The organism is Pelagibacterium sp., from assembly GCF_048264985.1.
Classification (GTDB): Bacteria; Pseudomonadota; Alphaproteobacteria; order Rhizobiales; family Devosiaceae; genus Pelagibacterium.
The window spans coordinates 1-80,889 of sequence record NZ_JBLXCL010000010.1 but is presented as its reverse complement, the minus strand read 5'-3'; the positions used below and the strand labels follow the sequence as shown (position 1 = coordinate 80,889).

Annotated in this window: 95 protein-coding genes and 1 pseudogene; 35 read left to right on the top strand and 61 right to left on the bottom strand. The window is 58.5% G+C overall.

All coding sequences use genetic code 11. From position 1 onward, the window contains the following. Window positions 1-159: 159 nt before the first annotated feature. From ACN0TA_RS17040 to ACN0TA_RS17025, 4 genes are read right to left on the bottom strand one after another with little or no spacing between them, the layout of a single operon-like run. On the bottom strand, window positions 160-471 hold the full coding sequence (locus ACN0TA_RS17040; RefSeq protein ID WP_417585166.1) for a hypothetical protein: 312 nt from the start codon (window positions 469-471) through the stop codon (window positions 160-162). A 25-nt stretch (window positions 472-496) separates the two neighbouring features. Continuing rightward, window positions 497-658 (bottom strand): hypothetical protein, encoded by a 162-nt coding sequence (locus tag ACN0TA_RS17035; RefSeq protein ID WP_417585164.1) that lies wholly within the window; start codon window positions 656-658, stop codon window positions 497-499. Beyond that, window positions 648-935 carry a hypothetical protein gene (locus tag ACN0TA_RS17030; protein ID WP_417585162.1) on the bottom strand — a complete coding sequence of 96 codons (288 nt, stop codon included), beginning with the start codon at window positions 933-935 and terminating at the stop codon, window positions 648-650. The genes ACN0TA_RS17035 and ACN0TA_RS17030 overlap by 11 nt, the downstream gene beginning before the upstream one ends. Beyond that, entirely contained in the window at window positions 932-1,609 is a 678-nt protein-coding gene (locus tag ACN0TA_RS17025) for a lysozyme (protein WP_417585160.1), read from the bottom strand. The genes ACN0TA_RS17030 and ACN0TA_RS17025 overlap by 4 nt, the downstream gene beginning before the upstream one ends. 102 nt (window positions 1,610-1,711) lie before the next feature. Here ACN0TA_RS17025 and ACN0TA_RS17020 point away from each other — a divergent pair, with 102 nt between their 5' ends. Continuing rightward, window positions 1,712-2,011 carry a hypothetical protein gene (locus tag ACN0TA_RS17020; protein WP_417585158.1) on the top strand — a complete coding sequence of 100 codons (300 nt, stop codon included), beginning with the start codon at window positions 1,712-1,714 and terminating at the stop codon, window positions 2,009-2,011. A gap of 704 nt (window positions 2,012-2,715) precedes the next feature. On the opposite strand, the gene ACN0TA_RS17015 is transcribed toward ACN0TA_RS17020, so the two are convergent. From ACN0TA_RS17015 to ACN0TA_RS16980, 8 genes are all read right to left on the bottom strand, one after another. Then, entirely contained in the window at window positions 2,716-4,104 is a 1,389-nt protein-coding gene (locus ACN0TA_RS17015; protein ID WP_417585156.1) for a hypothetical protein, read from the bottom strand. A gap of 451 nt (window positions 4,105-4,555) precedes the next feature. Next, window positions 4,556-4,939, bottom strand: a complete 384-nt coding sequence (locus ACN0TA_RS17010; protein ID WP_417585154.1) for a phage tail assembly chaperone — start codon at window positions 4,937-4,939, stop codon at window positions 4,556-4,558. Beyond that, window positions 4,939-6,498, bottom strand: a complete 1,560-nt coding sequence (locus ACN0TA_RS17005) for a hypothetical protein (protein ID WP_417585152.1) — start codon at window positions 6,496-6,498, stop codon at window positions 4,939-4,941. Before ACN0TA_RS17005 ends, ACN0TA_RS17010 begins: the two co-directional genes overlap by 1 nt. Window positions 6,499-6,555: 57 nt before the next feature. Next, window positions 6,556-7,377 carry a hypothetical protein gene (locus tag ACN0TA_RS17000; protein ID WP_417585150.1) on the bottom strand — a complete coding sequence of 274 codons (822 nt, stop codon included), beginning with the start codon at window positions 7,375-7,377 and terminating at the stop codon, window positions 6,556-6,558. Window positions 7,378-8,120: 743 nt separating this feature from the next. After that, a complete protein-coding gene (locus tag ACN0TA_RS16995; protein WP_417585148.1) occupies window positions 8,121-10,607 on the bottom strand; it encodes a hypothetical protein in 2,487 nt (828 codons plus the stop codon). A 3-nt stretch (window positions 10,608-10,610) separates the two neighbouring features. Next, on the bottom strand, window positions 10,611-11,234 hold the full coding sequence (locus ACN0TA_RS16990; RefSeq protein WP_417585146.1) for a hypothetical protein: 624 nt from the start codon (window positions 11,232-11,234) through the stop codon (window positions 10,611-10,613). Next, a complete protein-coding gene (locus ACN0TA_RS16985; protein WP_417585144.1) occupies window positions 11,235-11,885 on the bottom strand; it encodes a hypothetical protein in 651 nt (216 codons plus the stop codon). It abuts the gene before it with no gap. 2 nt (window positions 11,886-11,887) lie between these two features. Further along, a complete protein-coding gene (locus ACN0TA_RS16980) occupies window positions 11,888-13,546 on the bottom strand; it encodes a hypothetical protein (RefSeq protein ID WP_417585142.1) in 1,659 nt (552 codons plus the stop codon). Between the two features lie 151 nt (window positions 13,547-13,697). Here ACN0TA_RS16980 and ACN0TA_RS16975 point away from each other — a divergent pair, with 151 nt between their 5' ends. Then, window positions 13,698-14,132, top strand: a complete 435-nt coding sequence (locus ACN0TA_RS16975) for a hypothetical protein (RefSeq protein ID WP_417585140.1) — start codon at window positions 13,698-13,700, stop codon at window positions 14,130-14,132. On the opposite strand, the gene ACN0TA_RS16970 is transcribed toward ACN0TA_RS16975, so the two are convergent. From ACN0TA_RS16970 to ACN0TA_RS16895, 16 genes are all read right to left on the bottom strand, one after another. Then, window positions 14,129-14,284: a hypothetical protein gene (locus tag ACN0TA_RS16970; protein WP_417585138.1), complete on the bottom strand. Its 156-nt coding sequence runs from the start codon at window positions 14,282-14,284 to the stop codon at window positions 14,129-14,131. The genes ACN0TA_RS16975 and ACN0TA_RS16970 overlap by 4 nt on opposite strands. A 146-nt stretch (window positions 14,285-14,430) precedes the next feature. Then, window positions 14,431-14,787: a hypothetical protein gene (locus ACN0TA_RS16965; protein ID WP_417585136.1), complete on the bottom strand. Its 357-nt coding sequence runs from the start codon at window positions 14,785-14,787 to the stop codon at window positions 14,431-14,433. Continuing rightward, the gene (locus ACN0TA_RS16960) at window positions 14,787-15,491 is read right to left on the bottom strand and encodes a hypothetical protein (protein WP_417585134.1); all 705 of its coding nucleotides are present in this window, start codon (window positions 15,489-15,491) and stop codon (window positions 14,787-14,789) included. Before ACN0TA_RS16960 ends, ACN0TA_RS16965 begins: the two co-directional genes overlap by 1 nt. Before the next feature lie 55 nt (window positions 15,492-15,546). Then, window positions 15,547-15,969 carry a hypothetical protein gene (locus ACN0TA_RS16955; RefSeq protein ID WP_417585132.1) on the bottom strand — a complete coding sequence of 141 codons (423 nt, stop codon included), beginning with the start codon at window positions 15,967-15,969 and terminating at the stop codon, window positions 15,547-15,549. Beyond that, window positions 15,966-16,457 carry an HK97-gp10 family putative phage morphogenesis protein gene (locus tag ACN0TA_RS16950; RefSeq protein ID WP_417585130.1) on the bottom strand — a complete coding sequence of 164 codons (492 nt, stop codon included), beginning with the start codon at window positions 16,455-16,457 and terminating at the stop codon, window positions 15,966-15,968. The genes ACN0TA_RS16955 and ACN0TA_RS16950 overlap by 4 nt, the downstream gene beginning before the upstream one ends. Continuing rightward, a complete protein-coding gene (locus ACN0TA_RS16945) occupies window positions 16,457-16,825 on the bottom strand; it encodes a phage head closure protein (protein ID WP_417585128.1) in 369 nt (122 codons plus the stop codon). Before ACN0TA_RS16945 ends, ACN0TA_RS16950 begins: the two co-directional genes overlap by 1 nt. Continuing rightward, complete coding sequence (locus ACN0TA_RS16940) at window positions 16,826-17,152, bottom strand: head-tail connector protein (RefSeq protein WP_417585126.1); 327 nt, start codon at window positions 17,150-17,152, stop codon at window positions 16,826-16,828. It abuts the gene before it with no gap. A 1-nt stretch (window position 17,153) separates the two neighbouring features. Continuing rightward, a complete protein-coding gene (locus ACN0TA_RS16935) occupies window positions 17,154-17,954 on the bottom strand; it encodes a hypothetical protein (RefSeq protein WP_417585124.1) in 801 nt (266 codons plus the stop codon). After that, complete coding sequence (locus tag ACN0TA_RS16930) at window positions 17,954-19,294, bottom strand: phage portal protein (protein WP_417585122.1); 1,341 nt, start codon at window positions 19,292-19,294, stop codon at window positions 17,954-17,956. Before ACN0TA_RS16930 ends, ACN0TA_RS16935 begins: the two co-directional genes overlap by 1 nt. 4 nt (window positions 19,295-19,298) lie before the next feature. Beyond that, window positions 19,299-19,562 carry a hypothetical protein gene (locus ACN0TA_RS16925; protein ID WP_417585120.1) on the bottom strand — a complete coding sequence of 88 codons (264 nt, stop codon included), beginning with the start codon at window positions 19,560-19,562 and terminating at the stop codon, window positions 19,299-19,301. Then, window positions 19,540-20,322: a hypothetical protein gene (locus ACN0TA_RS16920; RefSeq protein ID WP_417585117.1), complete on the bottom strand. Its 783-nt coding sequence runs from the start codon at window positions 20,320-20,322 to the stop codon at window positions 19,540-19,542. The genes ACN0TA_RS16925 and ACN0TA_RS16920 overlap by 23 nt, the downstream gene beginning before the upstream one ends. Continuing rightward, on the bottom strand, window positions 20,285-21,652 hold the full coding sequence (locus tag ACN0TA_RS16915; RefSeq protein WP_417585115.1) for a phage major capsid protein: 1,368 nt from the start codon (window positions 21,650-21,652) through the stop codon (window positions 20,285-20,287). Before ACN0TA_RS16915 ends, ACN0TA_RS16920 begins: the two co-directional genes overlap by 38 nt. 34 nt (window positions 21,653-21,686) lie before the next feature. Next, window positions 21,687-22,292, bottom strand: a complete 606-nt coding sequence (locus tag ACN0TA_RS16910; RefSeq protein ID WP_417585113.1) for an HK97 family phage prohead protease — start codon at window positions 22,290-22,292, stop codon at window positions 21,687-21,689. Window positions 22,293-22,305: 13 nt separating this feature from the next. After that, window positions 22,306-23,835: a terminase large subunit gene (locus ACN0TA_RS16905; protein WP_417585111.1), complete on the bottom strand. Its 1,530-nt coding sequence runs from the start codon at window positions 23,833-23,835 to the stop codon at window positions 22,306-22,308. Between the two features lie 2 nt (window positions 23,836-23,837). Continuing rightward, entirely contained in the window at window positions 23,838-24,302 is a 465-nt protein-coding gene (locus ACN0TA_RS16900) for a terminase small subunit (protein ID WP_417585109.1), read from the bottom strand. A gap of 82 nt (window positions 24,303-24,384) precedes the next feature. Continuing rightward, on the bottom strand, window positions 24,385-25,170 hold the full coding sequence (locus tag ACN0TA_RS16895) for an HNH endonuclease (RefSeq protein WP_417585107.1): 786 nt from the start codon (window positions 25,168-25,170) through the stop codon (window positions 24,385-24,387). Window positions 25,171-25,753: 583 nt separating this feature from the next. On the opposite strand from ACN0TA_RS16895, the gene ACN0TA_RS16890 reads away from it, so the two are divergent. Continuing rightward, window positions 25,754-25,945, top strand: a complete 192-nt coding sequence (locus tag ACN0TA_RS16890) for a hypothetical protein (RefSeq protein ID WP_417585105.1) — start codon at window positions 25,754-25,756, stop codon at window positions 25,943-25,945. 106 nt (window positions 25,946-26,051) lie between these two features. Here the strand turns inward: ACN0TA_RS16890 and ACN0TA_RS16885 are convergent, their stop codons facing one another. From ACN0TA_RS16885 to ACN0TA_RS16845, 9 genes are all read right to left on the bottom strand, one after another. Continuing rightward, window positions 26,052-26,909 (bottom strand): hypothetical protein, encoded by an 858-nt coding sequence (locus ACN0TA_RS16885; RefSeq protein WP_417585103.1) that lies wholly within the window; start codon window positions 26,907-26,909, stop codon window positions 26,052-26,054. Window positions 26,910-27,003: 94 nt separating this feature from the next. Further along, window positions 27,004-27,597 (bottom strand): hypothetical protein, encoded by a 594-nt coding sequence (locus ACN0TA_RS16880; RefSeq protein ID WP_417585101.1) that lies wholly within the window; start codon window positions 27,595-27,597, stop codon window positions 27,004-27,006. A gap of 594 nt (window positions 27,598-28,191) precedes the next feature. Continuing rightward, entirely contained in the window at window positions 28,192-28,548 is a 357-nt protein-coding gene (locus ACN0TA_RS16875) for a hypothetical protein (RefSeq protein WP_417585099.1), read from the bottom strand. Between the two features lie 479 nt (window positions 28,549-29,027). After that, entirely contained in the window at window positions 29,028-29,951 is a 924-nt protein-coding gene (locus ACN0TA_RS16870; protein WP_417585097.1) for a toprim domain-containing protein, read from the bottom strand. After that, window positions 29,948-31,519: a DEAD/DEAH box helicase gene (locus ACN0TA_RS16865; protein WP_417585095.1), complete on the bottom strand. Its 1,572-nt coding sequence runs from the start codon at window positions 31,517-31,519 to the stop codon at window positions 29,948-29,950. The genes ACN0TA_RS16870 and ACN0TA_RS16865 overlap by 4 nt, the downstream gene beginning before the upstream one ends. Next, entirely contained in the window at window positions 31,516-31,872 is a 357-nt protein-coding gene (locus ACN0TA_RS16860; protein WP_417585093.1) for a hypothetical protein, read from the bottom strand. Before ACN0TA_RS16860 ends, ACN0TA_RS16865 begins: the two co-directional genes overlap by 4 nt. Further along, entirely contained in the window at window positions 31,865-32,941 is a 1,077-nt protein-coding gene (locus ACN0TA_RS16855) for a ParB/RepB/Spo0J family partition protein (RefSeq protein ID WP_417585091.1), read from the bottom strand. The genes ACN0TA_RS16860 and ACN0TA_RS16855 overlap by 8 nt, the downstream gene beginning before the upstream one ends. Continuing rightward, a complete protein-coding gene (locus tag ACN0TA_RS16850) occupies window positions 32,938-33,192 on the bottom strand; it encodes a hypothetical protein (protein WP_417585089.1) in 255 nt (84 codons plus the stop codon). The genes ACN0TA_RS16855 and ACN0TA_RS16850 overlap by 4 nt, the downstream gene beginning before the upstream one ends. A gap of 71 nt (window positions 33,193-33,263) precedes the next feature. Next, window positions 33,264-33,461, bottom strand: coding sequence for a hypothetical protein (locus ACN0TA_RS16845; RefSeq protein ID WP_417585087.1), 198 nt, complete (start codon window positions 33,459-33,461; stop codon window positions 33,264-33,266). Between the two features lie 88 nt (window positions 33,462-33,549). On the opposite strand from ACN0TA_RS16845, the gene ACN0TA_RS16840 reads away from it, so the two are divergent. Genes ACN0TA_RS16840 through ACN0TA_RS16820 form a run of 5 tightly spaced genes read left to right on the top strand, consistent with a single transcriptional unit; the run spans window position 33,550 to window position 36,346 of the window. After that, window positions 33,550-34,320 (top strand): XRE family transcriptional regulator, encoded by a 771-nt coding sequence (locus tag ACN0TA_RS16840; protein WP_417585085.1) that lies wholly within the window; start codon window positions 33,550-33,552, stop codon window positions 34,318-34,320. Between the two features lie 17 nt (window positions 34,321-34,337). Further along, entirely contained in the window at window positions 34,338-34,949 is a 612-nt protein-coding gene (locus ACN0TA_RS16835) for a type VI secretion system-associated protein TagO (RefSeq protein WP_417585083.1), read from the top strand. 15 nt (window positions 34,950-34,964) lie between these two features. Beyond that, the gene (locus tag ACN0TA_RS16830) at window positions 34,965-35,171 is read left to right on the top strand and encodes a hypothetical protein (RefSeq protein WP_417585081.1); all 207 of its coding nucleotides are present in this window, start codon (window positions 34,965-34,967) and stop codon (window positions 35,169-35,171) included. Window positions 35,172-35,185: 14 nt separating this feature from the next. Beyond that, entirely contained in the window at window positions 35,186-35,509 is a 324-nt protein-coding gene (locus ACN0TA_RS16825) for a hypothetical protein (RefSeq protein WP_417585079.1), read from the top strand. A 9-nt stretch (window positions 35,510-35,518) separates the two neighbouring features. Further along, entirely contained in the window at window positions 35,519-36,346 is an 828-nt protein-coding gene (locus ACN0TA_RS16820; RefSeq protein WP_417585077.1) for a DUF3800 domain-containing protein, read from the top strand. A 213-nt stretch (window positions 36,347-36,559) separates the two neighbouring features. On the opposite strand, the gene ACN0TA_RS16815 is transcribed toward ACN0TA_RS16820, so the two are convergent. After that, window positions 36,560-36,862: a hypothetical protein gene (locus ACN0TA_RS16815; protein WP_417585075.1), complete on the bottom strand. Its 303-nt coding sequence runs from the start codon at window positions 36,860-36,862 to the stop codon at window positions 36,560-36,562. Window positions 36,863-36,995: 133 nt separating this feature from the next. Between ACN0TA_RS16815 and ACN0TA_RS16810 the strand changes: the two genes are divergently transcribed. From ACN0TA_RS16810 to ACN0TA_RS16780, 7 genes and pseudogenes are all read left to right on the top strand, one after another. Further along, window positions 36,996-37,325 carry a hypothetical protein gene (locus ACN0TA_RS16810; RefSeq protein ID WP_417585073.1) on the top strand — a complete coding sequence of 110 codons (330 nt, stop codon included), beginning with the start codon at window positions 36,996-36,998 and terminating at the stop codon, window positions 37,323-37,325. A 68-nt stretch (window positions 37,326-37,393) separates the two neighbouring features. Continuing rightward, window positions 37,394-37,870, top strand: coding sequence for a hypothetical protein (locus ACN0TA_RS16805; RefSeq protein WP_417585071.1), 477 nt, complete (start codon window positions 37,394-37,396; stop codon window positions 37,868-37,870). Further along, entirely contained in the window at window positions 37,867-38,298 is a 432-nt protein-coding gene (locus tag ACN0TA_RS16800; protein WP_417585069.1) for a hypothetical protein, read from the top strand. Before ACN0TA_RS16805 ends, ACN0TA_RS16800 begins: the two co-directional genes overlap by 4 nt. A 5-nt stretch (window positions 38,299-38,303) precedes the next feature. Further along, on the top strand, window positions 38,304-38,651 hold the full coding sequence (locus ACN0TA_RS16795) for a hypothetical protein (RefSeq protein WP_417585067.1): 348 nt from the start codon (window positions 38,304-38,306) through the stop codon (window positions 38,649-38,651). Beyond that, complete coding sequence (locus ACN0TA_RS16790) at window positions 38,648-38,956, top strand: hypothetical protein (protein ID WP_417585065.1); 309 nt, start codon at window positions 38,648-38,650, stop codon at window positions 38,954-38,956. The genes ACN0TA_RS16795 and ACN0TA_RS16790 overlap by 4 nt, the downstream gene beginning before the upstream one ends. Continuing rightward, a pseudogene (locus ACN0TA_RS16785) lies at window positions 38,949-39,098 on the top strand (excisionase family DNA-binding protein); the annotation flags it as partial. The gene ACN0TA_RS16790 and the pseudogene ACN0TA_RS16785, both read left to right, overlap by 8 nt. Window positions 39,099-39,112: 14 nt before the next feature. Continuing rightward, entirely contained in the window at window positions 39,113-40,102 is a 990-nt protein-coding gene (locus ACN0TA_RS16780) for a tyrosine-type recombinase/integrase (protein ID WP_417585063.1), read from the top strand. Between the two features lie 684 nt (window positions 40,103-40,786). On the opposite strand, the gene ACN0TA_RS16775 is transcribed toward ACN0TA_RS16780, so the two are convergent. The 7 genes from ACN0TA_RS16775 to ACN0TA_RS16745 all read right to left on the bottom strand — a co-directional run bounded on the left by ACN0TA_RS16775 (window position 40,787) and on the right by ACN0TA_RS16745 (window position 48,447). After that, window positions 40,787-42,091, bottom strand: a complete 1,305-nt coding sequence (locus tag ACN0TA_RS16775) for a TRAP transporter large permease (RefSeq protein ID WP_417585061.1) — start codon at window positions 42,089-42,091, stop codon at window positions 40,787-40,789. Then, entirely contained in the window at window positions 42,088-42,609 is a 522-nt protein-coding gene (locus ACN0TA_RS16770) for a TRAP transporter small permease (RefSeq protein ID WP_417585059.1), read from the bottom strand. The genes ACN0TA_RS16775 and ACN0TA_RS16770 overlap by 4 nt, the downstream gene beginning before the upstream one ends. Window positions 42,610-42,683: 74 nt before the next feature. Next, window positions 42,684-43,667: a TRAP transporter substrate-binding protein gene (locus ACN0TA_RS16765; protein ID WP_417585057.1), complete on the bottom strand. Its 984-nt coding sequence runs from the start codon at window positions 43,665-43,667 to the stop codon at window positions 42,684-42,686. A 40-nt stretch (window positions 43,668-43,707) separates the two neighbouring features. Next, entirely contained in the window at window positions 43,708-44,481 is a 774-nt protein-coding gene (locus tag ACN0TA_RS16760; protein WP_417585055.1) for an SDR family oxidoreductase, read from the bottom strand. Then, window positions 44,481-46,106 carry an FAD-dependent oxidoreductase gene (locus ACN0TA_RS16755; protein ID WP_417585053.1) on the bottom strand — a complete coding sequence of 542 codons (1,626 nt, stop codon included), beginning with the start codon at window positions 46,104-46,106 and terminating at the stop codon, window positions 44,481-44,483. Before ACN0TA_RS16755 ends, ACN0TA_RS16760 begins: the two co-directional genes overlap by 1 nt. Window positions 46,107-46,145: 39 nt before the next feature. Beyond that, window positions 46,146-47,588, bottom strand: coding sequence for an aldehyde dehydrogenase family protein (locus ACN0TA_RS16750; protein WP_417585051.1), 1,443 nt, complete (start codon window positions 47,586-47,588; stop codon window positions 46,146-46,148). A 112-nt stretch (window positions 47,589-47,700) separates the two neighbouring features. Next, a complete protein-coding gene (locus ACN0TA_RS16745; protein WP_417585049.1) occupies window positions 47,701-48,447 on the bottom strand; it encodes an IclR family transcriptional regulator in 747 nt (248 codons plus the stop codon). 115 nt (window positions 48,448-48,562) lie between these two features. Between ACN0TA_RS16745 and ACN0TA_RS16740 the strand changes: the two genes are divergently transcribed. Next, a complete protein-coding gene (locus tag ACN0TA_RS16740) occupies window positions 48,563-49,267 on the top strand; it encodes a cysteine hydrolase family protein (protein WP_417585047.1) in 705 nt (234 codons plus the stop codon). Between the two features lie 684 nt (window positions 49,268-49,951). Here ACN0TA_RS16740 and ACN0TA_RS16735 read toward each other — a convergent pair. Next, window positions 49,952-51,151, bottom strand: a complete 1,200-nt coding sequence (locus ACN0TA_RS16735; protein ID WP_417585045.1) for a tyrosine-type recombinase/integrase — start codon at window positions 51,149-51,151, stop codon at window positions 49,952-49,954. A gap of 368 nt (window positions 51,152-51,519) precedes the next feature. After that, a complete protein-coding gene (locus ACN0TA_RS16730) occupies window positions 51,520-51,819 on the bottom strand; it encodes a hypothetical protein (protein ID WP_417585043.1) in 300 nt (99 codons plus the stop codon). Between the two features lie 6 nt (window positions 51,820-51,825). On the opposite strand from ACN0TA_RS16730, the gene ACN0TA_RS16725 reads away from it, so the two are divergent. The 16 genes from ACN0TA_RS16725 (at window position 51,826) to ACN0TA_RS16650 (ending at window position 63,098) form a co-directional block, all read left to right on the top strand. After that, on the top strand, window positions 51,826-52,638 hold the full coding sequence (locus ACN0TA_RS16725) for a hypothetical protein (protein ID WP_417585041.1): 813 nt from the start codon (window positions 51,826-51,828) through the stop codon (window positions 52,636-52,638). Window positions 52,639-52,678: 40 nt separating this feature from the next. After that, the gene (locus ACN0TA_RS16720; RefSeq protein WP_417585039.1) at window positions 52,679-53,833 is read left to right on the top strand and encodes a DNA cytosine methyltransferase; all 1,155 of its coding nucleotides are present in this window, start codon (window positions 52,679-52,681) and stop codon (window positions 53,831-53,833) included. Continuing rightward, a complete protein-coding gene (locus ACN0TA_RS16715) occupies window positions 53,830-54,687 on the top strand; it encodes a hypothetical protein (protein WP_417585037.1) in 858 nt (285 codons plus the stop codon). The genes ACN0TA_RS16720 and ACN0TA_RS16715 overlap by 4 nt, the downstream gene beginning before the upstream one ends. A gap of 1 nt (window position 54,688) precedes the next feature. Continuing rightward, the gene (locus ACN0TA_RS16710; RefSeq protein WP_417585035.1) at window positions 54,689-55,435 is read left to right on the top strand and encodes a GIY-YIG nuclease family protein; all 747 of its coding nucleotides are present in this window, start codon (window positions 54,689-54,691) and stop codon (window positions 55,433-55,435) included. Beyond that, window positions 55,374-55,838 (top strand): very short patch repair endonuclease, encoded by a 465-nt coding sequence (locus ACN0TA_RS16705; protein WP_417585033.1) that lies wholly within the window; start codon window positions 55,374-55,376, stop codon window positions 55,836-55,838. Before ACN0TA_RS16710 ends, ACN0TA_RS16705 begins: the two co-directional genes overlap by 62 nt. Then, window positions 55,822-56,043: a hypothetical protein gene (locus tag ACN0TA_RS16700; protein WP_417585031.1), complete on the top strand. Its 222-nt coding sequence runs from the start codon at window positions 55,822-55,824 to the stop codon at window positions 56,041-56,043. Before ACN0TA_RS16705 ends, ACN0TA_RS16700 begins: the two co-directional genes overlap by 17 nt. A gap of 193 nt (window positions 56,044-56,236) precedes the next feature. Continuing rightward, window positions 56,237-57,697 carry a hypothetical protein gene (locus tag ACN0TA_RS16695; protein ID WP_417585029.1) on the top strand — a complete coding sequence of 487 codons (1,461 nt, stop codon included), beginning with the start codon at window positions 56,237-56,239 and terminating at the stop codon, window positions 57,695-57,697. Continuing rightward, window positions 57,687-57,920: a helix-turn-helix domain-containing protein gene (locus tag ACN0TA_RS16690; protein ID WP_417585027.1), complete on the top strand. Its 234-nt coding sequence runs from the start codon at window positions 57,687-57,689 to the stop codon at window positions 57,918-57,920. The genes ACN0TA_RS16695 and ACN0TA_RS16690 overlap by 11 nt, the downstream gene beginning before the upstream one ends. After that, window positions 57,917-58,309: a hypothetical protein gene (locus ACN0TA_RS16685; RefSeq protein ID WP_417585025.1), complete on the top strand. Its 393-nt coding sequence runs from the start codon at window positions 57,917-57,919 to the stop codon at window positions 58,307-58,309. Before ACN0TA_RS16690 ends, ACN0TA_RS16685 begins: the two co-directional genes overlap by 4 nt. A gap of 220 nt (window positions 58,310-58,529) precedes the next feature. Beyond that, entirely contained in the window at window positions 58,530-60,122 is a 1,593-nt protein-coding gene (locus ACN0TA_RS16680; protein ID WP_417585023.1) for an AAA family ATPase, read from the top strand. Between the two features lie 45 nt (window positions 60,123-60,167). Further along, window positions 60,168-60,410: a hypothetical protein gene (locus ACN0TA_RS16675; protein WP_417585021.1), complete on the top strand. Its 243-nt coding sequence runs from the start codon at window positions 60,168-60,170 to the stop codon at window positions 60,408-60,410. Next, window positions 60,407-61,030 (top strand): hypothetical protein, encoded by a 624-nt coding sequence (locus ACN0TA_RS16670; RefSeq protein ID WP_417585019.1) that lies wholly within the window; start codon window positions 60,407-60,409, stop codon window positions 61,028-61,030. The genes ACN0TA_RS16675 and ACN0TA_RS16670 overlap by 4 nt, the downstream gene beginning before the upstream one ends. After that, window positions 61,027-61,371 (top strand): hypothetical protein, encoded by a 345-nt coding sequence (locus ACN0TA_RS16665; RefSeq protein WP_417585017.1) that lies wholly within the window; start codon window positions 61,027-61,029, stop codon window positions 61,369-61,371. Before ACN0TA_RS16670 ends, ACN0TA_RS16665 begins: the two co-directional genes overlap by 4 nt. After that, a complete protein-coding gene (locus ACN0TA_RS16660) occupies window positions 61,368-62,150 on the top strand; it encodes a metallophosphoesterase (RefSeq protein WP_417585015.1) in 783 nt (260 codons plus the stop codon). The genes ACN0TA_RS16665 and ACN0TA_RS16660 overlap by 4 nt, the downstream gene beginning before the upstream one ends. Further along, on the top strand, window positions 62,147-62,473 hold the full coding sequence (locus tag ACN0TA_RS16655) for a hypothetical protein (RefSeq protein ID WP_417585013.1): 327 nt from the start codon (window positions 62,147-62,149) through the stop codon (window positions 62,471-62,473). Before ACN0TA_RS16660 ends, ACN0TA_RS16655 begins: the two co-directional genes overlap by 4 nt. Further along, complete coding sequence (locus ACN0TA_RS16650; RefSeq protein WP_417585011.1) at window positions 62,466-63,098, top strand: hypothetical protein; 633 nt, start codon at window positions 62,466-62,468, stop codon at window positions 63,096-63,098. Before ACN0TA_RS16655 ends, ACN0TA_RS16650 begins: the two co-directional genes overlap by 8 nt. Before the next feature lie 193 nt (window positions 63,099-63,291). Here the strand turns inward: ACN0TA_RS16650 and ACN0TA_RS16645 are convergent, their stop codons facing one another. Together ACN0TA_RS16645 and ACN0TA_RS16640 are read right to left on the bottom strand one after the other, a co-directional pair. Continuing rightward, window positions 63,292-63,600 (bottom strand): hypothetical protein, encoded by a 309-nt coding sequence (locus ACN0TA_RS16645; protein WP_417585009.1) that lies wholly within the window; start codon window positions 63,598-63,600, stop codon window positions 63,292-63,294. Next, a complete protein-coding gene (locus tag ACN0TA_RS16640) occupies window positions 63,600-63,785 on the bottom strand; it encodes a hypothetical protein (RefSeq protein WP_417585007.1) in 186 nt (61 codons plus the stop codon). Before ACN0TA_RS16640 ends, ACN0TA_RS16645 begins: the two co-directional genes overlap by 1 nt. Before the next feature lie 594 nt (window positions 63,786-64,379). Between ACN0TA_RS16640 and ACN0TA_RS16635 the strand changes: the two genes are divergently transcribed. Both ACN0TA_RS16635 and ACN0TA_RS16630 read left to right on the top strand, forming a co-directional pair. Further along, window positions 64,380-68,459 (top strand): hypothetical protein, encoded by a 4,080-nt coding sequence (locus tag ACN0TA_RS16635; protein WP_417585005.1) that lies wholly within the window; start codon window positions 64,380-64,382, stop codon window positions 68,457-68,459. Between the two features lie 450 nt (window positions 68,460-68,909). Beyond that, window positions 68,910-69,788 carry an oxygenase MpaB family protein gene (locus ACN0TA_RS16630; RefSeq protein ID WP_417585003.1) on the top strand — a complete coding sequence of 293 codons (879 nt, stop codon included), beginning with the start codon at window positions 68,910-68,912 and terminating at the stop codon, window positions 69,786-69,788. A 414-nt stretch (window positions 69,789-70,202) separates the two neighbouring features. Here ACN0TA_RS16630 and ACN0TA_RS16625 read toward each other — a convergent pair whose 3' ends face one another. From ACN0TA_RS16625 to ACN0TA_RS16580, 10 genes are all read right to left on the bottom strand, one after another. After that, the gene (locus tag ACN0TA_RS16625) at window positions 70,203-70,955 is read right to left on the bottom strand and encodes an SDR family NAD(P)-dependent oxidoreductase (RefSeq protein ID WP_417585001.1); all 753 of its coding nucleotides are present in this window, start codon (window positions 70,953-70,955) and stop codon (window positions 70,203-70,205) included. A 365-nt stretch (window positions 70,956-71,320) separates the two neighbouring features. Next, window positions 71,321-71,710, bottom strand: coding sequence for a CBS domain-containing protein (locus tag ACN0TA_RS16620; protein ID WP_417584999.1), 390 nt, complete (start codon window positions 71,708-71,710; stop codon window positions 71,321-71,323). Beyond that, on the bottom strand, window positions 71,707-71,874 hold the full coding sequence (locus ACN0TA_RS16615) for a hypothetical protein (protein WP_417584997.1): 168 nt from the start codon (window positions 71,872-71,874) through the stop codon (window positions 71,707-71,709). The genes ACN0TA_RS16620 and ACN0TA_RS16615 overlap by 4 nt, the downstream gene beginning before the upstream one ends. A gap of 9 nt (window positions 71,875-71,883) precedes the next feature. Beyond that, window positions 71,884-72,837: an FAD:protein FMN transferase gene (locus ACN0TA_RS16610; RefSeq protein ID WP_417584995.1), complete on the bottom strand. Its 954-nt coding sequence runs from the start codon at window positions 72,835-72,837 to the stop codon at window positions 71,884-71,886. Window positions 72,838-72,839: 2 nt separating this feature from the next. After that, entirely contained in the window at window positions 72,840-74,057 is a 1,218-nt protein-coding gene (gene nqrF, locus ACN0TA_RS16605) for an NADH:ubiquinone reductase (Na(+)-transporting) subunit F (protein ID WP_417584993.1), read from the bottom strand. Then, window positions 74,057-74,653, bottom strand: coding sequence for an NADH:ubiquinone reductase (Na(+)-transporting) subunit E (nqrE, locus tag ACN0TA_RS16600; protein WP_417584991.1), 597 nt, complete (start codon window positions 74,651-74,653; stop codon window positions 74,057-74,059). Before nqrE ends, nqrF begins: the two co-directional genes overlap by 1 nt. Further along, a complete protein-coding gene (locus ACN0TA_RS16595) occupies window positions 74,650-75,306 on the bottom strand; it encodes an NADH:ubiquinone reductase (Na(+)-transporting) subunit D (protein WP_417584989.1) in 657 nt (218 codons plus the stop codon). The genes nqrE and ACN0TA_RS16595 overlap by 4 nt, the downstream gene beginning before the upstream one ends. Before the next feature lie 3 nt (window positions 75,307-75,309). Continuing rightward, window positions 75,310-76,116: an NADH:ubiquinone reductase (Na(+)-transporting) subunit C gene (nqrC, locus tag ACN0TA_RS16590; RefSeq protein ID WP_417584987.1), complete on the bottom strand. Its 807-nt coding sequence runs from the start codon at window positions 76,114-76,116 to the stop codon at window positions 75,310-75,312. Then, a complete protein-coding gene (locus ACN0TA_RS16585) occupies window positions 76,109-76,894 on the bottom strand; it encodes an RnfABCDGE type electron transport complex subunit D (RefSeq protein ID WP_417584985.1) in 786 nt (261 codons plus the stop codon). The genes nqrC and ACN0TA_RS16585 overlap by 8 nt, the downstream gene beginning before the upstream one ends. Beyond that, window positions 76,891-78,138, bottom strand: a complete 1,248-nt coding sequence (locus ACN0TA_RS16580) for a hypothetical protein (protein ID WP_417584983.1) — start codon at window positions 78,136-78,138, stop codon at window positions 76,891-76,893. The genes ACN0TA_RS16585 and ACN0TA_RS16580 overlap by 4 nt, the downstream gene beginning before the upstream one ends. 117 nt (window positions 78,139-78,255) lie before the next feature. On the opposite strand from ACN0TA_RS16580, the gene ACN0TA_RS16575 reads away from it, so the two are divergent. After that, window positions 78,256-79,314 (top strand): cytochrome C, encoded by a 1,059-nt coding sequence (locus tag ACN0TA_RS16575; protein ID WP_417584981.1) that lies wholly within the window; start codon window positions 78,256-78,258, stop codon window positions 79,312-79,314. Window positions 79,315-79,479: 165 nt separating this feature from the next. On the opposite strand, the gene ACN0TA_RS16570 is transcribed toward ACN0TA_RS16575, so the two are convergent. Both ACN0TA_RS16570 and ACN0TA_RS16565 read right to left on the bottom strand, forming a co-directional pair. Further along, a complete protein-coding gene (locus tag ACN0TA_RS16570; RefSeq protein WP_264224534.1) occupies window positions 79,480-79,914 on the bottom strand; it encodes a universal stress protein in 435 nt (144 codons plus the stop codon). 506 nt (window positions 79,915-80,420) lie between these two features. Next, on the bottom strand, window positions 80,421-80,889 hold a 469-nt coding region (locus ACN0TA_RS16565; protein WP_417584978.1), incomplete at its 5' end, for a LysR family transcriptional regulator substrate-binding protein.

Genomic DNA, 80,889 nt, shown 5'->3' with positions numbered 1-80,889 from the left:
GTGTTCTCCGTTCAGTCTCACAACCGAACTGAATCACAACCTGCTGAAACTGCTCAACTCTTTTCGGGTTGGGCTCTGAGATCGTCGGCTGCTTCGCCTTCTGGGCAAGGTCAGTCGGTGGACTGGCTCCTTGCCGCCATCCCCGAGCTGATCACCGGCTCACTTCTTGCCCATATTCCGCCAGGCCGAAAGCGGATCCTTGCTCACCATGAGCAACCACACGATCAGATTACGGCCCGAGATCCCAAGAACGCCGGCCACGGCATAGGCCGCATTGTCCGTAAGGTTCAAAAACTCGATGACCGGCTCCGTGGCCGCAAAGGCGACAAGAGCGCCCGATATCAGCGCAAAGGTCGCCGTTGCCCAGGTATGGCGCTTGAGTTCGATCAGAACGGCCAGCCCGGCACCAAACAGCGCCGGAACCACAGTCGCAGGCTTGAGCGCGGCCAGGTGTTGAAACCAGTCAGACATTGTTGCTCCGAATGTTGGCGAGAGATCAGCGGATCGCGCGACAGGCACGCAGCTTGTCGCGATCATTGAGTGAGACCACGACGACCTGAGCCAGCGCCGATCCGTGCGGTAGGGCCTCAAGCTCAGCAGCCGCCCTGCCCTGGATTTCGGCGGGAATCGGCGTGGGTTCGGGGCAATCAGTAATCACCCCGGCGCATCCGCTCAGCAGCATCGTTGCGGTCAGTGCCGCGATTGTCGATCTGATCATAGGCGTCCTGCCTTTCTTCGGAGAGTTCGCTGATGTGGTCCTCGTAGTGGTCGCGCTCATGGGAGCGACCGAGGCGATAGAGCAGAACAGCACCGCCCGCCGTTGCGACTGCGATTGCCGCCTCCTTGCCGAACCGGGCGTATGCAAAAACAATGGCGGCGAGATACCCGCCGCCAATGCCAATCCAGAACCAGTTTTCAAACAGCCACCAGATCATGCGACACCGGCCTTGCGCGCGATCACCAGACGCCACACGACTATGCCGATAAGGATCACAGCGCCGACCTGGAGTATGGGCTGGTCAGCGATGGCACCGAACAACGCCGCTAAGCCTGCACCGATGCCCGACAGCCCTCCCGGGTCTTTCAGAATGGTATCGACCGCCGAAGGCTCTTTGGGGGCCTGTACATCAACAGGAGCAGACGAAACGAACTCCCCGCGCGCCCCTAGCCCCGCCTCGGCTGCCCGGCGGTTCACAAGGCCCTGCATGACTTTTCCATCATTCTTGTTCCAGCGGGAGAGTTGCGCCGGCACGGCGGCATAATCACCCGCGTTGAGTTTGCGGAGCAGAGTGGAATTCGAGAAAGCTGTATCACCGACATTATAGGTGAAGCTCACCAAGGCGCCGTGCTGGAAATCAGTCAGCTGCACATTTACCAGCCGTTCGATGACACCAGATACACGATCCAATTCGGCAAGCAGCCATTGTGTGGCCTCGGCTTCGGTGATCGTTTCACCCAACTGAACAGGTTTGCCGCTTCGCCGGGTCTGCCCGTACCCTATAGTCACGGGCTTTCCGTTGACCGAACCGGGATCGGGATAGGCGTTGGCACGGAACCCCTCCCAACGTTTAATATGCTCAATCACCTCGGCGTTGAGTTGTCGGGCCATGATGGCCTCCTGTCGATTGTTTGGATTTGATAAAAATTGTCCCCGCCACGCACACCGGCGGGTGATGGGGATTCGCTACGCTCGCACCTTGGGAGGTGCGTCATGCGGGCATTCAAAAGACTGCTTTCGAACGTCGGCATCGTTGCCGTGGCAGCGACCGTCGGCTTTGCCGGGGTCTTCGGGCTATCGGGCGATGAGCCGTTTGCCGGTCAGGCGTTTTCGACGTTAGCGGGCGAGTGCAATATCAAGGGCAATATCAGCATCGGCTCGGGCGAGCGCATCTATCATGTGCCTGGCCAGCGCTATTACGCAGAAACAAAGATCCGGCCGGAGTACGGTGAACGCTGGTTCTGCTCGGAGGCCGAGGCACGGCAAGCAGGCTGGCGACGGTCAAGGGTCTAGCGCCGATCCTTAGCACTGCGACCAAAGGCCCATTGTCCCGCCTGCGCTACCAATATTTGATGGACCTTTGGTGCTTTGCACCCGGTCGATGTTGCACTTGCGTCCATCCCCCTGCGCCGCATCAACCGATACCCCATCTCACGCTCAACACGGGATATGGGGCCGGATGTTTAACCTCCTTCATCCGGGTGAGCCGCCTGCCTCTAAACCCCATGGGTGCAGGCGGCTCATTTAACTGGCCGCAAACTTCCAGAGATCGTCCATCTCTGCGTAGCTGATGCCCAGCGCCACACGCGCCGCCTCGACAAGGGCGCCCGTGGCGAGGCTGAACCTTATCAGCTCCATGTACCCGCAGAAATCGACGTTAAAACTATTCGGGCACGCACTGGCTTGTCACAGAAAGACTTCGCGTCCACATTTGGCTTTGGTTTCGACCAGTTGAAACGATGGGAACAGGGGCCGCTCGCGTCCTGTCCAGGCTTTGCGTGCCTACCTATCGCTTATCAATTCGAAGCCGGTCGAGATGGTAGAAGCGCTTCGCCAGCTGAACGCGGAGTTCGCGGAAGAACCCGCACGCCTAGCCATGTAACACCCGATTGGCACCGATCAGTCCTAACCCCGCCCCGGCGGGGTTTTCTTTTGCCCGTCCATGATGGCCTCCTATAGCGATGTTTTAGAAAATCAGTGCACGGGAATATGAAGGATCACGCCTGCGCGTTTTCCAATTCCGCTACACGTTTGCGGAGCGATTGTAATTCCGCCACCAGATTTGCAATCACGTCATCACTGCTTGCCTGCATGTTCTGGTACTTCGGACTGCCATCTTCATAAACAGCGTCTTTTTCCCCGAGAACGGAAGCGGGTGATGTCTCAGCAAATTCATGCGCAATGAAGCCCGCTTTCCCCGCAATCGGGAAATAGTAGGGGCGCAGGGCGTCGATAAACGCACCAGATCGTTCTACCTCTACGTGCCCCTCCTTCCACGGAAGGCGATAGTCGGATGACGTGGTATAGGTCGTCGTGGTAGAGGTGTGTTGTATGGCACCTGTCACTGTGGAACCCCACAAAAACACCTGTAGATTGGCGCTCCCCGACCCACTCAATGTTTGCAGGCTAATCTTTGCGTCAGACCCTGTTTTTGCAGCATAAATCCTGCCATCAGTATTGATCCGGCAGGCTTCTACAGTATTAGCGGAATTTCCCGAATGAACGCTATTTGTCGGTGCGACGTTCAGTGTATCTTTTTGGAGAAAAATGCCTCCGTCACCGACAAACGAGTAATTTATGCCGCCATCACGGGCAGACGCATATACGGCGGTATTGGTGGTGGCGGAGCCTTCGATCACTCGGGTCACGAACTGACCAGCGATAGCGTTGTTAATAGTTGCGCCAACGCTATCATAGACGATCTGCCCACGAATACCTACAGCCTCGTTGACGACTGCGTCCGCACCTGATCCGGGGCTTTGAAATCCCGCACGGCCCCAGACACCAACCTGTTGTTCTAACGTCCCTTCATGAACGTAGCCCGCAGAGTTGACAGAGGTGGCCCAGCCCAAAACGCCAACCCGCTCCCCACTGTCGGTCACCCCGACAGGGATGCTGTGGTAAGCATTAGCTGCTGAAAATGCCCAACTGCGGTTATTACTGTCTGATAAAGTTGAGTTGTAGACCTCGGAGAGAATGCCATCATTATTGTTGAACGGGTCGCCTGTTTCGCCCTCCCAATAGGACCGTATTCGTAGGCCGCATGAATTGTCATCAAAATTATTGACGGAAAGAATAGCCAGATTTTCGTCAACGGCGGCGTCGCTGGATGATATAGTTACGACTTCACCGTTTGTGATAAGTCTGGTTGCGCCAGTTATGGCGTGTTTAAGCCTCACTCCTCCAGCGGTCTCTTCGTCAAATTCAATCGCATCGCTTGCCACTACCTCATAGCGGGAGCCTTGGGCCGTGACGTATTGGCCAGGAGAAACGATAACCCGCGCGCCAGAACCCGCGTACCCAGTCCTGGCGTTGTTATCGGCCAGCAAGTCCGAAACCGTGCCAAAGTCCGCAACAGGCGTGGAGCGGTCGGAAAGCTGCTGCACACTGATCGCGTCTGTCGTGCCGGTGCCGGGGGCAACATTGGTAATCCGGTCCCCCCCCCATCTGGAGGTTGCCCGTCATCACCGTACGCCCGTCTTCCATCAGGCGGCTGGTGAGGCCTTGGGATAAATCCTCCATGGGCGGGTTATGCAGGACGGGGAGATCGGTATCGCTGTTCTGGACAAAATATGATGCCGGGAGGGAATGGTTTCCGCTGGAAACTGTGGGTACTGTGGCGCTCCTTGCTGCAAAAGGCATGGAGCCAAACAAGGAAGTCACTGCCGATAGGAATGTGCGCCGTTCCATAATTCCCCCAAGAAAAACATCTTGGGGAGCGTAGCATTCCAAAATCGGTGTGTCTTGTGGCTCCATAGAAAAAAGCCCCGCTTTACGGCGAGGCTGGTTTGGTCTCATTGTGCGGGGTTATGAGAAAAGCCCCACTTAGAGGCGGGGCTAAAGGTCCGGCACTTCCGGCCAATCCGGGTCTACGGGATCGATTGTGTTGTCTGGCAGATCGCGCAACGCTTGACGATAATCGAGCCATGCTTGCGGAACCGGTTCGCTGGTTTCGAGATTGCGCAGGATCACCCAGTCGGATGCGGTAAGCCGCTGGTTTCGCGCTGAGCGAAGCCATAACCACAAATCTTCCATGGTGGGAGGTTCTGGCTCTTGGGCGGGGTCAGGCTCGGGTGGCAACTCTACTGTGAATCCATCCGAGATAGAAACAAACTTACCTTGCAACATACCCTCCAAAGCATCCCGGTATTGCGCCTCACTGATTTCGACCCCGCCTTCGATGGGTGACTGGCTGATTTGTCCGTTAGCGGCATAGGGCATCACAAAATCCTTATGTAGTAATCGAAACCTATGTTTCGGGGGCGGGTTTCACTGCCGCCGCTAGAATCGATGGATGAGGTATTAGTGGACGGGCTGCTTGGCTCAGCGATACGACCTAAATTGCTTGAAGCCGCTCTAAGACGCCCCGCCCCGCTATTCGCCCCAATACTGCCCGCGTTGTTATCAATCAGAAGATCGTGATTGTGAGCAGCCAATTCACCGTTTTCCAAGGTTCCCGCCGATCCAGGTCGTATGAACCGACGCTCGGTGTTTATGAGGCGCACCGATTCACCATCGAACGGACTACCATCCAAGTCTACAACCGCCGTCGCCTCGATAACGGGCGCAGACCCGGAAATACTTTCTGACACCAGAACCGCAACGTTGTAAGCATCCGATGCAGTCAGCTTGATATATCGAAAGGCTTGATCAGTTGGTGGCTCAGCAGCGCCGGGATATATTGGAAATGGAACCCCGATAGGCATCGTTGCCCACGGATTTGCAAGAGCGGCAATCGCCTGCGCAGTTCGCTCCGGTGTCATCAGTTTGGCGGCTTCGGTGCCCGCCTCGGCTTCAACCTGCGATGCAATGACTGCAGAAACAACTGGAACAGTCGGGTCAGTACTGTCCACGGAAATACCCGTACCGCCAGCCAGCGAGGTCACTGTACCAGCGCCGTCATTACCCGCCCTCGCCAGCAGCTGCCAATAAGCATTGCTCGTGGTGGGCAACGCAGGAGGCGCATTGCCGGTTGTGGGTTGTCGCGCAATCCAGCTTGAACCTTGGTCCTGGGTGACATCGCCCGTCACGTAATCTACCGCGCCGGAATAGTCGCCCTTAGACGAAAAGCCCTCCCCTGCCGGAATGGTGAAGTCCAGTTCTACACCACCTACAGTCGGGGTCGCCGTTACAGCAGCAGGAGTGCCAGGGTCGCCGGTTGTTACATCCCCAACTGTCACGTCAGGCGTTTCACCGATCGGCCCCGTCACATAGGCCGGATCGCTCCAGTCAGCACTCGTGGTGCTGTTCTTGGAATAAATTGCCGACCGACCGTCGCCGGTGTCCGCAACTAGCACGGCATATCCCGTATCCTGCCCGTCATACGCCGAGCGCGCTGTAAGATCATCGACCTGCACGTCATATGCCGCGCCCGAAATCAGTTCGGTTTTGGGCACTATGGTCATGGCGCCGGGACCAGTGAACATCAGGACCTGGTTGGCGCTGCCTTCGAGTCCGGCAACCGCCTGCAGGTTACCGTTGCCCAACAGTTCGATTAGATTACGGGCCTGCGCGGACACACGCGAGCCGTCGGGCTGGTAACGCATCCGATAGGCGACATCGACCAATGTCGGCCCTTCCCACGCTTTGGTGAGCGTCCCTGCCCCGTTGGCATCGATCGTCGCGATCACGCCCATAAATTCGGTGGCGCCGGTGATATCGATAATCGTATCGCCCTCGCGGAAGTCGGCTAGTGCCCAGCCAGTACCGGTGCCGGTGAAGACTGTTTCGCCATTGGTCAGGCTGATTGTGCCAGAGATATAGTCCGATTTCGCGGCCATGGGTGCCCCATAAAAAAAGCCGCCCGGAGGCGGCGTGAAATGATTGATGGTGAGGTGTCAGACGTGGCCGATCAGGAATTCAACATCGAAGCGCCATTGGGACGCCCAGTTATAACCACCACGGGGGTCGTAAGTGCCACCTGATCCCCACCCAGCCGGAGGGGCACTACTGCCCCCTTCTGTGATACGCGCGCCCACCCGGTGCAGCCTGGCCAAAACTTCGGTGTTGTAGTTCCCAAAGTCTTCGTTACGGTTACCTCGATACGGAGTCGTGCTGTAGCCGCCCACCGACTGCTGAAGAGACAAAACCAAATTACTGCCCGATAGGCGAAATGTGGCTGTCCTCCGCATCATGTACGATGTCTCTAGCGTAAGTGTTCCGTTTGCGGAAACCCACGAACCGGTTGGTGTGGTTACTGAGATATCGCGGAACCCGCTGGAGGGTGTGACTATGGTCCATGGGCCAGTGTCGCCTGCATTTGCGCTTGCCGCCCCCCCTATTTGCGCAGGAGCGGCAATACGTGTTGCCCGTACGCGACCCACAACAAAATTGGCGGCAGAAGGCAGGCCGGTCGCGACAACAACGTTGTTCTCCCATTGCTGGGGAACCCATGTGGAGTGAACGCTAAAGCCGGTACCCCAGGTGACGCCACCGATGAAACTTGCATTCCAGAACACGTTCAAGTCTTGGGAGAAGTTAGGGAAGTTGGCGGCGACACTTGACGCGGAGACGGACCCTATAAATTTGGCCATGGGTACGTTGCTATCAATAACCACATGTCCGTCGTCAACGACCTTCATGCTCTCGTTGACACCGATGTTCGTGAAGGTGCCGACTTCCGTCGCGCTATCCGCAACCGACAAGCTCCTAACAGCCATGTCCCCAGCGGTGAAAGGCCCGTTGTAGTTATACGCCCCGCTAGAGAACGTTGCATCGTCCCTCGCGGTGCCTGCCGGAGTTATTGTCCTCACTACCCCGTTGGCCGCATCGGCGGTCTTCCCGTTGGTTACCAATATATCGGTTTCCCCCGGCGCGGATTGTCTCAAATACCTCCTGGTCGAGTCTATTTTCCCGCGTCCAGTAGTGAACATTCCCGGCTCAATCAGGAGGTCGGATAATGGTGCGGAGGGGGTCGGTTTTATCAACCCAATTATGTCATATGTACGGGACAAAGCGGGTAACGACCCGCCCTGCCAAGTCCATACGGTTTCCCGAAGTAGTATCTGGCTAGTGGTGATTATTACTGACAGGAGGCGGACACCATTCCCGGTCTTTTGTACGGCGTACCCCGGCGTTATGTTCTCCCCTGCGTACTGCACAATCACATCCGGCAGATACCCCAGACCGTGCGTATATATGACCCTCGTTGTAGTGTAGGGGGAGTCCCGCCATGAAGTGGGGTATGCGATCCCACCACTTGCTCCGCCCGACGACGAGTTATCAGCAACCGCAGCATGACTAACGGTTGCACTCCCCCGGAACGCAACTTCGAGATAATCCAGATCGCTGTGCCAATTTATGTCATCAAGGTAGTTCAACGGGTTGTCCAGAGGATCCCAGCTGTCCGTCGGATGAGAATAGACCGCTGCTTTCCCCGGTTTTGCTCGAAACCATTTTCCCATCAGTCGGCCAGCCTTATCGAGATGTATTTCTCGGTGAGGTTCACGTCGAATTCCTCGTCATCGCTGAGCATCTGACCGGCAGTGATCGTCCCGATGCGGGCGGCAACCATTTTGGCCACTCCGTCCTCAAATACAAACGGCTGTAGGGAATTCGGGCCGGAGGTTATGACGAACTGGTCAGCAACAACCGTAAATTGAGTTGGTTCTTCATCGTCGTTCGGGACCTTCAAAAATGCCCCAGCATCACGCCAATCACCCTCGGACCCGGTGCGGCCTTGCATTCCAATGGTGACACCGGCTTCATCAGACTGGGCAGACATACGGAACCGCGCAGTCGCCAGGTCAGAACCATCACCCGCCGAAACCTCCGTGATTGCATCGGCTATTGCCACCAATTGCCCATTGATAGGAACAATCGCAGTGGTGATAGTCTCATCGAAGGTGGCAGACAGACCACTTGTAATCGTACCGAGCGACCGGCGCATTTCGTCGAACTGGGTGGCGTTGGCCATTTCCTGATCGCCAGCCAACAGCGCGAGGGCTTGCGCTTCTTCTATGACCTCGCGCAACGATTGCGCCACCCACGACAGGTAGCCATCCATCTGCTGGCCGAGCTCATCGAGATCGAGGTCGCCATAGATGACATCAAGGGGACCGAGTTTCACGTTCGGCGTGGTGACCGGAAGCCACGAGGACGCCACGGTTTCGCGCCCGGACAGTGGCTCATATTCGATCTGGACCACATAGGCTTCGATGGGCAAGAGCGCCTGGATAATGCGGGCCGCGCCAAGCTCAGGGCGTGGGGCCTGCCCTTCCCAGACGATATCGCCGGGTTCACCGCCTCCATCATCAAGCGCAATGGTAATCCGAACCGCGTTCACGTCCTGCGCAACAGATGCCGATGACCAGAACACGTCGATTGCGGGCCGGCGCTGTCTGCCTTCCGTATCCACTGCAATGGCAGGTGCTACGGAAAAACCACTCACCTCTTGAGGGGTGGGGCGATTTGTCGTGATCGGCGCAAAGTTTATCGGACGCTCGTCTGTCGCGGGCGTCCAGTTGTGGTCTGCTGGGTCAATCTCTTGCAGCCCGACAACGACCCACCCCCAAATAGGGCGAGTGCGTGACGTGATAAGAAATAGTTTCCCGTCATATCCGAGACGCCCGCTTGTCCAGGCCAAGGTCTGCAATGGCCGGAACTGCGCAAAGGGCGCGGGCAGCGCAACAACGTGTCTGCGGAACCGCCTTCCTTCCTCTGTGACCGCCTGCAAAATGCGCTGGGCCTGCGTGCCGCTGGACGTGGTTTCGAGCGTCAGACCGTCCGCCTGTCTGCGGCCATCATCCAGCGCTTCGAGGTCGGCCCGATAGTAGGGCGCGGTTTCCTTGCCCTCCCAAGCCTGTATAGGCTCCCTGTAGGTCGCTGTTGCGCCATTGATTATATCGTCAAGATTGGGGAATGGAATTGACCCCAGAGGCTCACTGCCCAGCACGTCCGTATCAGAGAAAGCGCCGTCTGCCTCATCGGGGACACCCACGAGGATGTAAATCGTTCCGTCACTGGCATGACTGATGCGGGCGTTCGCGCCAATCAGGAAGTCTTGGATAACGTCAGCGGGCCGCTCGTTGAGATCGATCCTGCGACCACCGCGAAACCGCTTCTCGGTGCCTCCAGCTTGGAGCGAAACCGCCTCATCACAGGCGTCCATTGCGGCAGCCCACACATCATAGGGCAATTGCAATGCCGTCGCGTCACCCCCCCATATACGCTCGCCATCGTAATAAATGCCGCGCTCGATATTGTAGATGATGACGGCGTTGTTGTCCGAAAACTCCCAAGTGGATTGGTTGTCCCAGCGATGAGACCCAGCCCCGCCAGCGGTGCTATCCTTGCGCGGGTCATAGAGTTTTATGCCTTGGAACTGCCCCACATAGGATGGGAAACCGCTCCACACCTTTTCATCCCATAGCGCAGTCATTACCAGATAGGGGATGCCCCGCCCGATCATGTCGCTTAGCCATGGGCGATCAGCGTCCGAGCCGAACTTGCCAGTAAGGTAGCTGCTCGCGCTGGTCTGGGTCCCGTCGAAGAAGCGCCACCAAAGCCGGTTGCCGCCGATGTTGTATTCGGATATCGGGCTGCCGCGCTCATCGCTTCCAGAAGTGGCAAGCGTGACCTTGCTGCCGTTCACGTACAGGCCGGACAAGGCGCTTATCGGCATGTCACCGAAGCTGATCACGTCCACAAGGTTTGCGTTAGGCACCTCGCCAGAGTTGCCCCATGTGTCCTGATATTCCTGTTTCCCCGGCTCCCCAACCGTCCCTATCAGAAAATATTGGGGGACCCGACCCCCAAACTGGGTAGAGCCGCGCGTGCCAGTGGTGCGCTTTTGTTGTTCGCGCTTTTTCGCCTGATCAAATAGAGTGCTCGCGGCGTATAGGACTACGCCAACGACGAGCCTGATCAGGAGGCTGATAGGGTCAAACATGGATTATTTTCTCTTTGCCTGCCCCCACCATGTCTCGCGCTGCCCAGCCGTGTCGCCATAGCGCCGGAATCGGTCGCCATCGCGCAAACGTTGCTGTGCATCACTTTCCATGGCTGGGTTTGTACGTGTCAGGTCGATTGCCGACCCGATAACCTCAAGGGACAACCCGCCCTCGCCATCTGCCGCAGCGTCGTCAACCGCCGCCCCGTCAACACGTCCTGAGAGCAACAGATGTGGCTCAGAAACGAGGTTCCAGGTTTCCGGGTCGAATACCCCACGATGGAACTCAACACGCGCCACGCGCACGTTGTGGCCAAACACCATATCCCTGGGCGAACCGGCATCGGTGCTCATGTGGTCAAGGCCGAACTCGAACCCGCGTGCCTCTAAGCCAATGGCATCAACTATCTCGGGAGCAACAAGAAGCGTTCCGCCCCCGGCATAGTTGCGGCTTACGGGCGTGGTTTCACCAGCGGGGACAACATTGACCGCGACGTTATCTTCGCCGGTCCAGTATGCGAACTGTGCCGGATCGCCGCCAAGCTCTTTCCCGTCTATCGTGAGGAAGTCGCGCAGGACCAATGCGCCGCTTTCGAGGGCGGCTATCGTCTCGACATCGTAGGTCATCTAAGCCCCGTACGTCTGTTCTGCTGTAAACTGGATTGTCTGGTGCAGGGTATCGACCACGGAAGGCGCTGCGCTGTTCGGCGTGATGCGAAATTTGGCGCAAGGCTTCTTGATGATGATGTCAGCGCCGGAGGAAATGGAGGCAGGCAATGGAGGCCATATCTCCGTGCTGGCAACCGCGCCGGTTATCGGATTGGCCGTCCGCGCCTCCAGGAACTGACCCAGATAGTACCGACTGGTATCAAACACGATGCCGAAATAGGTACCGAGCGGGATCTGATAACCAACCGGAAACCCGGAAAACGAGACATGCAGCCGATCAGTAATAACGTTGATTTCGGGCACAACTGAACCGACCAGTGAGCCGTCAGGATCAGACGCCGGGTAGGGCAATTTCTTGTTGTAAAGCAAAACTGTCTTGATGCCGCCCGCCCTGCTGTTGATGAGCGCCATCAAGCCCTCGGCTTCGCCGTGCTCCATAGGGACGGTCACGCATTGGGCCTGCCAAAGAGGCACGGCACGATCAGCATACCCGGCGTTTCCGCCTGCGGTTGCGCTGCGCTGTTGCTGAAAGCCTTGCACCAGTTGCGCGTTGTTGAGCCGGAAGCGGTCAAAGAAGGCATCTGCCCCCAGCGGATTAGCGAGAGCCATGCTTACCTCCGATAAGGGTTCTTGTTGTAGCTTTGGATTGCATCGGGCAATTGTTTGCGAAGCTCCCGCGCGATCTCCGATCCAACGCCCTGCTGCGCACCGCGCGCATCGATGTTGAACACCATGCCGCCCATGCCTTGGCCTTTGGTATGATCGATCACTGTCTCGTTGGGGTGCAGCAGCGCCGCGAAACCACCATTGCCGTCCAGCCCGCCAGATCGGGCGCCGAGACCCGTAAAGCCCCCACCCGCGAAACTCGGCACTCCACCTCCGCCGAATATGCCTCCCAGACCGCCCCCGCTGCCAAAGAGGCCACTGAATAATGAATTAAAAGCATTGTTGATCAGCAACTTTCCGAGGCTGGAAAGAAGGTCGCCAATAGCTTGAGTGGCAGACTTGGTGCCGTCAATCATGCCGGTAAACAGGTCTGTGAATCCGCTCGCAAGCGTGGACGTGACTTGCTTGCCGAGTTGGGCCATGGTCTCAAGGGCCGTGCCAGCTTCTCCGGCCGCTTCGGAAACGCCGCCCAGCGCGGTTGCAGCCCCTCCCGAATTCGTAGCTATCTCAGGAAGCGTGGTGTTGACGTTATCGAGCGCGGTTTCCGTTTCGTCAAATCCCCGGAACCAAAGATTGTTGAGGGTGCCGACTCCATCTTGGATGCCCTGCGTCCAGTCCTCAGGAATTACGCTCATCAGCGACTGGGCAGCTTCGTCTACAAAATTCGTAAAATCATCCAGTTTACCCGCCGCTGCCGCCAAAACGGCGGCCAGCGTGCCAAGCACGATGATTTTTCCTTTAGTGATCGTTGACAGTGCGGCTGAGGCGAAGCCTGCCGTCTGAACCGCCCGAGCGAAGGCAAAGAACGCCCGCCCCGCATCCACCGTGATCGCCGCAAGTTGAAGGCTGATCCACACCTTGGCAATGTTGATCAGGGTATCGATATTGTCGATTGCCCACATGAGGGAGCGAACGAGCGCGTTAAACGAGCCACTAATGACGTTGATGACACCGTCAAAAAGACCGCCCTGCTGGGTGGCCTCCACGATCTTGTCTGTCAGCTGCGCAAAGCCCTCGATGACATTGGCCAGAACCTGGTTCCACAGCCCCGTCATCGACCGGCTCAACCGAAGTATGTTGTCATTGAACCGCTCGCTCGATCGTGCAGTATTCTCCGAGAACACCAGCCCGAGCCTTTCGGCTTCGTCACCCATGTCCCTAAGCCCTTCCCTGCCCGCGTTCAGCATGGGAATTAGCTTTGCACCGGACCTCCCGAACATCTCCACGGCAAGCGCAGTCTTTTGCGCGCCATCTGGCATCGCTGCGAACCGTTCCGCGACATCGCCAAGAATACCCTCAACCTCGCGAGCGGTGCCGTCTGTGTTGGTGAGCGCAACGCCCATCTGTTCAAACGCTCGCGTGCTTTCGTTAGTCACGCCGGTCATGGCATAGTTCACCGCACGGGCCGTGCGCTGCGCAGCCTTGCCAACTTCCTCCATGGAAGCGCCGGACAGCTCGGCGGCATGGGACAAGCGGCCAAGCTGCTCAATGGGGATGCCGTAGCTCGATGATGCCTTTATCTGCTGATCTGCCCGATTGGCAGCGCCTTGTATGGCCATGAAAGCGCCGACAGCGGCGGCACTAGCAGCGGCGAAGGCAACCATCGCTTTCCTCCTGAACTGCTCCATGCCGCCCTGAGATCGCTTCAATCCACTCTGGAATTGCGCGGAATCAAGTCCGAGATTCACCCGGAGCGCTCCGATCACACTCTGTGCCATATTGCGTTACCTAGAACTTTGGTGTTGATTGGCGCGCATGAGAACCATGCTTGCTATTGCAGCGGTCGCGCTGATGGCCGCTCCGGCTCACTCGCAGGAGCCGACGATTGTTGAGGCGTGCCTCAAGGCGGCGTCGTTTCAGCTAGGCTATGACGACTTAGAAACAACGAACGTTCAGTCATTCCCCGAACTATCGCCCCCGCGTGTTCGGATGGACGTTCATCGCACAGAAACACCAAGCGGAAATCGGATCGCAGACATACTCAACAACGCGATTGAAGGCTCAGCCACCGATGACTTTACCCGCTCATATGGTGAAGTGCGCTGCGAGTTTGACAGGGCAACTCCGCCATTTGAACTGAGCGATTTTCACTGCTCAACGCTAATCTGTAGCGAATTGTATATCGACCCAGAATTGAAGCGCCGCCGTCTCGAAGAGCTGCAAACCCTCATGGCGCGCGAAGGGTACTAATTCAGCGACTTCCGGTATTCCGCCATCGTCATTGATCGTAACCCCTTGGTCGAAGCACGCAGACGTAGATCCAGAAAGCTGGCCGGCTCGGCCCGTGTCTTCTCGCCGGTGTACTGCTCAAGCGTGGGCGGCTTCTCCATGCGCGTAAGCATGGCCCATTCCCAGACCCTCGCACGCTCGCGTTTTATGCGGCGCGCAACCCCTGCCATTTCCGTGGCAAATAGTCTTGGGGTCAGAGTCCAGAAGCGATCTGGGGGTAGTCCGGCGGCGACATAGGCTTCGCATAAACTCGCGATACCTAAGCCGCCGCCTTCCGTTTTCCCCTGGGCTTATCGCCCTCCTGCGGATCTGGTGAACTCGCCGTGAGCAGTTTGCCCCATGCGTTTTCATTCTCCGCAATGATGTCATCGACAAGCCAACGGTCCGCCTCCGCTGCGTGATATCGCTGCAATGCGCCGAGAAAAACCGCGTGCATGACCTTTAGGTCTGGCAGGTTAGGCTTCTCGTCACCATCCGCAGGATCAGGAGGCGAAAGGATAGCCTCAAGACGTTCGCCATACTGTTCTTGCAAATCGGCAAGAACGCTCATGCCGAGGTGAAGGCGATAGGATTTACCCTTGGCCGTCACCCTCATTTCGCCAGTGGGGTTTGCCATTATTCTGCCAGTACCGCTGCTGTTGGGGCCGATGTCGCATTGTCGCTGCCCTCAGCATTGGTGGCCGTGACGGTTACAGTGATCGGGTCGCCAACATCACCGACAACCGGGTCATAGGTGCGTGATGTGGCCCCGCTGATTGGCGAGCCATCAAGGTTCCAGACATAGGTGAATGAAGGTGCCCCGCTCCATGCGCCCTCAAGGGCCGTGAGCGTTTCGCCAACCTGGGCAATACCGGAAATCGCTGGGAGGATGCTGTTGACAGGCGCATCGCCCACCAAAACCCGCGCCATAACCTTCCAAGCCGCATTGACCATCTGCTTATCGCCAACGGACGAGGACGGAGTGTACTCATTTAGATAGGCTTGGAACACCCATGTCGAACCACCGTTCGGGGTGATTTCCAGCAGGACAATTTCACGCTCCCCTGCACTGGTCAGATCTGCCAACTCCATTAGAAGGGTGTCGGTCGCAGAACCGGGCCAATATTGAAGCTCCAGTTCATAGTCGGCAACAGGCTTCAAACCGGGCTTGGTCTCGCGTGTGCGGCCTGGGGATTGGAAGTGAGTGACATCGATATCTTCGGGGGGCTGCGACGGGACGCCCGCCGTTTCGCCGCCCATGATCTGGGTCCAGGTTGGCCCTTCGCCGCGTCCAACGCGGACAACGGTGCCATACCCAATATCCACCATCGAGAGGGTCATAGGTATTCTCCATTAATGTGTGAAAAGCGCCCAGCCCACGGGCAATGAATGGGCGCTAACTGGCTCGGTGCCAGATCTGGAAATCGAACGAAAACGTGTGATACATATCCGTCCCGGTTTTCTCGGAGCGCTGCCGCTCGGAGAGAATAGAAATCATGCGAAAGTCTGTGCTGCCCACCGTGCCGCGATAGCCGGAAAGCAATGCCTTGAGGCGGGTGGCGACAGGTAGCGCAGCGCTCCAACCCGAACCGGGATAGCCCTCGGTGTCCTTGCCGCGAATGTCGATTTGATAGCGGCTTTCAACCAGCCCATCATCGCCCTGCATGGTGTAGCCCGGTGCGCCTGATATGCGGTATATGGCCAGCACAACGCCTTGCGCGCCCTGCTGGATGAAGTTGATGCGGATATTGGATGCGGGCACCAGTGCCGATAATGCCGGGTCTGTGACAAGCAATGTGCGCAGATCGATTTCGCTCATGAACGCGCTGCCTTTGCTGCCAGCCTTGCTGCCTTGCGCTCTGCACGCTTGGCGGCTTTTTCGATTTCAGCCCAGCTCTCGGTTTTGACGATATCGAGAACCTTGTCTTTGTTCCCCGCCCAGGCTGGACGCATGAAAGGCTGCGGGCCGTGGTTGATGTTGCCAAACTCTTGGTTGTGCGCGGCAGGGTCAGGGCCGGGACCGGCATAGACCTCGACAAACGATTTATCAGCCAGCCCTCTGCGGATATTGCTCCGGGCGATCTTGGCTTGTCGGGGGCTGAGTTTGGTGCCAACCGTTATGCTGCTCTTGAGGTCGTTCCCGCTTGTGGCAGGATCGTCAGGAGCCAGATTGCGTGCCGTCGCAGCAACAGGCTCAAGCGCCTTTATGCCGGTGCGTCGAAGGATGTTGCGGGCCGTGGCCTTTGATAGATCAGCGAGCGCAGCGTCGATTTCTTTGAGCCCTTCCACGCGAACGGTCTTGGCCATTATTCAGCTCGTGCCGAAGCGGTGATTTCAAGGCCATCGCGCCTGCCTTGCTCTTTGACGGCCGAAACGTCATAGACCTTGCCGGAATATTCCAACCACCAAGTCGGGTTTAAATCCTCAACAGCATCGCTCCACAATATCCTGAACCGAGCCGTGTATTCTGCCGACACCTCCATTGCAGCGATGCGCTCACTGTCAGACACAGGCATATACTCAGCCCAGCGGACGATTGAGACAGGATCCCCGCTTCCGGGAATGGGGTTACCAGCGCCGTCAAGGTCTGGCGTTCCTGCCTTCTTGAGCGTAATGCGGCGGTCGCGCTTGCCAGCGGTGACGCGCTCGCGTGTGTTATCGGGGCGCAAGCTCATTTAGGCCATCGCGGGGTCGCAATAACGATGCACCAGCGAGCGCACCGCGAATGACAGGAACACATCATCATCTGCGCTGCCGGCGCGATGCTCAAACAGATCGGAAAGCGTTAACAGAATTGCAGCGCGAACGGACCCCGGAACAGTCTCGGCGGTCCACCCATCGGGGTTGTCGTCCTTCTTGAGGTAATTGAGAATGATTGCTTCTGCCTGATCTAGCTTGGATTGCACGTCCTTACCCTGATCGGTATCAGCCCAGTCCTCATCTTCGTAACCATCAACACGCAGATGTATGGCAGCGTCATCGATCGATATCATATCGGCCATGTTAGCTGTCCACCTTGACCGGCTGTTGAGATTTGACAACTGCGTCTTTCCCCGCCTTGCCGTCGCGACCGCGCTTGGCTGCCAGGGTCCAGTGCTTTTGCGCACTATCTGGCTTTTCGATTGTTTTCTCGGCATCGCAATGCCAGAGCGAGCCGCCCCACGTTACCGTGTCGCCGCGCTCATATTCTTGCCCTTCCTTGTACACGCCACGGTAAATCATCGCCGGAACGCCCATTTCGGACTTGAATATCGTATCGCCCTGGTCGAACGTCAGGAGGATCGTGCGTCCGTCCTTCATCAAGGTGGCGTCAAAGTTCTCGAGCGAGAACCCGTCACGACCATCCTTGCCGTTTTCTCCGTCCTTGCCATCGGCGCCGGTGACAAATCCAACTTCCTTTACTGAGCCATCCGACATGGTGAAGATCAGCACGCCGTCCTTGAGAATTGGAGTAACGGCGTCGAGACCATCACGGCCATCAGCCCCGTCTTTCCCGTCCTTTGGCAGGGGAATAGCCTTAACCGCCTCAGAAACGCTTTGCTCAACGAGTGGCGCTATGTCCTCAACCGTGACGCTCTTGCCGTCCTGCGGCACTGGAATTGACGATACGGCGCGCTCAACGGCCTCACTGACCATCGCAGCTACCGTATCGGGGTCAGCACCCTTGCCATCAGCACCAGGATCACCCTTCTCAGGCTGACGGGCCTCAATGGCCTCCAGGCGTTTCTCGAAAGCGGCAAAGGCGTCGTCAACATAGGCGCGGACGGCCTCGAAGCCCTCATCGAAAGCTGTCTGCAAATCCATCAGGCTGCCTTTCTGCGGGCAAAGAGTGCCTTGGCGTATTTCGGGCTGAACGATTGTTCTTGCTCAGGTGCCGGGGGTGCGGGCGGCGCTGGCTCAGGCGTTGGCGGCTCGATCGGTTGGGCATCGCGACGGGCCAGCCATTCAAGGCTATGATCCTGCTCTTGCATATAAACCGTGTCGCCACCGGGCTTAGGCGGAGCGTTCAATCGCTTGCGTTGCTCGTTCGGGGTCAGTTTTCCCTTGGACTTTTCGAGCACGTCCATCTGGGTCGCGCTGTCCATCCGGAGCAGTTCGTCCTCATCGATCCACGTCCCCGTACCCACGGGCATGTTCAGCCCTTCATCAAGGCAAAGCTCAATGCTTTCGATGAGGATCTGAAGGCACTGAGAATAGTATTCAGTATTCAGGCTTTGAACGTTGTTGTGACTGGGCTGCTGGCCAATCCCGATTTTGTAGGGTGGGACGTGATAGGTCGAGCAAACCACCTCGGCAGACCATTTAAGCTGCTCGATAAGCTGAGCATCGACAGCCTTTGTGGCCATTGCCTCGAACTTGAGGCCATCGCCAAGAACGGCAACCTTTCCACGGTTCTTGCCGCCGAACTTTTCCTCCCAAGAAACTTTCAGCCGCTCGGCTGTAGCATCCTCGATATGGCCAGGTGCCGTGAGAATGCCGCCAGGAAGCGAGCCATTCTGGAAAAAGATGGTGGAATTGTTCTGAATGGACAGGCCTTGTGTGGCGGCCAGACCGTTCGCAAAGATCGGTGAAAGCCCGACCAGCGGATGGAAAAAGCAATTGAAGCGGTCGTGAATGATCTCACGCGCCGGCACTACTAGCCGATCCTCAACGCCGGAAAGTTTGTCGGTATGAAGCTCGTAAAACACATCGCCGGAATCCGAAACCAGCGGCGTTACCAGCTTGGGGTCGAGAATGAACAGCTTCGTCACGACACCACGCCCGTCGCGCTGCTTGAGAACATACGTATTCCCGGCTTGCAACTTCGACAGTACCCAGTTTTCCATGAACTGGATGCGGTTCTGAAAGCCGTTAGGCTTGCGCAGGACGGGCGAAAACGCGGCGCTTTCAAAGTCCACCCAGATACCGTCGCTGTCCTTACGAACAAGCTTTATGGGCAGCTTGGCAATGTCAGATGCGATCAAGGTCTGGCAGGAAAACGTCGCGTGGAATGAAAGCGCGGTTTCGGCCTTGACCTCAACATTCTGTTGCCATGCTCCTGCATAGCTTTCACGGATGAGCGGCCACCAGCCACGATTGGCGTCAACTGAGTTGAGCGTCTTTTCGCGGGGCGTGCGCTGTATGTCGAGACCAAATAGCCGCACGGCGCTAGTCCTTCTTTGCCTCTGCAACCTTCTTGCGAAGCTCGTCAGCGTCCCATGCGTGATAGGCGCGCTTGCCCACCACGTCCTGATACTCGGCGCGAAGGGCGGTCAGTTCGTCCTCTGCGCTGGGCTTGTCGTCAGGGACGCGCGCCCGACCGATGCGGACCAGAATTCCCGCGTCACGCCGGGGGACGGAAAACTCATCACCCGCCTTGAGCCTGCGCGTGCCGTAAGTCATCGCCTGACTAGCGATCATTGTCTTTTTCATGGTGAGACTGCCTTTCGTATTCCGATGGGACAGAGAAACGGGCATCGATCCATGATCGAAACCGCTTGCTGCGAGCTACATCGTCCGAGATGGAAAGGACGCTCCCAATTGGGGCGTCGTCTCTCCAGCGTTTCAGCTTCACATCCTGGCTCGGCATGCTGGGCTGGGGGAAAAGATTGAAATAGAGCGTTCGTGTCAGATAGCGCCGGTCGCGAAACTCATTGACCAGATCGATAAACTTGCTCGCCTCGTAGACGCATGGCGTATGCATCCCGAAAAACAGCGGGTCGCTTATGCCGTGCGAACGCAAAATCTCGTATGTCGTTCGCAAAACCTGCCGATACGTCCCCATAGCCGCGCCGGAGCCGAGATATTCAGCAATCGTCGCGCGATGTTGATGGCGATCAGCCCACGGTTTCAGCAAGAAGATGTCGTCGTGCATGACGACGAATTTGTCGGTTACATCCGCGCGAACAACGGCGGAAAGAATGTTTGTTGTAGAGGACCGGTAGCGATCATTCATGCGCGGAACCGGTATGTGACACGCCCGGTCGCTCGTAATAGCGGGTCGGTCGCCAGCCACAATCACCCGGTCGTGGGTCATATTGGCAAGCGACCGCAAGGAATAGCGCAGCTCGAAATCTTCGGGCGCCCTCAGGTATGGATAAATCACGTCCATTGGACAATGCGAAGGGCGGGTGTTGCCCGCCCTTCTGTCTCGTTTAGGATGCGTCAGGCTGGCCCCACGCAACATCATCAATGACTGCCACGCCGGTATCGCGGCGACGGGTCCAGTTGATGGTGCGTTCGGCGCGGAATGCCACGCTATTGGTCTGGAACATGGAAACCAGGTCAGTGGCAGTCGGGGTGACAGAGTTGACGGTTGGGTTGTCCATCATCTGAAGCGAGGCTTCAGTGGACATATCGACAGCAACGCCGCCATCATCTGCAAACCAGATGTCAGAAGCGTTCGCCAGAACCACATAGCCGTCGATATACTCGGATACGACAACCGGCAGGCCAAAGAAGGTTCCACCGTTCATAGTGATCCCCGAGAACTCAGGCTGATCGAGCGCAGTCCGCATCATGGAGAGCGCAAGAGCCGTAGTTGCCGACATGACCCAGACGCCAGAGGAAAGCGGATTGCTGGCAGCGATAAACGCAGCCATTGCAGTCCGAACATCCTCACGGATAGCCGCGCCATCATTGCCGCTCGATGTAATGGCGGTGATGCCATTGGTGATCGAAGCAGGCTTGACGCCAGCTGAACCCGCATTGGTTGGGTCAATAAACGCCGTATCAATCGCCGCTGCGATGGCCGCAGCCAGATCGTCGCGAAGAAGGATTTCAGCGGAGGGGGAGCTATCGCGCAGGGCTTCCATCGTCGCAACTGCGATATTGGCAGCCTTGAGCGGTCCAAGTTCTGTGCGTCCCCAAGCGGGCTTGGTCAGAGGTTTGGCCGCGCCTTCACCTACCCAGTAACCTGTCGAGCCACCAGTCTGGCGGATCAGCGGGACACGGAAAGGCACTCGGCGAAGTCCAGGAACACCGCCATTGCCGAAACGGCCAACGATGGTCATGGGGCGGAGAAATTCGACGAAGTCCCCGAATCCACCTTCATTGCCGATAAGCGCCGCGTCGGTCGTGGTGTTCACTGCTGAAACAGCGGCCTTGACGACACCGACAAGATCGGGGTCACGGTTGCCGTATTCGTCCTGCACTACGCTCATCAGATCGCGGCCACCCTTGCGGGCAAGGCCTAGACAACGGGCATAACGCGCGAAGCGAATGCCAGGGGCGGGCTTAGCAGCCTTGATCTGAGCCGGAACGCGGCTTTCAGTGCCCTTCTTTTCGGAAGTGCCGTCAACCGGCTTAGCAGCTTCGCCAAGTGCTTTCTCGGCGGCTCGAAGGCGCTTCAGGTGATCATCGATCTCCGTCAGGTCAGCCTCGTTGTTGTCAAAGGATTCTTTCTGTTCAGCGTCGAGGGTTGCACCCTCATCAGCCGCTTTGGAAAGAATGGCCTCATTGGCCGCTACGAGAGAAGCGCGCTTCTGCTCGAATGCGGTAATCTGTTCTGCAAACTTGCTCATTTGAGTAACCTCTTGATCGAGCAATAGGGGATTGTCAGCGCTTGATCTTGCGAATGACAAAGGGTTCAGCCCGATCGCGGGCGGGGTCATCCAGCTTCACCACGCGAACCGATTTGCCAGACGCGGCGGGTTCGGGGTCTGCGGGAATTTCTGGGTCGATGGCTGCGAACGTGTCGCCCACCGAGTAACTCTTTGTGCCGGTGATCTTGGCCCCGGCAGCGGCGGGCACGGAAACGGCGGACAATTCCAGCCATTCCCATGCCGTGAATTTCAGACCGCCAGTTGGAAGCGGCTCGAACTCTTTGGGCTTGAACCCGATGGAAACGGCGCGGCGCAACCCGTTCTTGACCAGCGCCCAAGCCTTGTCTGTCAGGTCTTTGACCTCACCGGCTTCGGTGATCTTCTTGATGTGCGCCCAGAACCGAATGCCCTTGTCTGTGACCTCAACTCGGTCCACCTCGCCAACGGCCATCTTGTGGTCGTGATCGAGAAGGAAGGGCAGCGGCAATTCATACGTGACGCCTTTGGGCATCACGATGTCGCCCATGCGATCTTCTTCAACACGGCTCGCCCAGCCTTCAATCTGGCGAGCGTCATCGTCTAGCGCCTTGATGCTCAAGGCGACATATGCGCGTTCCATGACTGGATTCCTTCTAAAGAATTAGCATTTGAAATTCTGGCTTGCGCGCCCCGTCTTCAAACGTGCCTGCCACTGCTCGCGCCATCGCAAGCGCCGCCATTCCGTCAATGCGGCGTGTGCGGTCCTTCGGCTTCTCTAGCTTCCGGTTGTCGTCGGAACCCACCACAGTCGCGTTGCGCGCGTTCCATTCCAGAACAGGGTGCATCGCGTGTGCCATTTTTCCGTCCAGCAAATCCGCCTCTAACTGGCGAAGCGCCGGGGTCATTGACTTGCTGCCCTGCCCGAACTCTTGGAAAAGCGCATCATCGCCGTCTAGCTGGTCCTCGGGGAACCCTGCCCTGACAAGCCAAGGGCGAAGGTGCTCAAAGCCCCACCTGTCGAACGCAATGCGGCGAATGTCGCTGTTGCGCACTTCGTCCGCGATCAGGTTGGCCACATACTCATATTGAACCGAACGCCCCGGTGTGGTTTCAATCCAGCCCTGCTTTTCCCAAAGATCATAAGGAACGCGATCCTCGCGGGATTTCTCGTGCAAGCCTTCGCCCGGTATCCAAAAGCGCGGCTTGATGTGCCACTTCTCATCAACTGCAGAGATCATCACAAACGCTGTAAGGTCGCGAGCGCTCGACAAATCCAGCCCGCAATAAACCGGCCCGTCGAAGCTGCCCGCGATAGGCCCGCCGTTCGCAGCCCATGTACCCTTCGATATGAACGGCGCGTTGGCCTCGATGCGCTGATTCAGATACAGCCATCGAAAGCTGTTCTCGCTTGATGGCTCACGCGCCGCGCGCTTTGCAAAGTCACGTACATCCTTGACCGACCGGAACTTGCCCAGCGCAGGATTGGCCGCTTTCCATGACTTCTCATCGAGAAGGTCGCAGTCCTCGGACGTAGTATAAAGATGGCTTACGATGCGCGGGTCTTTCGATGTCTCCGCGTCATCGAGCCACTTGGAAAACAAATCCCCGTCTGTCGCTGCCTGTGTCGAAATGGCGATCAAGAGCGCCTTGTCCTCATACGCCCCTTGCGAGGTTTCAATTGCTTCGACAAACGCATCGGTTGGCCCTCGCACCTGCCCCACTTCGTCAAGGATCGCCAGAATGGGTGAGCCACCATGCGCCCCGGCAGCATCTGCCGAGATAGCCTGGTATTCCACATTCATCGGCAAGCCAGTGAGGATCTTCTGGCTCGGAACCGGCCTCACGATCTTGCGCAGCGCCGGGGACGCCAGCACCATCTTGTAAGCGTAGTTATAAACCTCGGACGCCTGCTTTCGTGTCCGCGCCCCTGATATGATCCGGCTGTTCTGGTAGGCTTCCGGCCCAACCATATGAGCCAGCAAGATCATCGCAATCGTGGCCGTCTTGCCGTTCTTGCGCGCCATCGAAAGATATGCGCGCGACGTGCCATCCACGTTGTCGTAAATGTCCCGGATGAACTTCTCCTGAAATGGCAGGAGCTTCACCGGCTGGCCTTGCAACGTCCCTTCCGGCACCACGCAAAAGCGATGGATGAAATCAATTACCCGCTGACCGCGCGACATGCTCAGTTCGGCTTCGCGATCAGGTCGTCGTCCAGGGGATTATCTGCCTCGATATCCCTGCCCATCTTGCGCCGCTTGGCCACGTCCCGTGCCTCGCCACCCTGCGCGCGCGCGTGTAGTGACAAGGACCGGCGGAAACTCAGGATCGAACTGGCGTGCATCTGCACCACAGTCTTGCGCGGGTTGACCACCGGCGTGCCCTTGTCGGACTTCACCGTCGAACCCTCCTCACGCAACATGCGCTGTTCGCGCTCAAGGTCTGCCATCGTCCGCGCCAGCATTGCTGCCAACTCAAGTTGGTGCGCCGTCCAGTCCGAACGTGCGAACTCTGCAATCACGCTCGCGAAAAATGGAATGTCCCCCTTGTCGAGAGGAACGTTGGAAGGCGGAACGATGTCCTCAACCGCTTTCGACATAACGCGCACCGCCTCGGCCGTGCTGTCAATTCGTGCTCTGCGTGTGCTCATGGGAAAATCTGTGTTAGAAAAAGTTTTGCTAGCCCATCGCCGGTGTCCTGTTGGCGGTCCTGAACATTCAGATGCCCCCCGCCTACCATACGACCCGGCCCTGCTCGGTGAATGTCTGCGCCTTGCCCTTTGGCTGCCATTGCTGTCTTGCCCTGCGATGCCATTCATCTATGCCTTTGACCGCATTGGGTGTGCCGCGCTGTATTGCTCTGCGCTTGCACTCGTCTGCGCCTGGGTCGATGAGGTGAGTGTTGCCGCATAGATGGTCTTGCCACCAGTTGCGTTCTGCCTGTGTGGGTGCAGAGACAATGAACCATGCATTGCCGCGCTTTAGACGGGAGAGTGAGCCTAGTAACTCGTTGCGCGCCCTTATGGCGCTGTTGAGTAGTGCGCCTTCAAGCATCCCTTCCCATTGGCGATAGGATGGGTCGATCTTGCGAGCCAGAGCATCGAGGTCAATGGTGATGTCACCGGGCTTGGCGTTCTGCTCTACGTAGGTTGTCTTGCCTGCACATGGTGGGCCGCAGACGATTGTTAGCGGTATGGCCGATGGCCTTAGCCAATCTGGGTGATTGGATGCTCCTGTGCCTTGAGCCGCCTCTATTGCCGTCTTTATGGCATGGCACTGCTCACATAGGCACTGAATGTTGGTGTCATCGTCTGTGCCGCCGTCCTTGAGGGGGATGATATGGTCTGGCACTGTTGATGGGGTCGTGAGGCCCTGCACTGCGCAATGGCGGCAAAGGGGTTCGGCTTGTAGCCTGCGCTTGCGTTGGGCCATACCTGCCCTGCCGCGCTTGCGGAGATGTTCGTTGCCTTGCTCGCCTTTTGGCTTGGGCACAGGGTTAGACTGGAAGCCAGTGATCATTGATGCGCACGAACACCTTGCCGTCAGCGTGTGCCGTGACAGGAGCGCCAAATACAATGGCAATGCGACGGAAGAACTTGCGCATGGTGTTGCCTCTCGGTGAATGGGGTTAGGCGGGTCGATATTCCCAGCGCCAAGGCGGGCGCCTGCCGGTGTTCTTGCGATGGTCAAAGCCACCACGGCGTTCAATGCGCTCCAGCCAGACAACAGTACCGCTGCTCAAGCGCACTGGCCGCCATGCAAACCACATGTGCCAAATGCTATTGCTTTGGATGCGGGCATCATCAATGGCAGAAAGCGTTGGAAATCTCATACCGATCTCCTGTGTGAATGAAAGACGGAAGAGATTGAATATGCTTCCATTATCGGCGTGGTACGGGATTTACCCGTAGGCTTCTGCTCTTGAAAGGCAGTTGTGGGGTGCCACATAGAAGAGCCCGCTGGCGTGATACCAACGGGTTGGATGGGATTGGCTCAATTTTGAGCCGATTGAATTGGTGCTCACGCTAGGCCTGTGCGCTGGCTACCTGCTTGTCGGCCCGATGCGCTTTGGATATGGTCAGCGCAAATTGGGGAACATTTGATGTCAAAAGAAATTGCTGTGAACGTTTCGGTGCGTTCCGATGACCAAGGCCACTGGGTGGAATGGGCTAATGCGGGCGAGAGCGGATCGCTTGGCCCCTACCAAGACGCTGATGTCGCTGAGAACGTCAGAGCCGCTAAAGAACGCGAGTTCTCAGAGAATGACGGTCACATTGATGACGCGACAGCGTGAGAGCTAAAAACAAAAGGCCCCGCCGAAGCAGAGCCTTAATCGTGACGCACAACGCCAACATATCATGAACATATGCTGATTTGGCCCCCCACGCAAGGGGGCCAGCCTATGCCGCCTCGTGGTTTTGCACTGCGTTTCCGTCATCGTCACGCACCACTTCGGCCTGGCTGCCATCGGTCCATCGATGTGTTCGGCTCTTGGCAGGCGGATCCAATTTGAAGAACACCACGAGCGCGTCGATAGCCTCTATCAGATCGGCCTCCGCCTTTCTCCGGCCCTTGCCGCTCTCGCCATATCCAAGCTTGGCAGCAAGCTTGCGAACGGATGATCCTCCGACGACCACCATATCAACAATGCCGGCCGCCCTCGGGCCGATCGCCTTTCGAGCGTTCGTCAACTCAGCCCTGGCGTCGTCTTGGGCAGCGCTGATCTGATCCTGCTTCGGACCGGAAGTGTCGACCTTGACCTGTTCGTAGTCCACCGCGCGGGCACCGCCGATCTGGGCCCGATCGAACAGGATGCCGTACCGTATCGCTGCGAGGATATGGGCTTCGGTCTTGGTGCCGACACGGGCAAGACCGCCGATCAGGATCACCATGTTATGAGGCGTGTTCTTGCGCTCTTGGTGCTTCGTCTCGACCTCGCCATTGGCCACCGCTTCAAGAAGGCCCCTGGTGACCGATGGATCGTCGGCAAGGCGGCTATTGACCAGACGTTTGTCGTCCGGCCCGCCCTTGTTGATGATGGCGACCAGTTCGTTGTAGCGCCGACTGGCCAAGATCGAACGAGCCATGTCTTGGGCCATGACGGCGTAAAGCTCGCGCAGGTTCTGCACGCACTGCTGGTAGGTATCGGAATGTTCGTATGCGTCCATCCGCATCGCCTTCTCGGCGGCGGGTAGTTGGGCAATGGCCTGCTCGTATGTGAGCGGCTTGGTCTTCTGGCCCGAACGGGGCTTAGACATAGATCGACCTCTCGGTTGAGTGAGAGGTCGGGCAGTCGAAGTGAGTGGATCGGAATGTGAACCTGTTCGCTTTATTGGTCAAGCGCCGATCAGGCTAGTCGTCCTCCCACTCCACATAGAGTTCGCCGCCAAGGGCAAACACAGCCCGGGCTAAATGGCCACCATGCAGACCGTTTTCCCACCGCCGGCCAGCAAAATAGCGCTTGCCTATTCCTGCACGGCGGTCCACTTCAACTAGCGTCAATCCTTGCTGGTCGGCTCGGTAGAGCACATCATCGATTACGGGAATACCAGCACGGCGAAATCCTTCTCGCGGTTTTCGACCAAATCCGAAGTACTTTATGATTGCGTCGACTTGATGCGTTTCCATATCTGCGATTTTCGAAGCTATTTCGGACGTCGTGTGCGTTCGAGATAACTCTTCAATCGAGCGAACGGTTGATGCCTTCCAAATTTCACGTGACGTCACTACTCCAAGCTTTCTGGCACGACTTCTCACAGCCCAATACGTTCTGTGTGGCAACACGCGCAATATTGCTGGATAGTCCGGATAGAGGTCCCGGACAAGCTGCTCCTCCCACAGCTCCCAGCCCCTACGCAGCCCGATCTTCATCGAACCATCGAGCCCGGAACCGACCACCCAATTGCTCCAGTGCCTTACCATGCAGGAACTGGTTAAATCGACCATTCCGCCACCGACGTCTAGCAAAGTATCCGGTCCCTCGCACCGCGTCGTCTAGCTCTGTCATAGTCCAATTTCTTGCCCGCGCCCGCTGAAGGATTTGATCCAGAACCAAATCGCCCGTCGGCTTATACGGACTTGGTGCCCGGTAGATTCCCCTCGCATTCGCCGCCTTGGCCACCGCCGCGTAACTGCGACCAGGGAACGCCGCCAGTATCTGTTCACGAGTACCAGTTGGATAAACTTTGCGGAGCCTTCCAATTTCGTTGGGATCTGTCCATGGACGGCCGCGCGGCCTCGTTATTCGCATCCGAGATGCTTTGCCACCGACGCCCGATCGCGTGCGGCGAGTCAGTTTCCGCAGCACCGCAGGATAGTTCGGATGCTCTTGGACTAGGTCCGACGTTTCTTGCTGATTGTAAACTGGGTGCCCGTTGGGCGTGTGACCGAGAAAGGCTATGCGCGCACGCATGCGCTCGGCCGTAGCTGCATTTCGGGAAAGACTGAAACTGGCCATGGCGGTCCTCCTCTGCCCCAGTCAACAATCACCCTGCCCGCTCGTAAAGAATAAGGGCTGACTTATCCTCGTAATCCACCGCCTTAGTCGTCGTTATCGGCAACCGGTATACCATGATCGTCTACATCCGCCCAAGGCGTGTCGAGACCAGCCAGCGCACAGCGGCGCTCTACCTCGTAGGTGACGATTTCGTACAGCAAGCAGTCTTCCGTATTCGATTTACCACGCTCGACGACATCAGAGAGCACTTCATATACGTGGTCCAACTCGGCCTGGTCCAAGCCGGTGATTTCGTCCTCGATGTCGCCGGCGATCACGCAAAACCGGTCGAGCGCCCTACCCATAAACTCGCTGGCGTTCGTGGCGGCTGCCATCGCGCGGTTATGGATCTTACCTTTGACCTCGCCCGCGCTCGGCCCCGGAAAACTCAGTATCGTCATTTCTTCTCTTTCTGTTTGTCTGCCCCAGTGCTTCCACAGGGCGGACATGATTGCGGATGGGTTTGTTCAGACACACTTCGCCCTGCTGGGGGCGAAATGTGTCTGGTCATGACCACGAATTGGGATGCCCTTTAACTCCTGGATACGTGATTGTCTCCTGTCCGGGGAGGTTCGAACCGGGGTTGCCCTGTCGGTCCTACACGCGCTTCGCTTGGCAGCGGCACCTTTCCAAAGCCATCCAGGCAACAGAGGAAAGGCTGCACCACGTTTCCGGGTGCGTCCTGTGCGGGTGATGATGTCACTGCGTTCGGAGCCCGTCCTGTTTTCGGGCCTACCCGCCCCATGCGCTGGGGTCACGTTGCAGTCTATGTGTCGCTGTTGTCCGGCGCGACGAGCGGTTCACCAAACCGATCCCGGAAGCGTTTCGGCTTTCGCCTAACTCCGCTTGGACCATGACATCTTTCGGCCCGCACTAGACGTTACATGCCCGCCTCCCGGATCAGTCTTGAAAGCACTCGCTGCACGGCGAAGATGCCCTCGGATTGATGGAGGTCGTTGAAGTCCGTGCCAACCACGGGAGGCATCGTGTAGGGTCGACCGGCCTGTCGGGCGAAGAACTCCCCTGCCCCAAGCCCGTTGAATTGCTCTGGCTTGGCCGCCGGCGGTGCGTCGCAATCGGCAGCGATGTAGCAGCGGCCTTTAATCGTCTTGGCGACTTTCGCGATATTGGCCGCTGAGAAACACACAAGGATCGTGTCGCGGCGGCTCGAACCCCTAAGGGCGGCACGGATGGAAAGACCGGTTGCGAAGCCCTCGCAAAGCCATGTATCGGCGCCAGTGGCGATCTTGTGCGCCGCGCGGCCCATCTCGCCGCCATACAAAAACTTCTTGGTCCCGTCGGACCAGATGAGTTGCACGCTGGTGATCGCTGATCCTATCCGTGCCGGGACTACTAAAGCGGATTTCGCGCCTTCCGGTACGATGTAGTCACCGACCAGTTCGCGAACTTTCTCGGCTGCAATGACCGGAGCGGTTTCGTCAGGGAAACCTTTTGCGGTCAGGTATGGATGGTGTCCAGGCTTTGAAGCGCCAATGATTTTTGAAGCAATGGATGCTGCACGAGCCGCCTTTTCGCGATCCGCGCGCGCATCCTTAGCGCGGCGTTCTGCAAAGCGCTTCTTATCGGCAGGGGTAAACTGATCTTTGAGCCAGACCGTGGCCTTGTCGCCGGTCTGCCAATTGACCGCAGTAACCCGATCCTCGTCGCAGATCAGCCGACCATCGCCCTTGCCGTTCTTGGCAAGTGTATCGGCGGGAATCCACCGACGCATGGCGACGGCGCCCTTTGGAGGGACAACGCCAACATCGGCACAGGCTCGGGCAATCGCGTCCGATAACATCATGCGGCCGTCCCCCGACCGCGCTTGCGGAAGCGCTTTATCTCGCGCTCGATAAGGTTGTATTCGTCCGGCAGAACTGACCGCGGGTCATACGGAGCCTCAAAGAGCCCACGCGGCAGACGACTTCCCGGATAGATTCCCGCCCATATGCCGTAGGCCCATTTACGAGCCGCGTCCTGCCCCTTGCGGCCGTTGGCGCAGCAATAGGCGAGCGCGGCGTTCCATATCCCACGCGGATTAGATAGGCATTCGGCGCGCAAGCCTTTCCGGGGCTGAAACGCTTCCTTGGTCGAATGGGCGAAGTCGATCAGTTCACCCTGGACGATTTGAATTTCCCCGCGCGCCGGACGCTCCCATCCGCACTCGTGGCAGGTAGGTGAACCGGCCTCCAATTGAGTGCCGCAATCGCCGCAGAACCGCTCATGCTTGATCTGCTCTTTGGGCTCGCGGACCTCGCTATCTTTCTTCTGAGCATCGGACAGGCTGTCGACGCCGTACTCAAAAAGCCATGCCGTGTCATCTGCGAAGGAAATGCAATTACCGGTATGGTCAAGCCACAGGCCGAATTTCTTGCCCGGCGAAGTGCGCATGACCCGCCCCATCTCCTGAATGTGCGAGGAGAAGGATTTCCGATAAGGCCGACACGATATGCCACACAACACGTCGGGAACGTCAAAACCCTTAGTCAAAACTGCACACGACACCAGACCGTCGATTGCACTATCGGGCTTGCGGAATTCCGCAATCTTGGCCCGGCGCTCGTCATCGCCAGCGTCGCGATAGCTGATCTGCTGAAAATTGTAGCCGGCCTCGGCAAACTGGCGGCACAGCTCTTCGCCATGGTTCACGGATGGCGAGAACACGAGGGTTTTGACCGGGCCACCAAAGTGCTTCGCCGTTTGCGAAATCCACGTCTGAACCACGTCACCGATGATGGTTATCCCGCGCGACCCGGCCTCCTCCTCCTCAAATTCGCCAGTGAACTTCTTCTTGGCTCCCTGCATATCGGGGCTAACACAGGCCTTGATCTTGAGCGGCGATAGGTAACCTTGCGCCAGCAGTTGATTGACCGTAGCGCCATTGACCAATCCGTCCCATTCTTCGACCATTCCTGCTGCGAACGGCGTGGCGGTAAGCCCGATAGCCTTGGCGTTGGCGGCACGATTCACGAGGTCGGTCACCGCCTTGTACTGGCAATGCGCCTCATCCACGACGATCAGGTCGGGCAGCTCATGAAGTTTGCGGCGCGCGATGGTCTGGGCGCTCGCGATTTGAACGAGCTTGGAGTAGTCTGTCAGCCAATGGTCGGCCTGTATAATGCCGTGGTCGATACCATAAGAGGCAAATCGCTCGCTGGTCTGGTCGATCAGAGAAACCCGGTCGACGATGAACCACGCCCGCGTGCCCTTTTCCTGGCTTTTCTGGATGATTTCGGCGGCGCATTCGGTCTTGCCAAACGCCGTGGGCGCAACGAGCACCTGTCGTCGTCTTCCCGCTCGTATTCCGTCGCGAAGCTTTTCGACGGCATCGATCTGGTAGGGCCGGAGGCTGATTTCGCGGGAATTTATCATGCTGCACTCCTGACCGGAGCCTCATCGATCATCCGTCCGCAGGTCGCGATGAACCAGGACCATTCGAACTCGTCGACGCCCTTGGGCTTTGTCTTGAACAAGTATTTGGCAAACTGCTCAGCCCACTCGCGCGGCGTACCGCCATCGAACTCGATTATGGCCGCGCATTCCTCGAAGGCGTCCTCCTGATCCTGACGCAACACGGCAGCAATCGCATCCCGGTGCATCGCGAGATAGTTGCGCGCCTCAGCAGGAAGCTTTCGGCTGTTGATCAAGCGCAGTTGTTCATCTTCCAGCACCACGTTTGCGCCATAGGAGCGAATGCGTTCGAGGATCCTGCCAGCGTCAGCCATTGGCACTTCCCACAGGCGTCAGCGGTATGATGTCGTCCTCGCCATAACCGAGCTTCTCGGCCTCCGCCTTCCAAAACTTGGACGATTTCATCCAACTCGCCTTGTCACGGCTTTCTGTTTCGACGCGGGTGAGAAGAACGCGGATTTCTTCATCCTTGCCGGCGATGACCTTCTCAAACCCGCCCTGCTCGAATTGCGCCTTCATGTCCTGCCATTTGGCGTTGTCCGCCTTTACGACCTCCAGTTCAGCCTCGTATGAGGCGTTCGCCTCTCGCATCTCGTCGACCATCGCCTCAAGTTCGTCGATGCGTTCCTGCGGTACTTTGTTTTTGCGAGCGGCAACCGCCGTGTCTTTGCGGGCCTGCGCATCCTTAACGGTCTGCGGCAGGGCTTCGCGGCTTTCGTCGCGCTGGCGGTCGAATTCGGCTTGGCGCTCCGCTTTAGCCTCAGCTTTGCTGATCGCCAGATCGCGCTTCGCAGCTTTGAACTGATCGTTCGGCGGCATTTTCTTGAGCTTGTCGAGGTATGTGCCGGTATCGAGTTTGGTGCCCCGGATCAGGTCGAGAACTTCCTCGATAACTTTCTCACCACGCTCGGCATGCATCCGCACCGAACGGTCGGTTTGTCCAGTTTTGGATGCGATCTCAGCGGCAAAGGATCGAGTGGAAATACTTTCCACTTGATCGCTCTTACGGTCGCCGCCATGTCCGGTTTCGGGATGCAACTCCAGATAAATGGCTTTGCGCCGCGCGGTCTGGCGAGCCCGGTCGGTCGGAGACAATTCCGCCCGACACAGGTTTTCATCGATCATGGCCAATTCGGCATGCAGATCGTCGTCATCTACAATGACGCAATCGATCTCGACTAAGCCGAGAAGTTGATGCGCAGAGAGGCGGTGAGCCCCAGCGATGACTTCATATTGCTCGCCCGTATTTCGCACTCGAACGGGGTTCAATAGCCCTATCGTCGCGATGCTGTCGGCCATGGCGCTAACCACCTTGCCGTCAAGCTGGCGACCATCAGACCGCCGGGTCAGTTGCTCAACCGGAATGGAGACAATCGCGCTCATACCCGCTCGATCCCCATGATGTCGGCATATGCGTTCCATGCCTTGACCAGTGCGGACGCCGAATGAATCGTCGGTGCGGTCTGGTTGGCCGCATACGCGCGCTGGTAATGTCGGAACGCGCGGGTTTCAATTTCCCGAAGCGCAGCGTCGGCTTCGGGAGACAGTCCAGTCTGGCGGCTGCCGACTATAGGCGTCACATCAACGCCATCTTCAGGCAAAGCTTCGCCGGTCGCGATCTCATCGTTTTTCATTTCGTCCTCAGTGTCTGGGGTCTGGCGCGGTTCTCACTTCGACTGCCCGACCCGTGAAATGGTGTGCGGACTCAGGAGGTCGCGACGAACTGCTCGACTTGTTCCTGGATGAAATTTCGAGCGCGGGTTGCCGTTCGCGGCAGGCACTCGCCTCCGTCTCGCAATCTTGCGACAAACTTGCCGTCGTTCACGGCTTTGCGTCCGAATGTGGTGTCAGCCATTTTCGTTTGCTCAAGAAAATCGTCGATTTCGGTCAGGAGGTCTTCCATCAAGATATCCGCAAATGGGTTATTGCCCATTAACTAATGGGCAATAACCCTCGTGACGTCAACTATGAAAATGGGCATTATCCCATCTATGAGCGAAGCTGTTTGGAAAAAGCGCCTGCGATCAGCAATTGATGAGCGCGGCATGACGATGAAGCAGGCGTCTTTAGCCGCAGGCCAAGGCGAAACCTTCGTGCGCGACATTCTTGAGCGGAACCGTGCACCAAGCATCGACAAGTTCGTGGCACTCGCAAAGGCTTTAGGAGTGCGCCCCGAGCGCCTTTTAGCAGAAGCCGACCCGAAGGATGACGGTCCCCGCGATTACCAATACGTTACACTCGATGAAGAGACCGGCCAAGAGATCGACCCCGACGCTCAAGGCTTCACCCGAGATTACTGGCGGCCGAAAGTGCCCGGTGCAATTCCCGAGCTCGATGTCGAGGCTGGGGCGGGCGAAGGAACAGTCGGCAACATCATCGTCCTGCCGATGGGCGGCGGCACGGTATCGGCGCACGAGGTCGTTGATGAATGGCCCCTGCCCGATTCATGGTTGCGCGAGGTCGTCAACAACCCCGGCGATACGATCATTGTCCCGATCCGTGGCGACTCGATGGTGCCCAATTACATGCCGAGCGACCGCGTTGTGGTGGACATGTCGCAAGACACGCTCCAGGTCGATGGGGTCTATCTCATCAGCTACGACATGCAGCCGCCCCAGATTAAGCGGCTCCAGCGCATTCCGCTAACTTTGCCGCCCAAGGTGGCAATCAAGAGCGACAACCCCGCCTATGACACTCACGAGGTCGAGGTTGATCGGATACGAATACATGGGCGTGTGTGTGCGTACGTGGGGCGACGATAGCCGTTTTGGGAGGGGGCATGAAGAATCTAGCACTAGCAGGTTTATTGTTCGTTGGGCTTAGCGGCGCGACCTTGGCGCAAGACACTGCGGAACAATGCGGAGCCATAGACGATGGCGCAGAGCGACTTGTCTGTTACGACTTGCTATTCCGCGTAGATCGCTCGGCGGAACAGAGCGGGCCAGAAAGCCAGTGGACGGTTCGAACAGACGTTTCTCGCATCGATGACAGCACGAACGTGTTCATGAACTTGAGCTCATCTGACACCTTTCCCAAGCGTTTCGGCGGAGAAGGAAGGGCTACAATGTTGGTTCGATGCAGTGAGAACACCACCACGCTGTATTTCACTATGGGCGGGCATCACCTAGCTGATCTGCAAAACTACGGGCGCGTGACCTACCGCATTGACGACGCGCCAGCACAAACGAAGCGCTTCACTGAATCAACCGACAACCAAGCGCTGGGCTTATGGAATGGCGGCAGCTCCATTCCGTTAATTAAGTCACTGTTCGGGGCCGAAAACTTACTGGTGCAAATTACGCCATACGGCGAGTCAGCGATCACCGTAGACTTTCCAATTACTGGGTTTGAGGAAGAAATTGCTCCCCTGCGGGAAGCCTGTAACTGGTAGTCATCAGGAGGGAAGATGCCACGGAAACCGAAAGACCCGCGCGAGCTTGCTGCCCGCGCCCTATGCGACCTGCGCGGCAATCCTCCCGATATCAAGATGGGTGGCCGCCCTATGTGGGAAAGCTATCTTGATGAGGTGGACGCGGTTCTGGCTGCGGTCGGCTTCGCGACTGGCGTTGTGATCAGCGTCAACGATAACGGCAACGACGCGGATAGCCAGTAAAGGGGAATTGGAACATGAAGCGATCACTGATTATCTCACTGGCTATGGCCTCTATGCCAGCCTTTGCGCAGGACATGCCAATGGTGATCGAACAACAAAAGTGCTGGCTCGGTAGCTTGAGTTTTTCGCCGGGCGCTACGGCGAAGGCTGGGAACGCGGTGCTTGAGTGCTCTGCCGAATTCCAATGGATAGAAACTAACCAATGGGCCGCTGGGTGCTATCACGAAGGCAATCTGTACAGTACTGGCTCGATACAGAACGCCTCCACAAGTCAGCAAGCCCTAACGCGATGCGAGGCTGACGGAACATGGTCGATCTTTCAACCCGATAGCCAGTAAGGGGGAGAGATGGCCGAAGGCCGCGTACTCTACCATGCGTACATCGACGAGGCAGGCGATGAGGGGTTAGGCAAACTCAAGGTCCAAGGCGTGTCGGGCGGCCAATCACAGTTTTTCGCAATTGGCGCTTTTTTGGTTAGTGCGGAAAGCGACGCGCAACTCGCCCGGTGGCGCGACGACCTCGTCAAGCCGTTTCCTCAACGTAAAGGACGCGACTTGCATTTCAGAGACTTGAAGCACGAGCAAAAAGTCGCTGTTTGTCATGCTCTCGCGGAGAAGCCATTCGCAGCCTGCGTGGTGCTCTCATACAAGCCCACGATCGTTGACAGCTCCAAGTACAAGATTTTCAAGCAGCCACAACACCTCTACAACTATCTGGTGAGGTTTACTCTCGAGCGCATAACCGCCGCGGTGAGAAAGCGCGCCGAACGGGAGGGCCATGAAGCCTCGCTTATGGTAACCTTCTCTCGACGCCAAGGGACTGACTACGACGTGATGCGAGAGTATTTAGAGCTAATCCGTGATGGCAAAGAAAAGCTCTATTCCGTCGGCAAAATCGACTGGTCGGTCTTCGACCCCGTAAACATAAGGGTCGAGAACCATGCCGTTCGCGCCGGGTTGCAGCTCTCCGATGTCATCACCAGCGCGACCTACGCTGCTTTTGAGCCTGGCCTGTACGGGCACTGTGAGAGCGGTTACTGCGACGCGATACGCCGCAAGTATATCCGCCAGAATGGGGTCGCGCTGAATTGCGGCCTCACACTTATTCCGCGGCTAACGCAAAACCCGATGCCCGAGGTGCAGCGCGCGTTCGCGGCTAGCTTCAGCGGAAAATGATTGTGGCGGGCCCCCGGGCCCCTGATCCACATCGCAAAGGATGCTGCTGCCTACCGGCAACTCGGGGAGATTCCGGCGCTTGCCCGCCAAGATCAATATAAGTCAAATCGGTTACGGTTTCCACACCGAAATCAACAACCGCTCAACAAGACCTATATAATTGCCTCCTGAATCGCGCCTGATCGCATAAACCGCCCGCCCCGTGCGGGCTTTTCAATTCAGCCCCGGCGCCAACTCGAACTCCCTAAGCACTTGCTTGATCGCCGGTATCACCCAAGGATCGAGCGGACGGCACATGTACATTTCGCCGTTCGGCCCTGCACTGCCCCTTTGGTTCATGATCGGGATAACCGCGAACTGGTCAGCCTCAGCAAACGGCCCGTACGGCTCAATCGTAAAAACATAATCGGGAAACGAGCGCCCTAGCCTCTCCCGTATTCTCCCCTCGGCATACTCGACGGCCTTCCCCATTGCGCCTGGCGCGATGACGATGAACTGCGACACATCCTGCATCATCAGGTTCTCCATTCGTTCTCATTGGAACCAGAATTGGAGGCAAGAGTCGAGGGGCCCTTGATGGGTTTGTGCCCATTGACATGATGGGCAATTGCCCATTATGGTTAATCCAACGTCACCGTTGGAGGTATTTATGGCGTATTCAATTTACAAGCTCATATCGACCCACGCATCTGCGGTCGCGCGTCTCGAAAACGCGTCAGATCGCATCGACGATATCCGCGCTGTCGCCGAGGGCCGCATTATCAGCCCCGAAGACGAAGCAGAATGGGAATCGGCGGAGTTAGCAGAGGGGAAGGCGTTCGACGCAATCCTCTCGCTTGTTCCTGCTGGGACGGTCGAGCATCACAGAAAACTCGACTATATCGGGATGCACACCCGATACACAGAAACGCTGGACTCCAGACAGCTAAAGCTTCTTTTTGATGCTCACATGCAAGTGCGGCTGCGCGAAAGCGCCTGAGACGAAAACGGCTCGGGCGTGCCGCCAGCACTTCCCGAGCCTTCAACCAAAGACCGTTGGAGGATCATATGGCTACCCAGATCAATACTGCAAAGCTGACTACGCCACAACTGGCCCAGCTGACCACCGCCGCTCTATTCAACGAGTGGCTCAAGGATGATTACCAACAGCAGGATAGCGACGGCTACGCAGAGATCGCGGCGCTGATGCTTGCTCGCACGCCCGTGACTGCTCAAGACCTAGCGCGTCAGATCGTCGTGGCCAGCGATAATTTCCAATCGATTATCCCAGACGACCTCAAAAGCTCGTTGATGGGGCTCGCGCTTCGAAACCAAGACGTGCGCGCGCGATCCGCAAAGAAGGCGGATTTCGAGGAAGCCACTGTTAACTTTAAAGCCGCTGCTATGGCATACGACCCAACCATTCTCGGGATGGGCGCGGTCTATGCTGGCGAAAATCTCGACCGGCTCGACCTGATCATGTTCAGCCGTGACGAGAAGTTTGCCGGCCAATTTGCGGCCACCGCGGAAGGCGGTGCAGTATGAAGCGCCGTGACCTGTTGAAAGGGTTGCCGGGTGCAGCCTTCATCCCTGCCGCCATCGCATCGACCCCGGTTCTGGCTCGTGAGGTGTCGGCACAGGAGCGCTACGATTACCACCTAGCCGAGTTCAAGCGCGCAGCTGAGGAACTGGACCCGATGATTGCGCACTGGAACCTCATGCAGCCCGACGGACTCGGTGAGCCCATCCGCATTTATGCTCACCGCGTGACCGGGCGCTATGAAGGCGACGGGATCTATGAGAGCGGGAAGGAAACCGCTTTGGGCGGCCGCATTCACTACCGCGTCGAACTGGCCAACGACATCATTGATGGGAAACGCACATTCATGGTCTCGGCTGGTATGGATCGCCGCTGGCTGCTGGAGAATGTCCTCGAAACCACCATCGGCAGACGCATCGGGGGGCTGGCATGAACGCCATGGCCCCATTCCAATCCCGCAATCTTGGCGCTCTCAAACTGGTCCCCATACAAGGGGACCGGATGAGCCCCCGCCTCCGCCATGGCCGAGACGCGGTTTACTACGCGCGGTCCCGGTTCCTGGCCGACGACATGTACGTCATCGACTGGGGAGACGGGCCTATCGTGACCTACATCCAATCGGCCGGCCGCGGGACGTATCGGCTCTTTGGCGAATTGCGACACTACCCTGATAACGCGGTGACGCGCGCCACGCTCGATCAAATCTTACTAGGGGTGGTTGTCTGCGAAATCACGGTACGCGATCCGGAACTGTTTCGACAGGCGGTCGCTGGAGGTACACTATGACGGTACTATCGACAAAGGCAAAAGCTCTTCTCGATGCCGTGGATTTCGACAACCACGGACGCATGGTCGCCGGCAAGTTTGTCGGTGGCAATGGCGGGCTCATCTCGCGGGATACCATCCAGGCCGCCGACGAATTGCGGAAGGCACTGGCAGGCAATGAGCAAACGCCGCGCTTCGATGGCTCCAATTCAGAGACACTGGCTCTTGCTGTCGATTTCTGCGCTGAGATTAATCGCTCCAGCGGTGTCGACCCCAAGGGGCTGCTCGACATGGCTCAGCGACTTTTCGAGGTTGGTCATGTCTGACGTTCTCGACCAACGCCCGTTTACCACGGACACACTCGCTGAACGCTGGGGCTGCTCTCCGCAGCATATTCGTGATTTGATTGGAGCGGGTCGCCTGTCTGCCTTTCGCGTGGGCCGGCTGATCCGCATCCCAGCATCTGTAGTGAGGGACTATGAATGTCCGAACTCCGAACCAAGCTATACAGGGGCACATGGTACGCCATCTGGAATGACCCAGGTGGCGCCACCAAGAGACGCTCCCTTCGTACCAAAGATCGTGAGGAAGCCGAACGACGCCTGATCGACCTCAAGGTTGACATGGCAGCGCCGGTCGGCTCCCTCGTTGGCGAGATTGTCGAAGCGTACCTGACCGAGAAAGAAGGCCGCATTACTGATCACGCACGTCTGAAATACGGGTGGGAAAGAGCCAAGTGGCATTTCGCCTATCTGCGTCCGGACCAAATCACGCGGGAAGTCTGCCGAGAATATGCCGAGGCCCGACGGAAGGAGGGCGTGGAGGCGCGAGGACGGTCGACAGGTGATGGTACGATCTTGAAAGAGATCAACATCATACGCCAGGCCCTCAATTGGCGCGGCGTGCAAGGCGCAGTATTCGAGGCTCCGAGCCAGCCACCGCCACGCGATCGGCACCTCACCCGAGCCGAATTCGCGAAGCTGCTCGATTCGTGTGGCACGCCGCACATGCGGCTCTTCATGGTGCTGGCGTTATCCACCGCCGGCCGAAAGTCAGCCATCCTGCAACTGACGTGGGATCGGGTGGATTTCGATCGGGAACAGATCCGGCTCGGTGTTGTCGGCGAGCGGAACCGCAAGGGCCGCGCACTGGTGCCCATGACCGATCGTGTAAAGGCCGAATTGATCGAGGCAAAGAAGGCAGCAGTGACGCCCTATGTCATCGAATACGCCGGGGATCGAGTGCTGAACATCAAGAAGGGCTTCGCCGCCGCCGTTAAGCGGGCCGGCTTGGTCGACGTAGTGCCGCACGACCTACGTCATAGCGCCGCTGTGTGGATGGCGGAGCAAGGCATACCGATGGATCATATAGCGCAGTTCCTAGGTCATAGCGACCCTCGGATCACCTATCGGGTCTATGCGCGATTCTCGCCCCAATACCTCAAGAAGGCGGCCACCGCCCTCGAATTCTGACCCGACTGGTTCAAATGAACCAGGGTGCACTGTCTGCGTACGGTCGCAATCTTGAAAAAACTCAGCAATTTCAAGGTGGTAGATGGTGGGTGTAACTGGGATTGAACCAGTGACCCCTGCCGTGTGAACGCATTGCTGGGTTGGCTGCGCGTCGCGCATTATCGGGCTATCCGATTGTTTCCACCACTCTATTTGCCCTTCCTCATTCCCGCTCGTTACCGGTGATGACCTTCTATTCGTACCGAAATTGGTCCTATTCGTACCATTCGTACCAACCTGATCAGGATGCCGCAGCGCGCTTCTCGTAGTAGACAAAGCGCTGCTCGATGCGGTCAAAGACCTTGCCATCGACATAAATGGCCGCGGCTCCTGCAATTTCAAAATGTTCGTGCAAAGGGCGCTTTGCATGCAGGCAAAATTGGGGCCGATTCCGGACTGGCGGGTTCTGGCTAACCAAATGGGTAAGCTAACGTTCGGCGGCTCAATTACACCTGAGACAGCGACGCCGGTTGCAGCGGAGGCTGCGAAACAACCGAAGATTCCGACCTCTAGCCCTCTAGCCCAACAATCTGGACGAGAGATTAACTCACGGTATCCAGATCGTGGGATGACATTGACCCAAACTTATAGTGCTTTACATGACAGAAGCAGCCCTCGGAAATTGGTTCCTGAAAAGTTCAGCGGTCAACGAAACATCGTACTCGGCAAGAAGAGTGCGATTTGTGGAAAGAGCAAGAGCAATCCCACGCCGAGCACCATCGCGGTCACGAATGGTAGGATGCCGAGAAATATCCGCGTGGACGGCACGTGTGGAACGAGTGCCTTGACCACAAACACATTGATGCCGACCGGGGGCGTAATAAGCCCAATCTCGAGCGCGATAACAACAAGGACACCAAAAAAGATCGGGTCCACGTCCAAAGCCATGATGACCGGAAAGAAGATCGGCACCAAGAGCACTAGCATCGCAAAGCCTTCCATGAACGTTCCAAGCAGCACGAAGACCGCCAGGATGAGCAGAAGCGTCGCTGTCGCATCCATTGGCAGGCTCAGCACTGTCTCAGATACCCAGGATGTTAGGCCAGACCGGGCGAGAAACGGGTTGAGAACGTTGGCCCCGATGATGATCGTGTAGCACATCACTGTCGTCGAGACTGTCTGGCGCACGATGCGTGAGAAATTGTACGGTGTGAGCGATCGTCTCCACAAGGCGATCGCCAGGGTCGCGACAACACCGATGGCGGCCGACTCCATGGGCGTGAAGATGCCCGCATAAATGCCGCCCACCGTTCCGACCACGACCAGAAGGAACGGCAGAGCCTTCATCGTTGCCGAATACCGCTCTTGTGACGTCAACCGCTCGCCTGATGGCGCTACCGTTGGCCGCAAAGAGGCAACTATGGCAATGGTAGTGAGAAATAGCCCCATCAGCAGGATGCCGGGCAGAATACCGGCCACAAAAAGCTGGCCGATCGATTGCTCGGTCAAAAGCGCATAGAGCACGAAACCCGTCGAAGGCGGGATGAGAATCCCCAGAGTTCCGCCCGCCGCGACCGAGGCTGCGGAAAACCCTTCGTCATATTTGTAGCGCCGCATCTCCGGCAAAGCGACTTGTCCCATCGTGACGGCAGAAGCGACCGACGAGCCGCTCAATGCGGAAAATCCAGTGCAGCCCAAGATCGTGGCCGATGCCAGTCCGCCGCGGCGGTGGCCTATCCAGGCATAGGCGGCATCATAGAGATTGCGGCTCAATCCGCTCACGCCAGCCAAATTGCCCATCAGAACGAAAAACGGGATGATTATGAGATCGAGCTTGAGCGCCAGTTCAAACGTTTCAGTCGAAAAGGTCGCAAGCGCGGCTCTTTCGTTCTGCAAAATCGTGATGCCCGCCAATCCGACGGCGGCCATCGCAAAGCCCACAGGCGTGCGGAGCGCAAGCAACGCGAAAAGGACCGCGATCCCAACTAGACCAATGGTGAACGCGCTCATTGAACGATCTCTTCTTCGCTGGTGCCCGGTATGAGGTGCAAATTGTTGGTCGCGTTGAGCAGCAGGCGTCCTGCGCACGATACCGCGCCCAAAGCTGCGCCTAAGGCGATAAAGCCCCACAGCGGGGCAAAGGGGATGCCGAGCAAGGACGACCGCTCGCCATAGTTGAACGCCGACACCATTGCGGTGGCGGAGCGATACGCCAGAAGCCCAAGAACCGCGCCGGAAATGAGGTCCGACATGGCCAGAACGCAGCGTTGGACTATTTTTGAGAACAGATTGTAGGCAATGTCGACTGCCACGTGTCCGTCGCGCCAGGTGCAATACGGCATCGCCAGAAAAATGACCGTGGCGACGCCCGCCTGCAGCAGATCGAATGCGCCAAATACCGCCGAACCGAAAAAGTACCGAAGAATGACATTTACGGCTGTCAATCCGACGAGCGACACAAGCAAAATGCCCGCCAGCAGAGCAAGCGCGGCATTAAGCGCCGATAGTATGGATGCCAAGCGAACCAACGTAACCTCCCTGTGCGAACGTGAGCGTTTGGCGCCACAACCAACGGCGCCAAACGCTCGGCTTTTTTCAGACGCTACTGGGAAATCGCTGTGTAGATTTCCTGCGCATCAAATCCCTCGGCAGCGCTCACCTGCTCGAGATAGTTTTCGATCATGGCCGGCAACGGTTCAGCAAAAAGCGCCCGCTGTTCGGCTGTCAGGACAACGATTTCGGTGTTTCCGGACGCGTTGATGGCCTCAATGGCTTCTTCGCCCGAAGCGGCAAAGGCGTCGGCACCTTTCATGCTGAGCGCATGTTCGGTGACTTCAAGCACTTCAGCCTGGACATCTTCAGACAGGCCATCCCAGCTGTCTCGGTTGGCGACGACATAGAACATCGTGATGTTACCAGGCAGGTTGGTGATGACATGGCTGGCCACTTCTTGCAGACGATAGGCGTTGATCCCGTCGATGCCGATTAGGGCGCCATCAATCACGCCGGTTTGGAGGGCGTTGTAAAGATCGCCTGCCGGCATCGTCACCGGGGTCGCGCCCCATGCCTCCATGATACCGGCCCCGATGGCCGAGGATGCGCGGATATTAAGGCCCTTGAGATCGGCGGGTGAGCTCACCGGGCGATTGAGGACAAGAGCCGCGGGGTTGTTGGGGAACAGAGCCATCACCTTCGTCCCCTGGAAATCGGGTTCGAACAGTTCAATGTTTTCCCAAAGCACGTCGACGGCTTCCTGGGGGGTGTCGAAAAGGTTTGGCAGTTCCATCAGCATGGTGCGCGGCAGCGGGAACGTGTCGCTGGCCACGAGGCCCTGGGTGACATCGGCAATGCCGTCAAGTGCACGCGAATATTGCTGAGCGGGGCCAGCACCCAATTCGCCAGACGGAAAGACCCTGATGGTCAGTTCGCCATTGGTCGCCGCTTCGACATCCTGAGCCATTTCGAGTGCCACGCCCAGATGGAGTTCGTGGGTTGGCTGGTTGTAATGGGCATAAGTCCATTCGGCCGCGGAAGCCGTCGTTGCCATGGCCAGGATGGCTGCCGTGCCGAGAACAATAGTCTTCATGGTTTTCCTCCTTTTGAAGTTCTGAATATCAAGTGTGGCTTCAGCGCTGTGATCCGCCATTGGCCAAGATGTGCTGGCCGGTGATCCAGCGCGATTCCTCGCTAGCGAGAAAGGCAACGATGTCGGCGATATCGGCCGGCGTGCCCAAACGGCCGAAAGGCGAAGCCTGCTGGATGGCCCTTTGCCTCTCAAGAGGCGCGGCATCGAAGATTCCGGGCACGACCGGGCCCGGCATGACGGTGTTGACGGTGATGCCGCGTTGCCCGGCTTCGAGTGCGAAGGCTTCCGACAGCGCCTTCACCGCCGCTTTGCTTGCCGCATAGACACCAAGGTCGGGCTGTGGGTAAAGAGTCGTACTCGACGCGATGGACACGATCCGGCCGTGATCCGAAAGCTTTGCCATCGCCTGCTGCATCATCAAGAATACGCCACGCGCATTGACGGCAAAAATTTCATCGAAGTTGGCAGTCGACAATTGACTGAGTTTTGCCCGGGGACCGGTAATAGCACCGTTGTTGACCAGGATGTCTGCCCGACCCCACATCTTCAATGTACAATCAAAGATTGTGCCCGCCGTTTCGGCATCGGAGAGGTCGCCTGCGATGATCCCGACCGAGCGACCTTCTTGTGTGAGAGCGGATGCAAGCTCTTCAGCCTGTTCCTGGGTTCCAGGGCCAAAATTGATCATCACGTTGGCGCCTGCCTTGGCCAGGCGCTCGACTATGGCACGCCCAATGTTGCGGGCGCCGCCCGTCACGATGGCGACTTTGCCCTCAAGGCTCGCAACGTTGTTTCCTGTCATGCTGTCGTTCATTATGCGACTGAGCTCCGAAATGGTGCAGCGTGTTCGCCGATAGCGACTGAGAGAATGTCCTCCGGACTGACGTCCACCGAGTCGCCGCACCACGTTATAAAGTGATCGGGGCGGACCAGGATGAACCGGCTCTCATAGAGTGAGCGGCTATCAGCAGCGCTATCTTCGACAATTTCGAGCGGCACGCTGAGAGCCTTGGCCGCATCGATCCATCGCCTGATTTCTCCCGGAAGCGCATCAAGCGCGATGAGCGTGAATCCGGTGCCGAGCCGCTCATAAACGTTCGTGCCGTCCGACAGCATTGCCGGAGACAAATGGTGCCCGGCCCGCGCACGATGCTGGTGCATGCCCATGGCATTGGTTCGGCCGTCATCGGGCCCGAACACCGTCCGGCTGCCCTCATAGTGAGGTTCAAAAGCACCCACTTCCTCGGTGGCCCCATGACGACGGCGGTTCCACTCATTTTCGAAAGCCTGTTTGTCCATTTCAGGATCAAACTTTGCGAGAAAATCGCCATCGACATGGATCGACTTTTCGATGAAGTCCTTTGCCGTCGACGCAAAAACCGGCTGGCGCTCGCCGCTATAGGAATCGAGCAGGTCTTCCCCGCCCCACCCTTGCAGGAAGGCAGCCAGTTTCCAGCCCAGATTTCGGGCGTCTTCAAAACCCGTGTTGATGCCATAGCCGCCATAGGGCGGGTGGCTGTGCGCGGCGTCTCCGGCGATAAAAATCCGACCATTGCGGTATGTATCAGACACTGCAAATCTGAGATCCCAAAAGCCGACATAATCGATATCGAGATCGAACTCTTGTCCCACAGCCCTGTGGAGATAGGCGTGGAAGTCGAAATTGTCGCGATTGGTGTCTTTGGGAACGGGGGCATGAAAGAACCACGTGGTTCCTAGATCCACGCGGCCGAAAAACTGCCAATATCCCTTAAGGTCGGGATGAAGGACGTTGTAGAATGATTTGTTCGGATAGCACTTGAGCAGTTCGTGTAGAGCGGTGGAGCGGAAGACGAGCAGCACCATCAGCTTGTCGTGGTCCGAGCGCGTCTGAGTGATACCTGCTGTTTCGCGAATGCCCGACCGGCTGCCGTCGCACCCCACGACGAATTGGGCATGGATCGTCCGCGTGCCGTCCCCTTCCCGTTCGCTCACTTGCAGGGTTGCACCATGCTCGTCCTGCTCGACCGCGTCGCCACTCCAGCCGTATAGCACTTTCACTGACGGCAGCTCGGCGACGCGTGCACGCAGCACGGCTTCGGTCTGATATTGCGGAAGTCGCTCGTTCTCCTGGTAGTAGAACGGCTGAACAAGTTCACGCTGCAACCAGTCGTAGGTGTAGGGACTTAGAAGTGCTCCATAGGTGGTCATGCCTCCGATACCGTATTCGGCGGGCACCGTACGGGCCGACCGCAGCATCGGTTCGGCGCCCCAGAAATGGAAATGTTCCATCGTCCGCTGGGTAAGATTTTGCCCTTTCGGAACGGGCTGGGGCTGGTGATAGCGCTCGACGACCACCACATCCACGCCGCGCTGCCCAAGCTCAATGGCAAGGCCAAGACCCACAGGGCCCCCGCCCACAATTGCGACTTGAGTTGAAAGAGAGTCAGTAACAGTCATAGTCAAACCCGAAACAGATAAAAGAAGGACCTTCGCCGGCTAGCTCAAGCCCGCCTCGAAGTAGACATGCTTGGTTTCAAGGAAGTCATTGAGCCCCTCAACTCCATGCAGTCGACCCAGACCGGATTGGCGATACCCACCCGTCTCGGCTTCGGCAAAAAGGCGCGTGTGGCTGTTGAGCCAGACCGTGCCTGAGCGAATGCGGCGCGATGCGCGCATCGAGAGATTGAGGTCTCGGGTAAAAACGCTGGCGGCGAGACCGAAGCTTGTTGCGTTTGCCTTGGCAATCGCCTCGCTTTCGTTTCCGAACGTTTCCAGCGAGACGATGGGCCCGAACAGCTCGTCCTGGACGAGGGACGACGACGTATCTTCGATCCGAAACAAGGTGGGGGTCACAAAGCTACCCTTGGCAAAGCTTCCCTCCAGCGGCTCACCCCGGACGATAAGCTCGCCTTCGTCGCCAGCCTGCTCGATCAGAGCGAGCACGCGCTGCTGGTTGGCCTTGTCGATCAGCGCGCCCATCTGGCTCTGCGGATCGCTGCCCGGACCTGTCCGCACGGACGAATAAGCGTGCTTCATCTTTTCGATGAACTGGGGCGCGATTTTTTCGTGAACCAGAAAGCGTGCAGCTGCGACGCACATCTGCCCCGCCATAACCAAGGACCCCCGGGTCACTTCGGCGCACGCAAGATCGAGGTCAGCATCTTCAAAGATGACCGCCGGCGCCTTCCCGCCCAACTCAAGCGACAACCGCTTGAGGGTCGGTGCGGCCGAGGCCATGATCTTGCGACCGGTTTGCGTCGAGCCGGTGAAGCTTACGACATCGACATCGGGATGCGCCACAAGAGCACGCCCTACCTCGTCATCGACTTCGTTGACCGAATTCACGACGCCCTTGGGGAGCGACGCGCAGGTGTTGACACACTCCATGAACCGCCCGTGCGTCACGGACGTCTGAAGGGCCGGCTTGATGACCGTCGTGCAGCCGGCAGCAAGCGCGGGAGCCAGTGAACGCGCAAGAAGCGTGATCGGCGCATTCCAGGGGACGATGATTGCGACGACACCGGCAGGCTCGCGGTGCAGCAAGGACATGACATCCGGTGCGCTTTGAAACGTGCGCCCCATCACCGTACGGGCAAGGCCGGCGTAATATCGAATTTCGGAAATTGCGCCGGCCACTTCGCCGCGTGCTTCGGCCAGCAGCTTGCCGTTCTCGGCGACAAGCATTTCGCTCAACTGGCCAGCATCACGCTCCAAAGCGGTCGCGAGTTCGAATAGCGCGTCCGAACGCAAGCGAGGCGAATCTGCCCAAACGCCCTGCTCGAACATCTGGCGCGCACAGGTTACCGCCTGATCCACAAGGTCGCGATTTCCACACTGAAAGTGCCCGAAGACTTCGCCGTTGGAGGGATCTATGCTGTCGGCCTGCGGCCCTCCCTCGATCCATTCTCCGCCAATATAGGCCGCCGATACCGTCGTCATCAGCCCCTCTCCCGTGTCGTTAGCTTGGCGACACGGTTACGAGAGCGACCTTTCGCTGTCAAACAAAATTTCCATATTTGAGAATATTATGAACCGCGGCAGTCTGATATCACTAATATCTCATATGCATGTTGTGGGCCGACTGGCGCACTTTCTCGCTGATCTCTTCGATCTGGCCGGCTTCGAGCTGAGAGCCGAGCACAGTGACGCAGACCGAAGCCACAGGGCTGCGCTTGGCATCAAGGACTGGGGCGGCAATGCCAACGACACCCGGCGTAACTTCGCCATAAGCCACGGCAAAGCCGTCGTTGCGGATGCGACTGAAATTGCTGATAATTTCTTCTTCGCTTTCACCAAACCCGACCGCTGCGAACTCATCCACACGAGATTTGACGAGCTTGGCCAGCCTGGCCTTTGGAAGATAGGCCAGAATCGAACGCCCAATGGCGCCACGCGCCAATGGCATGGGACGCCCTCGGTGGTAGCTGGTATTGATGCCTTGGCCGGAATGTGCGGAATAAACACAGAGAATCTTTGATCCGTACCAGCGCACCAGCAACGCGTTGCCGGGGCAACATTGAGCCAGAGAATCAATCTCCGGGACGCCGTGTACCATGAGCGGATCGGAGCGCCGCAGCAAATAGTCCAGTTCGACAATGCGCGGCCCGAGAGTGAAGCCAAACCGCGAATCGGCAACCAGCAACCCCGCGTCTTTCATGATCTTGACGTAGCGATACAGCGCCGGGCGGCTGTAGCCTGTGGCGGCCACGACCTCGTCGGCCGTCCAGGTGAGCTTGTCTTCACTGAAGAGATTGAGGATCGCGAGCACTTTTTCCAAACTTGTCTTGCGCTCTATCACGCCCACCTCCTTGTATGAATTCTCATATATGGATATCAAAAACATCAACGGGGTGACAATAGTCACGATTCAGATCGGCGTGGCAGCGGACCCCGCGCAGTGGTGGAGGATGAATATGCAAGCAAACGCAACATCAGGACCTGCAATTTATGGCACATCAACGGAGCGTGTCTTTACCTCAATCCCACCCTTGCGGTGTGCGCTGCTTGTCATCGATATGCAAAACTACTTCGTCGATCCGCAGTATCCCACTGCGGTCGCCTCCGCGGCCGCTACAGTGCCCGCAATAAACCGCATGGCCGAATTGCTGCGAAGATCAGGCGGTTGCGTCATTTGGATACGCACATTGTCCACCACCGACGATTCTCGCTGGAGCGTATTTGAAGACTACATACTCTCGCCACAAGCCAAAAGCCTGCGGCAGGCTCTCCTGCATCGCGATCATCATGCATCTCAATTGGTTAGCAATCTCGACTGCCGGCCACAGGACCTGGTCGTTCACAAGACCCGGTTCAGCGCGATGGCCCCACAGTCGTCGAATCTGCTCACAGTTTTGCAGGAACGAAACATCGAAACCGTCCTCATCGCAGGAACGGCGACCAATGTTTGTTGCGAGTCCACCGCCAAGGATGCCGCCGTGGCAAACTACAAATCGATAATGATCGAGGACTGTCTTTCAGCGCACACCGATGCCGCGCACATAAACTCGCTCGCAAACTTCAAGGGCGTTTTCGGCGATGTGCTTAGCGTCGATCAATGTGCAGCATCACTCCACAAAGATCGTGGATCGACGAATAGCCGACAGGTATCGACTGCTTAATCGCGAGCTGGCCGACCGTTCTGGGTGGCTGGCCCAGGAATCGAGAAGCGGGCCAAAGAGATCGCATTGCAGCATTCAAGCTGATCTTCACCCCTTTATGGGTAATGGGAGCCACAATGAACTTTGTTACGGCAATCAAATTTCGGTGCCTCCATGGTCTTCTCCATGTCCGCGGGCCGAGATTGCAACCAATCGCTTAGAGGCTAGCCTCCGTGAACGACAGCTTTCGGTAAACCGCAAGCGTGACCTGAACGACTGAAGTGGGGGCGTTTGCTGCCGGAGCTCGTTGGCCAATAAACGCTAACTTTCGCGGCGCTACCATTTGGCCGGCTCTGATGCAGCACCAGAGGCCGCGGCCCGCTATGGGCATAGCAATTGGATATAAGTCCCAATCTGGTTCTTAGGCTCCTACGCCTGGGTAAGTTGGTGGTCGTCGAATGCTCTCCCGCTGAACTATACTCCGATCAAGCTCTATTCGTACCGAAGAATATTATTTCTTTACTTTCAAATATTTAGCTGGCTAGCAGCATCACCGTGTGAACGCATCGCTGGATCGGCGGCGCGCCCTGCGGTCATGGGCTATCCAATTGTTTCCACCACTCTTTTTGCCAGCCCACGTTCCCGCTAGTTCCCACCGGTGACCTTCTATTCGTACCGAAATCGGCCCTATTCGTACCAGCCCGATCACGATGCGGCGGCGCGCTTCTGATACTCGACATGCGAGTGGCCGTAGGTGGTCTCAACCATTTGCTCGGTCATCCCCAGGTAGTCGGCCACTTCAGCCGTCGGGACTCCAGCCAGGAGCATCAGGGTGGCACGTGTGTGGCGCAGGATGTGCGGCGTGGGCATGGTCTCTCTCATCGAGCCATCGACTTCCCTGCGGTCCAGGCCGGCATGCTTGGCGGCGGTTGCAAAACTCTGGTCAATTCGATCGATAGCCTCGCCGTCGACGTGGATGACGAGGTCGACACCCTTCTTGCGATCCGCTTGGCGCCATTCTTGGAGCAGCGGATACAAGCGATCATGGACTCGGCATGGCGTCTCCCGCTTACGAGTCTTGGGCTCGCCTGGGCCGGATCGGTGGCATGTGCGCGTGGTCATGTCGAAATAACCATGCATGTCACCGCGCGACCATCGCTGCCGCAGGATACCGCCATGGCGTGAGCCCTGGAAGAAGCCGATATGGATGAAGCGCGCGAGATGATGCTGGGGACGCAGGTTGTTTTGCCAAATGGGCTCACGGTTCGCGATGTCGGACGCGATCCATCGGTCGCCAAGGGCGCACCGGATGAGACGCTCATACTCAACCTCGGTCAACCAGTCGGGGATCTTCATCCTCTTGCCGGGTCTGGTTACGACCGGCACTGCGGTGAGCATATGCTCGCGATGCCAAACGCCGATCGCAGCCGATAGGGTGTTGAGCTCGCGGGCTGCGGTCTGATCGGACACGGGCTTCTGGGTCTTCGACCCGGGCGGTGACCAGGTCTGCGCGCAGCGCCACTCGACATAGCCCTCGCAAGTCGACCGCTTGACTTGGGCGAGGACCTTTTCTCCCCAGAAGCCCAAGAGGTGATCGATATGGATACCGATGAATTCCCGATTGCCAGCATCGTTACGCTTCGAATGGCCGTAGAAGGCCAGCACCTGAGCCACGGAAACGAGCTTGGGATTCGATGCAATCTCTTCATCGAGGTGGACGACGACGGGCGTCGGCACGGTCGAATCGCGCTTGGTGGCGATGTGGACGGCTAGCGCTTTTTCAGCATCCTGGCGACTGCACGTGCTTGCTCGAGGGAGCCGTTTGGCATACCCGCCGGTATCGCGGATCTGCCATTGCTCCCGGCTCTTGTCGTAATAAAGGTGGGCGCCACGGGCTGCCGGCATTCGTCTCTCCATTCGCGTAGTATGCGGGGTGTCACCTTCATCAGGCGCCCGCTACGCTCAGGATTGAGATCGCCGCGGGCTATCGCCCCGCGCAGTTCTTTGACGGTGACACCGGCCAGTTCCGGCAGCGTGCAGGCCTCTTCGAGGCTCATGCGCTGATCTGGGTGCACGCCAAAAAGATCGCGATCGAGCTGCGCCTGCGCGGTCGGCGAGGCGTTCAACTCTTCAATCATCCACTGAAGGGGTTCGAATCCCCCATGCACCTTCAATTTCATAAGACGGACCATGCGGTCAGGTTTTATCTTGAATCAAGCGCATACGAAAAAAACCGGCAGCCAAGGTTAAAGTTAAATAGCCATCGAATCCATTTACAGAATTAGCGATAGCCAACTCTGAGCGCTCCACAAAACAATTCCAAGGATGCCAAACATTCCCCACCCGACGACCTTTCCCACTTCCTTACCGGCGCTTTCGGCTGCGGCGCCCAGAAACGTATCGAACAGCTCTCCGGATCGACGTACAACGTTTTTAGCGATGTTGACGAGGGTGGAGGACGGCTTTGCGACTTCGAGCGCGTCAGGAGTACCCTCCCGACATCGGAATGGCTTGACTGGTGGCTGCGCGAGACCGGTCGCATCGAACCCGAACCCCGGGTCGTTGATGCCCATGTTCGCGTGAAGCGGGGCGAAGAAAAACCGTGGACCTGGCAAGATGCGCGGACGGCATTGCTCGACGATCGGCTCGTTCGCGAGATTAGTGTGGAGGAGAATGCCGCGGTCGTCCGCGGGATCCACAAGAGCGGTAGAGAGAGCACTGCCGAGCATTTTTGCCGGGTCGTGTCGTCGATGTGGTCGTGGCTCTACAGCCCGGCGCACCGGAGGCGCTCGGGTCAAGCCCGGGGTGCGATGGAAGACCTCGTCGCTCCTGACCGCACGCTCGACGAGACCGGCGCTGCAGGACCTAGGCCGAGCGATCGCGATGTGTCAGAGCGGCGTGCTCGATCCAGTTGCGGCATGTGCTATCGAAATGTGAATTCGTCGGCTCGGGCGATGGCCATCGTGTATCTGCGTTGCGCCGTCCAGATCAGCACCCTCGCATCGCTGCCTGAGATGAACGTGACGCCGCATGCTGTCCGGCGCGCTTTCGGGACCATCCTCGAGCGCGATTTCGGCGTGACGCGCGCGGAGACGAAATTGATCCTCGATCACGTCGAAGGTGGGCGGCAGTCGGACGTGACGGGTCGGCACTATGCTCTGCATCACGCTTTGAGTGCCAAGATGCCGGTCATCGAGAATTGGACGGCGGAGCTACAGAAGGCTGTCGACGAGGTGCTGAAATCGGATCCGTGGCTGCAGGACCTCGACAAGCTCAAAGCCGAGATCAGGAGGAAGCGGGAGGCCAGGAAGGGCGAAACTCACGTGAAGTCTGGCGACGCTGCATCGAATCTGCTAACGAGAACAAAACGCGATCCTGTCAATGGATCGTAAACCGTCGACCTTCAATGTATGACGGATGAAAGAGGGATCGATGAGCCAATCCAAGCCGACATTTCTGGAATTTTTCGCCGGCGGCGGAATGGCGCGTGCCGGATTCGGTGATGGCTGGGAATGCGTCTTCGCCAACGATTTCGATTTCAAGAAGGGCGTCACTTATCAGGATAACTGGGGGACTCCCGGTGTGCTCGAAGTCGGCGACATTCGAAAGATCGAGATATCAAACCTTCCCAGCACTGCCGACCTGGCGTGGGCATCATTCCCCTGCCAGGACCTATCGCTCGCAGGAGGCGGTGCGGGGCTGCGCGGCGAGCGGTCCGGCACGTTTTACCCTTTCTGGGACATTATCAAGGGTCTGATCAGTGAGGGGCGCGGCCCCCGTGTGGTCGCCCTGGAAAACGTCACAGGTACTCTCACGTCTCACGGCGGCAAAGACTTTGAGGCCATCTGCGCGACGTTCGCTGAGAACGGGTATCGCTATGGTGCCTTGGTGATCGATGCGGCGATGTTCGTCCCCCAATCGCGCCCGCGGCTATTCGTTATCGGAGTGCGCGATGACGTCGAGCTCGATGAGCACCTGATCTCTCCGGGGCCAGTCGACCCCTTCCACACGCGTGGTTTGAAAACTGCGTTCGATCGGATCAAGGGCAAGGCCCGCAAGAATTGGCTTTGGTGGAACCTCCCAACGCCGCCGCGGCGCAATACCGTCTTTGCTGACCTGATCGAGGACAAGCCCGCGTCTGTAAAATGGCACACGGCTGCCGAGACCTCCAAGCTCATCGGACAGATGTCGCCGATCAACCTGGCGAAACTTGATGCGGCTAAGCGGTCCGGGCGCCGCATGGTCGGGGCCGTTTATAAGCGGACCCGTGTCGAGAACGGTTTGAAATATCAACGCGCAGAGATCCGCTTCGATGACGTCGCCGGCTGCCTGCGGACGCCAGCTGGCGGTTCCAGCCGGCAGGTCATCGTCGTGGTCGACGGCAACAAGGTGCGCTCACGCTTGATCTCTTCTCGAGAGACAGCGCGGCTCATGGGGCTGCCCGAGAAATATCGGCTGCCCAAGAATTACAACGAGGCCTATCACCTCACCGGTGATGGTGTGGCGGTGCCGGTGGTTCGGCATCTGGCCCATCATGTCATCGAGCCTTTGCTGCAGAAAGCGAAAGCCAAAGCTGAGGCTGCATGAGCGTTATCCCCTGCGAACAAAACGCCGAGCTTCGTGATCAGATCGAGCGCTTCGCAGAGGTATTGAAGACGGAAGCCCACAAGCTGGGTGATCACGGGCTCGACGAACGCGAATTCTACAACTCTGGCCTGTTTCGAGGGGCCATCGAGCGCATCCGCGGGCAGTACTCAGCCACGCTGCGCCCGAAGCGCGAGTTCGTTCAACACATCCTAAACCATCTTGAAGTTGCCGAACTGATCGAAGGCTGGGATCTGAGCGAAGCCGTCGAACGCAGTGACTACTGGGTGCGGCTGCCGAATGGCCGCAACGCCGTCATCGCGCTGACGGGTGCAATGGATGGCAACAACGTTACCCTGTTTGAGCGGCCCGACATCGCCGATGAGTTCATCATCTGGAGCATTAGCACCAACGCGGCGGGCAACCCCAGACGAAACGCCTGGTCGGGCCTGCACACGCGCCTTTCGGCCGAAATGATCGCCCGGGACCAGCATGTGGACGGCGTGATCATCTGGGATATGTTCTGCGGCACCATCGGCAGGCCTTGCCCCAAGATTCATGGTGAGGACGAGCCACGATTGACCGACGTCGGTCCTTTCCAAGTGCCACCCCCGTGCATCTATATGTTCCCTGCAATCGTCCCAGGTGGAGCTGTCACCAAGGCCGTCGCGCAGCCAATCGCCGACGTCGCCCTGCTGCACGCCTTCCACGCGGCTTTCGATGGGCGTGATGACGAACTCAATTTTGTCGATTTCGAAATTGAGATCCGCGGTACCGACACTTGGCGTCGAACAACCGTCTCTCGCGGCGGCGTGGTGCAGATAGAATCCGACATGACGCCGATCCGGAGGGGGTGAAGTGGTAATAAGGACTGCAGACGATACCCGCAAGCCTCCGATGGAGACCAACGAGCTGCGGAAGGCTATCCAAAAGTTCTTCCGCACAACGATGTACGACGATCCTATCACCGGAAACGAAAGAGCCGTCGGCAGCTACAAATGGGGCGTGTACGCATTTTATGACTACGATGGCGAACCCATCTACGTTGGGCAGACCAAGGAGAAGCTCAGTGGTCGTGTCGGTCGACATCTAACCAATCAGCGGACTGATGCTGTCGCCATGTCGGTTCTCGATCCCTTCGAAGTGGCAGAAATCGAGGTCTGGCCGCTGGCCCAATTCGAGCAGGTGAACTCGAAACACAAGGACTTCGCGTACGCAAAGGCGTATCTAGATGCCTTGGAGCATCACGTCTTCGCTCGCCTCAGGAAAGAAAGCAAATTCCAGGCGATCCTCAACGAAAAAGATCCACCGGCCCCGACGGTCGAGATCGATGAGCCAACGTCCATGCGGGGAAGCATTGTGACCGACGAGGTTCGCGGGCTACGTGATCATCCCGATACCCGGCTGGCTCGACGCGCCCTCATGGTCTCCAAATTGGCTCAGGTAATTTCTGAGCGTGACGTGAAGATCGGACTGCGCCGTGTTCTGGTGACCCAAACCAAACGTCTCCGCTGGCTAGCGGAACGGCGCTTCGAAAACCTGGGTGGCGAAACGGAAGTCGAATCGGGGTCGGAGGGTGAGGAAGACGTCGATACCGAAGACTGATCCCGTCCGCAGCGCGATCATGCGCTCCGTGGGCTCCAAGGATACGAAGCCCGAAATGGTCGTCCGCCGCCTGTTGCACGGCCTCGGCTATCGATACCGGCTTCACCGCCAGGACCTGCTAGGCAAGCCTGATCTCGTCTTTCCCGCGCGGCGGAAGGTCATCTTCGTCAACGGCTGCTTCTGGCACGGTCACGACTGTCCACGGGGTTCTCGCGTACCGAAGAAGAATGCCGAGTACTGGAAGGCGAAGGTCTCACGGAACGTCGAGCGAGATCGTGCCAACGCGACCGCTCTGGTCGATCAAGGATGGCAAGTTCTCACCGTCTGGGAGTGCGAGTGCAAGCTCCGGGACCGAGACGGTCTTGCGGAGAAACTGATCTCCTTCCTTGCCGGCGACAGATGACGGCGTCCTCGTCTTCCGCTATCCATACCCCATGTCCGACACCGACACCACGCCCGAAGAACTCATGCTCTCCCTCCGCCACCCCAGCCAGGCTGAAGTCGACGAAATGCGCCGCATTGGCCGGCAGCCGGGTGCTTGCGGCCTGGATGTGAAGGGCCGGTATGTCGTCGTGGAGAGGGATGACAGCCAGCGCGAAATCAAATAGTTAACGCGCTTTAACGTTAGAAAAATCAATTTGTTGAGGTTTGCACCGATCCCGGCGACCCTGAATCCATGCACGGATTCGGGAGATTTCCGCATGCCGAAAATAAATCGTTAACAGAGTATTGAAGTAGCCATATGGCTACGTTATAGAGAGAGGGCAAGAGGCATTGGACCTCGCCGACAGGAGAATGACGATGTATTCAATTTCCGATCACCCTCAGGGTAAATTGTTTGATCTCGACCAGCAGATCGGTTTCGCCCCTGCCGTTCAAAAAATCCTCGTCGAGTGCGGTGCTACCTACCTGCGCAATCGGCAGTGGACGATTTCGCCAAAGCGCGCCGATGACCTTGCAGCAACGATCGATGCTTGGCTTGCCGATGGGCGCCCAGAAAATGGTCTGCCCAAGGGTGGCGATTACGGCGTGACCCATTTGGCCAACGGCTACTATATCAGTCGCCCACCGAAGAGCATGGTGCCGGCCATTAAGAGGCTGGGCGCTTACTGGAATCCGGCAAACAGTTCTTGGGCTGTTCCGGCCGCGATGACGGAAAAATTTGAGAAACTGGTCGCAAAATCTCAGGCCGATGCACGGGCGGCGAGCGAGGAGAATTGGCCGGTAATCCCCGGGGTAACCGTCACCGTGCGGCCCGATGGCTCAATCGCCGTCGTGTCTCCGTTCGATCCCGCGATCAAGGACGCTATCAAGTCAGTGCCGACCTCCCGTTGGGATCGTGATCGTCGTGTGTGGGTCGTGATGGCAAAATATCGAGCTGCCCTTCGCAAAGCCCTCGCAAGAATTGCTGGTGAGGCCGAGGCCGCGAACGACGCGAATGAGACGCGTCTCACCCGCGCCAGCAGCATGCGGAAAATTCGCTGGTCAGAGAGTGGCACCGAAATCACTGTCACCTCCGAATACGATGAAGACGTTATCCACGCCTGCCGCGCGCGCCGCATGAAATGGGATTCGTTGATGAAAGTTTGGAGAGGCAAAATGCGTCACGATGAGCGCGATGCACTCCTCGATCGCCTGATCGAAATCGACGAGAATCTACGCAATCCTGCTCAAAAGAGCGCTCCTGCTACAACGCAGAAAACGCCAGCGCAGACGGATACGCAGACGGCAACGCCGCGCCGCCCCCAGATCATCGCTCTCGATGGCAAGCACAATGTTGGTGACATCATGCGGATCGCCGGTCGCGCCATGGTCGTCGAGGAGCTGGGCAACGCATTCGAGGCCGATGCCGACATCGGCTCCATCGACGGCAAGCCAGGATGGGAGGGCGAATACGTACAACAGGTGTATCTGCGCCCGGCTGATGACGGTGAGGAAATGGAGCTCGAGGCGCGCGAAGGTGAGCGCCGGAAGACGGCCGAGGCGTCGCGCCGGTGCGCAGCCGCCAAGCATACTGTTTTCTCTGGCGAACCCGGACCCGAGATCGGACACGCCCCCAAGGGCGAGATCATCTGGGACAATGGCGGCAGCGGCTACCGCGAATACGTCATATCAGACGGCGAATGGCTCTATGGCGTCATCTACGACGGTCTCGACGGTTCTACGTGGGGTAACTACTGCTATGGCTACAACTGTCGCGGGACCCGAGTACCCCATGACGCGGATCTCGTCACGGCGCTGAGGGGGGTCAATGAACGGTAACGAAATGAAGCGGATCCGCCACCAGCTCGGCCTTTCGACGCTCCAGCTGGGCCGCGCGATCGGGTACACCGGCGCCGAGAACACGGTGTCGGTGACGATCCGCAGATACGAATCCGGTCAGAGGGAAATTCCCCCATGGATCGGCCGCCTGCTGCTCATGTTTGAGCGCCACGGAGTGCCACCCGATTTCCTGCCCGTCCCTGATATGGAGTTGAAGCCATGAAAACCGCGATCAAGCACATGAACGCTGATCAGATCCGCTCCGAAATTGATGCCATCGAACGCAAGCGACAGTCCATCCGTGTCGAGCAAGACGACCTCTTCGACCGCAGTGCTCGCTTTGAAGTCGAGCGGCGCAAATTGACAGAGCAGTTAAGTGAGATTGGCAAACGCCTATTCGAAATCGCAAAGTCAACGACGACAGATCGCGGCGAAGTCGAGGACCTCTTCTCTCAGAACACTCATCTCACCGACAAAATCGAAGGGATCATGTCGGCCGAGCGGATGGTGTATCGCGAAATTGACGCCAATTTTGCTCGAGATGCCGCCCTGGATCGCCGTGAGAAGCTGGTGATGAATCGCTCGCGTGAGCTGCAATCCCAAGCAGCATGAACCAGCGTTATAGCCACTTTGCTGGATGGCTATAACGATCGAATGCCACCTTTCTCCTCGACCGCCCGTTAAGCATTTCGAAACTTCCCCTCTGGACGGCGCCGCCACTTCATGTTTTATGCGCCGTCCTGGGACGCCGTGACATCTGTCGACGGCGGCGCACCTTGGGGCGACACCGTAATTCCACGGACGCCCACAAGGCTCTGAAAACATCTACACATTGACGAAGGAAAACCCTGACACGGGCCGGCAGCTTGCCGAGCTCGAAGAAATCGACGTCGAATCCATGCGTGCGCTCAAGAAGAGGCGCGCCGAAATCCTCGCGGGCGACTTGCCTGCATTGGAAGAGGTTTTAATCCACGCACGCTGGTGCGGGGATTCGATGGTCACGGACCGGATTCGATTCTTCACATCCTTTCTGCACAAGGTCATTCTCAGCGAAGCCGAGCGCGAGATCGTCGAGCAAGCAGTCGCTGACGGGTCCGCGCCAGTCCTTGAGCTTTGCCGAGAAATTTTCGAGAGCCGCGGACGTTTCAGCGATGTCGCGCGCTGCGATCTCTATATCGCATGCTCCGATCCCGATCGCGAGGATTTCGACGCCGAAGCTTCGGAAGGAGCTGCTCAGCGCCTTTTTCACGGGCGCCAATCCACCCTGCTTGATAGCCGTTTCGGGGCCACCCTGCGCCAAGCCACTGTATTAGGATTGCTGCATGCGCCGCGCGCATTCGAGCGCCGGATCGATCGCGCGCAGCGGTACGGGATGCAGCGATTACTCGATTACGGGCGCGATATCGACGCGCATCGGCAAGCGGATTTGTGGCTCGCTGGGCATCCCGAGGCACTCAACGAGATCGAGTCAGACGGCAAGAAGTCGCTCTTCGAGCGCTTGCGCGAAGTCGAAGAAGACCGGGCTGAAATCGACCCTGATCCCGATCTTGATTTCATTTTCGACCGGCCACGCGTCGTTGTCGTGCCGGAGCTGGGCAAGGGCGTTGGTGGGCAGAAGGATTCACGAAAGGCATTCGCTGACATTGCCGGCAAGGCGCTGCCGCTGGTTGACCGCGGCCCCATCAATTTGCATTTCGAAGTTCTTGCCGCGCGCTGGCCGCACGCCCGCGACGTCATCGACGGCATCTTGTTTGACCTCGCGTCGGACGAGCGCGTGCGGTTCCGCCCCATGTGCCTCGTCGGCAAGCCGGGCAGCGGGAAGACCGCGCTTTTGCGTGCCATCGCGGGTCAATTGAGCCTGCCGGTCGAGGTGTTTTCCATGGGCGGAATTGCAGACGGGAGCGCAATGGGCACGTCTGCGCAATGGTCGACATCGCGGCCGAGCGTCCCCCTTCAGCTTATCCAACGCTCCGGGTTCGCCAACGGCGTTATCGTCTGGGACGAAATCGAAAAAGCGTCTGACAGCCGGCATAATGGATCAGCGTTCGATGCGTTGCTGCCGATGCTCGAGCGCTCCCAAGCTGCCGCGATCCGTGACCCGGCCCTCGAGGTGACCGTCGATTTGTCGTGGATTTCGCACTTTGCGACGGCAAACGATGTCGACACGATCCCCGACCCCCTCCGCGATCGCATGCGCATCATCAAGATGCCGGAGCCAAGCTGGCAGCACATCGGCCCGCTGTCGCGCCAGCTCATTGATGAAATCGCCCGCGACCGCGGCGTCGATCGGCGCTGGTATCCGCCGCTTGCCGCTGACGAGCTCGACGTGATCCGCGAGGCCTGGCCTGGCGGCTCGCTCCGGAAACTCCGAAGAGCCATCGAGGGCACGCTTGCCGCAAGAGAGCACTTCATGGGTCAAGCCTGACCCCGCCCAATCCTGGGCAACGCACCATCACGAAAGGAGATTTACGTGCGCAACGACATTCAAATCTGCGAGGTCCAGGAAGCCTTGCGCGACAGCCTTTTCCATCAGTCGGTCCACGGTCGGGGGCTGCTCGTGCAGCTTTTTGCGACCATCGCCTTGGCCGATATCAACCCGCGCATGCTGGGTCTAGTCGACCTGTTTGCCGACAACTCAAATGCCGCCTGGCGGTACCGGCACAACCTGAAGAGGTGGCAATTGCAGCGGCTGATGTCAGGGGGTGCGGTATGACGGATATGTCCGTAATCCACCTCACGGACGAAGCCAGAACGATCCTTGGGGCCGCATTCGAGGGCGATCCCGCATGCAAGGACGCCATCGTGTTGCCCGGTAGGTGGGACGAATCCGAGGGGCTGATCGACCTCTTTATCACCGGCGTCCCGTCTGGCCGCGCCACGCATTCGAGGGGCGCTTGGATGCCGCGGCGAGAGGACGTCGTCGAGCTGGTGCGACGCGTCATCAATAGCCGTTCCCGGCACTGGGATCATGCACGGCCGCGACCTCTACCGATGCCGCGGGACTGGTGGCGAGCGGTGCGTGACGAGTTCGATTTCATCGACAACATCCCCGAGTGCGCGAGCGGATGGGCAGACCTCCTGATCGGGATGAGCGGCTGGCTGCAAGAGCAATACGACGGTGCTTGGAAGACCAGCCAGATCAAGGAAAAATTCGGCGGCTTGAGGATTTACCACGACTGCGGCGACGATCGGAGTGAGGAGGTCATCAGTGTCGCCGAATGGCTCTCCGAGTTCATTTGCGAAGACTGCGGTGCGCCAGGCCGGCTGCTAACGCGAGGTGGATGGTGCCGGACAGTGTGTGACGGGCATGCTGCAGATGGGGGTTTCGAATGAGCGATGAGGCATCAAATATTCTGCGCCGATTCGTCCGCATCGCTGCACAGCTCGGTCCCGAGAAATACGGATTTCTTCGCAAATCCGCCCGCACCCTCGATCCCGAGGACCTGCGTCGGCTGGCTCGCGAATACATCGACGTGTATAGCCAGACTCCCATTCGAGATCGGCATATTAACGTGTACCGCGGCGGGCCCAGGCCAGTGCCGCGGTACACACCAGACCGCGAACTGCGCGGCCTGGCGCGGTCGATCATCCGTTGCGGCGGGCCGGACGCGGTGCGACGCGATGCCGATCCGCTGCTCGTCGAAGCGGTGAATCAAATCGGATGGTGGCCATGAAAATGTGGATTATGAGCGACTTGCATGTCGATGGTCGCGATCGCGATTTCGATCTGCCCGATCCGCCGGCGGATGCAGACGTGCTCGTCATCGCTGGGGATATCGCGGACGGGTTCACGCACGGGTTTAATTGGCTCGATCGGCAGCGGGAACGCGCGATCGATATCCCGATTCTGTGGGTGCCGGGAAATCACGATTTTTACGCGTGCATTAATCCGCATGCCGCCCTGGACGCGGTGATCCACGATTGCGCGATGCTTGGCGTCACGGTCCTGGCCCGAGGCGAAGTCGTCGAGACCGGCGGCGTGCGCATCGTCGGCGCAACGCTGTGGACGGATTTCGCTGCCGTGTCCGCTGCCCCCTTCGATGTCGCCCAGGCGCAGGTCTGGGCTCGGAATGCGATGCCGGATTACCGCAGCATTGATGTCGGACTGCGCCGGCTCCATCCACGCGACACACTCGCCTGGCATAGGGATCACAGGGCGACGATCGGCCGACGGCTGGCGAAGCCTTTCGACGGCCCAACGGTCGTCATTACACACCACGCACCGCATCGCCTGTCACTCGACGACCCGAATTTTCCGGATCCGTCGGACGGTAGTTTTGCCAGCGACTTGGGCGGCCTGATGGATCGATATCGACCGGAGTTGTGGATCCACGGTCATCTCCATTGGCGGCGAGATTACCGTGTCGGGGACACGCGCGTTGTGTGCAATCCGAGGGGGTATGATGGTGAGCGCGGATTTGATCCTAGATTCCTGATCGAGGTGATGACATGAGCAAAGACGGCTGGGAATTCATTGCTCCATTGCGGCGGCGCGGCACTGAAATCATCCGCGCATGCGTGCGGATCGATGACGATTTCGGGGAGATTCCGATCTCGAAGCTGCAGCGCGCGCTCGAGCAAATGCGGTTCTTCGACGAGGCGAACCCCGAGTGGATCGAGCATCCGGGTTCGACGCCGCCGGGGCGCGCGTTCGATTTCGCGATCTGGGACGACGAAGGTTTCGTCTGGTGGCCGGACTCGTACGAAGGGCTTGCGAGGCTGCGGTTGACGCCGGGGACGATCGAGGCATGGATGAAGGAGCAGGACGGTGACTGAATCGGAACTCAAATTCGAGCGCGCGCTCAATGAACTTGAAGATCGCTATCCCGGCCAAAAAATCGAGATCGTCTCGACTTTCGATATCGCGAATGTCGGGTGGGAATGCGACTCTCAGGGCGCGCTGATCCAGCGCGACGGCGTGCCCGAGCTGGTCATCGTCGACCAACTCGGCGGCGACGGTCGTCCGATCCGCGAAATCCTAGAAGCCAAGATCGACGAGTATGAGCGGCTGGCATCGCAGACCCGGAATGTTTTGGCGCAGCTGAGCGTACTCGAGGGGCTGCCGCAGCAGGTAATCGATCTGGCGGAGGTCAAATTCGATCAGGAGCGGGACTCCGCATATCACGTCGCCCGCGAAGGCATGAGGAATCGAATCGCACATCTCTCCGCCGAAATTGCCCGTCTCGAAACCGAGATTGTCGATGTCGGCGTCGAAATGTCGGCACTCGATTACAGAGACCGGGACGCAATCGAAGCGGCGATCGAGAAGTATCGTCCGGTGCGCGAGGAAGCGCGTCCGCACACGCCCGAGACCGACAGCCGACACGTCGAGAACATGCGCAAGCGCGGTCTCAAATCTGCGCTCGATGACGAAAATAACGAACCCGGAGACGATCACTGAACCCGGTCGCGCGGCTTAAATGGGTGTCAGGTTAAGGGCGAAATCGGGCCTGTCACGTGGCTTCCTGAGGGGTGGTTTTGTGACCGAAAAGGGGCGGTGGGAAAACGCTGAAATAGCCGCTTCGTAAGCCTTTGAAGTTGATAAGTTTTTCGGAGTTATATGGTCGCGTGAGTTAAAATGAGTTGCCGAAGGGTTATTCTGACATCAAGTGCGGAATGGTGTTTCCGGATGGTCCAAACATCGCGAGGGCGTTTTGGCATAGGCTCTCAGATCGCGGCAATGCCAGCCCGCGCTGATATCCTTCCGCCCACAGATGGCGGGATACGCCCCCTGGCTGGAGCATTTGGGGGCGGAGCGCGTTCAGGTTTGCGGCTTGCTCGACAGCGCCGTCATCAAGTCGATATCCGCAACGCTCGGCCAAGCCGGCAGCGTAGCCGATATTTACACCGACGCTGGACGGCATCATAGAAGCCGTCATCGCCTCGATATCGATTCCCCGCATCAGACCGACTCCCGCTTGGTTGTGCGCCGGCGCTGGGGCGGCAGCGTGGGCTTCTCGTCGGGGTACAGTCGGGATTCGAGCCGGAGGACGGTGTCGCGGACGTCACCCATCGTCGCGAGCGACATGCGAATGTCATCCGACAAGCCGGTGATCGACTTCTGAAAATCGTCGTGCCGCACATACATGCGATCGGATTCGCGCTGGAAGTGGTGGGATCATGCAGCTGCCGTCAAGGTCAGATCGACGCCGACGGCATCAGCGATCAAATAAGACTTCCGAAGACTGATTCCATCCCATTCGCCGCGAAGAATTCTTGCGCGCACGGCAGTCGACATCGGCCGGCCGGAGACGATGATTGCTGACACTGAATGCGTCTTCCGGCTATGCGCCGGCGGACTGTATCGAGGATGATATCGCGGTCGCGGTGCTCTCTGTGGCTCACGATGTGCGATCTGACAGGCCTGCATGGATTACTCGGCAAAAAGTCAACGTTCCAAGAACGTTGGAAGAAATCCTTGCATGGCGCCACCCCGGTTCCCAACTTTTCGCTAGATTTTCTAAGTTTCAATTCATTTTTGTTTCGAAAGTCTACTATCAATTCATAAGTACAAATATGCTTCGAAATTCGAGCAATAGGAATATCCCGCTATCGTTAATGCGGGCCTCGATGTCAACATTGAAGATTCTTCATGCGAATTCTTGAATCCGGTTGACCCGTGCATGTGGTCGGGGCATTCTTAACGAACGGCGTTGCACCCGCCGCAGACACAGGACGACTCATGAAATTCGATCATCTCGCGCGCCAAAAGCGCGCCACCAAAGAGCAGCTCCGCGCCAAATTCGTGCGCGAGGAGCGTGAGGTCTATCCCGATGCGATCGTGAAGCGCGGGCTGACGCCCGAGGACATCGCGCAAGTGCATTGCGTGAATGCGCGGCCATTGATCGAGACCGGGTTTGTCGACCAGCCCATTGGCGTCGTCCGTCGTTTTGCTGTGCCGGCGACGGTGAACGGCTGGAGCGTGGTGCCCCAGGACAGCGAAGGCGAGCGCAAACCTTCCTTCATCATCGATCCCGGCAAGAGCACGCTCGCGAACCCGCGCGCGGGCGGCACGCCGTTCCTGCCGCGCGAATACCGCGAGAAACTGATGTCGCTCCAAACCGCGGTCGGCATTGGATATGGGACGCCCGGCGCCAATCTCGCGATCCAATGTTGCGCCGCATCCGCGCATGCGCGCGTTCTCGACATCGACTGCCGTGATCCCGAGATTGCCGAGGCCGTGAAGACACTTGCGATCGAGGTCCTGGGCGACACGCCCTTCATCCGCTACGGCGCGAGGCCAAAGGTTGCGCTCATATACCGGCAGGAAGCGGGCAGCGATGATGAGCGCTGGAGCATTTCGCGCTGGTCGGTCGAGATGCTGGGCGCGGACGGCAAGCGCGAGCTCGACGATGGCGGGCATCCTGTCAACGCCGTTGAATTTCTCGGCGAAGGTGGGCTGCTGACATCATACGGATTGCACCACAAAACAGGGAAATCCTTTGACTGGAGCGAGGGACGCGCGCACCCCGCGATCGCGAGCCCGCTCGAGGCGCCCGTCATCGATAAGGCACAAGTTCGCCTGTTCTTGAACCGGCTGTGCGATATCCGCGCGCTGTCGGGTGGCGTGTCGACCTCGAACCCCCATGGCGGCAGCATCGACGTTTCCGAGCTCCGCCAGCGGTTTGGCATGGGGCAAAAGATTTGGGTGCCAAAGCTGCAGCGCGGTCCCTTTTCGCTCAATGAACAAGGGCATATCACCGAAGGCGCCGAGGCGTGGCTATCGCAATTTGTGTGGGCGCTGTGCGGCGCAAACGCGGCCGTTCTTCAGCGCTACTACCGCGTCGTGGAAGAAGCCGCGATCGCGGAAGCCATCGAACGGCTTGGACAGACGCCCCGCGACAACGAAGGCTTGATGACACATGGCGCGATCGAGAAATCGGCGTGCTTCAAGCTGAAAGCTGCCGCACAAAAATGGTTGGCGTCGCTTGCTGAACACGCGCGCTCGGGCCGATATCACGATATCGCCGTTCCGTGGCATGTGACAGATGACGGACGTCGTCCGCAGTTAAAAAGGGTGATGCCAGCTCCGCGGCCCGCTGATGGAAGCCTTGATTGGATCCCCGATGATTATTGCATCGTCGACGGACTGAGCGATCACGCAGCGCGCGCGAAAGTGTTGCCCGTCGAGAAGACGGCGGAGCAGATCGCAGCGGACAAATCCGAGCGCGCGATCATCGAGGACCTCGATCAGCGACATGCGATCGCCGATTCGATCTCCGATCAGGTCGACAGCGCGATCCGCGATTTCCTCGACGCCAACGATGCGCCGCTCGTGCTGCTAAAAGCCCCTACGGGATCGGGCAAAACGAGCCGTGTGGTGCGCAGCCTTGGACCATGGATTAGGGAGAACCCGCGTGAGGAAGGTGAAGGACCTATTCTCGTGGTGGTCCCCACGCACGCGAATGCCGACGAAGCGCTGAAGAAAGCCACCGGCGAAGGCATGATGACGCCGGAGGAATACTGGACCGACGGCGAACTCGACGATGCGATCGGCATGCTCGGAGGCACGGGCGTCAAAGCCACTCGCTTCCGGGGTCGCGATGCGGCGGGCTGTTTGCGTAAGGATGAAATGCGCATGCTCGGCGAGCGTGGCATCGGGGCATCGAATCTGTGCGGCAAGAAAGTCGACGACGAAGATGCCATCGTGGCCGCGAAAATGCGCAAAGAAGGTCAGCGGGTCCCCCAGAAGGAAATCCTGTGTCCGTTCCGCGAGAGCGGTGAGTGCGGATACTACAAGCAGTTCCAGGACATTCGCGACGCCGACATTGTCTTCGTGTCGCATGCATATCTCACGATGCACAGCCTGCCGAAGGCGCTGAAGAATCCCCGTAAGGTCATCATCGACGAGAGTGTGGTCTACCAGATCATCGATCAGGCCCGCATGCCCCTCGACGCCCTGGAACTGCCGAGGGTCGAGCCCTACGTGACGAAACTCGATCGCAAGAAATTCCCCGACGCATCCGACGAGGACATCAAATCCGCCTATTTCGGCGACCGGCTGGAAGCCTGTTCGATCGCTAAGGGAGCGCTCATCGAGGGCAAAGATGTCGCCGCCGTCTTCCGCGACCTAGAGCGCGGCTCCGAACTCGTCGATGCCGCTATCACCGTGCTCGCGCGCTCGAAGCAATCCGAGCGCAAGGTTGACCCGCGCATGGACATGGACGACGTCAAAGAGCTGGCCGCACAGCCACAGATGAGCGACCTGATCACGGAGGAGCGCTTCTGGCGCATCGTCAAGGATCGGCTGCAAGGATTGGAAGAAGGTTCCGCGACCGGTGACCGTGACATGCGCATCCAGATCGTGCAGATCGCGGAAACGTCCGATGCGCTTCCCAAGCCATTTGCCCGCATATCATGGCGCAAGGAGACCAATTGGAGCGGCGCGCCCACGCTGCTTCTGGACGCGTCCGGCGATGCGGCGATCACAGAGAAGCTTTTCGGCCGCGCGCCCACGCTCATCAACATCGAGGCACCTATGCACGTCCGTGTCGCCGCTGCGATCGAGAGCACATATTCGACGTCGCAGTTCGTGCCGCGCGACCCCGAAGATGAGCTGGTCGCCACGCGGTGCGCCGGCAACGTGAACCGGATCCGGGACCTGATCACGTCAACGGCGGTCGTCTACGGATACGGACGCGTCCTCACGGGTGCCACCATGTCGGCCCGCGAAGCAATCCAGAGTGACTGGGAGAAGCCCGCATCGGTAGACTTCGGCCACTTCGGCGCCCTGCGCGGTCTCGACTTCGCCAAGAACCATGCCGCCGCGATTTCGATCGGGCGCAGTGAGCAGCCCATTCACATCGTCGATGGATATGCAGCGGCGCTCACGTATGACGACCCCGATCCCGAACTGCCGTATGACCAGCGCGGCGATGGCACCACCGACGGCGAGAAGGCACTCCTGCGCCAAGCGGCAGCTCGTACGATCCGCATGCGCACTGGCGAAGACATCCAGCATTTCGTGCCCCAGTTCCCCACGAAGAAAGACGGATCGATGTCGTGGGCCCAGCGCTTGGAGGAACAGTGGCGCGAGGAAGAAATCCGGCAGTTCCTCGGTCGTCTGCGCCCAGTCTACCGCGGCATCGCACACAATGCCGATGGCGAGCCCATCGATGTGGAGACCCCTGTGCTGGTCGCCGTCGGCAAGTGTCTGCCGGATGTCATCGTCGATGAGATCGTGACGCTGGACCAGCTCCTTGCGCCCGCGAAATTCCTCGAGCTCGTCCGGCTGTCGGGCGGCATCCTGAGCGATACCGTGACGCCCTATGCGCCCGGCGCGCAGCAGATCCTGCAGGGTCGCACGCTGCAACAATTCCGCAAGGATTGCTTCCCGCAGTCGGATGCGTGGGTAAAGCGCCTGATGGACGGGATGGGCCGCATTGTCTACCGCATGCCGGGTGAGAAAGCGAACCGGCAGGCTCTTGTGGCGACAGCATGGATTGAAGGCGATCCGGTCGCGCAATTCGAGCGCGACACGGAGCGCTGGGGCGCGATGCTCCCGGAAGAGATTATTTCGTACGAGCCATCGAAGCGGCAGCCCGTTGGCATTGCCGAAGCCCGACAGCCCGACAAGCTCGATATCCGTCTCGCCGCCGGTGAACCTGAAGAGCCCGTCACGGCCCCGAATTCGACATTGTCGGACGCAGACCTGATCTCAATGATCCCTATGGATATTGACGATCGGGAGACAGCACGATGTTCGATATCGAATAGTAGGTTGACGCGCATCATTCCGCCGTTCAGCCAAGGCACCGCCTAATCAGCATTAGCAGACATGAGATCGAATCTTGTCGATCGGCAGAGCGACCTAGCTGCCGTCGTCCGAGACCAACCGCCCCCATTTCGCCGTTGAGTTCGTGATGGGGGTCTCCGGCGAGATGAACAATATAGGGGTAGTGGCAGTCTGCTTACGGGGTGGGCCTGCGGGGAGGCAGACGTTCGCGGTATGGCAAGTTCGGGGCCGACTCCGGACTGACCGGTTCCGACGAGGAATCGGAGAAAGCCGACATTTGGCTTACGAACCAATTCTATTGTTCACCGGCTCAACTGCAGCGACGGGTAGAGGGCCAGGTTGCCATGCCCCACTGCGGCGGAGTCAGAGCCCAACGGCGAATTTTGGCATTGCGCATCGCGCTTCGCTCTTGAACTCCTCTCCCCCATACCGATGTTGTGGGAAGTGGTTGTCATTGCAGAACAATGGGTGGTTTATTTGGACGCTATCAAGAAGATGATGGCTACGCCGAAAGGCATGGAGATCGACTTCCGCAAGCCTCAGGGTGCCCCGGCACTGGTGCCAGCGGATGGCGTGTCCTGGCAAATCTTTGCCAACCCGGTGTCGCTGTTTATCGGCGGGGTCGCGGTCGTACTTCTCGAATTGGCAGAGCCGTCAGTGCGGACCGGTGTCTGGGAGCATAGCAGCTTCCGTCAAGACCCTCTCTCACGGCTGCATCGGACGGGTTACGCTGCGATGGTCACCGTCTACGCGCCTCGTCAGGAAGCCGAGCGCATGATTGGGCGCGTGGTGCGGGCGCATGACCGCGTCCGTGGCAAGACGCCGGATGGACAAGATTATCATGCCAACGACCCGCGACTGCTCGACTGGGTTCATGCTACCGCGACATGGGGGTTCACCGAGGCCTATCACCTGTACGTTCACCAGCTCACTGCCGCGCAAAGGTCCTCAGCATTCAAAGAGGGTGAAACGGCTGCGGGCCTATACGGAGCAAGCGGTGCACCGAACGACTGGCTGGGTTGGGAAGCGCTCCTCGCGAAAACGGCTCCGACTCTGGAGGACCATCCGATCATGAGCGAGTTTCTTGACCTCATGGAAACCACGCCCTTGTTGCCAAAACCATTGCGCGGTGCGCAGCGCCTGCTCGTACGTGCTGCAGTGAGCATGACCCCCGAGCCAGTGCGCTCGCTTGGGCGACTGCGCGATCGCGGACTGCGGCGAGGAGAGACGATGCTGGTGCGTGCATCTGGTAGGATGGCATCGCTTTTTCCTATGTCGGCGCTTCCGCCCCTCCAAGCCACAAAACGGATGCAAGCCACCGGAGAGTTCAACGCCGGGGCGGCCGGGCATTCGTGACGGTATGACGAACGCAGGTCAGCCGTTGCAAGGATGGTTCTGCAGAATCCAAAAGCGATCATTTAAAGGTTCTCAATGATGGCTCTGGGCGGCTGGTGATAGCACAGGTTGATTTGCGTCAGGTTTCTGGTGGGGTACGCTGTATCTCCACCCTCCGAACAGGAAATCCGATGAACTACAGTCCACTCAACGAACCTGAAAGCGTCGCACGCGCCTTTGTCGCGGCATGGAACTCGCTGACCTTCTACGTAAAATCCACGCAGACTTCAAATCCTTCGCCGTGTCCCATCCGCCAGCCAAGAATACAGCAAGTGCCTCCTTGCACACCATAAGGGTCAGGAAAAAGGGATCGCCCCGGGCTGAGCGTGGCAGAGGGCGAACCGGTCCTTGTCTCCGAGTTCGCTTACAATCGCGTCAGATTGCCGTGTATCCTCCGTCGACGAGGTAATAGCTGCCACTGACAAACGATGCATCGTCGGACAACAAGAACCGCACAACCTTCGCCACCTCATCTGCCCTTCCAAGGCGGCCGAGCGGATGGCGTGCCACCAGTTGCTCTCGGACATCCTGAGGCAGGTTTGCTAGAAGTGGGGTGTCAATATAGGCCGGGCCGACACAATTGATGCGCAGGCCCTGCGGCCCATACTCTGCCGCAGCGTTTTTCGTCAGCCCGACGACACCATGCTTTGCCGCCGTATAGGCGCTGTTGCCGATTGCCGCGACCATGCCATGGATAGAGGCCATGTTGACAATGGCACTTTCTGCGGCGCCTGCTTCGAGCATGGCAGGTATCTGGTAGCGCATGGCGTAGAGAACACCATTGAGGTTGATGTCGATCACGCGATTCCAATCTGTAAGATCGACTTCACCGGTAGGAGCAGCGTTTCCACCAATTCCGGCATTGTTCACCGCGTAGTTCAGTTTGCCATAAGTGCTGAGTGCGAACGCAACAGCCCGTTCGTTGTCGTCCGGCGAGGCACTGTCCGCGACGAACGGGCTCGCCGTTCCGCCAGCAGCTGCAATTTCGTCAGCTACTCTTTGGGCTCCTGCTTCGCTGATATCAGCCACGACAATACTGGCGCCGAGGCCCGCCAGTTCCTTGGCAATCGCTTCGCCTATCCCGGAGCCTGCGCCGGTAACCAAGGCAACCTTGTTTTGGAAAGTCATAGTCTGTCCTTTCTTGTCGGGTGTGCTCGCCCGAGCTAGCAACCCCGGCATCGCTGTGCGGGTGATCTGCTGATGTTAAGCCTACCACACGACTTCAGTCGAATGCAGGGCTATCAGCATGGCCTCCACGTGCCGCTCACGATACATCTCAAAATGGTCAGGGGCGATCTCATTGGATAAAAAGCTGGCCCAAGCCGGTGGTGGCGTCGCCTTTGCTGCAATGGCGACCGCACGTCAGGTCGCATCCATCAGGATGGTGGCCAGGGTCCAGACGACTCAAAGTGGTATTGATGTCGTTTGGCGACATCGTCCCCATTGCTGTCCAGTAGTCGTTCACAGCATCCCTAGTTGCGTTGCGGACGAGATCAAACAAGAAAACTGCGCAACAAATCAGACCGGGTCAGTATTCCCACCATCATCTCCTCATCGAGGACCGGGAACATGCGGTAAGGCCGGGCGATGAACCGCTCTGCAGCCGAAACGATATCTGTGGCCGCGTCCAGGGTCTCGGGATTGCGCGTCATGTAGCGCTCGACGGTCCCGCCCCACTGCCCGTAATAGGCGGCGTTCAGCGCGGCTTTAAAGCAGTCCTTCTTGGTGAGTATCCCCACAAGCTCACCCGAGCCATCGACCACCGGTGCTCCCGCAATGGCTTCATCCATAAGAAATCCTGCAGCAAACCCGATCTCGTTTTCCGGCGAGAGCGTCCTGACATCGGTAACCATGAACTGCGCGATCGAAATCTGTCCCTTCACGGCGCCTTCCTTCCGCTTTTTCGTCGGCACACACCGCATTCGATGCCTTCAATGCAGTCAAGGCCGCCGCACGATCCCTTGATCGGCGGGCGCCCTGCCAGGACACCCAATGCCAGGCCGCCAAACGCCAACAAAAAGACCACAAGAGTAAACAGGATCAGCATGAAGCCTCCTCAACCCAGCACATGATCGCCAATGGCCCCGACCATAATGGTCCGAATTGCCCCACCGTCGCGCACCAGCAAAACCGCATCCAGGCCCAGCTCGGTGGCCAGGGCCTCGGCCTGATCGTGCTCCATTGCCATCAGGGCCGTCGCCCAGCCATCTGCGGTTGCAGCGCTCTTGGCCACTACGGAAACCGATACCGTCCGGCCCGTCACCGGGCTCCCGGTCCGAGGGTCGATGATATGACTGACCTCGTGGCCATCGACGCCATAGGCCTGCGCCGAAACCCCCGACGTGGCGATGGCGCTGTTGCGCAGTTTCAGCCCCATCCCCAGAGTGCCAGATGCTCCTTCAATTGCCACCTGCCAATCCCGGCCGTCGGGATGTCTTCCCCGCGCGCACAGCTCGCCCCCCAGATCGAGCAAAAAGTCCCCAACACCTTGCGCCTCCAGCGCCGTGGCCATCCGGTCGAGCGCATGCCCCTTGGCGATACCACAAAGGTCCGCGCTCAACCCCGCATCCGACTTGCGAACCGCCACCGCGTTGATCCCAAGCCCCTCATACTGACCCCACGCCTGAGCATGGATGGGGCCAAACCCGTAGCGCGCGACAACAGGTCCGACGGTTGGATCGAAGGCCCCGCGGCTCTGGCGGGCGATATCGAGCCCCTTGCTCAGAACCCCCCGGAACTGATCGGAAGCGGGCAGCCAGTCCGTTGTCATGGTGCCATTGAAAACGGACAGGGCGCTGTCTGGCCGATAGGGCGAAAATTCAAGATCGACATCGTCGACGATTGCCTCGAGCGCGGCGCGCGCCGGTTCAATGCCGCTTGAAACCGTCAGCCGCCAATAGGTGCCAAATGCAGCCCCTCCGATCACATCGACACCGGCTGCGGCCCAGCCTGCGGTTGGGGCCAGCGAGGCGGCACCGGTAAGGGCGAGAAAACTACGGCGCGTCAGCATGGTCATATCCCGAAATCGTCGTTGAAGATGGAAGCTGGCTCGACCCCGTTTTCGTCGAGCATGGAAAATACCGCTGAGATCATCAGGGGCGGCCCACACAAATAGAACTCGCAATCATGGGGCGCCGGATGGTCCTTGAGGTAGCGATCATGCACCACCTCATGAATGAAGCCGACTGGCCCCTCCCAGCCATCCTCCGGTTGCGGCTCGGACAGTGCCAGGGTCCAGGAGAAATTTTCGTGTTCTCTTGCAAGCGCATCGAACTCGTCTCGATAGAAGATGTCCGCACCGCTCCGGGCGCCATACCAGAAGCTGATTTTGCGCCTGGTCCCCTTGGCGAGTTGTTCGTGGATCATGGCGCGAAGGGGCGCCATGCCGACACCGCCGCCGATAAAGATCATTTCCTTGTCTGTGTCCTGGACCCGGAAATCGCCAAACGGGCCGGAAACCTCGACACTGTCGCCCGGTTCGAGACCGAACAGATAGGACGAGACGATCCCGGGTAGAATATCGCGCGCGCCCGCGGGCGGCAAGGCGAGGCGAATGTTGAGGACAATCTTGCTCTTGTCCTGGGGGCGGCTTGCGACCGAGTAGGCGCGATGGGTGGGCTCGGCATTGTGCACCCGCAGGTCGCGCACGCCCAACTCGCTCCAGGTGGGTTCAAACCGCGCCTCTGCCTTTAGCGCACTCAGATCGAAGTCATATGCGGGCGCGTCGACCTGGACATAGGCGCCGGCCGTGAAGTCGAACTTGGTGCCTTGCGGAACAGACAGGACAATTTCCCGTATGAGCGGGGCCAGGTGCCGGGTCGAAAGCACCTGCGATGTCCACCTTTCTGCCGAAAGGATCTCTTCGGCAACGTTGACGTCCAGAGGGCCGCGCACAATCACCTGACAGGAGAGCCGCTGCCCGTTGCGAATCTGGGAGCGGCCAAGTAGCGCCGTCTCGGTCGGCAAGGGCTCTCCGCCGCCCTCGGGCAGGCCAACCCGGCACTGGCCGCACGTTCCTCCGCCCGCACATGCAGACGGCACGGCAATTCCCGCGTCATTGAGGGCGGTCAACAGTTTGGTGCCGGTCGTGCCCACGATCTCACGACTCCGATTGACGGTGATCGCCACCGGTCTGGCCGGGGCAAGAATGGCGCGAGCCGTCATGACAACGATGGAAAGCGCGAGGATCAGCGCAACGATCAGGGCGGTGGCCAGAAGGATTTGGGTCATCAGCCAATCCCCGCAAAAGCCGTAAATCCCATCGAGAGCAGACCCGTGATGATGAAGGCCATGCCCAGGCCACGCAGACCATCGGGGATATCAGCATAATTGAGCCGCTCTCGCAGCGCGGCAAGGGCCATGATGGCCAGCGCCCAGCCGACCCCGCTGCCAAAGCCGAACACGACGCTTTCCCCGAAATCATATCCCCGTTCCACCATGAACAGCGAACCGCCGAGAATGGCGCAGTTGACTGTAATCAGCGGCAGGTAGATCCCCAGGGCGCGATAGAGCGTCGGCACTAACCGGTCGAGAACCAGCTCGAGGATCTGCACCATCGCGGCAATGACGCCAATAAAGGCAATGAGGTTGAGGAATGTCAGATCGAAGCTGCCCAGCCCCAGAGCCTCCCAGGTATCCGGTTTGAGCAAATAGGAGAAGATGAGGAAGTTGAGAGGCACGGTAATCGTCTGGACGACCGTCAGGGCAATTCCCAGACCGACAGCGGTTTCGAGGCGTTTGGAGACGGCAAGAAACGTGCAGATGCCCAGAAAGAAGCTCAGCGCGAGGTTTTCCGCAAAGACCGAGCGCAGGAAGAGGTCGATCACTTCGCTCTCTCCTTGGTTCCCGGTTCAAGATCGAAGTCGACCGGCTCCACCTGAGCGGTGCGGACCGAGCGGATTGCCCAGATGAGCAGCCCCAGAACGAAGAAGGCGCTGGGTGCAAGCAGCATCAGATTGAGCGGGATGAACCAACCCCCATCATAGATGGTAAGGAAAACCGTCTGCCCGAACAGCGTACCGGCGCCAAACAGTTCGCGAAAAAATCCCACGATCAGCAGCACCAGCGAATAGCCCAGTCCATTTCCTAGTGCGTCGAGCATCGAGGGCGCGGGCGGATTGTGCATGGCAAAGGCCTCAGCCCGGCCAAGCACCAGGCAGTTGGTGACGATCAGTCCCACAAAGATCGAAAGGCGCTGGCTCATCTCGAAGGCGAAGGCTTCAATGATCTGATCGGCCACGATCACCAGCGAAGCAATGATGGTAATCTGGACGATCAGCCGGATCGAGGTGGGAATGTGCCGCCTGATCAGCGAAATAATCGCGCTGCCTGTGATCAGAACGGCGGTCAGCGCAAGGCACATGATCGCCGCTGTCGACATCGACGTTGTCACCGCGAGAGCCGAGCAGATTCCCAGGATCTGCAGGGTCACGGGATTGTTGTCAATGATGGGACCGTAAAGGGTACGCAGCGCGTTCATCGCTCAAAGCTCTCCGCGCGCAAGGTTGTCGAGCACCGGCCCGAACCCGTTCGGCCCCAGCCAGAAATGCACGGCATTGGTGATACCGTTTCCGGTTCGCGTCGCCCCGGTGATCCCGTCGATCTCGAATTCGGTCGTCGCCCGACCGCGCACGACGTCGAGCCGAATGTCACCCTCCAGGCCGACGAGATGCTTGCCCGGCCAGAGCGCCTGCCAGGCGGGCTCCTCGATCCGGGCCCCGAGCCCCGGCGTCTCCCCCTGCTCGGTAACCGAGAAAGCGGCGACGGTGTTGAGATCTCCTTCGAGGGCAAGATTGGCCCTTATGACCGACTGATAGCCGGCGCCGGAGATGGGCAAGATAACCAGACGCAATTGCCCTGCCTCGCGCAGGACGTGAATGGGCACCAGATCGGGACGGCGACCGATTCCGGCGATGTCCTCCTCAGCGGAGAGAACCGTTGAGGTTTCCGGATCGTCGCGTGCAGCCGCGGCATCAAAAGTCTCGGGGTCAACATCGTCTGCAATTTGGCCGGTGCGCAGGTCGACCACGATCTTCTCGAGACTGTCACCGCCCGCCTCTTCGATCAGCGCCGCCATTTCGGGCATCGAGGCCAGCATTTCCTCCATGCGCGCAGCCTGTTCGGCGGCAAGGTTGGCCTGCTGGATTGGTCCCAGGATCACCGCCGCGCCCGAGACGACAACCGCGCAAACCGTAGAAACGGCGAAAGCGACAGCAAGGGTTTTGGTGCGGCTCTCATTGGGCAGGGCAAGCAGGTTGCGCCAGAGCGCCACCGGGTTGAGGTCAGCCATTGCGGGGCCTCCATGACCGTTTAATTGCCGCGATGACTGCAGCATCGATAAGGGGAGCAAATAGGGAAACGACAAGCGTCGCAAAGATTATGGCTTGCGGGCCATCAAAGCCCGTGTCCCGCCAGCCAAAAAGCGCCAGAAGAGCACCGGCGGCAAATCCATAGGCCCAGCGACCGATCCGGGTTGCCGAAGACGCCACAGGATCTCCGACCAGAAACACCAGGCCGAACATCAGGCTGCCCTGGGTGAAGATGAGCAGCGGGTCGTGTCCGAGGACGACCGAAACAAGAACTGACCCGATGATCGACGATATGACGATTTGCCAGGAGAGGATGCCCGTCGCCATCAGCAAGAGCGCCCCCGGAAGGACGGCGAAAGCGAGCAGCAGCCCTCCGGCGTCGATATCTGTTTGCGGGAAAGCGAAAAAAAGAAAGGCAAGCGTTGCCACGGCGGAATTGACGACGTTTCGCCCCCATCCACCAAACACCTGTTCGCCGATCACCGTGCCGAAACTCGCCGCGAGCACAATCTGCCAGGGGGCGAAATCGCCCGGAGCCAGGATGCCCACGGCAATTGCAGTGACAAGTGCGATCGGAGAGACCGGTTGTGCGCGAGCCCACAGAAACACCAGTTGCCAAGCGATCACCACGATCAGTGTCAGGACCATGTGCCAAAGAGCAACCGGGCCGAAAGCACCGACCGCCGCCGCAGCAGCAGGAAGCGCCCCCGCCGCGATCATCCAGGAAATCGTGTCCCGGTGCCATACGCCGGCTCTCATGCCCCTTCCTCCAGACTGTCCAGCACCATCCTCAACCTTTGGCCAAAGTCGGTCTGCCCGCCCGTCAGATAGGTCGCCAGTGCCATATCCTCTTCGGCAAGCCAGGCGCAGCCAAGTCTTTCCGCCGCTTCCACATCGGTGATCGAAAGGGCCCTCAGCAAAGGCACCACCGGAACATTGGATCCCAGGCTTTGCTCAAGAGCTTGAGTGGGGATGAAGGGCGCCGGCTTTTGCGCCTTGCGCAGCGCTTCGACCAGCCAGTGAGATCGCGCCGGCTGACGGCGCTCGATGATGGTTGCCTGTCGATCGTACCGCCCAAGAAAGGCGCTCTCGCGACCCGAAATCAGCGGGCCGGAAAGGATCGTTTTCGACCCCGGAGTCAGATCTGCCCGCGTCAGGGCATGCAGGTCCGCGCCCAGCGGGACCTGTGCGAGCCGCGGATTGCGCAGGCCGGGACCGGACAGGGCAATGACCCGAAAGGGATCAATTGTGCCGGTTTTAAGAAGGTGCCCGATGGCCATGACATCCTGATATCCGACATGCCAGACCTCCTGCCCAGCGCCGGGCCGATAAAGATGGGCAATGTGCGTTCCCACCAGTCCCGCCGGATGAGGACCGGTAAACCGGACAACCTGCAATCGCTTGCTGTCTTCACCCAGCGCCGGGCCATCCCCCTGACAGAGAAAAACCGGGCCCTCAGTCAGAAGCGCAAGAGCTGAAAGACCCCGGGAAAAGTCTTCGCGCCGCTCATCGATGATGGCTCGGGGATCGGGCGCATGGGGCGCCGTATCGATTGCGGTCACGAAGATGGCCTGGGCCTTCCCCTCAGTATCGGGAATCCGATCAAAGGGCCGGGCGCGCAGCGCCGGCCATTGACCGCTCTCCAACAACAGCTCGCGCAACCCTTCTTGCGTGGATGCACTTGCCGCATCGAAATCCAGGCGCCGGTCCTTTCCGTCATGGAGAATGCTGACCTCACTGAGCCTGCGGCCCGCACCGAACTCGACGCGCTCGATCTCGCCTGAAACCGGCGAACAGAAAACCACCCGCGGGTTGCTGCGGGCTCTAAAAAGCGGCGTGCCGACGCTGACCTGCTGCGAGGGCTCGACGAGAACCTTGGCCCTGAGCTTTCCAAGATCGTGGCCCACAAGCCCTATGCGTGGGACAACGAGGTTTCGCTCGATCTGTTGGTCCGGCGCGCCCCTGAGAGGCACGGCAAGACCTCGCCGCAAAGCAATTCTCATTTGACCTCACAGGTTGCGAAGGTCACCATGCATGTCCAGAGACAGGCAACCTTGATCTCGATCAACCCCAAATGCCTAACATTGGGGCATCCTTGGCGCAAACCGAAAGGGGTAGCAATGCATGCTCTTATTCTCAGGACGGGAATGTTGCTTGCCATTCTCGGTGTAATTCCCAATGCGGCGTGGGCTCAGCAGAGCGAACCGGATGTAAGCATTGTCGAGCAATGGCTCGGCTCACAACACGCCGATGCACAGTCCCCCTCGTTCCGGCACTGGGAGGGGGAACGGGCGGTTCCGGGAACGTGCGCCATGTGTCACTCTGGCGAAGGGTTCCGGGACTACCACGGGTTCGACGGAAGTGTCTCTGGAAGCATTGAAGGTTCGATTGCCCCAGGAGGTGTGGTTGATTGCGCCACCTGTCATAGCGATGGCGCAGCAGCAATGGAGAGCGTGGAATTTCCATCAGGCATGAATATCGATCATCCCGGTTCCTCGGCTACATGCCTGAGCTGCCATCAGGGACGGCAATCTGGTGGCGCGGTCGCAGCGGCCACAGGCGGCATCGAGGACGACACTGTCGATCCTGAGTTGAGCTTTATCAACCCCCACTACGCGGTCGCTGCCGCGACCCTGTACGGCAGTCAGGTTGGCGGCGGGTATCAATATCCGGGCAAGAGTTACATGACTCGGTTCGAACACGTCGCCCGGTTTTCCACCTGCACCGACTGCCATGACCCGCACACGCTCGAAGTCCCGATCGAAACCTGTGCTCGGTGTCATGACACCCTCTCGCCAAGGGCTATTCGGACATCGGAAGTGGATTTCGATGGCGATGGCGACATCACCACCGGCATCCACGCCGAAATCGACAGGTTGAAAACCATGCTTCTCGACGCCATTGAGAACTATTCGATCGAGGTCTCGGGAGAGCAAATCGCCTATGTGGAGCGCTATCCCTATTTCATGTTTGCCGAGGGAGAAACCGAGGCCGGATCGCCCTACGCGGCGTGGACCCCGCGCCTCCTGCGCGCCAGCTACAACTTTGCATTCGTCACCGCGGACCCGGGCGCCTACGCCCACAACCCCCACTACGCCCTGCAACTGCTCCATGACAGCATCATGGATCTGTCCGCAGCAACAGGAAAGCAGGTGGAAATAGGAGAAAGGCCCCGCTAGGGACGGGCTCGTGGAATTGCTGGCGCATGCGCCCACTGCCGGCAGGCATTTTTGCAGTCAACCCAGAGCGGGTGCAGTAGCGCCGCTCTGGGCCTTGCCATCACCAAGGCGTGATTGGCGATTTCGCGTCCGGTTACAAGCCGGCTCCGACCGGATCTGGCGCGATCACCGCACGACGAGAACCGGGATTGTGCTTGTGGTCAGGACCTCATTGGTTTGGCTGCCCAAAAGCATCTTGCGAAAGCCGCGGCGCCCGTGGGACGCCATAACGATGAGATCGGCTCCCAGATTCTGGGCGGTTTCAACGATCGCATCCGCGGCATATCGGTTTGGGATATGCAGGGTTTCGTACTGCACGCCTTCCGCCTCCGCTCTCCGGCCCGCCTCGCTCAGGATTTCCTTGATGGCTTGACCCATAGCCTCCTCATAGCTCGCGATCGCGTTCGCATCCGCCTCGGCAAGGGCCCCGGAAGCCCAGATGTCGGTGACCGAGACAATCGTGACTTTAGCACCAATGGATGCCGCAAGTTTCAGGCCATGGTTGAGGCCGCGACTTGCCATCTCTGAACCGTCCGTCGCAATGAAAATGTGTTTGTACAATATTCTCTCCTTCTTTGAAATTGGATCACGGCCATCTGAGCTTGCGCAACTTCTCCTGTCGGCCCGGGCTTGGGACAGGAACCTGGTCACTTTTCAGCTGGCGCGTTCGGCTATCCTGCCCCTTGACAATGGACCAAGCAAGACGTCTGCGAGGTACGCGAATGTTGTGTCCGACGAGGTAGCTCTCAGCGAATGGCTGGCTTCAGAAGGTAGCGTAGCGACCGAAAAGTCGGGCGCTGATCCTCGTCGTATGGCTTGTTCGCGGAACGTCAACTTTCAGGAAATCGGAAAAGCGGTCTGAATGGCTGAAATGAGGGCGCATTGCGGTTTGGCGGAATCGGGGCCGACAGCGGACTGACCGGTTCTGACATGGATGCGGACAAAGCCGACATTCAGCATCCGACGCCATTCCGGCCATTCGCGATTGGCTTCCGGAACGACCGATTCGAGCCCAAAGTACCAGTTACTGCACTAAGCGCGAATGTCGGCCATCAATGATACTACGTCTACACACGCGCAATCTCACGGATCAGATCATTTGTCTCTGGTCTCGTCGTTTGGTGCCGATAACGAAGAGCAGAAACAGTTCGCGAAATTTCAAGGCCGTCGATGAGTATCGAAACGAGGCCCCTGTCTGCTGGAATTGCCGTGGTTGGCAAAATCACCGCGCCTAATCCCTGCCGCGCGAGTTCGACTAACCAATCCACGCGATTTGACCGGTAGGCCGCGTAGAGTTCGTGACCCTGGTCTGCACATGCCCCATGCAACGCATCCCGCATTTCGCAATTGGGTCGATCGAGCATGTCAGTTTCAGCGAGTGTCGAAAGAGAAATAGCGTCTCGTTCAGACAACGGGTGCGACTTGGACACCACAACCTTGTAGGACTCGTCATAGAGCTGGTCTATTCGATAGAGGTCTTCACTGACCGTCGCCGCTGTGACAACGACGTCAAATTTACCCTCTCGCAATCCGGCC

What these genes read in the sequence shown, in the direction of transcription:
- ACN0TA_RS16900 (WP_417585109.1), bottom strand. Translation starts at nt 24,302, where the DNA reads ATGAGCACACGCAGAGCACGAATTGACAGCACGGCCGAGGCGGTGCGC.
- ACN0TA_RS16660 (WP_417585015.1), top strand. Translation starts at nt 61,368, where the DNA reads ATGAAAATGTGGATTATGAGCGACTTGCATGTCGATGGTCGCGATCGC.
- ACN0TA_RS16860 (WP_417585093.1), bottom strand. Translation starts at nt 31,872, where the DNA reads ATGGCTGACGCTGGCAGGATCCTCGAACGCATTCGCTCCTATGGCGCA.
- ACN0TA_RS16750 (WP_417585051.1), bottom strand. Translation starts at nt 47,588, where the DNA reads ATGACGACGGTATCGGCGGCCTATATTGGCGGAGAATGGATCGAGGGA.
- ACN0TA_RS16895 (WP_417585107.1), bottom strand. Translation starts at nt 25,170, where the DNA reads ATGATCACTGGCTTCCAGTCTAACCCTGTGCCCAAGCCAAAAGGCGAG.
- ACN0TA_RS16780 (WP_417585063.1), top strand. Translation starts at nt 39,113, where the DNA reads ATGTCCGAACTCCGAACCAAGCTATACAGGGGCACATGGTACGCCATC.
- ACN0TA_RS17010 (WP_417585154.1), bottom strand. Translation starts at nt 4,939, where the DNA reads ATGCCCTATGCCGCTAACGGACAAATCAGCCAGTCACCCATCGAAGGC.
- ACN0TA_RS16865 (WP_417585095.1), bottom strand. Translation starts at nt 31,519, where the DNA reads ATGATAAATTCCCGCGAAATCAGCCTCCGGCCCTACCAGATCGATGCC.
- ACN0TA_RS16790 (WP_417585065.1), top strand. Translation starts at nt 38,648, where the DNA reads ATGACGGTACTATCGACAAAGGCAAAAGCTCTTCTCGATGCCGTGGAT.
- ACN0TA_RS16615 (WP_417584997.1), bottom strand. Translation starts at nt 71,874, where the DNA reads ATGCTGATCCTGTTTACTCTTGTGGTCTTTTTGTTGGCGTTTGGCGGC.
- ACN0TA_RS16595 (WP_417584989.1), bottom strand. Translation starts at nt 75,306, where the DNA reads ATGAACGCGCTGCGTACCCTTTACGGTCCCATCATTGACAACAATCCC.
- ACN0TA_RS16845 (WP_417585087.1), bottom strand. Translation starts at nt 33,461, where the DNA reads ATGGAAGACCTCCTGACCGAAATCGACGATTTTCTTGAGCAAACGAAA.
- ACN0TA_RS16665 (WP_417585017.1), top strand. Translation starts at nt 61,027, where the DNA reads ATGAGCGATGAGGCATCAAATATTCTGCGCCGATTCGTCCGCATCGCT.
- ACN0TA_RS16960 (WP_417585134.1), bottom strand. Translation starts at nt 15,491, where the DNA reads ATGACCCTCTCGATGGTGGATATTGGGTATGGCACCGTTGTCCGCGTT.
- ACN0TA_RS17020 (WP_417585158.1), top strand. Translation starts at nt 1,712, where the DNA reads ATGCGGGCATTCAAAAGACTGCTTTCGAACGTCGGCATCGTTGCCGTG.
- ACN0TA_RS16835 (WP_417585083.1), top strand. Translation starts at nt 34,338, where the DNA reads ATGAAGAATCTAGCACTAGCAGGTTTATTGTTCGTTGGGCTTAGCGGC.
- ACN0TA_RS16795 (WP_417585067.1), top strand. Translation starts at nt 38,304, where the DNA reads ATGGCCCCATTCCAATCCCGCAATCTTGGCGCTCTCAAACTGGTCCCC.
- ACN0TA_RS16935 (WP_417585124.1), bottom strand. Translation starts at nt 17,954, where the DNA reads ATGGATTTGCAGACAGCTTTCGATGAGGGCTTCGAGGCCGTCCGCGCC.
- ACN0TA_RS16870 (WP_417585097.1), bottom strand. Translation starts at nt 29,951, where the DNA reads ATGATGTTATCGGACGCGATTGCCCGAGCCTGTGCCGATGTTGGCGTT.
- ACN0TA_RS16885 (WP_417585103.1), bottom strand. Translation starts at nt 26,909, where the DNA reads ATGTCTAAGCCCCGTTCGGGCCAGAAGACCAAGCCGCTCACATACGAG.
- ACN0TA_RS16880 (WP_417585101.1), bottom strand. Translation starts at nt 27,597, where the DNA reads ATGGTCGATTTAACCAGTTCCTGCATGGTAAGGCACTGGAGCAATTGG.
- ACN0TA_RS17040 (WP_417585166.1), bottom strand. Translation starts at nt 471, where the DNA reads ATGTCTGACTGGTTTCAACACCTGGCCGCGCTCAAGCCTGCGACTGTG.
- ACN0TA_RS16740 (WP_417585047.1), top strand. Translation starts at nt 48,563, where the DNA reads ATGCAAGCAAACGCAACATCAGGACCTGCAATTTATGGCACATCAACG.
- nqrC (WP_417584987.1), bottom strand. Translation starts at nt 76,116, where the DNA reads ATGGCTGACCTCAACCCGGTGGCGCTCTGGCGCAACCTGCTTGCCCTG.
- ACN0TA_RS16735 (WP_417585045.1), bottom strand. Translation starts at nt 51,151, where the DNA reads ATGCCGGCAGCCCGTGGCGCCCACCTTTATTACGACAAGAGCCGGGAG.
- ACN0TA_RS16940 (WP_417585126.1), bottom strand. Translation starts at nt 17,152, where the DNA reads ATGGCCGATATGATATCGATCGATGACGCTGCCATACATCTGCGTGTT.
- ACN0TA_RS16905 (WP_417585111.1), bottom strand. Translation starts at nt 23,835, where the DNA reads ATGTCGCGCGGTCAGCGGGTAATTGATTTCATCCATCGCTTTTGCGTG.
- ACN0TA_RS16810 (WP_417585073.1), top strand. Translation starts at nt 36,996, where the DNA reads ATGGCGTATTCAATTTACAAGCTCATATCGACCCACGCATCTGCGGTC.
- ACN0TA_RS16635 (WP_417585005.1), top strand. Translation starts at nt 64,380, where the DNA reads ATGAAATTCGATCATCTCGCGCGCCAAAAGCGCGCCACCAAAGAGCAG.
- ACN0TA_RS16670 (WP_417585019.1), top strand. Translation starts at nt 60,407, where the DNA reads ATGACGGATATGTCCGTAATCCACCTCACGGACGAAGCCAGAACGATC.
- ACN0TA_RS16890 (WP_417585105.1), top strand. Translation starts at nt 25,754, where the DNA reads ATGTCAAAAGAAATTGCTGTGAACGTTTCGGTGCGTTCCGATGACCAA.
- ACN0TA_RS16755 (WP_417585053.1), bottom strand. Translation starts at nt 46,106, where the DNA reads ATGACTGTTACTGACTCTCTTTCAACTCAAGTCGCAATTGTGGGCGGG.
- ACN0TA_RS16685 (WP_417585025.1), top strand. Translation starts at nt 57,917, where the DNA reads ATGAAAACCGCGATCAAGCACATGAACGCTGATCAGATCCGCTCCGAA.
- ACN0TA_RS16610 (WP_417584995.1), bottom strand. Translation starts at nt 72,837, where the DNA reads ATGCTGACGCGCCGTAGTTTTCTCGCCCTTACCGGTGCCGCCTCGCTG.
- ACN0TA_RS16875 (WP_417585099.1), bottom strand. Translation starts at nt 28,548, where the DNA reads ATGACGATACTGAGTTTTCCGGGGCCGAGCGCGGGCGAGGTCAAAGGT.
- ACN0TA_RS16695 (WP_417585029.1), top strand. Translation starts at nt 56,237, where the DNA reads ATGTATTCAATTTCCGATCACCCTCAGGGTAAATTGTTTGATCTCGAC.
- ACN0TA_RS16840 (WP_417585085.1), top strand. Translation starts at nt 33,550, where the DNA reads ATGAGCGAAGCTGTTTGGAAAAAGCGCCTGCGATCAGCAATTGATGAG.
- ACN0TA_RS16715 (WP_417585037.1), top strand. Translation starts at nt 53,830, where the DNA reads ATGAGCGTTATCCCCTGCGAACAAAACGCCGAGCTTCGTGATCAGATC.
- ACN0TA_RS16955 (WP_417585132.1), bottom strand. Translation starts at nt 15,969, where the DNA reads ATGAGCGAAATCGATCTGCGCACATTGCTTGTCACAGACCCGGCATTA.
- ACN0TA_RS16575 (WP_417584981.1), top strand. Translation starts at nt 78,256, where the DNA reads ATGCATGCTCTTATTCTCAGGACGGGAATGTTGCTTGCCATTCTCGGT.
- ACN0TA_RS17005 (WP_417585152.1), bottom strand. Translation starts at nt 6,498, where the DNA reads ATGGCCGCGAAATCGGACTATATCTCTGGCACAATCAGCCTGACCAAT.
- ACN0TA_RS16760 (WP_417585055.1), bottom strand. Translation starts at nt 44,481, where the DNA reads ATGAACGACAGCATGACAGGAAACAACGTTGCGAGCCTTGAGGGCAAA.
- ACN0TA_RS16990 (WP_417585146.1), bottom strand. Translation starts at nt 11,234, where the DNA reads ATGACCTACGATGTCGAGACGATAGCCGCCCTCGAAAGCGGCGCATTG.
- ACN0TA_RS16965 (WP_417585136.1), bottom strand. Translation starts at nt 14,787, where the DNA reads ATGGCAAACCCCACTGGCGAAATGAGGGTGACGGCCAAGGGTAAATCC.
- ACN0TA_RS16645 (WP_417585009.1), bottom strand. Translation starts at nt 63,600, where the DNA reads ATGCGGGGAATCGATATCGAGGCGATGACGGCTTCTATGATGCCGTCC.
- ACN0TA_RS16830 (WP_417585081.1), top strand. Translation starts at nt 34,965, where the DNA reads ATGCCACGGAAACCGAAAGACCCGCGCGAGCTTGCTGCCCGCGCCCTA.
- ACN0TA_RS16655 (WP_417585013.1), top strand. Translation starts at nt 62,147, where the DNA reads ATGAGCAAAGACGGCTGGGAATTCATTGCTCCATTGCGGCGGCGCGGC.
- ACN0TA_RS17030 (WP_417585162.1), bottom strand. Translation starts at nt 935, where the DNA reads ATGATCTGGTGGCTGTTTGAAAACTGGTTCTGGATTGGCATTGGCGGC.
- ACN0TA_RS16825 (WP_417585079.1), top strand. Translation starts at nt 35,186, where the DNA reads ATGAAGCGATCACTGATTATCTCACTGGCTATGGCCTCTATGCCAGCC.
- ACN0TA_RS17025 (WP_417585160.1), bottom strand. Translation starts at nt 1,609, where the DNA reads ATGGCCCGACAACTCAACGCCGAGGTGATTGAGCATATTAAACGTTGG.
- ACN0TA_RS16730 (WP_417585043.1), bottom strand. Translation starts at nt 51,819, where the DNA reads ATGGGCATCAACGACCCGGGGTTCGGGTTCGATGCGACCGGTCTCGCG.
- ACN0TA_RS16640 (WP_417585007.1), bottom strand. Translation starts at nt 63,785, where the DNA reads ATGTATGTGCGGCACGACGATTTTCAGAAGTCGATCACCGGCTTGTCG.
- ACN0TA_RS16820 (WP_417585077.1), top strand. Translation starts at nt 35,519, where the DNA reads ATGGCCGAAGGCCGCGTACTCTACCATGCGTACATCGACGAGGCAGGC.
- ACN0TA_RS17000 (WP_417585150.1), bottom strand. Translation starts at nt 7,377, where the DNA reads ATGGCTGTTAGGAGCTTGTCGGTTGCGGATAGCGCGACGGAAGTCGGC.
- ACN0TA_RS16915 (WP_417585115.1), bottom strand. Translation starts at nt 21,652, where the DNA reads ATGAGCAAGTTTGCAGAACAGATTACCGCATTCGAGCAGAAGCGCGCT.
- ACN0TA_RS16625 (WP_417585001.1), bottom strand. Translation starts at nt 70,955, where the DNA reads ATGACTTTCCAAAACAAGGTTGCCTTGGTTACCGGCGCAGGCTCCGGG.
- nqrF (WP_417584993.1), bottom strand. Translation starts at nt 74,057, where the DNA reads ATGACCCAAATCCTTCTGGCCACCGCCCTGATCGTTGCGCTGATCCTC.
- ACN0TA_RS16910 (WP_417585113.1), bottom strand. Translation starts at nt 22,292, where the DNA reads ATGGAACGCGCATATGTCGCCTTGAGCATCAAGGCGCTAGACGATGAC.
- ACN0TA_RS16925 (WP_417585120.1), bottom strand. Translation starts at nt 19,562, where the DNA reads ATGAAAAAGACAATGATCGCTAGTCAGGCGATGACTTACGGCACGCGC.
- ACN0TA_RS16585 (WP_417584985.1), bottom strand. Translation starts at nt 76,894, where the DNA reads ATGAGAGCCGGCGTATGGCACCGGGACACGATTTCCTGGATGATCGCG.
- ACN0TA_RS16775 (WP_417585061.1), bottom strand. Translation starts at nt 42,091, where the DNA reads ATGAGCGCGTTCACCATTGGTCTAGTTGGGATCGCGGTCCTTTTCGCG.
- ACN0TA_RS16985 (WP_417585144.1), bottom strand. Translation starts at nt 11,885, where the DNA reads ATGGCTCTCGCTAATCCGCTGGGGGCAGATGCCTTCTTTGACCGCTTC.
- ACN0TA_RS16980 (WP_417585142.1), bottom strand. Translation starts at nt 13,546, where the DNA reads ATGGTTGCCTTCGCCGCTGCTAGTGCCGCCGCTGTCGGCGCTTTCATG.
- ACN0TA_RS16690 (WP_417585027.1), top strand. Translation starts at nt 57,687, where the DNA reads ATGAACGGTAACGAAATGAAGCGGATCCGCCACCAGCTCGGCCTTTCG.
- ACN0TA_RS16855 (WP_417585091.1), bottom strand. Translation starts at nt 32,941, where the DNA reads ATGAGCGCGATTGTCTCCATTCCGGTTGAGCAACTGACCCGGCGGTCT.
- ACN0TA_RS16995 (WP_417585148.1), bottom strand. Translation starts at nt 10,607, where the DNA reads ATGTTTGACCCTATCAGCCTCCTGATCAGGCTCGTCGTTGGCGTAGTC.
- ACN0TA_RS16805 (WP_417585071.1), top strand. Translation starts at nt 37,394, where the DNA reads ATGGCTACCCAGATCAATACTGCAAAGCTGACTACGCCACAACTGGCC.
- ACN0TA_RS16815 (WP_417585075.1), bottom strand. Translation starts at nt 36,862, where the DNA reads ATGATGCAGGATGTGTCGCAGTTCATCGTCATCGCGCCAGGCGCAATG.
- ACN0TA_RS16945 (WP_417585128.1), bottom strand. Translation starts at nt 16,825, where the DNA reads ATGAGCTTGCGCCCCGATAACACACGCGAGCGCGTCACCGCTGGCAAG.
- ACN0TA_RS16950 (WP_417585130.1), bottom strand. Translation starts at nt 16,457, where the DNA reads ATGGCCAAGACCGTTCGCGTGGAAGGGCTCAAAGAAATCGACGCTGCG.
- ACN0TA_RS16800 (WP_417585069.1), top strand. Translation starts at nt 37,867, where the DNA reads ATGAAGCGCCGTGACCTGTTGAAAGGGTTGCCGGGTGCAGCCTTCATC.
- ACN0TA_RS16580 (WP_417584983.1), bottom strand. Translation starts at nt 78,138, where the DNA reads ATGAGAATTGCTTTGCGGCGAGGTCTTGCCGTGCCTCTCAGGGGCGCG.
- ACN0TA_RS16975 (WP_417585140.1), top strand. Translation starts at nt 13,698, where the DNA reads ATGAGAACCATGCTTGCTATTGCAGCGGTCGCGCTGATGGCCGCTCCG.
- ACN0TA_RS16765 (WP_417585057.1), bottom strand. Translation starts at nt 43,667, where the DNA reads ATGAAGACTATTGTTCTCGGCACGGCAGCCATCCTGGCCATGGCAACG.
- ACN0TA_RS16970 (WP_417585138.1), bottom strand. Translation starts at nt 14,284, where the DNA reads ATGCTTACGCGCATGGAGAAGCCGCCCACGCTTGAGCAGTACACCGGC.
- ACN0TA_RS16850 (WP_417585089.1), bottom strand. Translation starts at nt 33,192, where the DNA reads ATGAAAAACGATGAGATCGCGACCGGCGAAGCTTTGCCTGAAGATGGC.
- ACN0TA_RS16720 (WP_417585039.1), top strand. Translation starts at nt 52,679, where the DNA reads ATGAGCCAATCCAAGCCGACATTTCTGGAATTTTTCGCCGGCGGCGGA.